Genomic DNA, 112,650 nt, shown 5'->3' on the forward strand with positions numbered 1-112,650 from the left:
AGTAGAGCCCCGCGACACGATCGTGGATGAAGGAGAAGTCGATCACCGCGTCGATCTTGCGCAGCAGGTGATCTGCTGGAACAAGGCTCTCGAGCGTCACCATCTCGATCGCCGTCTGWWCKGGAGCAGGYTTCTTCARCATGCCCCACTGAATCAAAAACCTCCGGCCGAAGCCAGAGGTTTGTCAGCAGTCTGAGGCCGGTCTCGCGACCGGCCTTTCTTTTTGAAACCTGCCAAGTCTCAGGCGCGGCGGAAGAGCGCCCAGACGGCCGGGACGACCGAAGCAGCGAGCGCTGCCTTAACGAGGTCCGGCACGATGAACGGAACGACACCGAACTGCCATGCGGCCTCGGCACCGATCAGGACCGACAGCCAGGCGAAGCCGGCAGCAAGGATGGTTGCGACAGCGGCAACCATGACGGCGAACAGACGGAACGGCTTGTTACCCCAGCCGCGGTCAGCCGCCCAGCCGACCATCGCGGTCGCGGCGATCATGCCGACAAGGTAGCCACCGGTGGTGCCCATCATGTAAGCGAGACCGATGCCCTTCTCAGGGGTGCTCTGGAAGACCGGGAAGCCGGCAGCACCCTCGGCGAGGTAGAGCAGGAAGGTCGCAAGGCCGAGGCGCGAGCCGTAGGCGGCTGCGAGCGCCAGCACGGCGAAGTTGCCGAGATAGAGGTCGACCGGTCCCAGAACCACCTTGGTCTTGGCTGCAACGGTAAGCAGCAACGTGCCGGCTACGGCCAGAAAACCGAGGGCCGCGTAGCGAGCAATGCCCTTTTCAGGCAAGGCAAGCGAAACGAGCGGACGGGAAAGAACTGCAGCTGACATCGGGTTCTCCATCAGGATCCGGAAGGCAATACACGGTTTTCCGTATATGGCCTTCCGTGATATGCGGCAACACGTTTCGCTCGCAGTGCCTGTTCACAAGGAAACCGCTAATGGCTCTGGATTTTGACAACCACTTCGAGCCTGCGCACGGCGAGGCGATTGAAGTTGCCCCCGGCGTGCGACGAATCACGGCCGATAATCCAAGCGCCTTCACCTTCCACGGGACGAACAGCTACATACTGGGCACCGATACACTGGCGGTGATCGATCCTGGCCCGGTCAGCGAGAATCATTTCCAGGCACTGCTGCGCGCGATCGGCGGCCGCCCGGTCAGCCACATCTTCGTTTCGCACACCCATGCCGACCACTCGCCGCTCGCGCGCCAGCTCAAGGAAGCGACTGGCTCGAAGGTCTATGCCGAGGGTCCCCACCGCCCTGCCCGGCCGCTGCGCATCGGTGAAATCAATCCGCTCGACGCCAGCGCCGACACCGAGTTTATGCTGGACGTTTCGCTTGCCGATGGCGAACTCGTCGAGGGCGACGGCTGGAGCCTGCGCGCGATCTACACACCGGGGCACACCGCCAACCACCTCGCCTTTGCGCTCGAAGGCACCGGTATCCTCTTTTCCGCCGACCACGTGATGGCCTGGGCAACGACGATCGTCGCCCCGCCCGACGGCGCGATGTCGGACTATATGGCCTCGCTCGATAAGCTCATGGAGCGCGACTACACGCTTTATCTGCCGGGCCACGGCGGGCCGGTGCGTCAGCCATCCGCGTTCCTGCGCGGCCTCAAGACGCACCGCAGGATGCGCGAGCGCGCGATCCTCGAGCGGCTGCGCAGCGGCGACCGCACCATTCCGGAAATGGTTGCGGCGATCTACCGCGACACCGACCCGCGGCTCCATAACGCCGCTGGCTTGTCGGTCCTTGCCCATCTTGAGGACATGGTCGCGCGCGGTCTCGTCGAGGCCGAAGGCGAGCCATCAATTGGCGGGATCTTCATCCCCCGCTGAGGCGGGAATATCGATGATCTCGAGCGACTGGCGCTCGAACTCCGCCTCCAGCGCCGTCATGAAGCGGTTGATGCGCCGCGCGCCGCTGCCAAGGTCGTGCCAGAAGTAGCGCTGGGCGAACCGCAGGTCGACGAACACCGTCTCGCCCTCGTCGACGAGCCGCAGCACCCCGTCTGATGGGAGCCGCAGCAGCCAGGTCGGCGCATAGACCTCCAAAGTCAGCCGGGTTTGTTCTGTCTCAACCGGCAGCTGACGCGTCGGACGCCACCCCTGTTGCTCCAGCGCAACCTTGAGGGCGCTGAATACCCGCTCCATCGACGCATCGAAGCGGCGGCCCGTCAGGTCCGGATAGGCCTCCGCCTGCACCGAAGCCTCTTCCCGCGTGATGCGGCCAAGCGGGTTCATGCCCGCGTTGCGGTTATTCTGGGCGGTGATGAAGGCGGGCGGGTCGATGAGATCCGTCGAAACATCGGCGAGCGGCGGATGGGTCAGGTAGAGATAGACGCCATAGCCGTAAGGTGCCAGCACCAGCGCCGAGAGAAGCACTGCCACCAACGACGCGCGCCCGCCCTTCGCGCCGTAGTGCCACAGGCGATGGAATCCGAGTGCCGCCAGCAAGATGGCGAGGATCGCAAGCCCCGCGACCAGCGCCAGCACCCACAGGAAGGCAGCCGTCTCCATCAACCCGTAGCGATGGCCCACGCAGGCCACCAACAGCAGGATCAGCGAAAACGAAGACACCTTCCGCGCCCAGTCGGCCGAGCGCGAAACCCTGCGATCCGCCAGTATCGTCGTTGCCATGCCGTGCCTGCCCGCAGCAATGAATCTGAGCGCAATCTACGGCAAGCGGATTTGAAACGGTATCGGTTTCAGCCTGTACCTTCTCCCCGCTCGCAGGGAGAAGGTGCCCGAAGGGCGGATGAGGGGGCAGCACGGCATGACAGGCGGACGACCGTCCTGCCGAGCGTCCGATCAAGACCACGCCCCTTACGCCGTCGGCAGCTGGTATTGCCGGAACTGTTCGCGCAGCGTCGTCTTCTGGATCTTGCCGGTCGCCGTGTGCGGGATCTCGTCGACGAAGGCCACGTCGTCCGGCAGCCACCACTTGGCGACCTTGCCCTCGAGGAAATTCAGCAGTTCCTGCTTGTCCGGCTGCTTGCCGGGCTTTGGCACCACTACCAGCAGCGGGCGCTCGTCCCATTTCGGGTGCCGGACGCCGATGACGGCCGCCTCCGCCACATCCGGATGCCCGACGGCGAGATTCTCCAGCTCGATGGTCGAGATCCATTCGCCGCCGGACTTGATGACGTCCTTGGCGCGGTCCGTCACTTGCATGTAGCCGTTCTCGTCGATATGGGCGACGTCGCCCGTGTCGAACCAGTTCTCGTCGTCGAATTGCTCGTATCCGGCCCCGCCATAGTAGGCCCGGGCGACCGCCGGGCCCCTCACCTTCAGGCGGCCAAAGGTCTTGCCGTCCCAGGGCAGCTCGTTGTTGTCGTCGTCGGTGACCTTCATCTCGACGCCGAAGGGGGCAAAGCCCTGCTTCTGCTTGACGTCGAGCAGCGCGTCGCCCGCGAGGTTCGCATGCTGCGGCTTCATGGTGCAGAGCGAACCGAGCGGGCTCATCTCCGTCATGCCCCAGGCGTGGATGACCTCGACGCCAAAGTCGCGCTCGAATTTTTCCGTCATCGCCCGCGGGCAGGCCGAGCCGCCGATGATGACGCGCTTCAGATAGTGCAGCTTCTTGCCGGAGCTTTCGAGGTACTGCAGCAGCATCAGCCAGACGGTCGGCACCGCCGCGGTGCAGCTCACCTTCTCCGTGTCCAGCAGCTCGTAGACCGACTCGCCGTCGAGCTTGCCGCCCGGCATCACCATCTTTGCCCCCACCATCGGCGCGCTTTGGGCAAGACCCCAGGCGTTGGCATGGAACATCGGCACGACCGGCATGACGGCATCGCGCGACGACAGGCCCATCGCGTCGGGCTGAACCGCCATCATCGCGTGCAGCACGTTCGAGCGGTGCGAGTAGACGACGCCCTTGGGGTCGCCCGTCGTGCCGGAGGTGTAGCACATGCCGCTCGCCGTGTTTTCGTCCAGCGCGAGCCACTGGAAGTCGCCGTCGGCCTGGGCGAGCCAGTCCTCGTACGCCACAGCGCCCGGCAGCGTGGTCTGCGGCATGTGCGCGGCGTCAGTGAAGACGATCACCTTCTTCACGCTCGGCACCTGCGGCAGGATCTTTTCCGCCAGCGGCACGAACGTCAGGTCCACGAACAGGAGTTTGTCCTCGGCGTGGTTCATGATCCAGGCGATCTGGTCGGGAAACAGGCGCGGGTTGAGCGTGTGGTAGACGGCGCCGATGCCGTTGATGCCGTACCAGGCTTCCAGGTGGCGGGCTGTGTTCCAGGCAAGAGTGGCGATGCGATCGCCCAAGCCGTAACCATCCCGCTGCAACTGCTGCGCAACCTTCAGGGCACGGCTACGCAATTGGGCGTAGGTCTGGCGGACGATGGGTCCTTCTATTGAGCGTGTGACCACCTCCCGTTCGCCATGCTGTCTCGCGGCATGATCCAGTATCTTGTGACAGAGCAGAGGCCATTCCTGCATCAGTCCTTGCATCGCGTTCCTCCTCCTTGCGTTGCCAGGTCAGTGTTCGCCGGAATGAGCCCGCTGTCCAGAGGATGCGAAGGCCGGGGGTGACGCTTGTCGCGAAGGATCTGGAACCGCCGGTTCCGCGCAGCGTTTGGCTTCGGCACCCATGGAGAGGCAACGAATGACCGCGAGCGACGCGCTCTCACCCGCACTGAAGCCACCGCCACCCCCATTTGAAGCTGCCCTTGAAGCCGTCGAGCTCGAACTTGCCCTCGGAAAACGAGACACGAAGCAGGATCTTTGCGAGCAGATCATCCGCGAAACGGTGGAGAGCGTCGGCGGCATCCTGCTGTTCCAGATCAGGATCGGGGAAGGAAGAGACCAGCGCTGGTTGGGCGCAGTCGCCTTTGCCGAGGATGACCGCCAGGAATATGCGGTGATATCGATCCCCTGCGACGGCAGCCCGATCGAAGTAACGCCTGTCACGCAGTCCAGCCTGCCGCTGGCGTCGCTTGCGGTCGCCTATGCCAACCTCGCGCAATGCTGGGCGAAGAGCCGCACGCAGGGCCCGCTCGAAACGGCCTGAGGCCTCTTTCTCAACCAAACGCCATCGCTTAAGGGACCCCTAGCCATCTTCCAGGGGACCTTCCGGCATGATTCGTCTCGAAAACATCAGCAAGCAGAACGGTCAGCAGATCGTCTTCATCGAAGCGTCTGCGGCCCTGCAGCGAGGCGAAAAGATCGGTCTCGTCGGTCCGAACGGCGCGGGAAAGACCACGCTGTTCCGCATGATCACCGGACAGGAAACGCCGGATGAAGGACAGGTTTCCATCGATCGCGGCGTGACCATCGGCTACTTCAGCCAGGATGTCGGCGAAATGGAAGGCCGCACCGTCGTCGCCGAGGTCATGGAAGGCATGGGCCCCGTCAGCGCGATGATCGCGGAGATGGCCGAGCTTGAGGCGGCAATGGGCGATCCCGAACGAGCCGACGAGATGGACGAGATCATCGAACGCTACGGAGAGGTGCAAAGCCGCTTCGATGAGATCGATGGCTACTCGCTCGATGGGCGCGCACGCGAGGTTCTCGACGGCCTCGGCTTCTCGCAGGAAATGATGGACGGCGATGTAGGCAACCTGTCGGGCGGCTGGAAGATGCGCGTCGCGCTCGCTAAGATCCTCCTGATGCGGCCAGACGCCATGCTGCTCGACGAGCCGAGCAACCACCTCGACATCGAGAGCCTGATCTGGCTCGAGAAATTCCTGCAGAACTACGATGGCACCATCCTCATGACCTCGCACGATCGCGAGTTCATGAACCGGATCGTTTCGAAGATCATCGAGATCGACGCCGGCAACCTGACGACCTACTCCGGCGACTACACGTTCTACCTTGAGCAACGCGCGCTGGCGGAAGCGCAGCAGCAGGCGCAGTTCGAGCGCCAGCAGGCTATGCTCGCCAAGGAGATCGCCTTTATCGAGCGCTTCAAGGCCCGCGCCTCGCATGCAGCCCAGGTGCAGAGCCGCGTCAAGAAGCTGGACAAGATCGACAAGGTGGAGCCGCCCAAGCGCCGCCAGACCGTCCGCTTCGAGTTCCAGCCGGCGCCACGCTCGGGCGAGGACGTCGCAACCGTGAAGGACGTTCACAAGAGCTATGGCTCGAAGGTCATCTACGCAGGCCTCGACTTTCAGGTACGGCGCCGAGAACGCTGGTGCGTCCTCGGCGTCAACGGTGCCGGCAAGTCGACGCTGCTCAAACTCATCGCCGGCGCTTCCGAGCCGGATAAGGGGACGGTAGCGCGCGGGCCGAGCGTCAAGATGGGTTATTTCGCCCAGCATGCGATGGAAGTGCTGGAGGGCGACCTCACAATCCTCCAGACCCTGGAGCGTCAGTTCCCGCAGGCGGGTCAGGCGCCGCTGCGCGCTCTTGCCGGTTGCTTCGGCTTTACCGGTGATGACGTGGAGAAGCGTTGCCGGGTGCTGTCAGGCGGCGAGAAGGCGCGGCTCGTCATGGCAATCATGCTGTTCGACCCGCCGAATTTCCTCGTTCTCGATGAGCCGACCAACCACCTCGACATCGCCACCAAGGAAATGCTCGTCGATGCGCTGTCGAAATATGAAGGCGCGATGCTGTTCGTCTCGCACGACCGCCATTTCCTGTCGGCGCTCTCGAACCGCGTGCTGGAACTCACTGAAGAAGGCCCCCGCACCTATGGCGGCGGCTACACCGAATACGTCGCCAGCACCGGCCAGGAAGCGCCCGGGTTGCGGTAGGTCTGTTGCGGTAGCGCTCTAAGAGCCCCCTCGGTCCTTCGGACCACCTCCCCCTCTCGAGGGGGAGGATCCAGCGGCAACGCCACGCTTTATCCAGCTTGAAACTTACGTCTCCGGGATCTTCCCCCGCTTGCGGGGGAAGTGTCGCGAAGCGACGAAGGAGGCGTCTGGCTCCAACCTTGGTGAGCATGCTCTCGGTCAGCCCCATCCGGTCCTTCGGACCACCTCCCCCTCAAGAGGGGGAGGATCTAGCTTTGAGCCTGTAAGATCCGTTTGGAAACCACGTCTCCAGGATCTTCCCCCGCGTGCGGGGGAAGTGTCGCGAAGCGACGAAGGGGCGTCTGGCTCCAACCTTGGTGAGCATGCTCTCGGTCAGCCCCCTCCGGTCCTTCGGACCACCTCCCCCTCACGAGGGGGGGGGATCCAGCTTTGAGCCTGTAAAGACCGTTCTGGAAATTACGTCTCCGGGATCTTCCCCCGCGTGCGGGGGAAGTGTCGCGAAGCGACGAAGGGGGCGTTCAAGAGCCCCCCTCTCAGAACTATTTCTGCCACTGCTTCACCGCCGCCTGCGCCGCTGCTAGCCGCGCGATCGGTACGCGGAACGGCGAGCACGAGACGTAGTCGAGCCCCACTTCCTCACAGAACTCGATCGAGCGCGGGTCGCCGCCATGCTCGCCGCAGATGCCGAGCTTGAGGCCGGGCTTGGCCTGCCGGCCGCGCTCGGCGGCAATGCGGACCAGCTCGCCAACGCCCTCGACGTCGATCGAAATGAACGGGTCCTGCTCGACGATGCCCTTCTGGCGATAGGTCTCGAGGAACGACGAGGCGTCGTCGCGCGAAATGCCGAAGGTGGTTTGGGTGAGGTCGTTGGTGCCGAACGAGAAGAACTCGGCGGCCTCGGCGATCGCATTGGCGCGCAAGGCCGCGCGCGGCAGCTCGATCATCGTGCCGACAAGGTAGTCGAACTTGCTGCTCGTCTCCTGCATCACCGCCTGGGCGACGTGGTCGATGCGCGCCTTGACGTAGTCGAGCTCCTTCATGAGGCCGACCAGCGGCACCATGATCTCCGGCACGACCGGGCTGCCGGTCTTCTTTCCGGCTTCGGCAGCCGCCTCGAAGATCGCGCGCGCCTGCATCTCGGCGATCTCCGGATAGGAGACGGCGAGCCTGCAGCCGCGATGGCCGAGCATCGGGTTGAATTCGTGCAGCGCCTCGGTGCGCTGGCGCAGCTTCTCAGCGGACACGCCCATCGCTGCGGCAACGTCAGCGATTTCCTGCTCGGTCTTCGGCAGGAACTCGTGCAGCGGCGGGTCGAGCAGGCGGATCGTCACCGGCAGGCCCGCCATGATCTCGAACAGCTCGACGAAGTCGGAGCGCTGCATTGGCAGCAGCTTCGCTAGCGCCGCGCGGCGGTCCTTCTCGGTGTCGGCGAGGATCATCTCGCGCATGGCGACGATGCGGTCGTCGTCGAAGAACATGTGCTCGGTGCGGCAAAGGCCGATGCCCTCGGCGCCGAACGAGCGCGCCATGCGCGCATCCGCCGGCGTCTCGGCGTTGGTGCGCACCTTCATTCGTCGCAGCTTGTCGGCCCAGCTCATGATGGCGGCGAAATCACCCGACAACTCCGGCTGCAGCATCGGCACGGCACCCTTGAGCACCTGACCGGTGGTGCCGTCGATGGTGATGATGTCGCCGCGGTGGAACGTTCGGCCCATCGCGACCAGCGTTCCGGCACGCGCGTCGACGCGCAGGGTGCCAGCGCCCGACACGCACGGCTTGCCCATGCCGCGGGCGACCACCGCTGCATGGCTGGTCATGCCGCCACGGGTAGTGAGAATACCTTCCGAGGCATGCATGCCGTGAATGTCCTCGGGGCTCGTCTCGACGCGCACGAGGATCGCCTTGCGGTTCTGCGCCCGCATCTCTTCCGCCTCGTCCGAGGTGAAGACGATTTCGCCGGTCGCGGCACCCGGCGAAGCCGGCAGACCGACGGCGATGACGTCGCGCGTCGCCTTCGGGTCGATGGTCGGGTGCAGCAGCTGGTCGAGCGAAGCCGGGTCGATGCGCGCGACGGCTTCCGCCTCGGTGATCAGCCCCTCGCTCGCCATGTCGACGGCGATCTTGAGTGCTGCCCGCGCCGTGCGCTTGCCCGAGCGTGTCTGCAGCATCCACAGCCGCCCGCGCTCGATGGTGAACTCCAGGTCCTGCATGTCGCGGTAGTGCCGCTCAAGCTTATCCGCGATCTCGACAAAAGCGGCGAAAGCTTCCGGCATCGCCTTTTCCATAGACGGCTTGTCGGAGCCGGCCTCTATCCGCGCTTCCTCGGTAAGGTTCTGCGGCGTGCGGATGCCGGCAACGACGTCCTCGCCCTGCGCGTTGATCAGGAACTCGCCATAGAGGCGCTTTTCACCGGTCGAGGGGTTGCGGGTGAAGGCGACGCCGGTCGCCGACGTCTCGCCCATATTGCCGAACACCATCGCCTGGATATTGACGGCGGTGCCCCAGCTCTCCGGAATGTCGTGCAGGCGGCGATAGGTGATCGCACGCGGGTTCATCCAGCTGGAGAAGACGGCGCCAATCGCGCCCCACAGCTGCGCGTGTGGGTCCTGCGGGAACGGCTCGTCCAGCTCTTCCTCGACCTTCGCCTTGTAGAGCGCGATGACCTGCTGCCAGTCCTCGGCGGTCAGGTCGGTGTCGTACTCGTAGCCGCGGCCGGCTTTCTCGTCCTCGAGGATCTCCTCGAAATACTCGTCATCGAGGCCGAGCACGACGTCGGAGTACATCTGGATGAAGCGGCGGTAGCTGTCATAGGCAAACCGAGGATCGCCGGAATCGCGGGCGAGCGCCTCGACCGTCTGGTCGTTGAGGCCAAGGTTGAGCACCGTGTCCATCATGCCCGGCATAGAGGCGCGCGCGCCCGAGCGGACCGATACCAGCAGCAGCTTCTCAGGATCGCCGAACCGGCGGCCGGTGATCTCGGCCACGCCGTCAAGCGCGGCCTGCACCTGCGCCTTCAGCTCCGGCGGATAGCTCCGTGCGTTCTCGTAGTACCAGCGGCAGACCTCGGTGGTGATCGTAAAGCCTGGCGGTACGGGAAGGCCCAAATTGCACATCTCCGCAAGGTTAGCGCCCTTGCCGCCGAGCAGCGCGCGGTCGCCCGCCGTACCCTCTGCCTTGCCTCCACCGAAGCTGTAGACCCAATTAGCCATCGCAGCCGTCCGCCTCTCGTACAGTTAGCCGGTTCAAACTCGTCAGCCCCTCGCGCCTGAGCGTTAGAACCCGAATGGCACGAAAGCAAGGACTGCATTCGGCTGCCGGCAACCTCAATCGATTTGGATCAAAATTCTTTCTTCCCAAGATCAGCAGGGTGGCCTAGACTTGAACAAAACCAGAACAAGCGAGGAGACTTCAGCATGCGCGAAGACGGCAAACTCGACTATCTGGAGATGCAGGCAGCAAACGGCACGCTCGACAGCGTCAAGGCGTTCTACAGCGCGGCCTTCGGCTGGACGTTCACCGACTACGGCCCGACCTACTCGGCCTATTCTGAAGGTCTTGACGGTGGCTTCGACAGTTCAACTACACGCGAGACAAAGCCGCTGCCGGTTCTCTACTCTGCCGATCTTGAGCGGACGCTCGACGCGGTCACCGAGGCGGGAGGCAAGATCGTCCGGCCGATCTTCTCGTTCCCCGGCGGGCGGCGCTTCCACTTCACCGATCCCGCCGGCAACGAGCTTGCGGTCTGGAGCGAAAAATAACTGGAGGAGGAAACAGCATGCACATCGGCAGSTGCCATTGCGGCAATGTGAAATACGAGGTCGACGCCGAATTCACCGAGGGGCTGGAGTGCAACTGCTCGCACTGCAGCCGGAAGGGCTATCTGCTCAGCTTCGTGCCCCGCGACAAGGTGAAGATGCTGACGCCGATGGAGCAGCTTTCGACCTACCACTTCAACCGCCACGTCATCGACCACCACTTCTGCCCCAACTGCGGCTGCGCGCCGATCGCGTTCGGCACCGCGCCCGACGGCAGCGCCACCGCCGCCATCAATATCCGCTGCATCGAGGGAATCGACCTCACCACAATCAAGCGCCAACCGGTTGACGGGCGCAGCTTCTAGCTTGCCTCAGCGAGTTCGGCGGCCGTCTGCAGGTCCACGGAGACCAACTGGCTGACGCCCTGCTCGGCCATGGTGACGCCGAACAGGCGGTTCATGCGCGCCATGGTGATGGGGTTGTGGGTGATGACGACGAAGCGCGTCTCCGTCGTCTTCGCCATCTCGTCCATCAAATTGCAGAACCGCTCGACATTGTGATCGTCGAGCGGTGCGTCAACCTCGTCGAGCACACAGATCGGTGCCGGGTTGGTGAGGAACACGGCAAAGATCAGCGCCATCGCCGTCAGCGCCTGCTCGCCGCCTGACAGCAGCGTCATCGTCTGCGGCTTCTTGCCCGGCGGGCGGGCGAGGATTTCGAGGCCGGCTTCGAGCGGATCGTCCGACTCGATCAGCTGCAGCTCGGCCGTGCCGCCGCCGAACAGGTGCGTGAACAGGCGCTGGAAGTGGCCGTTGACCACCTCGAACGCTGCCAGCAGCCGCTCGCGGCCTTCTCGATTAAGGCTCTGGATTGCCTGGCGCAGCTTGCGGATCGCCTCGATCACGTCCTCGCGCTCGGTGATGATCGTGCCGTGGCGTTCCATCAGCTCGCGCTGCTCTTCCTCCGCGCGCAGGTTCACCGCTCCTAGACGCTCGCGTTCGATCTTCAAGCGCTCCAGGTCGCGCTCCGTAGCGGCCATGTCCGGCAATGGCGCGTCGGGCTCGAGCCCGGCATGCTTCAGCACCATGTGCGCGGGAACGTTGAGCACTTCCTGGATGCGCGCCTCGGCCTCGCGGCGGCGCTCATCGGCAGCGGTCAGGCGTTCCTCGGCGCGGCCGCGCGCCTCGCGCGCTTCCGACAGCGCCTGGATCGCCTCGGTTGCGGCGCGGTCCGCCTGCGCCTGTTTGGTTTCGGCGGTCTGCAGCCGGTCGTTCGCCTCGCGCTGCGCGGCCTCTGCCTTGGACAGTTCCGACATCAGGCTGCGGCGCCGCTCATCGATCTCGTCGGGAGCTTCCGCCAGCGCCTCGTATTCGGCTGCGGCCTCCTCGCGGCGCTCGCGAAGCGAGGCAATCTGCCGGTCGGCATTTGCCGCGCGTTCGATCCACGACTTGCGCTCGACCTGGATGGCGGCGAGCCGGCGCGTACGCGCCTCGGCCTCGCGGCCAAGGCCTTCGTGCGCCGCGCGGGCATCAGCCAGGCGCGCGCGGTCTTCGGCGACGTCCTTCGCAAGCCGATCAAGCTGGATCTGCAGCTCGGTCAGGTCAGGCGCTTCGGCCAGCGCCATCTGCGCTTCCTCGACGCTCTCGGCGGCTTCCGACGCAGTCNCAGCCTTTTCGGCACGCGCCAGCGCATCGCGTGCCTCGCTGGCCGCGCGTTGCGCCTCGCGCAACGCCTCACGTGCCCGCCGCTCATCTTCGACGGCCTGCTTCACGCGGGCTTCGGCCCGCGCCAGCACGTCCTCGGCGGCACGCAGCGCGTCCGCAGCTTCCTGCGCCTCGGCCTCAAGTTCGGCGAGGCGGTTTTTCTGAGCCAGCCTGAGTGCAGCCGCTGTCGGCGCATCGGCACTCGCCGTTACGCCATCCCAGCGCCACACGGCGCCCGCCCGGCTGACCAGCACCTGACCGACCTGAAGCTGCGATTGCAGCGCCGGTCCCTGCTCGTCATCGCAAACGCCGATCTGCGACAAGCGCCGCGCCAGTTGCTCCGGTGCGCGGACGAGTTCTGACAACGGCCGGACACCAGCCGGCAGCGCCGGGTCGCCATCCTGTGGCGGAACATTGCCCCAGTGGACCGGTGCAGCGGCATCCAGCGGCAGGTCGATGTCCTCGCCCAGGGCCGCGCCCAGCGCCGTCTCGTAGCCGCGTTCGACGCGCACCTGCTCGAGTGCCGCCGGGAATCCATCTCCGGAAACCGCGCTCAGCATCTTTGCGAGCGTCCGCGCCTCCGTCTCGATGCCCTGCAGGCGGGCTCGCGCCTCGGCGAGCGGCGGACGTGCCGCTGCTTCCGCCTCGCGTGCTTCGGCCACGGCATCTTCAGCGATGGCAACCGCCTCCTCGGCCTGGACAGCGCGTTCCTCGGCCTCTTCGGCCAGCATCCGTTTCTCGGCGGGATCTGCCAGCGCAGCGATCTGCTGCGTGATTTCCGACGCCTCGCGATCGATCTCTGCGAGCTGGCGCATCAGGCGGTCGCGCCGCTCGGTGGAATCGCGCAGCGCGCGTTCGGCCTGCGCGCGGGCTGCAGCAGCCTCGGCGCGCTCGGACGTCAGCTTCGCAAGCGCCGCTTCGCTTGCCGCAAGGCGTGCCTGCGCTTCCTCGAACTCGGCGCGGGTCTGCGCCTCACGCTCGGTCGCGCCCGCATTCTCGGAGTTCAGCGTGCGCTCTTCCTCGTCGAGCCGGGCTAGCACTTCGGCATTATCTCGCACCATCCGCTCTTCGCGGGCGATGTCATCATCGAATTGCGACAGGCGCTTCTGCAGCTCGGCAGCGCGCGCCCGCATGCGGTTCGCTTCGTCTTCAAGCTGAGTCTTGGCGATCGTCAGCCGCTGCACCGTCGCCGCAGCAGCCGCCGCCGCGTCGCGCAGCTGTGGCAGATGGTGGGCGCCGATCGCCTGCTCGCGCGCGGCATTCATCTGCGCCGCTGCACGGTCGCCGACCAGCTTGGTCGCCTCGGCCAGCGCGGACTTTGCCTCGGCCTCCTGCGCCTTCGCCTGCGACCAGCGCAGATGCAGCACGATCGCCTCCGCCTTGCGGATTTCAGCCGACAGGTTGCGGAAGCGGGTCGCCTGCCGCGCCTGACGCTTCAGGCTCTCGATCTGGCTTTCGAGTTCGCCGACGACGTCGTCGAGACGCTCGAGGTTCTGCTCGGCTGCGCGCAGGCGCAGCTCCGCCTCATGGCGGCGGGTGTGCAGGCCGGAAATGCCGGCCGCCTCTTCCAGCAACGCACGGCGCGCCTGCGGCTTTGCCTGGATCAGCTCGCCGATACGCCCCTGCCCCACCATCGACGGTGAGCGCGCCCCCGTCGACTGGTCGGCGAACAACAGCTGCACGTCCTTGGCGCGCGCTTCCTTGCCGTTGATGCGATAGACTGACCCTGCCTCGCGCTCGATGCGGCGCGACACCTGCAGCTCGTCCGCGTCGTTGAAGGCGGGCGGCGCGGAGCGGTCCGTGTTGTCGAGGAAGAGGGTGACCTCGGCGGTATTGCGCGCCGGGCGCGTCGCCGAGCCGGAAAAGATCACGTCGTCCATGCCGGACGCACGCATGTTCTTGTACGAGCTTTCGCCCATCACCCAGCGCAGCGCCTCGACAAGATTGGACTTGCCGCAGCCGTTGGGGCCGACGATGCCGGTCAGCCCGCGCTCGATGACGAATTCGCTGGGTTCGACGAAGGACTTGAAGCCGAGAAGGCGGAGCCGGGAGAACTTCATGCGCGCGCCCTCCGTCGGGCCGGCGCGCGCAGAAACGCTGTCGCCAGGTTGCGACTAGAGCATGCTGTCGAGGATGGCCGACATCTCCTCAACCCTCATAGCCCCCTTGTAAACGTTTCCGTTGATGAAGAAGGTGGGCGTGGAATCGACGTTGAATTCCTTGGCGCCTCGATCTCGTACCTTCCTGACATCATCCAGAAGCTTCTGATCAGTCAAGCACGCCTCGAAGGACTCCTGTGAAAAACCGCCCAGACGGGCGATCTGGAGCAGCGCTTCGCGGGCATTTTCGACCGGCGCCCAGTTCTGCTGCTGCTGGAACAGCACGTCGACCATGGCGAAATACTTGTCGTCGGCGCAGCGGGCGAGCATGAAGCCAGCCTCCGCGCGCGGGTCGAACGGGAACTCGCGCAGCACCAGGCGCGCCTTGCCGGTGTCGATGTAGTTCTTCTTGATGTCCGGCAGCGTATTGCGGTGGAAGTTCGCGCAGTGGCCGCAGGTCATCGAAGCATATTCAACGATGGTGATCGGCGCATCGGCGTTGCCCAGCACCTTGTCCGGCAGCGCGCCCTCAGCCAGCACCTTGGCCATATCGACCTTACCGCTCGGCTGTGGCACGTTGGCAGCGGTGGAACTGGTCGTCGGCTGCGCGTTGGCGCTGCCTCCGGAATCACTGCACGCGGCAAGCAGGGATGCTGCAGATACGGCTGCCAGCGRGCCAAGAACTGTCCTGCGCGAAAGAATAGCGGTCATATATCACCTGTTAGCGGGCAAACTTGAGGCTGCGCTCTAAAAAATTACATGACGCCGAATAAGGCAAATTCCGGGGCTTTCCAATCCAATCCCGCTCGCCGATGTTCACGAATGCGCGAAAATAGGTGAGGCTCAGGATCGCTCGCCCAGCATCGAGCGGCCGAGCTTCGCCAGCGACTCGCGCAACCCATCATCCTCGATGCCGCTGACCATGCCGTCGAGCCGCTTTTCCTCGGCCCCGCTCAGGGGACGCAGCTTCGGCTTCGGCTTGACCTGCGGCGCCACCGACTTCTGCACGATCTTGATGCGGGCAACCGCCATGAAACCAAGGAAGGCGTTGACGCGCGCGATGATCTCGCCCGTTTCATGCTGCAGCCGGAAGGCGGCCGAGCCGTCGCAGGCAATGACCAGCGTTGCCGGCTCGAACGGGTCGTCCTCGTGCAGCCGGCGCGGCCAGACGATCTTTTCGGGCCTTGTCACCGCCGCGAGGCGGGGCCCGGCGATCTCCTCCCACGACTGCACCAGGCCGATATTGATGCCGGCGCGCTTGCGCAACAGCGGATCGAGCAGGCTTGCAGCGAGGTCGCTAACCGGCACGGCATTGCCGCGGTCGCTTTTCCCTGCCATGAGCTTTCTCCGTTGCGGTCAGGCGAATGTTTGAATGAAGGCGCACACTAGCATCAATCGCGGCGCAAATCAGGTCGCCCCGGCATTACTGGATTGGTATGACGCGCACCACCGGGAATTGCCGTGGCGCACGTCGCCGCGCGCGCTGCGCGAAGGCGTGCAACCCGATCCCTACAGCGTCTGGCTGTCGGAGGTGATGCTGCAGCAGACCACGGTGGAGGCCGTGAAGGCGTACTTTACCCGCTTCGTCGAGCAGTGGCCGGACGTGAAAGAACTGGCTGCCGCCGACACCGCCGACGTGATGAAGGCCTGGGCCGGGCTCGGCTATTATTCGCGCGCCCGCAACCTGAAAGCCTGCGCCGAGGAAGTGGCAGAAAAGTACGGCGGCGTCTTTCCCGACTCCGAGGAAGGGCTGCGGGCACTGCCCGGCATCGGCCCCTACACGGCCGCCATCGCGGCCATCGCCTTCAACCGGCCAGCCGCCGTTGTCGACGGCAATATCGAGCGCGTCATCTCGCGCCTCTATGCCATCGCCACCCCCCTCCCCGCCGCCAAGCCGGAGATCAAGGCGCGCGTCGCTCAAATTCTTCCGCACGACCGTCCCGGCGACTTTGCCCAGGCGATGATGGACCTCGGCGCCACCATCTGCTCGCCGAAGCGGCCAAAATGCATGCTCTGCCCGGTCAACGAATCCTGCACCGCGCTCAGCCAGGGCGATCCGGAGTTTTATCCGGTCAAGGCCGCGAAGAAGGAAAAGCCGTTGCGGCAGGGCGCGGCCTTCGTTGCCGTGCGCGACGACGGCGCGATCCTGCTGCGCACCCGGCCCAACTCCGGCCTTCTCGGCGGCATGAGCGAGCCGCCCACCACCGGCTGGACATCGCGCCAGGACGGTGACACCACTGTCGCGGGCGCGCCGTTTCCTGCAAACTGGCGCCCGGCGGGAGCAGTTCGTCACGTCTTCACGCATTTCGAGCTGGCGCTTTCGGTCTGGCGCGCCGACGGCGATGCCTTCCCGACGCCGGCGGGTGCGTGGTGGTCGTCGCCGGACGAGATACCCGGCGAGGCACTCCCGACCGTGATGAAGAAGGCAATCGAGGCAGCAATACCCGGCGCAACCCGAAACCGGCTCCGTCTGAAAGGATCAAAATGAACGAGATTCGTCACATCGTGTTCGACATCGGCAAGGTGCTGATCCACTACGATCCGAACCTTCCCTTTCGGCGGCTGATCCCCGACGACGAGGAGCGCGCTGAGTTCTTCGCCACCATCTGCACGCATGAATGGAATCTCGAACAGGACCGCGGCCGCACATGGGAGGAAGCCGAGGCGCTGCTGATCGCCGAGCATCCGGAAAAGGAAGAGCTCATCCGCAGCTTCCGCCGCTACTGGCACGAGATGGTCTCGCACGCCTATGACGACACGGTCGCGATCCTCGAGGAGCTCCTCGAAAAGGGTCACGACGTCACGATGCTCACCAACTTCGCGGCGGACACCTTCGCGGAGGCCAAGGAAAAATTCCCGTTCCTGAAGAAGCCGCGCGGCGTCACCGTCTCTGGCGAGGTCAAGCTCATCAAGCCGGATGCGGCAATCTACCGGCTACACACCGAAACCTTCGGCTTGGAGCCGTCGGCCACGCTGTTCGTCGATGACAGTGCGGCCAATGTCGAGGGTGCAAAGGCCGTCGGCTGGAATGCGGTGCTCTTCACCAGTGCGCCTGCCTTCCGCGCGGATTTGCAGCGCTACGGAGTGCTGTAGGAACGGCTGCCGTCGGGGGAGAAACCGACTGCAATTTCTGCACCGCCGTGGCCGCTTCGCCGTTCAGGCATGGATACCCCGGTCAAGCCGGGGTATGACGATGGGTGAGACGTTCGGCAATAACGGGCACTGTAGTGTACTCCGCTCACGGATACGGCGAACGAAGCGAGGGAAAATACATATCCACTTCGTCATGCCCGTGCTCGACACGGGCATCCATGCCGGAACTGTGAAGCGGGCGCGGCGGCGAAGAACCCACGCCGCTTCAGAAAACCCGCCAAAGAAAAAGGGCCGCATCAGCGACCCTTTTCCATATTCGTCTCGCGGTCCAGGCCCTTACGCCCCGGCCTTCTCCATGCTCAGGCGGACGATACGGCGCAGTTCATCGATCGGCATCAGGCCGCCCTCGCGCTCGTAGTGCCAGAAGGTCCAGCCGTTGCAGGCGTCGAGCCCTTGAACATGGGCGCCGACCTTGTGGATCGAGCCGGTCAGCTCGCCGCAGTCGAGCGTGCCGTCGGCACGGACCTGCGCCGAGTAGCGACGCTTGGCGTCATAAAGGCGTGCGCCCGGCTTGATGAGGCCGTTGTCGAGCAGGCTGACGAAGGCAACACGCGGCTCGGCGCGCTTGCCGGTCATGACTTTCAGCTCGGCATGGCCAAGCGGATGCACCTTAGCGATGCGGTCGAGGGCCGCGTCGATGTATTTCTGCTCGCGCTCGACGCCGACGAAGTGACGGCCGAGGCGCTTGGCCACCGCACCGGTCGTGCCCGAGCCGAAGAACGGGTCGAGCACCACGTCGCCCGGCTTGGTCGAAGACAGCAGAACGCGGGCCAGCAGCGCCTCCGGCTTCTGCGTCGGGTGGATCTTGTCGCCGTTCTCGTCCTTGAGGCGCTCCGAGCCGGTGCAGATCGGGAACAGCCAGTCCGAGCGCATCTGCACGTCGTCGTTGGCAGCCTTCATTGCCTCGTAATTGAAGGTGTAGCCCTTTGCCTTCGGATCGCGTGAAGCCCAGATCATGGTCTCGTGCGCGTTCTGAAACCGGCGCCCGCGGAAGTTCGGCATCGGATTGGACTTGCGCCAGATGATGTCGTTGAGGATCCAGAAGCCGAGATCCTGCATGATGGCGCCGACGCGGAAAATGTTGTGGTACGAACCGATGACCCAGATCGTGCCTTCCGGCTTCAGCACGCGGCGCGCGGCCAGCAGCCAGGCGCGGGTGAAGGCGTCGTAGGCCTCGAAGCTCTCGAACTGGTCCCACTCGTCGTCGACCGCGTCGACCTTGGACTGGTCCGGACGGTGCAGGTCGCCGTCGAGCTGCAGGTTGTAGGGAGGGTCAGCGAAAATCACGTCGACCGACTTCTCCGGCAAGCGGTTCAGCGCCGCCACACAATCCCCTTTCAGGATCGTGTCGAGCCACTGGGCTGCAGGAGCGACTGAGGAAAGCTCGTGGAAAGGACGCACTGCTGACATGGGACACCGAAAAACGCTTACTGGTTTACTGTCCGTTATGGTTACCGAGCAGCGTAAATTTTTGGTGAACCTCGAAAATTTGCCGGCGCGGCGCGCATGGTGTAAGCGGCGCGGCCTGATCGCGAATTTGCTGGAGTAGCGCCTATGTCAGAAATCGATCTCGTCATCTTCGACTGCGACGGCGTCCTCGTGGACTCCGAAATCATCGCCGCGCGCGTCGAAGCCGAGCTGCTGACCAGGGCCGGCTACCCGATCGAGCCGGAAGACCTTGCTCGCGTCTATGCGGGCCTGACCTTCAAGGAGATCATGCTGCGCATCGAGCAGGAATCGCAGCAGCTGTTCCAGGCGACGCTGATCGACGAGGCCGAGAAGCTGGTCGACCGCCGGCTTGCAACCGAGGTGAAGCCGATCGAGGGCGTGCATGCGGCTGTTGGCTCGGTCACCGGCAAACGCTGCATCTGCTCAAACTCGGCCAAGGACCGGATCAACGCGATGCTGGCGCGCACCAACCTCGCGCCCTACTTCAAGGACGTGATCTTTTCCTCACTCGAAACTCCGTCCGCCCGGCCGAAGCCGGCACCGGACGTGTTCCTTTACGCGGCCGAGAAGATGGAAGCGAACCCGAAGCGCTGCTTCGTGATTGAGGATTCGGTGCACGGCATCGCAGGTGCCAAGGCTGCGGGCATGCGCGTTATCGGCTTCACCGGCGCGTCGCACACGCATCCCGGCCATGCGGACCTGTTGATGGAAGCAGGCGCGGAAACCGTCATCCGCCGCTGGGCGGATTTCCCTGCGGTGCTCGCCGCACTGTCGGAATGGTCGGAAGACGCGTGAGCGTCAGCCGCACGCGCGAAGAGCATTTCCGCGGCCCCCGCGGAAATGCCGGAGCGTTTGCCGGATTACTTCGGCTGCTTGAAGCCGATCAGGATGCGGATGTTGCGCTGATCCGGATTGGGCATCGAAACCGAGGTGTCGGTCAGCATGAACTGCGTCGCGCCGACGGTATCGGAGATGGCGACCTGATGATTAATCGTCCGCTCGTCGATGACCTCGTTGTCGCGGTAGATGGTGATCTGCAGCGGCAGCTGGACGGTGCCGACGGCGCCGACCGGACCCGGAATGACCCTGCCCGCGACCGCGATCGTCATGTTGGTCATGCCGTTGCCATAGGTGCAGGCGCGGGTCGCATCGGAAATCATCGCGCGGTAGACCAGCTTCGACGGGTCACCATCACCGCCGCGCTGGTAGGTGTCGTGCACCGCGTTGCGCTCGCGCATCGAAACCGCCGGGCAGTAGGCCAGCAGCTCATCGGCCGTGACCTTCCCCTCCGGGATCGTCTGCTGCACCTGCTGTTGCTCGCTCGCGCCGCCGCCGAGTGCAGCAAGCGGATTGCTCGACTGACAGCCGGAAAGCGCGAGCGCCAGGCCCAGAACGGAAAAAACTGCGGCAGACCCGCGTCGAGATGCTCGTGCCACCATAAACTGCACTTCCCTACAGCAAAGCTGCCGTTCTATACCAACGCGCCAACGAAAATGCGACGGGGCGTTTGCGGTTTTTACCCAAACATCATCGTCTTCGACAAAATGGACAGTCCGATATGCGCTATGTGAGCACAAGGGGCAGCGCGCCCGAACTCGGTTTTCGCGATGTACTGCTGGCAGGGCTGGCGCGCGACGGCGGCCTCTACGTGCCCGCCGAATGGCCGACGCTGACGGCCGACGAGATCCGCTCGCTGCGCGGCCTTTCCTACCCCGAGCTCGCGGTCAAGCTTCTCACCCCGTTCGTCGACGGGGAGATCGAGGCCGAGACCTTATCGCGCATCGTGCACGAGGCCTACGCCACCTTCCGCCACGACGCGGTCTGCCCGATCGTCCAGACCGGCCCGAACGAGTTCATCCTCGAGCTTTTCCATGGCCCCACGCTGGCGTTCAAGGACGTCGCGATGCAGCTGCTTGCGCGGCTGATGGACCATGTGCTTGCCGAGCGCGGCCAGCGTGCGACCATTGCCGGCGCCACCTCGGGCGACACTGGCGGCGCCGCGATTGAAGCCTTCGGCGGCCGCGACCGCACCGACATCTTCATCCTGTTCCCGCACAACCGCGTCTCGCCGGTGCAGCAGCGCCAGATGACGACGTCGAGCGCGCCGAACGTCCATGCTATCGCCGTTGAGGGCAACTTCGACGACTGCCAAGACCTCGTGAAGGGCATGTTCAACAACCATGCATTCCGCGACCGCGTACAGTTGGCAGGTGTCAACTCGATCAACTGGGCGCGCATCATGGCCCAGATCGTCTACTACTTCTCGTCGGCCCTTTCCGTCGGCGCACCGGACCGTCCGGTTTCCTTCACGGTTCCGACTGGCAATTTCGGCGACATCTTCGCCGGCTATGCAGCGAAGCGCATGGGCCTGCCGATCGAGAAGCTGGTGATCGCCACCAACGATAACGACATCCTCGCGCGTACGCTCGCGACTGGCATCTATGAGACGCGCGGCGTCATTGAGACGACTTCGCCGTCGATGGACATCCAGGTGTCGTCCAACTTCGAGCGCCTGCTGTTCGAAGCAGCCGGCCGCAATGCGGACACGGTCGTCCGCTACATGCAGAGCCTCAAGCAGTCCGGCCAGTTCACGATTGCCGCGGACGAGCTTGAGCGCATCCGCGCCGAATTCTCGGCTGGCCGCTCCTCGATGGACGAGACCGCGGCAACCATCCGCAGCGTGCTCGAATCGTCCGGCTACCTCGCCGACCCGCACACCGCGACCGCCATCAAGGTTGCGCGCGAGCAGGCTTCGTCGGCCGCGCCGATGATCGTCCTGTCGACGGCTCATCCGGCGAAGTTCCCCGCAGCGGTGGAAAAGGCCTCCGGCATCTCGCCCGCGCTTCCGCTGTGGCTTGGCAATCTGATGGAGCGGGATGAGAAGTTTACGGTGCTTCCATCGGACCCGAAAATGGTGGAAGATCATATTGGCCGTCTGACAAGGGCGACCCAAGTCTAGGGAGTTCAGACTATATGGGTGTTGAGGTAAGCCGTCTGTCGAACGGCCTGACAGTCGCAACCGAAACCATTCCGAATTTCGAATCCGTCGCTTTGGGAGTTTGGGTAAAGTCGGGTGCTCGCAACGAGCGCGACGACGAGCACGGCCTCGCCCATCTTCTCGAACACATGGCTTTCAAAGGTACCGGAAGCCGCAGCGCCTGGAAGATCGCCTCGGAAATCGAAGATGTGGGCGGCGAGATCAACGCCGCCACCAGCGTTGAATCAACGTCCTTCTATGCCCGCGTGCTGAAGGACAACGTCCCGCTCGCCATCGACCTGCTTGCCGACATCCTCACGGATTCGAAGTTCGATCCGATGGAGCTCGAGCGCGAACAGCATGTCATCCTGCAGGAAATCGGTGCGGCGCACGACACGCCTGACGACATCGTGTTCGACCGCTTCACCGAGACCGCCTTTCTCAACCAGACGCTCGGCCGCTCGATACTCGGCACGCCCGAGACGGTGCAGTCCTTCACCTCGCAGGATCTGCGCGCCTTCATCGAGCGCCAGTACGGCGCCGACCGCATGGTCGTGGTCGCCGCCGGTGGCGTTACCCACGACGAGTTCGTGCGCGAGGTCGAAAAGAAGTTCGGCACCTTCCGTCCGCATGCGCAGGTCGAGGACCCGCAGCCGGCGAAATATGTCGGCGGAGACTTCCGCGAGGTGCGCGACCTGATGGACGCGCAGGTCGTGCTCGGCTTCGAGGGCCGCGCCTACCACGTCCGCGACTTCTACGCCTCGCAGGTTCTGTCGATGATCCTCGGCGGCGGCATGTCGTCACGCCTGTTTCAGGAAGTGCGTGAGAAGCGCGGCCTCTGTTACTCGGTCTACGCGTTCCACTGGGGCTTTTCCGACACCGGCATCTTCGGAATCCACGCCGCGACCGACAAGGGCGGCATCGCCAAGCTGGTCCCGGTCATCGCCAAGGAGCTGCAGCGCGCCGGCGAGAACATCACCCAGGAAGAGCTTGACCGGGCCCGCGCGCAATACCGCGCCGGCCTGATCATGTCCGAGGAAAGCGCGGCAAGCCGCGCCTCGCAGATCGCCCGGCAGATGCTGCTGTTCGGCAAGCCTGTGGACAAGGACGAGCTGATGACGCGCCTCGGCGCGCTCACCGTCGAGCGCCTCCGCGACCTGTCGCAGCGGCTGTTCTCGACCCGACCGACGATTGCCGCGGTCGGCCCCGTCAGCAAGCTGCCCGCCTACGAGGCGATCAGCAGCGCCCTGCCCTCCCCGGTCGAGCGCAAGCTCGCCGTCTAGGTGCCGGGCACTGCGCGTGTTCGACTTCCCCTTCCTCCGCCGCGAACCTCCGGTGCTGAAGGGGAAGCGTGCCACGCTCCGCTTTCCACGCCCCTCCGATTATCGCGAATGGGCGGCGCTGCGCCGTGACAGCCGCGCCTTCCTTGAGCCGTGGGAGCCACGCTGGGCTCCCGACGAGCTGCATCGCAGCGGCTGGAACAACCCCTACCGGCAGGAATATGCCGCCGGATCGGCCATCGCCTACCTGATCTTCGAGAACGAAGAGAACCGGATGGTGGGGGGCATCACCATCGGCAACATCCGCTACGGCGTGGCTCAGACCGCGCAGATCGGCTACTGGATGGGAGAGCGCTACGCCGGCAAAGGCTACATGCAGGACGCCATTCAGGCCCTGATTTCCTATGCGTTCGACCAGATGAGGTTGCACCGGATCGAGGCGGCCTGTATTCCCTCAAACGCACGTTCCATTCATGTGCTTCAAAAAGCCGGATTTACGCGCGAAGGCCTGTTGCGCTCCTACCTGCGCATCAATGGCGTCTGGCAGGATCACTTCATCTACGCCCTGATCGCGGATGACCGCAGGGCCAATGAAACAAGAGGCTGATCGGTGAGATCAACGGTTCGAACGGCGCTCTCCTCTGTCTGCGCGGCGCTGGTGCTTCTCTTCGCGTTGCCCCTGCTGCCGGCGATGGCGATTGAGCCGATCACGATCTCGAAGAACGATGTTGCCCTCGACCTCTCGCGCGCTGTGGAAATCTACCGCGACCAGGGCGAAAACTTTCAGGTATCCACAGCCCCGGGCCTCGACGGCATCGTCCGCCGCATCGAGGTGAGCGCGCTCGATGAGCGTTCGACGGGTGACTGGGCCGTATTCGCCCTCGCCAACACCACCGACGAACAGATCGACCGCCTGATCGTGGCGCCGCACTACCGCCTGGTCGGCTCGGGACTTGCGTGGCCGGATCTCGGCTCCAACCGCATCGCGGCGATCACGCCGAGCGAGGGCTTCGCGCTCGACCGCCAGCCGAGCCGCGACGCCGACGTCTTCCTTGTCACGCTCAACCCCGGCTCGATCGTCACCTTCATCGCCGAACTGTCCACGCCGAACCTGCCGCAGGTCTATCTTTGGGAGCCGGAGGCCTACAAGGACACCATCAACTCCTACACGCTGTTCCGAGGCATCGTCATCGGCATCGCGGGCCTGCTGGCGCTGTTCCTGACCATCCTGTTCGTGGTCAAGGGAACGTCGATGTTCCCGGCCACCGCGGCGCTTTCCTGGGCGGTGCTCGCCTATATCTGCATCGACTTCGGCTTCCTCAACCAGATGCTGTCGATCTCGGCGCAGGATGCGCGGCTGTGGCGCGCGGGCACGGAGGTGGCGCTTGCTGCGACGCTGGTCGTGTTCCTGTTCACCTACCTCAACCTCAACCGCTGGCATCTGCATTTCAGCTACGGCACGGCCGCCTGGGTGCTGGCGCTCTGCCTGCTTGCGGGCGTCGCCTATTTCGACCCGGCTGTCGCGGCCGGCATTGCCCGCTTCTCGTTTGCGCTCACCGCCGTCGTCGGCCTCGGCATCATCGCCTACCTGTCGTTCCAGGGCTATGACCGCGCCATTATGCTGGTGCCCAGCTGGCTGATGATCCTGGTCTGGCTCGCCGGCGGCTGGCTCGCCGTCACCGGCTCGCTCGCCAACGACATTGTCCAGTCGGCTCTGACCGGCGGCCTCGTCCTCATCATCCTGCTGATCGGCTTCACCGTCATGCAGCACGCCTTTGCCGGCGGCGCCCTGCACCAGGGCCTGTTCAGCGACATGGAGCGCCAAGCGCTCGCGGTCACCGGCTCCGGCGACATCGTCTGGGACTGGGATGTGCTGCGCGACCGCGTCATCACCAAGCCGGATGTCAGCCGCATGATCGGCCTCGAGCCCGGCGCGCTGCACGGCGCTGCGCGCCTTTGGCTGCCTGCGCTGCACGCCGACGACCGCGACACCTTCCGCACCACGCTGGACGTGATCCTCGAGCACCGGCGCGGCCGCATCTCGCAGTCGTTCCGCCTGCGCGGCGCCGACGGGCACTATCACTGGTTCACGCTGCGCGCGCGTCCGGTCATCGGCTCCGACGGCGAGATCATCCGCTGCGTCGGCACGCTGGTCGACGTCACCGAGCAGAAGAAAGCGGAAGAGCGCCTGCTGCACGACGCCGTCCACGACAACCTCACCGGCCTGCCCTCGCGCGAGCTTTTCCTGAACCGCCTCGAAGCCGTCATCTCGATCGCCAAGACCGAGGAGAACGTGCGCCCGACGGTGCTCGTGATCGACCTCGACCGCTTCAAGATGGTCAACGAGGGCCTTGGCATTTCGGGCGGCGACACGATCCTCCTGACGATTTCCCGCCGCCTGCACCGGCTGCTGAAACCCGGCGACTCGCTCTCGCGTTTTGCCGGCGACCAGTTCGCCATGCTGATCCTGTCGGAGCAGAACTCGCAGCGCATCGCCGACGTGGCCGAAGCTGTGAAGCAGGCGATCAACCTGCCGATCACCTTCGCCAAGCGCGAGATCATCCTCGCCGCCTCGATCGGCCTCGTCTCGTGGAACTCGTCGCAGTCGAGCGCCGAGGACATGGTGAAGGACGCCGAGCTTGCCATGTATCAGGCCAAGCGCTTCGGCGGCGACCGCATCGAGCCGTTCCGCCCGGCCTTCCGCTCCGTGGGCACCGACCGGCTGCAACTGGAATCGGACCTGCGCCGGGCCGTCGAGCGTCAGGAACTGCGTCTCGTCTATCAGCCGATCGTCCGTCTAGAGGACCGCTCGGTCGCCGGCTTCGAGGCGCTGCTGCGCTGGGAGCACCCGCGCCGCGGCTCGATCCCGCCGTCAGACTTCATCCCGGTGGCCGAGTCCTGCGGCCTCATCGTCCAGCTCGGCCTGTTCGCGATGCAGCAGGCGGCTGACGACCTTGCCTCCTGGCTCAAGCAGATCGGCGACGTGCCGCTGTCCGTTTCGGTCAACCTGTCTAGCCGGCAGCTCATCCGCCGCGACCTCATCAGCGACGTCCGCTCTGTCGTCGCCCGCGCCGGCCTCAACCCGCGCTGCTTCCGGCTGGAGCTGACGGAATCGCTGGTGATGGACAATCCGGAGCAGTCGGCCCACGTCCTGTCGCGCCTCAAGCAGCTTGGCGTCGGCCTGTCGCTCGACGATTTCGGTACCGGCTACTCGTCGCTGTCCTACCTGACGCGCTTCCCGTTCGACACGATCAAGATCGACCGCAGCTTCATCGACGACACCAGCCCGAAGCGCTCGGTGTTGCTGCGCTCCATGGTCAACATGGCGCACGATCTCGGCCTGTCGGTTGTCGCCGAAGGCGTTGCCGACGAGAACGACGCGCTCGAGCTGCGTCAGATGGGCTGCGAATACGTTCAGAGCTTCCTGTTTGGCCCGCCGCTGACGTCAGACGTGGCAATGAAGCTCCTCAAGGAGCAGTATCCGCTGGTTCAGGTCTGATTAGGGAAAAGCCGCCCCGGCGTTTCAGGGACGGCGCTCAGGCGTGACCGGCCTGCGAACTCAGGTGCATCGGATTGATGCCGATCGACGCGAGAATCCGCTCGTACTTGTGGTCGATATCGGCGTCGAACAACAGTTCGGTATTCGCCGGGCAGGTCAGCCAGCCATTCTGCGCGATCTCATCCTCCAGCTGCCCCGCACCCCACCCGGAATAACCGAGCGCCATCAGCGCGTGGCGCGGGCCGCGGCCTGAGGAAATCGCGCGGAGAATGTCGACTGTCGCGGTCAGGCAGATATCGTCGGAGACCGGCATGGTGGATTCGACCATGTAGTCGTCGCTGTGGAGCACGAAGCCCCTGCTGCGGTCCACCGGGCCGCCATTGCGGATGATGATGTCGCGGGCCGGCGACGGCAGGCGGATCGCCTGCTTCTCGTCGAGAATGCCAAGTTGCACCATCAGGTCGGGGAACTGGAGTTCCTGCACCTGGTTGATGATGATGCCCATGGCGCCCTCTTCGCTGTGGGCGCACATGTAGATCACCGACCGCGCAAAGCGCTCGTCCTGCATGCCCGGCATGGCGACCAGGAACTGGTGATCGAGGAAGCCGCTCTTGGCTTTCATTTTCGAACCCATCAAGCTCATCGACATGAAGCTACTGCTTTTCGCGCTTGGTTGGCCAGCACACAATTCGTGCAGTCACTACACTCACACATTTATGATGCTCTTGCGAGGCCGCCCTGATTGCCTAATGCAGCGTGAAAGACAATGTTCCGTACCATGTCCATGATCCGCCTCCTTGCACTCGCATCTCCGGTCCTGCTGCTCGCCTCGCCCGCCTTTTCCGCGTCAAGCGAGTGGTATCAGGTCGAGGGAGGAGCCATCCGTTTCGTCACAGCCGGCGAGCCCGGTCCTGACGGTCTGGTCAGGGGCGCGCTGCAGATCGACCTGGCTCCGGGCTGGAAAACTTACTGGCTGGACCCCGGTTCCTCCGGTGTGCCGCCACAGGTGTCGGTCGACGTGCAGGACAAGAACGCCGAGGTCGAGGTCGGCTTTCCGGTGCCGCAGCGTTTCGATGACGGCTATGCCCAGTGGGCCGGCTACGACGAACCCGTTGCCCTTGCCCTCACCTTCCGCCTGCCGGAAGGCGTCGCCCACGCCCAGGACGTGACCGCCCATACCTTCTTGGGCGTCTGCGAGACGATCTGCATTCCCGTGCAAGCGGAGCTGACGCTGTCGCTCGGCGATAATGCGGACGCCGCAGAGGAAGCAGCCATCGTCGATGCGGCTTTCGCTGCCCTACCCGCCCCTGCCGCGGAGAATCTCAGCGTCGACCTCGTCAGCACCGACGACAAGGCAATCGTCATCGATGCACAGCTACCCGAGGGCGTTTCTGCGCTCGACCTGTTCGTTGCTGGCAACGAAAACCTGTCGCTGGAGGCGCCCGAACTCGTTTCCGCGGGCGGCGGAACCTCGCCCCGCTTCCGCATTCCAGTTGCCTTCCGCACGCCGGGCGCGGAGCCTGAGCGCCTTCGCTACACGCTGCAGACCAGCGCCGGAGCTTTCAGCGGGGAACTCTCCCTGCGTTAGTTTCGTTGCAAAGCGACCTGCGCCCGGCTATCGCTGACCGGGAACGAAACCGCTCTCTCATTTTTCGAGGTACTCCATGACCATTGCTGTAGGCCAGAAGCTGCCTGACGTTACCTTCATGACCCCGACGGCTGACGGTCCGAAGCCGATCACCACGGGCGAAGTCTTTGCCGGCAAGAAAGTCGTCCTGTTCGGCGTGCCCGGCGCGTTCACGCCGACCTGCTCGAACAACCACCTGCCGGGCTACCTCGAAAACCTCGATGCCATCCTCGCCAAGGGCGTGGACACCGTCGCCGTGGTCGCCGTCAACGATGCCTTCGTCATGGGTGCCTGGGCCCGCTTTTCCGGCGCGGAAGGCAAGATCCTGCACCTCGCAGACGGCAGCGCCCAGTTCGCCAAGGCCGCCGGCCTCGAGTTCGATCTGTCGGAGCGTGGCCTTGGCCTGCGCAACCGCCGCTTCTCGATGATCGTCGAGGATGGTGTGGTCAAGTCGCTCAACATCGAGGAAGGCGCTGGCGTCGACGCGTCGGGTGCCGCCACGATTCTCCAGCAGCTCTGATAGCTGATTGCAGTTGGCCGCGTCCTTATGGGCGCGGCCTTCGCCTATCTCTTCTTGAAAGGCTCCATGCCGAGGCGCGCCAGTTCGTCGGCGCGCTCGTTCTCCGGATGTCCAGCGTGGCCCTTCACCCAGTTCCAGTGGATCTTGTGGCGACGCGTCGCCTCGTCGAGCGCCTGCCAAAGCTCGGCATTCTTGACCGGCTTCTTGTCGGCCGTGCGCCATCCGTTGCGCTTCCAGCCATGGATCCAGCCGGAGATGCCGTCCATCACATACTTGCTGTCGGTATAGAGATCGACCTCGCACGGCTCCTTGAGCGCATTGAGCGCCGTGATGGCGGCCAGCAGTTCCATGCGGTTGTTGGTCGTCTCGGCCTCGCCGCCATTCAGTTCCTTGGTCACGCCGTTGAAGCGCAGGATCGCGCCCCAGCCGCCGGGACCTGGATTTCCCGAGCAAGCACCGTCAGTAAAGATTTCAACGCGCTTCATTTGCTCTCGAGGCCGTATTCGCTGGCCGAGGCTATCTGGCGGTGGAACCGCATCTTGCGCACATACTCGAGCGGATCGCGCTTCTGCACCAGCGCGCCGTTCGGACCGTGCAGCCAGTCGTAAAGGCGGGTCAGCATGAAACGCAGCGACGCGCCACGGCACAGCAGCGGCAGTGCCTCGACCTCCTCCTTCTGCAGCGGCCGGATGCTCTGGTAGCCAGCAAGCATCGCCGTGCCCTTAGTCAGGTTGAACGAATGGTCGCGCTCAAAGCACCAGGCATTGAGGCAGATCGCCAGATCGTAGGCGAAGAAATCGTTGCAGGCGAAGTAGAAGTCGATCAGCCCCGACAGCTCGTCGCCGAGGAAGAAGACGTTGTCTGGAAACAGGTCGGCGTGAATCACGCCCGCCGGCAGGTCCTGCGGCCATGCCGAGGAGATGGCGGCAAAGTCGGCATCGACTTCGGCCACCAGACCCTTCTCGACCTCGTCGGCGCGCTCATGGCAGCTGTCCCACAGCGTCTTCCAGCCCGGTACTGAAAGCGCGTTCGCGCGCTTCAGTGCAAAGTCAGCTCCCGCGACATGCAGCTTTGCCAGCGCCTCGCCGACCGCGCGGCAGTGGACGGCTGTCGGTCGGCGCGGCCACATGCCTTCGAGGAAGGTGATGATCGCTGCAGGGCGCCCGGCAAGGTCGCCGATCAGGCTGCCGTCATTGCGCTTCACCGGCAGCGGGCAGGTGACGTCGCGCGTGGCCAGATGTTCCATCAGGCCGAGGAAGAACGGCAGGTCGTTGCGGTCGACGCGCTTTTCGTAGAGCGTCAGGATGTAGGACGCCATGGTCGTGTGCAGCAGGAAGTTCGAGTTTTCCGTGCCCTCGGCGATGCCCTTGTAGGACAGCAGATCGCCAATGTCGTAGTCGCGCAGGAATGCGCCAAGCTCTTGCTCGGTGATGTCGGTGTAGACGGCCATGTGGGTCAGGCGTTTCCGTTGACGAAAGCCATGTCGGCGGCCGTCAGCTCGACGTCGCGCAACACGCGGTTGACGGGGAAGTTTTCGGTCTCTTCGGCAGTGACCGCCAGCTCGACGGTGACGTCGAAGCGATCGCGGAAGGCATTGATGATCTCATCGACGATCAGTTCCGGCGCCGAGGCACCCGCGGACAGGCCGAGAACGGAAATGTCCTCGATCTCGCCCCAAGGGATTTCATCGGCGCGCTGCACCAACATGCTGCGCTTCGCGCCAGCCCGCTCAGCGACCTCGACGAGGCGCTTGGAGTTCGAAGAGTTCGGCGCACCGACGACGAGGAAGAGGTCGGTGCCGGGTGCCGCGTACTTCACCGCTTCCTGCCGGTTCGTGGTCGCATAGCAGATCGATTCGGCCGCCGGCGCCTGGATGTTCGGGAAGCGCTGCTTCAGCACACGGATAATGCCGTCGGTATCGTCCACCGAGAGTGTCGTCTGCGTGACGAAGCCGAGCGCGTCCGGATCGTTCGGCTGGATGGCCATAGCGTCAGCCTCGGTCTCGACAAGCGTCACCGAGCCTTCCGGCAGCTGGCCCATCGTGCCGATAACTTCGGGGTGGCCCGCATGTCCAATCAGCAGCACATGGCGGCCCTGGCGCTCATGGCGCATCGCCTGCTTGTGCACCTTGGACACGAGCGGGCAGGTCGCGTCCAGATAGAACAGGTTGCGCTGCTCGGCATCCGCCGGCACCGACTTCGGCACGCCGTGGGCGGAAAACACCACCGGCTGCGAATGATGTTCCGCCGGGATCTCGTCGAGTTCCTCGACGAAGATCGCGCCCTTGGCTTCCAGCCCCTCGACCACATACTTGTTGTGGACGATCTCGTGGCGGACATAGACCGGCGCGCCGTATTTCTTCAGCGCAAGCACCACGATCTGGATGGCCCGATCCACGCCGGCGCAGAAGCCGCGCGGGTTGCAGAGCCTGATGGTCAACGGAGTTTTCATCGACATGTCCAAATCGTGCCTGTTCACGGAAGGCAGATGGCGTCTGCCGGCCCGCGATGTCAAGTTTTGCGCTGGCGCACCAGCCATACAGCAAGGACACCCACCAGCACCGCGGCAAGGCTGTACCAGGTGAGCGCGTACTCAAGATGGCTGTTCGGCAGGCTGATCATCGTCACCCCGCCGACCGGCAGCCCGCCCGGGTTAGGCGTATCGTCGGCATCGACGAAAAAGCGGAGATAGTTATCCGGCTGGCCGACACCGGAAGTCCCGGCCATCGCCTGCAGGTCCTTCCAGTAGAAGACGTTCTTCGCCGGGTCGTTGTCGGGCACCATCATCGATGGCTTGCCGTCGAGCTCGTTGCGCGCAAGGCCAGTGATGCGCACGAAGCCCCTCACCTGCCCCCCCTGGCGCTTCGAGACATCCTTGAGGTCGAAAGGGACAAAGCCGCGATTGACGAACAGCAGGCGGCCATCCTGCAATTCGAGCGGCGTGTATATGTAGTAACCGGACTTGCCCTCGTGGGTCGCGAAGAAGTGACGCTCACCCTCGTGGCGGAAGGTGCCTTCCACCGTGACCGGCCAGTAGTCGACATCGCCTTCCGAGGCGACGAGCTGCTCGATCTCCGCAAGGGGGCGAGGCTCCGAGGTAACGCGCTGCTCGATCGTCGCGATCAGGTTCTCCTTCCAGCCCAGGCGCTGCACCTGCCAGGTGCCGAGGCCGAGGAGGATCGCCAGCGCGACCAGCGCCGCGGCCAGGAATACGACCTGCCGCAGACCCCAGCCGCCGCGGGCAGTGCCGGCCTGGGTCATTGCCGGTCTCCGAGGCGGCCTTCCGCGGCCTTGTTGCGGTACTGAAGAACGATCAGCAGGCCCTTCAGCATCCTGAGCGCCATCAGGCCGAGGATAACGATCATCGGCACCCACAGCACGAAGTGCAGCCAGAGCGGCGGATTGTAGGAGACCTCCAGCCACAGGGCGAGGCCGCAGACGAGGAAGCCAATCAACAGAATGACGAAGACGACCGGACCGTCGCCGGAATCGGCAAAGGAGTAGTCGAGCCGGCAGACGCCACAGCGTTCGCCGACCGACAGAAAGCCCTTGAACAGGCGTCCCTGCCCGCAGCGCGGGCAGTGGCCGGAAAGACCGGCCTTGATCGGGTCGACCGGCGGCCAGAGAGCTTCGTCTTGATGGTGATGTTCACTCATTGCGCGGTTCTTTCCATAGCCAGGCGATAGAAAAAAGGCGGCCGCGCCACGCGACCGCCTTTCATTGTCAGATCACCGCGGGATCAGTGATGCGCGATCGGTGCGCCCCACGAACCCCAGACGTAGATCGCGGCAAAGAGGAACAGCCACACCACGTCAACGAAGTGCCAGTACCAGGCGGCTGCCTCGAGGCCGAAGTGCTGCTTCGGCGTGAAGTGGCCGGCCATGGCGCGCAGCAGGCAGACGAGCAGGAAGAGGGTACCGACAATCACGTGGAAGCCGTGGAAGCCGGTCGCCATGAAGAAGGTCGCGCCGTAGATCGAGTTGGTGAAGTCGAACGGGGCAACCATGTACTCGTAAGCCTGGACGCCGGTGAACAGGATGCCGAGCAGAACCGTGATGACCAGGCCCCAGACCAGACCGCGGCGGTCGTTCTCGAGCAGCGCATGGTGCGCCCAGGTCAGCGTCGTGCCGGACAGCAGCAGGATGATGGTGTTGTAGAGCGGCAGGTGGAAGGCGTCGATGATCTCCAGACCCTTCGGCGGCCACTGGCCGCCCGTGTAGTCCATACGGGCAACCTGCGCTGCCTCATTCGGGAAGAGGCTCGCGTCGAAGAAAGCCCAGAACCACGCCACGAAGAACATCACTTCGGACGCGATGAACATGATCATGCCGTAGCGAAGGTGCAGGGAGACCACGCGGGTGTGGTGCCCTTCGTGTGCCTCGCGGATGGTGTCAGCCCACCAAGCGTACATCACATAGAGCACACCGGCGAGACCAACGAAGAACAGCCACGGCGTCGCAAGCGGGATACCGAGGAAGGTGTAATCGACGTTACCCTTCAGGTACTGCATCCACGAGACGCCGCCCACCGCCATGGTGAAGACGGATACGCCCGCCAGGAACGGCCAGGGACTGGGGTCGATGATGTGATAGTCGTGTTGTTTTGCGTGTGCTTCTGCCATGTCATCCCCCGAAACTGGTATCGGCGTCAGTTTTGCTCTTGATCGACGCTGCCGATGAAACCTCCGACTTCTCCCCGTTTATCGGGAAGAAGGTATAGGACAGCGTCAATGTGGTAAGGTTCTTCAGTTCCTTGACGTTGACTATTTCCGGGTCAACGTAGAACACAACCGGCATCTCCATAGTCTCTCCCGGCTGCAGTGTCGTGTCCGTGAAACAGAAGCATTCCATCTTCATGAAGTAGGCGCCGGACAGCGGCGGCGATACGTTGAAGGTGGCGCGCCCTGCGAGCGGCTTAGACGTAATGTTCGTGGCCTCGTAGGCTACCTGGACAGTCTCGCCAATCCTTAGCGTCACTTCGCGCTGCTTCGGCGTGAACTCCCAGCCAAGCCCGCCCGACACGTTGGCGTCGAAGCGGACTTTGATCTCCTTGTCGAGAATGACATCCGAATACTGGTTGGTGCGCTGCGTCGTGCCACCATAACCGGTCACGCGGCAGAACATGTCGTAGAGCGGGACTGCCGCGTAGGCCATGCCGATCATGCCGGCAAAGAACCCGACACAGACGAGGGCCAGCCGGCGGTTGGACCGCTGGACGTTGTCGCTGACAGGTGGCTGTGCGTCGCTCATCCCGATCTTCCTAAAAAGGCCGACTGAAGACGTTCGGACCCATCTTCACGATGGTGACGATGTAGACCACCACGACGAAGGCGGCGAGCGCCACGCCCAGCGCGACCGAACGGTTGCGGCGCGCCTTCTTCTGCTTGTCGGTCAACTCGATGCGGTCATTACCCACGGCAGTCACCATGCAACTCCGAAATCTGCGAGGATGCTGTCGGCAAGCAGCGCCGTGAAGATGGCAAAGAGATACAGCAGCGAATACCCGAACAGCGCCTTGGCGGGCTTCATGCCGCGGTCGCTCTCCGGCATCAGCAGGACCTTCCAGGAGTACCAGACAAAGCCGGCACCGAGAGCCGCAGCCAGGATACCGTAGGAATAGCCGGCATAGCCCGCCAACGTGGGCAAGACGCCAGTGATGGCAACCAGGACGGCGTAGGCGAAGATCTGCCGCTTAGTGGACGCCTCGCCTGCCACATTGGGCATCATCGGAACGCCGGCGCGCTCATAGTCTCCCGACTTGAACAGCGCGAGCGCCCAGAAATGCGGCGGGGTCCACAGGAAAATGATCATGAACTGGAGAACGCTGTAGAGGCTGATGTCGCCGGTCGCAGCTGCCCAGCCCACCATGGGCGGGAACGCGCCCGCGGCGCCACCGATGACGATGTTCTGAGGCGTCCAGCGCTTCAGCCACATCGTGTAGATCACAGCGTAGAAGAAGATCGTGAAGGCGAGCAGCCCGGCGGCCAGCCAGTTGGCGATCAGACCGAGCGCAAGCACGGAGAAACCGGAAAGCACCAGGCCGAAGACAAGTGCTTCGCCCGGCAGCACGCGCCCCGCCGGCACCGGCCGCTTGTGGGTGCGCGACATGACGGCGTCGATGTCGGCGTCGTACCACATATTGAGTGCGCCGGACGCACCCGCACCGACTGCGATAGCAATGATGGCGAAGCAGGCGATGAACGGATTGATCGGGGCCTGCGCAGTGACGAGTCCGACGAATGCCGTGAAGACGACGAGCGACATCACCCGTGGCTTCAGAAGCGCGATGTAATCGCTCGCGTGTGCCTCTGACACACGAAGCGCGACGTCATCGAAACTTTGCTTTTCCACGAGGGACATTACTCACGTGTTCCACTTGTTATTTCTTATTCTGGTTGGATCGCCGGCCGGAGCCGGCGATCCGGATTCTTTTGGTCAGTTACCGGCGATCACTTGATCTTCGGCAGCTGCTCCCACTGGTGGTACGGCGGCGGCGACGAAAGCTGCCACTCGAGGGTCGTTGCACCCTCACCCCACGGATTGGCGCCAGCCTCGCGCTTCTTCGAGAAGGCCTCGAACACGCCGTAGAGGAAGATCAGGACGCCGATACCTGCGATGTACGAACCCCAAGACGAGATCATGTTCCAGCCAGCGTATGCATCCGGGTAGTCGATGTAGCGGCGCGGCATGCCGGCCAGACCCAGGAAGTGCTGCGGGAAGAAGATCAGGTTTACGCCGATGAAGGTGACCCAGAAGTGGGTGCGCGCGATCAGCGGCGAGTACATGTAGCCGAACATCTTCGGGAACCAGTAGTACCAGGCAGCGAAGATCGCGAACACGGCGCCCAGCGACAGCACGTAGTGGAAGTGCGCAACCACATAGTAGGTGTCATGCAGCGAGCGGTCGAGGCCTGCATTCGCGAGCTGAACGCCGGTCATGCCACCAACCGTGAACAGGAAGATGAAGCCGATCGACCACAGCATCGGAGCGCGCATGGAGAGCGAGCCGCCCCACATGGTCGCGATCCACGAGAACACCTTGATGCCCGTCGGGATGGCGATCACCATCGTGGCGAACACGAAGTAGCGCTGTGCATTGAGCGAAATGCCGGTGGTGTACATGTGGTGCGCCCACACGACGAAGCCGACGACCCCGATCGCGACCATGGCGTAGGCCATGCCCAGGTAGCCGAAAATCGGCTTGCGCGAGAAGGTCGAGACGATGTGGCTGACGATGCCGAAGCCCGGCAGGATCAGGATGTACACCTCCGGGTGACCGAAGAACCAGAACAGGTGCTGGTACAGGATCGGGTCACCGCCGAATTCCGGCGTGAAGAAGGCAGTGCCGAAGTTGCGGTCGGTCAGCAGCATGGTGATCGCACCAGCGAGAACTGGCAGCGTCAGCAGCAGCAGGAATGCCGTCACCAGCACAGACCAGGCAAACAGCGGCATCTTGTGCAGGGTCATGCCCGGCGCACGCATGTTGAAGATCGTGGTGATGAAGTTGATGGCGCCGAGGATCGACGAGACACCAGCAACGTGCAGCGAGAAGATCGCGAAGTCACCAGCCGGCCCAGGCGAGCCCATCGTCGACAGCGGCGGATACATCGTCCAGCCAGTACCGGCACCATAACTACCAGCCGAACCCGGCATGAAGAACGAGATGATCAGCAGCAGCAGCGCGGGCGGCAGCAGCCAGAACGAGATGTTGTTCAGACGCGGGAACGCCATGTCCGGAGCACCGATCATGATCGGGATCATCCAGTTGGCGAAGCCGCCGATCAGCGCCGGCATGACCATGAAGAAGATCATGATCAGGGCGTGATAGGTGGTGAAGACGTTGAACATCTCCTTGCCGCCATCGATCGCGGCATCACCCTCGAGGCCGTAGACCATCGAGGCAAGGCCGTGGAAGATCTGGATGCCGGGCTCAGCCAGCTCCCAGCGCATCATCACGGAAAGGAAGAAACCGAGGAGACCCGAAAAGATCGCGAAGATCAGATAGAGCGTCCCGATGTCCTTGTGGTTTGTAGAATAGACCCAACGCGTCCAGCCAGTCGGCTTGTGGTCGTCGTGGGCTCCATGGGCCGCAGCGCCTGCCATATTCCCGCTCCGTATCTTATTATTCTGCGCCAACTCAGTTGCCTGCGTTGGCGACGTTGAGCTGCTTGCCATCAACTGCGGCCAGCAGCGCTTTGTTCGCTTCGCCAAGATCGTTCTGCGCAGCGGCGCGCCAGATGTCGTACTGCTCCTGGCTCACGACGCGGACCGCGATCGGCATGAAGGCATGATCCTTGCCACACAGCTCCGAGCACTGGCCGTAGAAAATGCCCTCGCGCTCTGCCTTGAACCAGGTTTCGTTGATACGGCCCGGCACGGCGTCGACCTTGATGCCGAAAGACGGAACCGCGAAGGCGTGAATCACATCGCCGCCGGTCACGAGGACGCGAACGGTCGTGTTGACCGGAACGACAAGGTCATTGTCGACGGCCAGCAGACGCGGGTAGCGCGCAGTGTCCTGCTTGCCCGTTGCCTCGCGATCTTCGTCCACGAGGCGGAACGACGAGAAGGTGAGAGGCTCTTCGTCCTGGTACTCATAGTCCCAGTACCACTGGACGCCGGTCGCCTTGACCGTGAGGCCAGGCTCCTCTTCCGGCGTGTACTGCGCGGTGAGCAACTGGAACGAGGGAACAGCAATGAAAATGAGGGCAATGACCGGGCCGACCGTCCAGATCACCTCGATCAGAGTATTGTGGCTGGTGCGCGACGGCGTCTTGTTGACGCTCTCGCGGTAACGAATCAGGCACCACAGCAGCAACGCCAGAACCAGGAGAGTCACCGGCACGATGAACGCCAGCGTGTAGCGTTCAAACCAGATAATCTCTTCCATGATTCGCGTTGCAGGTTCCTGGAAGTTCAGCTGCCACGCAGTCGGCTGGCCTGCAAATGCAGCCGTCGCCGCCAGGACCGGCGACAATGCGCCCAGTCCCGCAATGATTCTCTTAGTCACCCTCTTCATCTCCCAGTCGATCCTCTCGACGAAATCTTAAGGCGCCAGCTCGCTCCTCGTGTAAGGCGCGCGGCGATCATCGTGACTTCAAACACACTCTCATATCTACCGCAAGGAAGGCGTCGGTGGATATGTGCGGCATTTTTGCGCGCGCAGGGCGAAGTTTTTCAGTCCCGCCTTGATTTCGCTCAACTCATACCAAATTGGAGACCATTCGTCGCGCATGGCGTGCAGGCTTGTTGCGCACAGGCGCGGGCACGCTAAATTGGCGTGATTCGCAAAGTCGGGATTGGTTGGATGTCGCTTCGTAAGTTCGTGCAGATCTCTGCCGCAGCCGCCTGCGCGGCACTGCTGGCATTGCCGGCCGCAGCCCAGCAGAAGCAGCAGCAAGGCGTCGTCCGCTCGACTCACGGCAGCTGGTCGATCATCTGCGACACCCCCGGCGGTGCCACCAGCGAACAGTGCGCATTGATGCAGAACGTCGTCGCCGAGGATCGCCCGGAAGTGGGCCTCTCGGTCGTCGTGCTGCGCACTGCCGACAAGAGCGCCGAGATTCTCCGCGTGCTCGCGCCGCTCGGCGTGCTTCTGCCCAACGGCCTCGGCCTCAATGTCGACGGCAAGGACATCGGCCGCGCCTACTTCGTCCGCTGCTTCCAGGACGGCTGCTACGCCGAGGTGATTCTGGAGGAGCCGCTGCTCGGCACTCTCAAGTCCGGCAAGTCGGCCACCTTCATCGTCTTCCAGACGCCTGAGGAAGGCGTCGGCATCCCGGTCGACCTCGAAGGTTTTTCCGCGGGTTTTGCCGCTCTCCCCTGATCGGGCTTAACGCCGCCGAAACGCTCTGACGGCCAATCGCAAGGTGCAACTTGCCTTGCGGGCGACTATATGACTCGCCAACGCCATTCAGATTTCGGAGCGATGCGGTGACAGCCAGACTTCTCGAACAGTTCGATGTGTCCGAAGAGACGTTGCGCCGCATCGTGGCGGAGACGGTCGCCGGCGCGGACGACGGCGAGCTCTTCGTCGAATACCGCGAGGGCGAGGCGCTTGTCTTCGACAACGGCCGCCTGAAGACGGCCAACTTCAACACCGAGCAGGGTTTCGGCCTGCGCGCCGTTGCCGGCGAAGCTGCGGGCTACGCGCATGCGGGCGAGCTGTCGCAGGCGGCACTGCTTCGCGCCTCGTCCGCCGTCTCGGCCGTGAAGGCCGGGTATTCCGGCACGCTCGCCGAAGCGCCGTCGGGCACCAACGTGAAACTCTACGGCGAAGAGAACCCGATCGCCGAGCCAGGCTTTGCCGACAAGGCGAAGCTCCTGCAGGAGGTCGACGCTTACCTGCGCAACAAGGACCCGCGCGTGCGGCAGGTGACGGCCTCGGTGGCCGCCTCCTGGCAGCACGTCGAAATCCTGCGCGCCGATGGCCGCGTTGCGCGCGACATCCGCCCGCTGGTTCGCTTCAACGTCTCGGTCGTTGTCGGCGAAGGTGATCGGCAGGAGACCGGCTCCTACGGCATGGGCGGCCGCAAGGGCTTCGGCGAGTTTCTCGCCGAAGGCTCGTGGCAGCATGCCTGCGAGGAAGCGCTGCGCCAGGCACTCGTCAATCTCAAGGCGGTCCCCGCGCCCGCCGGCACTTTTGACATCGTTCTGTCGTCCGGCTGGCCGGGGGTCATGCTGCACGAGGCAGTCGGCCACGGCCTCGAGGGCGACTTCAATCGCAAGAAGACCTCGGCCTTTGCCGGCCTGATGGGACAGCAGGTTGCGGCCAAGGGCGTCACGGTTGTCGATGACGGCACGATCACCGAACGCCGCGGCTCGCTCACCATCGATGATGAAGGCACGCCGACCAACCGCACTGTCCTCATCGAGGACGGCAGGCTTGTCGGCTACATGCAGGACCGCCAGAACGCGCGGCTGATGGGCATGAAGCCGACCGGCAATGGCCGCCGCGAATCCTACGCGCACTCGCCGATGCCGCGCATGACCAACACCTACATGACCGCAGGCTCCCACACGCCGGAGGAGATCATCTCCTTGGTCAAGAACGGCATCTACGCCGTCTCGTTCGGCGGCGGCCAGGTGGACATTACCAGCGGCAAGTTCGTGTTCGGCTGCACCGAGGCCTACATGATCGAAAACGGTAAGGTGACCCAGCCGATCAAGGGCGCGATGCTCATCGGCAACGGACCGGATGCGATGCACCGCATCACCATGATCGGCAATGACATGAAGCTCGACAATGGCATCGGCATGTGCGGCAAGGCCGGTCAGGGCGTACCGGTTGGCGTTGGCCAGCCGCACCTGCGCATGAACGCGATGACGATCGGCGGCACGCGCACCTGACGCGGCCGCCTCAGAGCCAGGAGGCAGGCGTCTTTGGCAGCCTTCCTTCCGGGTCGATCACCTCGAGCCGTGGCCCCTCCTCGCCATTCCAGCGCCACAGCGCGACGCAGGTTCCGCCGGGCGACATAAACGACGGATAGATCACGCCGTCGAAGCCCTTTTCCAGCAGCTCCTCGCGCAGCCGGTGCGGTGCCGGCCGCCTTCCCTCGTCCAGATCGGAGCGCCATTCGCAGGCGTGGATCGTCTTATCCACGCCGAATGACGCCAGCACATCACCGTTGGTGAAATCCGCCAGCCTTGCTCCAGTGAGGATCAGCCTGGCGATGAGCGCCGGATGCTGGACGAAACCCTGGTTGTACTCGGCCCAGGCCGTCGACAGTTCGCGCGCGGCGTAGATGGTGGGGGCACCTACCGGGTTCCACCTGCCGCCGAACCGCGCCGCGCCGTCTCCGGACAGAGGAGCATGCGCCCATTGCGGCACGTAGGCACGCCAGAGGTCGACCGGTTCGTCCTGCTTCTCAGGCATAGACGCCGGAGCGCACTGCCTCGAGATAGGCGAGCACCTTGTCCGCCTTGCCTTCCTGAACCAGATCGTAAGCCGTCTTGCCGGCCCAGCCCGGTATCGGCTGGTGCTTGAACCAGATCGCTGCGCGTTCCTCGCCACCCGCCATTTCGGAGGCCATGGCCAGCACGCGCACCACCGGGCTCAGGGCGGCATCAACCTTGCGCGCGCCTGTCTTGGCCGCCAAGGTGTTGCGGGCCACCCCGATCAGGCCGGCGAGCTCGGTCATCGTAACGCCAAGAAGCTCTGCAACACGGCGCGGCGACAGGAACGGCGATCCCTTCTCGCCGAACTTCGAAGCCTGAATGTCGAGGACAGCGTCTGCCATGACAAAATCCTTGCGCGTTTTGGCACTCACGTGCTCAATATGAGCTCAACATCTGTTCGGTTCAAGGCAGACCCGTGAATTCGATCGTCATCCTCACCGGCGCGGGCATTTCGGTGGAATCCGGGATCGCCAGCTTCCGCGACGCCCACGGTATCTGGTCGAAGTTCGACTGGCGCGATTATGCCACGCCCGATGCCTTTGCCCGCCACCCTGCCCGCGTCTACGACTTCTACAATGCGCGGCGGCGCCAGTTGCATGAGGTGAAACCCAACGAGGCGCACTATGCGCTCGCCCGCCTCGAGCGTGAATTTTCCGGATCGGTGACGATCATCACCCAGAACGTCGACGACCTGCACGAGACTGCCGGCACGAAGAACCTCATCCACATGCACGGCCAGCTGCGTTCGGCGCTGTGCCGCTCCTGCGGCGCGCGCAGCCCGTGGCTCGGCGACATGACGATCGACTCTCGCTGTCCGTCCTGCGAGTCGCCGGGGCGCCTGCGGCCGGACATCGTCTGGTTCGGCGAGATGCCCTACCACATGGACAAGATCTATCAGGCGCTGGCGACGGCCGACCTCTTCATCGCCATCGGCACCTCCGGCGCGGTCTATCCGGCCGCCGACTTCGTCGAGGAAGCCAGCCTCAACGGCGCGCATACCGTGATGCTCAACCTCGAACCGTCCGAAAACGCCTCCGCCTTCCACGAAACCATCCACGGCAAGGCGACGGACATCGTGCCGGAGTATGTGGAGAAGGTGCTAAGGGGATAGGGACGTAGAATCCTAAGGGTTTACGAGTTTAGAGCGTCGACGCATTGAACCGTTCCGCCGATGCTTCAACTATGCAACCTCGTCGCTCGGGGATGACCTTATAACCCGCGACGGCTCTGCCGCTTTTAGCGTTCAGGCATGGACCCTCGGGTCAAGCCGAGGGTGACGAAGATTGAGATGTTGAGCTCAAACTTCCACGACTGTCGCTGAGGTCACCCGCACCCTGCGCCCGGTTTTCTAGGCATTGGCGAAGCCTTAGCTAAGAAGTGGTGTCTGCGAGATCGGGTTGCATTCATCCAGCACCATAACACCTTGGCGAGACCCTTGAGTTCAGGGCTTTGGAACGAGTAGGTGGCCGAGCGCGCGACGATCCCGAGGGCGCGACGACCCCATCTGGCCGACCACATCCCCACATCGTCACCCTCGGGCTTGACCCGAGGGTCCATGCCGGAGCATCTCCGGTTGCGTGCTACGCCGGACCGACACTGCACGAGGATCCTCCCCTGCGAAGCGGGGGAGGTGGCGCGAAGCGCCGGAGGGGGCGAGACAAGCGTCCCGCTCGCCTACTTCCGCTTCTTCGGCTTCTCGAGCAGAGCGACGGTTTCCAGATGCGGCGACCAGAGGAACTGGTCGACCGGCACCACGCGCTTCAGCGTATAGCCGCCGTCGATGAGAATCCGCAGGTCGCGCGCGAGCGTCGTTGGATTGCACGACACCGCCGCCACACGCTGCACATTCGAGCGTGCGATCTGCTTCGCCTGATCCTCGGCGCCCGCGCGCGGCGGGTCGAAAACAAGGCCGTCGAAACCAAAATCAAGTTCCTTGAAGGTCAGCGGGCGGCGGAACAGGTCGCGCTTCTCGATCGTCACGCGCTTCAGGCCCGTCCCGAAGCGGAAGGCGCGGTCGAGCGCGGCGAGCGCCGGCGCGTCGCCCTCCACCGCATGCACCTCGCTCTGACGCGCAAGGCGCAGCGCGAAGGTGCCAATGCCGGCAAAGAGGTCGGCGACGCGCTTGGCCTTCCTCAAGTGTTCGGTCACGAGCCCGGCCATCACCTGCTCGGCGCTCTCGACCGCCTGCAGAAACGCGCCGGGGGGCGGAATGACGGCGATGTCATCGACCATCACCATCGGCTTCTTCGGCTCGACGATGATCTCGCCATCGACCGACAGGCGCGCAATGCCGTTGGCGAGGCAGAACTCGATCGCCGCCTGCCGCGCCGGGCCTTCGAGCCTGCCGCTGTCCTGCGCCGCGACGTCCAGGCCTGAGGCCGTCTGCGTCACGCCGAAGCGGAACGGATCCTTCGTCTGCGCGACGAGCAGCCCAAGCTGGCGCAGCACGTCGAGCTTTTCGACGATCGACGGCAGCATCACCGGGCATTCTTCCATGTCGACGATGCGGTGCGACAGGGCGGCGTTGAAGCCGAGGAGCAGGCCCTTTTCGGTCTTGCGGGCGGTGAGTGCCGCGCGGCGGCGCGAATGCGGCGGACAATCGACCATCGAGTCGACTTCCGTCTCGATGCCGCGGGCGCGCAGCGCATCGACCAGGATCTGCCGCTTCCAATCGCGATAGGCGCCGTGCTCGAGGTGCTGGATCGCGCAGCCGCCGCAATCGCCGAAATGCCGGCATGGCGGGGCAACACGCTGCGGCGAGGTCTCCAGCAGCGCGACGATGTCGGCGCGCTTGCCGCCGACGGCGATGTTCACCTTCTCTCCGGGCAGCGTGAAGGGCACGAAGACCTGCCCGCCTTCGGTCTCGGCGATGCCGTCGGCCTGTGCGCCGAGGCGCGAGATCGTGACTATGCTGCTCATCTGTCCTTTATCCCGCCAAGCAGGAATTCCATGTTGCCGTCGCCGCCTTCGATGGGGGACGGAGCAGTTCCAATGCTGCGCCAGCCGGGCTGGGTGCCCAGCCAGGCGGAAAGATCTTCGGCGATCTTCGGCCCGAGTGCCGGATCGCGCAAAATGCCGCCCTTGCCGATCGCCTCGCGGCCTGCCTCGAACTGCGGCTTCACCAGCAGCACGCAGCGTGCGCCCGGGGTCGCAAGTGCAAGTGCAGGCGGCAGCGCCAGCTTCAGCGAAATGAAGCTCACATCCGAGACGACGAAATTCGGCGCCGCACCGTCGATGTGATGGGCGGAAAGCTCCCGTGCGTTCAGCTTCTCGAGGTTTGTCACCCGCGGATCGCTTGCCAGCCCCGGATCGATCTGGCCATGACCGACGTCGACCGCGTAGACGTGGGAAGCGCCGCGCTCAAGCAACACCTGCGTGAACCCGCCGGTCGAGGCGCCGATGTCGATGGCGACCATCCCCGCCGGATCGGGGCCAAACGCATCGAGCCCGGCAATCAGCTTCAGCGCCGCGCGCGAGACATAGCCGCGCGCCGGGTCATCAACCACGATGTCTGCATCTTCCGGCGTCGGCTGTCCCGGCTTCGAGACCACCTTGCCGCCGACCGAAACCGCCCCGCGCGCCACCGCGTCCCTCGCCCGCGAGCGGCTGGCAAAAAAGCCGCGCCGGACGAGCAGTTCGTCCAGCCGCAGCTTCTCGGTGGAGGTGGGCAAGCTCACGCCCGCTCCGCCGCTCAGGCAGATGCCGCGCTGGTCGAGCGGCCGAGCGCCGTGAAGACGGTGCGGACGATCCCGGCAGCATCAAGCCCTGCGCGGGCGTACATCTTCTCCGGCTTGCCGTGGTCGGTGAACTCGTCCGGCAGAACGAGCGGGCGCACCTTGAGCCCGTTGTCGAGCAGGCCGTCATGCGCCAGCTGGTGCAGCACGTGGCTGCCGAAGCCGCCGATCGAACCTTCCTCGACGGTGATCAGCACCTCGTGTTCGCGCGCAAGACGGCGCAGGAGGTCAACGTCGAGCGGCTTGGCAAAGCGCGCGTCCGCGACTGTGGTCGAAAGGCCTGCCGCATCAAGTTCCTCGGCTGCTGCAAGGCAGTCGGCGAGGCGCGTGCCGAGCGACAACAGCGCGATCTTGGTGCCTTCCTTGACGATGCGGCCCTTGCCGATCTCGAGGAATTTTCCACGTTCCGGCATCTCGACGCCGACGCCATTGCCGCGCGGATAGCGGAACGAGATCGGACCCTCGTCATAGTCGGCCGCGGTGCGCACCATATGGCGCAGCTCTGCCTCGTCGGCAGCGGCCATCACCACGAAGTTCGGCAGCGAGGCAAGGTACGTGATGTCGAACGCGCCGCAGTGGGTCGGGCCATCAGCGCCGACATAGCCGGCGCGGTCGATCGGGAAGCGCACCGGCAGCTTCTGGATCGCGACGTCGTGAACCACCTGGTCATAGGCGCGCTGCAGGAAGGTCGAGTAGATCGCGGTGAACGGCTTCAGCCCTTCCGTCGCAAGGCCAGCCGCAAAGGTTACCGCATGCTGCTCGGCAATACCGACGTCGAAGGTGCGGGTCGGAAATGCTTCGCCGAACAGGTCGAGGCCGGTGCCGCTCGGCATGGCCGCCGTAATCGCGACGATGCGGTCGTCGAGCTTCGCTTCCTGGATCAGGCTTTCGGCGAACACCTTGGTGTAGGCCGGCGCATTGGCGGGCGCCTTGGCCTGCGCGCCGCTGATGACGTCGAACTTGTTGACGCCGTGGTATTTGTCCGCCGCAGCTTCGGCGGGTGCGTAGCCCTTGCCCTTCTGCGTGACGACGTGGATCAGCACCGGACCGGTGATGTGGTCTCGTACGTTGCGCAGCACCGGAACGAGATGCTCGAGATTGTGGCCGTCGATGGGGCCGATGTGGAAGAAGCCCATCTCCTCGAACAGCGTGCCGCCGGTCACATAGCCGCGGGCGTGCTCGACGGCGCGCGTGACGGCGCGGTCCATGCGCTTGCCGAGATAAGAAGTCAGCTTCTTTCCGAAGTCGCGGATGCCCTGGTATGTCTTGCCCGAGGCAAGGCGCGCCAGATAGTGGCTCATCGCGCCGCTCGGCGGGGCGATCGACATGTCGTTATCGTTGAGGATGACGATCAGCCGCGCATCGAGCGCGCCGGCATTGTTCATCGCCTCATACGCCATGCCGGCCGACATCGCGCCATCGCCGATGACGGCGATCACATTGTTGGTGCCGCCCTTGAGGTCGCGGCCGACCGCCATGCCAAGGCCAGCCGAAATCGAGGTCGAGGAATGCGCCGCGCCGAACGGGTCGTACTCGCTCTCGTCGCGCTTGGTGAAGCCCGACAGGCCGCCTTCCTGGCGCAGCGTGCGGATACGATCGCGGCGGCCGGTGATGATCTTGTGCGGATAGGCCTGGTGGCCGACGTCCCAGATCACCTTGTCGTCCGGCGTGTTGAAGACGTAGTGCAACGCGACCGTCAGCTCGACGACGCCCAGCCCCGCGCCGAGATGCCCGCCGGTCTGCGATACCGCGTCGATCAGCTCCGTGCGCAACTCGGTGGCGAGCTGCGGGAGATCGGTTTCGGGCAAGGCGCGAAGGTCAGCCGGAATCCGGACCTTATCGAGGAGTGGCGTGCTGGGGGCTGGCGACACGGGCTTTTTCGACCGTTCCTGTTGGTTTGAGGGGGAAATAGGCTTTCGGGCCAAGAAAGTAAATGCGCGCTGCCGTGCAAAGGCCTGAGTCAGTACTGCGGCAAGGGGATGAATTCGTGTTCGTCGCCTGGGACGATGTCGAAACGCCCGGTTCGCCATTCCTCCTTGGCCTGCTCGATGCGCTCCTTCGAGGAGGAGACGAAGTTCCACCAGATGTAGCGCTGCGAGCCGAGCGAGGCGCCGCCGAACAACATCAGATGCGCCCCGCGCTCCGTCGAGACGACGATCTCGTCGCCGGGGCGAAAGGCGAGCAGCCGGTCTGCCGGGAAGCGGTCGGTGAGCACGTCGACCTCGCCGTCGAGGATGTAGATGGCGCGTTCCTCGGCATCGGCCGGGATTTGCAGCCGCGCGCCGGGCGCAAGGCGAAGCTCGACATAGAGCGTTTCGGAGGCCGTGCGCACCGGCGACTTCCAGCCATGAAACGAGCCGATGATGACGCGGCCGGAGATGCCCTCGGCGTCGATTTCCGGCAGCTCGCCGCGCCCCGTGTTCTGGAACATCGGGTCGATCTCTTCCTGCCCGTCCGGCAGCGCCAGCCAGGTCTGCAGGCCAGACATCGACATCGGATTGCCCCGCAGTTCTTCCGGCGAGCGTTCGGAATGGACGATGCCGCGCCCCGCCGTCATCAGGTTCACGTCGCCCGGCTCGATCACCATTTCGGTGCCGAGCGAATCGCGGTGGCGGATCTTGCCGTCCAGAAGATAGGTCACGGTGGAGAGGCCGATATGCGGATGCGGCCGCACATCGATCATCCGCCCGGGCCGCAGGATAGCGGGGCCCATGCGGTCGAAGAAGATGAACGGACCGACGAGCTTGCGTCGCGCCGTCGGCAGCGCCCGGCGCACCTCGAAACCGGCGAGGTCCTTCGCGTTCGGGATGATCAGCGTCTCGATGGCATCGCAGGCGAGCACATCGCCAGGCTGCGGGTCATTTCCGGGAAAGAAGCTCATCGCATCTCCTCCAGGTTACTGCCGCGTCAGCAGCGGGACGAATTTTTTCCGGGCGGCGAAATGAGGACCGCGAAGAAACCTCACTTGCCCTCGCCGAGGAACATGGACGCAATATCCGCGTCCATGAACAGGGAGGGATCGAGATCGATCAGCGGGTATTTGCCCGCAAGGAACGCCAATTCTCGCTCCCGCTTCGCCGCCTCGCCGACCGGCACCAGCTTCACTGCCGGCCTGCCGTCGCGGGCGATCCCGATTTCGCTTTCGGCGCCGTTTTCAAGGGCCTCGATCAGCTTTGCAAGCTGCGCCTTGGCATCATGCATGTTGACGGTGGTGGTCATGGCGACCTCCGTGGCGAACAGCCGCCAAGGGTAAGTCGATGAGGCGGGAGCGTCAACGCGCCCCGCTTTATTCGCCGTCGAGCGGCTCCGTGCCGACGGGCTTGCCCTCGCGGGACAGGCGGATCTTCTCGACCTTGTCCTCGGCGACCTTCAGCAGCTTCTCGCAATGCGCCTTCAGCGCCTCGCCACGCTCATAGATGCGGATCGACTGGTCGAGCGGCACGTCGCCGCGCTCGAGATCGTCAACGATCCGCTCCAAAGCAGCAAGCGCCTGCTCGAAGCTCATTGCGGCAATGTCGTCGTTGTTGGCGGTCTCGTTCATGTCCTATCCCTTCATCAGGCGTCGCACGTGGGCGGCGGTCGAAAACGCCAGCCCATGCAGGTCGTAGCCGCCTTCCAGCAGGCTGACCAGCCGCCCGTTCGCCCAGCGATCGGCTTTCCCCATCAACTCGGCGGTCGCCCAGTCAAAATCGTCTTCGACAAGGTTGAGTTCCGCCAGCGGGTCGCGATGGTGCGCGTCGAAACCGGCGGAGATGATGATCAGGTCCGGCTGAAACCGGTCGATCGCCGGCAGGATGCGGCTACGGAACGCTTCCTTGAAAACCTCGCCATCGTCGCCGGCCGAAAGCGGCGCGTTGACGATGTTGTCGCCGGTGCCGGTCTCGGTCTTGGCGCCGGTGCCTGGAAACAGCGGCATCTGGTGCGTCGAGCAGTACATGACCGACGGGTCGTCCCAAAAAATGTCCTGGGTGCCATTACCGTGGTGGACGTCCCAGTCGACGATCGCCACGCGCTCGAGGCCGTGAACGCGCTGGGCATGGCGCGCCGCGATTCCCGCGTTGTTGAACAGGCAGAAGCCCATTGCGGTCGCCTTCTCGGCGTGGTGCCCCGGCGGGCGGGCGGCGACGAACACGTTGTCGACCTGCTTGCTGATGACGTCATCCACCGCCGCCAGCGCGCCACCGATCGCCGTGAGCGCCGCCTGCCAGCTTTTGGGACTGACAGTGGTGTCGGAATCGATCCTGACGATCCCCTCGCGCGGAATGCGCAGCCTGATCTTGTCGTAGTACTCTTCCGGATGCGCGAACAGGATCGCCCCCGCATCGGCCTGCGGCGATTCCTTGCGGTCGAGATCCTCGAACTCGGGCTCGTCGAGCAGCTTGCCGATGGCGCGCAGCCGGTCCGGCCGCTCCGGGTGTCCGGCCGGCGTCAGGTGCTCGAGATAGATGGGATGCGTGTAGAGGCGCGTGGTCATGCTATCGGTATAGGTCGAGGTGCGGCGTTTGACCACGCCCTTGTCCCAAACCCTCTCAATTTGCTGTTCGCTCAGGCCGGAACGCCAAGCGCCCTGTCCTTCAATTCGCGGAAGTGGCTGGAGACCTCGCTGAGCTTGCGGTCCCATTCCGGATTGGGCGCCTGCCCCTCGATGGTTCGGAAATAGACCTGCAGCAGCGCCGCGATCGCGAACGGCTCGATCAGCGCCGCCTTGATCGCCCAGGCAAAGATCAGCGCGAGCACGAACGACCAGCCGGCGAGCTGCCCGGGCATCAGGTAGAGGATGGCACCTGCAGGCGCGAGCATGACGAGGAACACCACGAAGGCGAGCAGCCACATGAAGATCGAAAGCCAGACGGCGTTTCTCACCATGGTCTTCGCGTTCTGCGCGTAGAGGACGACACCCTGGCGCGCACTGTCGAACGGGGTGCGGCTGTCGATGCGCACGTTGTAGCCGAGGATGATCTCATCGACATAGGTCAGCGAGATGCGGATCACCGTGTTCACAAACTGGGCAATGCCCTGCAGACCCGGCAGGAACGAGGCAACGCCGCCGATCAGGCCGGTAATGACCCCGATGGCTCCCTTCACCAGCTGGTCGACCACAAACAGGATGTTCGCCTCCGCAAAGCGGGCGGTGACGACCTTGCGGGCGTAGTCGATCTGGTTCTGGCCATCAGGCACCGCGCGCCCGTCGATCAGGTGGACCATGACCGCAATGTGGCCTGCCTTGACGACGTAGAGGATGTATTCGCGGATCCAGTAGACGATCATCGAGACGAGGCCGAAGCCGAAGATGCCGCCCCAGAGCGCGAACGCGCCAGGCTCGTCGGAGATGTGGCCGACGCCGTAGCCTACGCCCGCGCCTACTCCGATCGCGAAGACGTAACCGACAGTAATGCCGAAGTAGGCGAGCAGCCGCAGCGCAATGAACGGCCAGGTGCGGGCCATGATGCCAAGCGTGCGGCCGATATCGAAGTCCCACATGAGTGCAGCCCCTCCCCTCACAGGTATTGGGGCCGCACTATAGTATCAGCGATTGAGTCGCGTGAAGTAGTCGCGCGTCAGAGTATTTCGGTCGAGCTGATCTCAATGCCGAAACCTTCAAGGCCGACATAGTGCTTCTCGCGCGAAGCAAAGAGCTGGATCGACGAAATGCCTAGGTCCCGCAGGATCTGCGCGCCCAGCCCGATCTCGCGCCACTCGCTCTCGCGGCGCAGAGCCTCTTCGTGGGCCTCGTCGCCGACCACCGGGCGGTTGCGGGCAGCGCCCTGGCCGACGCCGACCGAGCCCTCGCGCAGGTAGACGATCACGCCGCGCTGCGCCTCGGCCATCCGCTTCATCACGCCGTCGAGGCGGCTCTTGGGACCGAACACGTCGGCAACGACGTCCTCGGCATGCAGGCGCACCGGCACGTCGACGCCATCGCGAATGTCACCGAAGACAACAGCGAAGTGCTGCATCGCATCCCACGGCAGACGGTAGGTGTAGGCCTTTGCCGGACCTGCGGTCGTCTCGATCGGGAAAGTCGCGATGCGCTCGATCAGCGTTTCCTGGCGCTGGCGGTAGGCGATGAGGTCGGCGACCGACACCTGCTTGAGGCCGTTCTTCTCGGCGAAGGCCTGGACCTGCGGGCCGCGCATCACGGTGCCGTCGTCATTGACGAGCTCGCAGATGACGCCGACCGGCGGCAGGCCGGCGAGCTTGCAGAGGTCGACGGCCGCCTCGGTATGGCCCGAGCGCATCAGCACGCCGCCCTCGCGGGCAACCAACGGGAAGACGTGGCCGGGACGGACGAAGTCCGACGGGCCGACATTGCCGTTGGCGAGGTTGCGCACCGTCAGCGTGCGGTCTTCCGCCGAAATGCCGGTCGTGGTGCCGTGCTTGAAGTCGACCGAGATGGTGAAGGCGGTCGAGTGCGGCGCGTCGTTCTCAGCCACCATCGGCTGCAAGTTCAACCTGCGCGCATCCTCGCGCGTCATCGGCGCGCAGACGATGCCCGAGGTGTGACGGACGATGAACGCCATTTTCTCGGGGGTGCAGTGAACGGCGGCAACGATCAGGTCACCTTCGTTCTCACGACCATCGTCGTCCATCACGACGACGATCTCACCACGTTCAAAGGCGCGCAGCGCCTCGACAATCTTCTTCTGGTCGTATGCCATCTGGCGAAGTCCGTTTCAAAAAGTGTCAGGCGATGCGGCCGGTCTGGCCGCGGTGTCTCAGATAGTGGTCCGCAATCGCGCAGGCTACCATCGCTTCTCCGATCGGCACCGCGCGGATACCGACGCAGGGGTCGTGACGTCCCTTGGTGCGGACGTCGACGTCATTGCCATCCTTGTCGACCGAACGGCGCGGCGTCAGGATCGAGGAAGTCGGCTTGACCGCAAAGCGCGCGACGATCGGCTGGCCAGTGGAAATGCCGCCGAGGATGCCGCCCGAGTGGTTGGACAGGAAGACGGGCTTGCCGTCATTGCCCATGCGCATCTCGTCGGCGTTCTGTTCGCCGGTCATGCGCGCGGTCTCGAAACCGTCGCCGATCTCGACGCCCTTCACGGCGTTGATCGACATGAGGTTGGAGGCGATGTCCTGATCGAGCTTGGCGTAGACCGGTGCACCGAGCCCCGCCGGAACGCCTTCCGCGACAATCTCGATCAGCGCGCCGACCGAGGAGCCGTCCTTGCGGATGCCATCGAGGTATTCGGTGAAGACCGCGACCGACTCAGGATCCGGCGTAAAGAACGGGTTCTCCGCATCCTCAACGAAGTTCCAGTTCCAGTTGGCGCGGTTGATCTCCTTGGTGCCCATGCCCACGAGTGCGCCGCGCACGACGAGGCCCGGCACCACCTTGCGCGCCAGTGCGCCAGCAGCGACGCGCGCCGCGGTCTCGCGCGCCGACGAGCGACCACCGCCGCGGTAGTCGCGGATGCCGTACTTGACGTCATAGGCATAGTCGGCGTGGCCGGGACGGTACTGGCGAGCGATCTCACCATAGTCCTTGGAGCGCTGGTCGACGTTCTCGATCATCATCGAGACGGGCGTACCGGTGGTGACGAGCTCGTCGCCATCCTCAAGGACGCCGGACAGGATCTTCACTTCGTCAGGCTCGCGCCGCTGCGTGACGAAGCGGGACTGGCCCGGACGGCGGCGGTCGAGTTCGGCCTGGATGTCCGCAAGCTTGAACCGGATTCCGGGCGGGCAGCCATCAACGACGCATCCGAGCGCCGGACCGTGGCTTTCGCCCCACGTGGTAACGCGGAAGAGGTGACCGAATGTATTATGCGACATGGGAGGATCCGCGGATGTTTTCGCAGACGCTTCTATTGGCGTTTTCCGTGAGCGTCAAACTCGCGTGAACCAAGGTATCGCCTTGGCCACGCAAAATTTTTGACACACTCGACATGTTTCTGCTTCCGTTAGTAGAGCTGCTGGGCCAACATGCCGGCGCGGCGTTGGAAATCATGAGGAAGATCGCCCATGCGAACCCTTAAAGGCACTGTTCTGGCCGCCGTATTTGCCACGGGGATGGCACTCGCGGGCGGGATCGCCCATGCCGCTGACGACGAAGGCAAGATCGCGCGCGTCGATGTCGAGAATCTGACTATCACGCTCGACAACGGCAACACCTACAAGCTCTCGGGCGAGTTTGACGTCGAGGCACTTGAGGTAGGCACCGAGGTCGTCCTCGCCTACGACACTATCAACGGCCAGAAGACCGTCACCGACCTCGTTACCTACGAATAGGCATCACAGCCAGTCGAGGCGGCCGTTCTCGTAGCGGAGTACCTTGTCCTGCGGGATTGGGAGCGCGGCGCATTCCTCGATTGAATGCTGGCGCGTAAGGCGGAAGATCGAGCGGATCACGCCACCATGGGTGACGCAGATCGTGTCGCGGCTGACTTCCTGGAACCATGAGCGGATGCGCGCGGAAAGCATCTCATAGCTTTCCGCCGCCTCACCGGGTGGCACGAAGTGCCACTTGTCAGCGTCCCGGCGTGCCGAGCAGCCGGGATCGACCAGCTCCAGCTCGTCGTAGGTGTGGCCCTGCCAGTCGCCGAAGTGGAGTTCGACGAGGCGGGGCTCGGTGCGATAGGCCTTCGGGTCGAGGCCCATTGCGGCGCGCAGGATCTCCATCGTCTCGCGGGTACGCGACAGAGGGCTGGCGACGAAGTCAATCGCCGCCGGGTCCTTGACCAGCTGAAACAGCTTCCTGCCGTTGCCGGCCGCCTGTCCGCGGCCGGTTTCGTTCAGCGGCGTGTCGGCCTGCCCCTGCAGGCGGCCTTCGGCATTCCAGTCTGTCTGCCCGTGCCTGACGAAGAAGATCGCTGGAGGGGTCATTCCTTGACGGTGGAGATATCCGGTGCGTCGACCGCCTTCATGCCGACGACATGGTAGCCGGCATCGACGTGATGGATTTCGCCGGTCACGCCCTTCGAAAGGTCGGACAGCAGGTACAGCGCCGAACTGCCGACTTCCTCGATCGAGACGGTCTTCTTCAGCGGCGCGTTGTACTCGTTCCACTTCAGGATGTAGCGGAAGTCGCCGATGCCCGAGGCCGCCAGCGTCTTGATCGGGCCGGCCGAGATCGCGTTGACGCGAATGCCCTTGCCGCCGAGGTCGACCGAGAGATAGCGCACGCTCGCCTCCAGGCCCGCCTTGGCGACGCCCATCACGTTGTAGTGCGGCATCACCTTCTCGGCGCCGTAGTAGGTCAGCGTCAGCAGCGAGCCACCATCCGGCATGAGCTTCTCCGCGCGCTGGGCAACCGCGGTAAACGAGTAGATGGAGATATCCATCGTGCGCTGGAAGTTCGCGCGCGTGGTGTCGACGTACCGGCCGTCGAGCTCGTCCTTGTCCGAGAAGGCGATAGCGTGGACCAGGAAGTCGATCTTGCCCCACTTCTTCTCGAGGTTGTCGAAGACAGCGTCGATGCTTTCCTCGACGGTGACATCGCAATCGCCGGCAATATAGGCGCCGAGTTCGGCGGCGAGCGGCTCAACCCGCTTGCGGAATGCTTCGCCCTGGTAGGTAAGAGCGAGTTCCGCGCCCTGCTCGGTCAGCGCCTTTGCGATACCCCAAGCGATCGACCTGTTGTTGGCGACCCCCATGATGAGGCCGCGCTTTCCTGCCATCAGGCCGTTACCTGCCGCCATGAGACGTACTCCGCATCGTTCAAGAATGGGAGCCGTATCGCACAGGCGCGTTCAGGCTTCAAGCTATGCGCTATTTGCGCTGCTTGACTGGGAGCGCCGCGCGAAGGCTTCGAGCTCCGCATTTCCCTCCGGAAGCATGATCCGGACATGAGCATAGAGGTCGCCGTGACCGCCCGTCTTGAGAGGCAGGCCCTTGCCCTTGAGACGCAGCTTGCGGTCGGAGCTCGACCATGCCGGCACCGCCACTGCGAAGCGGCCATGCGGGGTTTCGACCGGCACCTTGCCACCGAGAACGGCATCAGCCAGCGACACGGGAACGTCGACGTGCAGGTCACGCCCCTCGACCCGGTAAGCGGGGTGCGGGCGCAGCCTCACCTTCACCAGCGCATCGCCTGCAGGTCCTCCAAGCGGCGATGATTCGCCCTGGCCCTTGAGCCGGATGGTCTGGCCGTCCTCGACATAGGCAGGCAGCTTGATGCCGACCTTGCGGCCGTCCGGGAAATTCGCGGTGACCTTCGCAGCGGTCGCAATGTCCTCGACCGTCACGTCGAGCGTGACGTTGATGTCACTGCCGCCTGCCGCGCTGGCACGGCGCTTTGCGCCACCAGCGCCCATGCCGGCGCCCGCTCCGGGACCCGCGCCACGACCGCCGAAGGCACTGCCGAAGATCTCGGAAAAGATGTCCGACGCGTCGAAACCGCCGCCCGGACCGGACGAGCGAAACTCGAAATGCGCGCCGCCGGGCCCGCTGCGGCGGAAGCCGCCGAATGGATCGCCGCCAGCACCGAAATCGGCAAAGCGAGGCTTGCCGGTTGCATCGATCTCGCCCCGGTCGAACTGCGCGCGCTTGGTCTCGTCGCCGAGGATCTCGTAGGCTTGGTTAACCTCGGCAAAGCGGTCCTTGGCCTTCGGATCATCCGGGTTCTGGTCCGGATGATACTTCTTGGCCAGCCGCCGGAAGGCCGACTTTATGTCCTTTGCAGAGGCGTTCTTCGCAACGCCCAAAACGTCATAGGGATCGCGCATTGTATCCTGTCTGCCGGGAAGGAAGGTATTTGTCGCGGTTAATATGTGGACGATAAGGCACGGATTCCAGTGCCTTATTCATGCAAACTAGCCGACCTTCTCGAACCTGTGCAGGGTCCAGACCTTGGATCGCTCCATGCAGGCGCGACCGTCATAGAGGAACACGCCCTCGAAGCTTTCCAGAGTCGTGGTGAAATCGCGGCAGAGCGTATCGCCGTCCCGGCTTTCGGTAAGGTTGCGGATCGTGCCGCGCGAACCGGAAGCCACATTGGCCCAGCCGAGCCCGTTCTCGCCGATTTCATCGACGATCGCCGACGAGACCGCGTTGCGGATGGTCCATTCGTCGGAGGCTGGCGAGAGCGCGCCGCTGACGGTGCCTGTCGTCAGCGTGTCCGGAACTGCACTTTCGAGGGAGAAGCCCTTGCTGCCGCATGCGGCCAGCGGCAAGGTCATGCACAGGCTGACCCAAAGGAAAAGCCGGCTGCGCCTTCTATCGGACCCTTGCTTCGGGCGCGCCAATAGGCAATCTCCCCGTTCATGACAATCGCATACAGGGTGCTAGCATGGCGGAAACAAGCTTAATAGATGGTGACTTCACCGAAAGCCCGGAACCCTACAAGCTTTTTGCAAAATGGCTTGAGGACGCCACCGCATCCGAGCCGAACGACCCCAATGCACTGGCGCTCGCGACGGTCGATCCGGACGGCCTGCCAAATGTGCGCATGGTGCTGCTGAAGGGTTTCGACGAGCGCGGCTTCGTCTTCTACACCAACTATGAGAGCAACAAGGGCCGCGAGATCCTCGCCTCGATGAAGGCGGCGATGTGCTTCCACTGGAAGAGCCTGCGACGGCAGGTGCGCGTGCGCGGAATCGTCGAGAAGGTCAGCGACGAGGAAGCTGACGCCTACTACGAATCGCGTGCGCGCGGCAGCCGCATCGGTGCCTGGGCGTCGAAGCAGTCCCGCCCGCTGGAAAGCCGCTTCGCGCTCGAGAAGGCAGTGGCCGAATACACGGCGAAGTACGCGATCGGCTCGATCCCGCGCCCTTCCTATTGGTCGGGCTTCCGCATCAAGCCGGTGTCCATCGAGTTCTGGCATGACCGCCAGTTCCGCCTGCACGACCGCGTCATCTTCGAGCGCGACGGCGACGGCTGGAAGAAGACGAGGCTGTACCCGTAAAGGTCAGCCCTTCTTGCGGCTCATGAACGCCATGAAGGCGTTGCGGGCCTCATCCGACTTCAGGCGCTCGCGGAAATGCTCGCCCTCCTCGCGGATGCGGGCGACGAGCACTTCGCGGTCGCCCAGGATCAGGTCGCGGGCGATCTTGAGCGCCTGCGGCGGCTTCTGCGCAATCCGCTCGGCAGCGGCAAAGGCCGTTGCCTCGAGTTCTTCCTCCGGAACCACGTCGTAGATCAGGCCGGCGGCCTTGGCCTTCTCGGCCGAAAGCCCCTCGCCCAGCGCCAGCAGGGCGAACGCGTTCTGCCGCCCGAGCACCATCGGCGCGATCAGGCTCGATCCCGCCTCCGGCACGAGGCCGAGATCCACGAATGGCGTGCGGAATTCCGTACGCGGCGTGGCAAAGGTCAGGTCGCAGTGCAGGTTAATCGTAGTGCCGATGCCGACAGCAATGCCGTCGACGCCGGAAACCAGCGGCTTTTGCAATCGCGCCAGGGCGATGAGAAAGCCAAACGCGTCGAGCGGGCCATCATCGCCCATCGCGACCGCCATGAAATCGGCGACGTCGTTGCCGGCCGAAAAGATGCCCGGCACGCCGAGGATGAGATGCGCGCGCACTTCATCGTCGGCATCGCCGTCCACCAGCGCCTTCGTCATCGAGGCATACATGGCGCTGGTGATCGCGTTCTTCTTGTCGGGGCGGTTCATGCGGATCAGCTGAACCGCGCCTCGACGTTCGACGATGATGTGCTCGCTCATGTCCCCTCCCTGAGCCGCTATTCTGGTCAGGCGATCAGCGCCGCGCCGGCTTCGGCGAGGCTGTCACCACCTTCGATCACGCGGCTCTTGAGCGCCTCGGTCTCGTCGATCAGGTTCTCGGCAAAGAAGCGTGCGAGCGCGACGCGCTGCGCCGACTGATCGGCGAGCGCACCGCGGATCAGGTAAGCACCGCCCACCGCCAGCGCGAACAGGCGCAGGTACGGCGTGGCGGCCGCCAGCGCGGAGTCCATGCGGCCCGAGCCCTGTGCGTCGAGCAGGAAGTTGGTTGCTTCCTCGAGCTGGTCGATGGCAGCAGCGCACTTCTCGGCCGTACGGCCGAAGCCCTCGGCATTCGAGCTGCGCAGCGCCTCGATGTCGGCGCGAAGTTCCGAGATGTAGCCGCGCACCTGAGCGCCGCCGGAAAGCGGCAGCTTGCGGACGACGAGGTCGATCGCCTGGATGCCGTTGGTGCCCTCGTAGATCGGCGCGATCCGCGAGTCGCGCAGAAGCGCGGCAGCACCGGTCTCCTCGACATAGCCCATCCCGCCATGGATCTGCAGGCCGATGGAGGCGACGTCGACGCCGATGTCGGTCGAGAACGCCTTGGCGACCGGCGTCAGCAGGCCGGCGCGCTCCTGCCAATGGCGGGCGGCGTCACCTTCGTTGATGCGGGCCATGTCGATGGCATGGGCGCAGGAATAGGAGATCGAACGGGCCACCTGCGTCAGCGCCTTCATGGTCAGAAGGTTACGCTGCACGTCGGGGTGATAGACGATCGGCGCCATGCCCTCGCCCTTGTAGCCCGCGGCCTTGCCCTGGCGGCGCTCCTGCGCGTAGGCAAGCGCCTTCTGGAAGGCGGCTTCCGCGATCGCAATGCCCTGCATGCCGACGGCGAGGCGTGCGTTGTTCATCATCGTGAACATGCAGGCGAGGCCCTTGTTCTCCTCGCCGATCAGCCAACCGATCGCGCCCGGCTCACGGTCCTTCACGTAGCCGTCGCCGTAAATCATCGTGCAGGTCGGCGATCCGTGAATGCCCAGCTTGTGCTCGATCGAGGCACAGAAGACGTCGTTGCGCTCGCCCAGCGAGCCGTCCTCGTTGACGAAGAACTTGGGGACGAGGAACAGCGAAATGCCGCGGGTGCCGGCCGGAGCATCGGGCAGGCGTGCAAGCACCAGGTGGACGATGTTGTCGGTAAAGTCCTGCTCACCGTAGGTGATGAAGATCTTCTGGCCGAAGATGCGGTAGGTGCCGTCACCGACCGGCTCCGCGCGGGCGCGCAGGGCTGCAAGATCCGAACCCGCCTGCGGCTCGGTCAGGTTCATCGTTCCCATCCACTCGCCGGAGACGAGCTTCTCGAGATACTTGGCGCGCAGCTCTTCCGAGGCGTGCTTCTCCAGAGCCTCGATCGCGCCCATCGTCAGCGTCGGACCGATGGCAAAGCCCATCGAGCCGGAGTTCCACATCTCGAGGGCCGCGACCGACAACATGGTCGGCAGAGCCTGCCCGCCATACTCCTCCGGAGCGGCGAGCGCGTTCCAGCCGCCCTCGATCCAGCGGTGGTAGAGGTCCCTCCAGCCCGGCGGAGTGGTGACTGCCCCGTCCTTCAGCACCGCCCCATGCTTGTCGCCCGCCTCGCGCAGCGGGAAGATTTCCTCGGTGGCGAATCGGCCGGCCTCGGCCAGGATCGCATCCACCAGATCCTCGGAAAGGTCGCCGAATTGCCCTGCCTCGACCGCCTTCGCCAAGCCGGCGACGTGCTTCAGGGTGTGGGCGATCTCATCAACGGGGGCTCGATACATTCGGAACTTCCTTTCGGTCGGGACAGGTGGCGGAGAGGACGGTGCCGTCCTGCAAGCGTGACGGCGCACCAGCCAGTCGAGGAAGTTGACTATTTTCTTCTGACGTAAACGTCAAATCAATCAAGCATTGCGCAACGGAAGCCTGGGGCACTATTGTCGCTATCCTAGAGGAACTTCCATGCTGGCACGCCCCGAAAAGCACCTGTGCATCGAATGCTCCCTGCCCTATGGGTCAGAGAACTTCCAATACTATGAGGGCAACATCGATAACGGCCCGGCCTACTGGTGCGACCGTGGCGTGCTGTGTTCACCGCAGTGCTCGCTGAAGCACTACCTGATGCGGCGGGAGGAAGGCACCTTGCCTGACGAGCCGGCGCCCAATCCCTTCGAAATGGATCCGGTCTACCGGCGCTGATCAGCCGGCAGCCTTCTCGCGCTCGATCGCGCGCCAGCCGATGTCGCGGCGGCAGAAGCCACCTTCCCAGCTGATCTTGTCGAGCGCCGCATAGGCGCGTGCGGCAGCCTCGGTAACGTTCGCGCCCTTGGCCGTGACGTTGAGCACGCGGCCGCCATTGGCAACAAGGCGGTCTTCCGAGTCGCGCGCGGTGCCGGCATGGAAAACCTGCACGTTCTCGTCCTCAGCCGACTCAATGCCGGAGATGACGGTGCCCTTCTTCGGCGAGGCCGGGTAGCCTTCGGCGGCGAAGACAACCGTCAGCGCAGCCTCGTCGCGCCAGCGCACCGACATGTGCGAAAGCTGGCCGTCGACGGCGGCATTCACGAGCGTCAGCAGGTCGTCCTTCAGGCGCGTCATCAGCACCTGGCATTCGGGATCGCCGAAGCGGGTGTTGTATTCGATGAGCTTCGGGCCTTCCTCAGTGATCATGAGGCCGGCGAAGAGCATGCCACGGAACGGCGCGCCCATCTCTGCCATGCCGCGCATGGTCGGCTCAATGATCTCGCGCATGACGCGCGCTTCCAACTCGGCGGTGATGACCGGAGCGGGAGAGTATGCGCCCATGCCGCCGGTGTTCGGGCCGGTGTCGCCCTCACCGACGCGCTTGTGGTCCTGCGCCGAACCGAACGGCAGCGCCGTGGTGCCGTCGCAGATGCAGAAGAAGCTTGCTTCCTCGCCCTCAAGGAACTCCTCGACGACGACTTCCGCACCGGCAGCACCGAACGCGCCCTCGAAGCAGGCGTCGATCGCGTCCAGCGCTTCATCGAGCGTCATGGCGACGGTCACGCCCTTGCCGGCAGCGAGGCCGTCGGCCTTGATGACGATCGGCGCGCCGACCTGGCGGGCATAGGCCTTCGCCTTCGGCGCGTTGTTGAAGCGGCCATAGGCGGCCGTCGGAATGCCGTAGCGGGCGCACAGGTCCTTGGTGAAGCCCTTGGAGCCTTCCAGCTGCGCCGCAGCCTTCGACGGGCCGAAGACGCGGATGCCGGCCGCCTCGAGCTCGTCGGCAAGGCCAGCCACCAGCGGCGCCTCGGGACCGACGACGACGAGGTCGATGTTCTTTTCCTTCGCGAACGCAACGACGGCCGCGTGATCGTCAACCGCGAGAGAAACGCATTCCGTTTCCTGCGCAATGCCGGGATTGCCCGGTGCGGCGTAAAGCTTCGTCAGCAGCGGCGATGCCGCAAGCTTCCATGCCAGTGCGTGCTCGCGCCCGCCAGAGCCGATCAGCAGTACGTTCATCGCGGCGATTCCTCATCGTTATTGATCGCGGCTTTCCGGTAGGGCCGGGAGGCGTCAGGGTCAAGGCGCAAGCCTCATCTCTTGACGGCGCGTTGTGTCGCTGCCACTCCGTCCGCATGGAAAACATTCAGTCCAAAGAGTCGCAGGGACGCGTCGCCGACGCCCCTTCCGGTCACTGGGTCTATCGCCTGCTGCCGCGCGGGCTCTGGCCCTATGCCCAGCTCGCGCGCTGGGACCGGCCGATCGGCTGGTGGCTGCTGATGTGGCCGTGCTGGTGGTCGACTGCAATGGCGTCTGCCGCCTATGCGAAGCCGGGAGTGGCGCTCGCGGACGTACTTCCGTCCGTCTGGCACCTGTTCCTGTTCATGGCAGGCTCGATCTTGATGCGCGGCGCCGGCTGTACCTACAACGACATCGTCGACCAGGACATTGACGAAAAGGTCGCCCGCACCCGCTCGCGCCCGCTGCCCGCAGGCAAGGTCAGCAAGAAGCAGGCTTGGGGTTTTCTGTTCCTGCAGTGCCTGCTCGGCCTCGTCGTGCTGCTGCAGTTCAACTGGTTCGCCGTTCTGGTCGGCATCGCGTCGCTCTTGACGGTGGCCATCTACCCGTTCGCCAAGCGCTTCACCGACTGGCCGCAGTTCTTCCTCGGCCTCGCCTTCTCGTGGGGGGCGCTGATGGGCTGGGCCGCCCATTTCGGCTCGCTGAACCTCGCAGCGCTGCTGCTCTATTTCGGCTCGATCCTGTGGGTGATCGGCTACGACACGATCTACGCCCACCAGGACAAGGAAGACGACGCGCTGGTCGGCGTGCGCTCCACCGCGCGCCTGTTTGCCGAGAACACCAAGCAGTGGCTTATCGGCCTCTACAGCCTTGCCCTGCTGTTCTTCGTCGTCGCCTTCGCCAATGCCGAAGTGCCGATGCCGGCGCTGGCTGGCCTCGTTGCCGCGGCCGCGCACATGATCCGGCAGATCCGCGTGCTCGACATCGACAATCCCGACCAGTGCCTGAAGCTGTTCAAGTCCAACTCGGTCGTCGGCTGGCTGATCTTCCTCGGCCTCGTCATCGGCGGAGCCTGGCCGGTCATCAGCCAGAATTTCTGATCTTCTGGCCGATGCTTCGGTAGTCGCGCGCCTCTGCTAGCGGCGCGCGATGATCTCTTCCCCATTGATGATGAGGCGAACGCCGAGCGCGCCGGTCTTGCGACGGGCGAGGAAGCGCGGGCGGCGCTGCAGGTGAACGCGACCCTGGCGGCGTGTCGCCGGCGGCGCCTTCCTGATCTGCCCAGCGTTTTCGTCCAGCGAGCGGGCGACGCCATCGGCCTCGACCAGCAGCATCGGCAGCTTGAACGCCTCCGACCATGCGCGCCAGTCGGCGGCAACGTTGTCGAGGTCGTGGGCGACCAGCAGCGGGACCGACAGCATCGGGTCCGCATGCATCAGTTCCAGCGTGACCGTGACATTGCCTTCGCCATCCTCGATGGCGCGGGCGGCAACGCCGCGGAAGGCGCGTGCCGGCAGCGCGATCGAGACCGGCAGGCCGCTTGTTTCCAGAACCCGGCGGATGGTGGCGCCACGGCTGGAGACGGTGAACGTCACGTCGCCGTGGGCGTCCATCATTCTGAAGGATGCCGCGTGCGGCAACCGGAACGGGTCAAGCCGAAAGTCGGCCTCGGCCCAAACGGGCTTGAGCTGTGTGTGTGACACTATCTTTGCCTTCCTGTCTCTTCCTGAGAGCCGGTTTTCCGGTCTTCTCGCGGGTGGTTTTCCCACCTCGTTGTAGGTGCGAGACTAGGGGGCGCCCTGTGTCAGACGGCTTAAAAAGCAGGGTTAAGGTTTTGTGGCTTCGTCCGATGGTTATCGCTTTGCAACCCGGTGTAAGACCTTCGAAACCTCAGTAAATACCCGATTAAATCACCTTGTTCGGGTTCATGATCCCCGCAGGATCAAAGGATTTCTTGATCCGGCGCATCAGGTCGGTCGCGACCGGCGGCGCGGTTGCGATCAGCTCATCGCGCTTCATGCGGCCGATGCCGTGCTCGGCGGAGATCGATCCGTTGTAGGCGCGCACGACGTCGTGCACCGCGTCGTTAATAACGCGGTAGCGCGCGAGGAAGTCGGCAGGCCTGATGCCGACCGGCTGCGAGATGTTGTAGTGCAGGTTGCCGTCGCCCATGTGGCCGAAGCAGACGAGCCGCGCATTCGGCTCCAGGCGCGTCACCGCCGCCCAGGCCTCTTCGATGAAGCTCGGGATCCTTGCCACCGGCACCGACACGTCGTGCTTGATCGAGGCGCCTTCCGGCTTCTGCGCCTCCGACATGTTTTCGCGAAGGTTCCACAGTGCGTTTGCCTGCGTCAGGCTCTCCGCTAGCACGCCATCGGCGATCAGACCGGCCTCAAATCCCTCGGCCAGAATTTCTTCGATCAGCGTGCGCGCATCCTCGACCGAGCGGCCGGACGAGACTTCCATCAGCACATACCAGGGATGCGGAGAGGAAAGCGGATGCGTCGCGCCCGGAACGTGCCTCAGCACGAAGTCGAGCGAGGCGTGGATCATCAGCTCAAAACCGGTAAGGCTCTGCCCTGCCCTGTCTGTCGCCATTCCGAACAATTTCAGCGCATCGGCGGGGCTCGCAACGCCGAGCCAGGCGACCTCGCGGCCGCGCGGTTTCGGAAACAGTTTCATCACCGCGGCGGTGATGATGCCGAGCGTTCCTTCCGCGCCGACGAACAGATCCTTGAGGTCGTAACCGGTATTGTCCTTCTTGAGCTTGCGCAGGTCGTCGAACACCTCGCCCGTGGGCAGCACCACCTCCACGCCAAGGCAAAGGTCGCGCGTATTGCCATAGGCGAGCACGCCGGTGCCGCCAGCATTGGAAGAAAGGTTGCCGCCGATCTGCGCGGTGCCCTGCGAGGCAAGCGACAGCGGAAACAGCTTTCCGGCTTCCTCGGCTGCGTCGCGCACGCGCTGCAGCGTCACGCCCGCCTCGACGGTGATGGTGTTCGACTCAAGGTCGATCTCGCGGATCCTGTCGAAGCGGGACATGGAAAGAACCACTTCCGTACCGGTCTGGTCCGGCATCTGTGCACCGACAAGGCCGGTATTGCCACCCTGCGGCACGATCGGGGTTCCGGTTTCGGTTGCCAGCTTCAGGATGGCGCTGACCTCTTCGACCGTTCCAGGCCGCAGCACCAGCGGCGTCTTACCGCCCCAGAGGCCGCGCCGCTCGGTGACGAAAGGCGCGATGTCCGCCTCGTCACGCAGCGCGTATTTCTCGCCGACGATGGCGACGAAACGCTCGATCAGGCTGGCATCCATTACTGCTGACTCCCTGAGTCGGTCTGACTGCCCCTCGGCGCGGCGGCGCGGCGCAGCCGGTCGTTGATCGCCTCGCCAAGCCCGTCCTCGGGCAGCGGCTCGACCGCGATGACGGCCGCGCCCGAACGGTCGAGCGCCTGGAGATGGCTGTAGAGATTGGCCGCTGCCTCGCCCAGCGAGCCCTGTTCGGAAAGGTTGAGCGTCGCGATCGCCTTGTCGGCGCCGTCAATGCGGTCCGGACCGAAGGCAAGCAGCGCCTCGCCCTCGCGCAGCTCGGTCGCGTTGAGGCGCACGCCGGCATCCGGCGCATAGTGTGAAAACATCATGCCCGGCGCCTCAATGCCTTTGGTACCGCCACGCAGCACCAGCAGACCGGTCACGGCTGCCAGCTCATCCGCCGTCACGCCGCCGGGACGCAGGATGCGCACGCCCTCTTCCGTCACCTTGGCGATAGTCGATTCCACGCCGACGTCGGTCGCGCCGCCGTCGATGATGAGCTGGATTTTTCCGCCGAGATCGGCGTTCACCGCCTCGGCGGTCGTGCCGCTGATCTTGCCGGACGAGTTGGCAGAAGGTGCTGCGAGCGGCCGGCCCAGCGCGCGGATGAATTCGGCCGCCACGCCGCGCGGCATGCGCAGCGCCACCGTTTCGAGCCCGGCCGAAACCAGCGGGTGGATGCCGTGGCCATTCTTCAGCGGCAGGACGAGCGTCAGCGGCCCCGGCCAGAATTTTTCGGCGAGCTTCAGCGAGACGTCGTCGAACACGGCGATGCGCTCCGCCATCTCCATGTCGGCGACGTGGACGATCAGCGGGTTGAAGCGCGGGCGGCCCTTCACCTCGAAGATGCGGGCGACGGCCTCGCCGTTGGTCGCATCCGCGGCAAGGCCGTAGACGGTTTCGGTCGGGATCGCGACCGGTTCACCGGCTCGCAGGATTTCCAGCGCGGGCTGCAGTGCCCGTTCAGGCGAAAGGATTTCGGCCAATTCACGCTCCGTGGGGTCGGCATTGCCTATCGCGCGCGCTCCTTTGCTGCAAGTGCCGCGATGTCACCGATTTGTTAATCCGCGCCCTGTACCATTTCCGCGAGGAATTGGGGGGCTTGTCATGTTTCGTGTCGTCAGTGCCATCATGCCTGCGCTCATCCTGAGCGCCGGAACCGCCGCAGCTTCTTCCATCATCAGCCTGCCCGCCGCCGATCAGGCCGCTACGCCATCGATCGTCATGCGCGGCTCGGCCTCGCCTGAGCCGATCGATGCGGCCGTCGCATCGCCGGCCGAGGCTGATACCGAGATCATCCCGATCACGCCATCGGTCGCCGCCGCAGGTGCCGACGCCATTCCGGCAAGCGCAGAGGATGTCAGCACGATCCCTGAAGCCGAGCCGAAAGAGGAAAGCCCGGCGTGGCTGAGCTCCGAGGGTCCGCTCGGCATTCGCGACGGGGAGATCCGGGAGCCGGATGCCGTTGCGCCGGAAACGCCGGCGGGCGAGGAAACGGCTGACCTCAACCTCGCGGCACGTCAGTAGCAATCACATCCGCTGCTTGACGCTCCAGCCTTTCGCCGCCACCATCCTCTGAACGGGCAGGAAAGGCTGCGCCCATGGCGATCGATTTCTTGCTGAAGTTCATCCACATCTTCGGCCTGATGCTCGGGGCTGCCTCCGGCATCGGCCAGATGATCGTCGTCCGGCAGGTCCGCCGCACGCCGACGCCGGAGCTCGCGCGGCTGCGGCCGATGTTCGGCCGGGTGGGCCTCACCGGCATCATCCTTCTGTGGCTGAGCGGCCTTGGCCTGTGGGCCCACCGCTATGACATGAGCCACCTCGGCCCGCTGTTCGACCTGAAGATGCTGGTCGCCCTTGTCCTGCTCATCATCATCCTGGTCGTGACCGTCACCCTGCGCCGCTCGCTCAAGGCCGGCACGCCGCCACCGGCGTGGCTGCCAAAGCTCGGCATGTCGACGCCGGTGCTGACCATATTGGCGGTTGGGTTGGCTGTTTGGATATTTAATTAGCTCAGGCAGCAGACCTCGGCCGCCCCACCTTCGATCGGTGTTCAGGCATGGATCCTCGGCTCAAGGCCGAGGATGACGACCTGGCCGGTGGCGCTGCGGATGCGGGCGAGGAGCGACAAGCACCCCCACCCTTACCCTCCCCACAAGGGGGAGGGAGACATGGGCGTCAGCACTCCACCTGAAACGACGAGCCTGGCAGAAGCATTCGCGGCAGGAGCATCTGTGGCAGGAGCGTTCGCTCCCGCCGTCGCATGCCTCGCGCGGGATGTGTCGGTACGACGGAGCCCTCCGAAAATCGAGTGCCCAAAGCTCCCCTCCCCCTTGTGGGGAGGGGTTAGGGGTGGGGGTACACCGACGCTGCCGCCAGCTCGTTCGCCAGCAGCAGGCCCCCTCTGCCTTATCCGGCGATCTTCGAGAAGTCCGCGACCTGGCCGGTGGCGTTGCGGATGCGGGCGAGAAGCGCCAAGCGGTTGGCGCGGACGACCGGGTTCTCGTCGTTGACCAGCACCGCCTCGAAGAAGGTGTCCACCGGCGCGCGCAGCACCGACAGCGCCTGCATGGCACCGGCGAAATCCTGCAGCGCGACGGCCTTGGCGGCCTCGCTCTCGGCATGGTTGATCGCGGTGAACAGCGCGCGCTCCGCGTCGTTGCGGAACGCCACCGGATCGACGTCCGAGTTGACGACGGTGCCCTTCTTCTCCTCGGCGGCCAGGATGTTCGCGGCGCGCTTGGTGCCGGCGAGCAGATTCTTGCCGTCCTCGGAGTCGAGGAAGATGCCGAGTGCGGCGACGCGGCTGACGATCAGCAGCAGGTCGTCGGCTTCCGGCGAGATCACCGCGTCGATCAGGTCATGCCGCGCGCCCTTGTCGCGCAGATAGACCTTCAGGCGGTCGTGGAAGAACGACAGCAGGTCAGCGTCGCCATTGGTGACGCTGAGCAGCGGCAGCCTCACGCCATTCTCGATGATGATGCGGATGACGCCCAGAGCCGCACGACGAAGCGCGTACGGGTCCTTGGAACCCGTCGGCTTCTCGTCGATCGCCCAGAAGCCCGTCAGCGTGTCGAGCTTGTCGGCGAGCGCAACGGTGATCGAGACCGGATCGGTCGGCACGACGTCGGACGGGCCCTGCGGGCGGTAGTGCTCTTCGAGCGCGGCGGCGACGGACGGATGCTCGCCCTGCAGCAGCGCATATTTGCGGCCCATCGCGCCCTGAAGCTCGGGGAACTCGCCGACGACCTCGGTCTGCAGGTCGGCCTTGGCGAGCACGGCGGCGCGGCGCACCAACGCCTTATCGGCACCGGTAACTTCCGCGAGCTCTTCAGCCAGCTTCGCGATGCGCGCGACGCGCTCGCCCTGCGTGCCGAGCTTGGCGTGGAAGGTCACGTTCAGCTTGTCGAGGCGCGCCATGCGCTGGTCGAGCGGCTTCTTGAGGTCAAGGCCGAACTTCGCGGCTGGCTCGGCCAGCTGGTTGAGGTCCGGCAGGCCGGCCTGATCGGTGTTCCAGAAGTGGACCGCATCGGACAGACGCGCGCGCACCACCTTGCCATTGCCGTAGGCGATTTCCTTGCCGCCGTCCTTGGCCAGAATGTTCGAGATCAGGATGAAACGGTTGGACAGGCCCTCGCTCGCGCCCTGCGGGCGGGTAACAAAGCACTTCTGGTTGGCGCGGATGGTGAGGCGGATGACCTCTGCCGGGATCTCAAGGAAGGCTTCCTCGAACTCGCCCATCAAGACGACCGGCCACTCGACGAGGCCCGAGACTTCCTCGAGCAGGCCCTCGTCCTCGACCAGCTCAAGGCCTGCCGCGAAGGCGAGGTTCTTGGCGTCATCAAGGATGATGCGCTTGCGGCGCTCGGCGTCGAGCACGACCTTGGCGGCTTCCAGTTTGCTGACATAGTCGTCGAAGCGGCGGACCGTGATCGCGTCCGGCGCGTGGAAGCGGTGGCCGTAGGTGACGTTGCCCGAGCGGATGCCATCGACTTCGAAGTCGACCACCACCGGCTCGGAATTTTCCGGGCCGAAGGTGCAGACGATCGACTGCAGCGGACGCACCCAGCGCAGGCTGCCGGGCTTTGCGGACGCTGCGCCCCAGCGCATCGACTTCGGCCACGGGAAGTTGCGGATCACGGTCGGGACCAGCTCGGCGATGATCTCTTGGGCCGCGCGGCCCGGCTTGACGATGTGGGCTACGTAGAAGTCGCCCTTCTTCGGGTCGGAATGGACATGCGCCTCGGACACGGACGCAAGGCCCGCCTTGCGCAGGAAGCCCTGGATGGCCTGTTCCGGCGCGGTGGTCGACGGGCCCTTGATCTCGTCGCGTACGTCCTTGGAACGTGCGGTGAGGCCGCGGATGTCGAGGGCAAGGCGGCGCGGCGTCCAGTACTCGGTCGCGGCCTCGTAGGTGAGGCCGGCGTCAACGAGACCGTCGGTGACCATTTTCTTCAGGTCGGCCGCAGCCTTGCGCTGCATGCGCGCCGGAATTTCCTCAGAGCGAAGTTCAAGCAGAAGATCAGGCATCTTACGCAGCCTCTGTCGTCGGTTCGAAGCCGCCGGCCTCGGTCTCAAGGAATGCTTCGCCACAGGCCTTGGCGAGATTGCGCACGCGCAGGATGTAGCTCTGGCGCTCGGTGACGGAGATCACGCCGCGCGCGTCGAGCAGGTTGAAGGCGTGCGAAGCCTTGATGCACTGGTCGTAGGCGGGAAACACCATCTGGTGCGGCTTGCCACCCGGACGCTCGGCGCCGGCGGCGAGCAGCGCCTTGCACTCGTTCTCGGCATCGATGAAGTGCCGGAACAGCGTCTCGGTGTTGGCGTGCTCGAAATTGTGACGCGAATATTCCTGCTCGGCCTGCAGGAAGACATCGCCGTAGGTGACCTTCTCGGCGCCTTCGCGGCCGTTGAAGTTGAGGTCATAGACGTTGTCGACGCCCTGCACGTACATGGCGAGGCGCTCGAGGCCGTAGGTCAACTCGCCCGCGACCGGCGCGCATTCGATGCCGCAGACCTGCTGGAAGTAGGTGAACTGCGACACTTCCATGCCGTCGCACCAGCATTCCCAGCCGAGGCCCCAGGCGCCCAGCGTCGGGCTTTCCCAGTCGTCCTCGACGAAGCGGATGTCGTGCATCAGCGGGTCGATGCCGATCGCCTTCAGCGAGCCAAGATAGAGCTCCTGCAGGTTCGACGGGTTCGGCTTCAGGATGACCTGGTACTGGTAGTAGTGCTGCAGGCGGTTGGGGTTCTCGCCGTAGCGGCCGTCCTTCGGGCGGCGGGACGGCTGCACATAGGCAGCGTTCCAGGGCTTGGGACCGAGCGCACGCAGGGTCGTCGCCGGGTGGAACGTACCCGCGCCGACCTCCATGTCGTAGGGCTGGAGAACCACGCAGCCGTAGTCGGCCCAGTAGTTGTGCAGCGTCAGGATCAGCCCCTGAAAGGAGCGGCTGGGGTGCATGTGGTCGGGCAATTGGGCGTTCACTGAACTTCCTCGCGGCCGTGAGCGGGACGGTGGCCCGTCCTAGAGCGGCTACAAGGTAGCGTCAAGAAGCGCCCTGCGGTCAGCGTGTCGCGTCCGGCAGCGTCAACCGTTGTCCCGGGAAGATGTGGTTCGGGTTGCCGTTGAGCTGCGGGTTGAGCTCGATGATCTCGCGGAAGCGCTCGCCATTGCCGAGATGCTGCACCGCGATGTCCCACAGGCTCTGCCCAGGCTGCACCGTATGGAACGGCTCAGCAGGTGCTTTTGGCTGCTCTGCAACGGGTGCCGAAGCCTCGGCCAGTTGCTTGACCTCGCCCCCCGGACCTTCGGCAACCATCACGTTCTGGTCAGAAGTCTCGCTCGAAACCTGCAGGCCCTCGCGCAGCTTGCGCTCGGCGTCGGCCTTGACCTTCTCGTCCGGCTCCATCGTCAGCGCATGACGCCACTGGAAGGTCGCCTCGCGCTTGCGGCCCACCTGCCAGTAGGCGTCGCCGAGGTGATCGTTGAGCACCGGGTCGTTGGGCATCAGGCCGACAGCGCGCTCGAGTTCGCGCACGGCATCCTCGTAGCGGCCAAGGCGGTAATAGGCCCAGCCGAGCGAATCGACGATGTAGCCGTCGCTCGGGCGCAGGTCGACCGCGCGCTGGATCAGCTTCAACCCTTCCGCGAGGTTCATGTTCATGTCGACCCAGGAATAGCCGAGGTAGTTCAGCACCTGCGGCTGGTCCGGGTAGAGTTCGAGCGCCTTCTTGAAGTTGGGCTCTGCCTTGTCCCACTCCTTCAGCCGCTCATAGGCGATGCCGCGCTGGTAGAAGATGTTCCAGTCGGCGCGGGTGGGCTTTTCGATCCGCTCGACCGCCTGGTCATAGAGGCCGGCCGCTTCGCGGTACTTTTCCTGCCGCGCATAGACACCGCCGAGTGCGAGATAGGCGCGCAGCTCCTCGGGATTGCGGACGAGCGACTGCTTGAGGTGCTTCTCGGCTTCCTCGAAGCGCTCGAGATCGGCAAGGTTGAGGCCGAGCTGCAGCTCGGCGATCGCCTTCATCGGCGACCTGGCCGGGATCTTCTTATAATGCGCGATCGCGGTTTCCGCGTCGCTCTGCTGCTCGGCGATGCCGGCAAGCTGGATCTGGATCGCGTCGCTGTCGGGGCGCAGCGCCGCCGCATACTGCAGGTAGAGCCGCACAAAGGATTCGCCGCCGCTGCGGTTAAGCGCGGTGGCAAGGTTCAGCAGCACCTCGGCGGCACCCGAACGAACGTCCGGCACCATCATCTCGGGCTTCTCGCCCGCCTCGATCTTGGCGCGCAACGCATCGATGGTGACCCGGCCAGGGGCAAAACCGTCGGCAACGGCAAGTGCGGCCAACGCAGCTTCCTTGTCGCCTTGGCGGGCCAGGAACCCTGCCTGCGCCTCGATGGCACGTAGATACGCTTCAGGTGCGGCGCTGCCGGCTTCGGCATCCGCTACAACCTGCTGGAAGGTGTTGCGGGCAGTTTCGACATCACCCGCCTGCTCGGCGATGAGCGCGCGGTGATAACCGACGAAGAGGTCGTACCAGTCGGGACCGGCCATGCCCTTGACGTGGGCAAGCGCCTCCTGGCCATTGCCGGCGCCAAGCTTTGCCCAGCCGGTGATGAGCCCGGTGATCAGGCGGTCGAGGTCAGAGGCGAGCGAAAGCTTCAGCCAGTTCTCGACCTCACCGAACTTGTTCTTGCGGATGGCGTCGATGGCCAGCGCAAGGCGCGAGAATCGCTCGACCTCGGGCGTTTCTTTCAGCATCTGCGCAAAGCGCAGCGCCTCGTTGAAATTGCCCTGCGAGATGTAGCCGAGCAGCAGGCTCTGCTGGATCGTCTGGTCGTCGGGATCGAAGGCGTGCGCGCGCTTGTAGTAGGCGATCGCCGCGTCGAGGTCGTTGTCGCTCTCGGCAATGCGGGCGGCGAGATACGCGCCGGTGAGCGTGTTGACCTTGACCGTCTCGTCCTGGGCCGCCCACGCAGGCAGCGCGCCCAGCGTGAGGCTCACGGCCATGCCAGCCGCTGCGATCAGGCTTCCAGTCTTGAGCCGCATTGCATTCCTTCCCGATAGCTTGTGCGATCAGAGCGCCGCCGAAGCACCCACTGACAGGCAAGCATGTCCTTTTTGCGGACGAGGTTCAATCCGCGTCCGTTCACGATCAGGCTAGGAGCTGCGGCTGTCAATTGACGCGGCTGATGCAAAAGTCGATGACGTCGAGCAGCGCCTTCTTCTGCGGCGTGTCCTTCAACGGGGCGAGCGCGTCGCGGGCGATACCGCCGAAGTGGCGGGCCCGGCCGATCGTGTCGGCGATGGAGTTGTGCTTCTTCATCAGCTTGAGCGCCTTCTCAAGCTGCTCGTCGTCGGTCTGCGCGTTCTCGATCGCGCTCTTCCAGAACTCGCGCTCCTCAGCCGAGCCGCGGCGGAACGACAGGATCACCGGCAGCGTCACCTTGCCTTCGCGGAAGTCGTCGCCGACATTCTTGCCGAGGCTGGAGCTGTCGCCCGCATAGTCGAGTGCGTCATCGATGAGCTGGAAGGCAAGGCCGAGATTGGTGCCATAGGAGCGCAGCGCCGCGCGGTCGGACTTGGTGGCGTTGGCCACGACCGGGCCGACCTCAGCCGCAGCCGAGAACAGCGCGGCGGTCTTGGCCTTGATAACGGCGAGATATTCGTCCTCGGTGGTCTCGAGGTTCTTGGCGACGCTCAGCTGCAGCACCTCGCCCTCGGCGATGACCGAGGCAGCGGTCGAGAGGATGTCGAGGGCATCGAGCGAGCCGACGTCGACCATCATGCGGAAGGCCTGCCCGAGCAAGAAGTCGCCGACGAGCACGCTCGCCTGGTTGCCCCAGATCATGCGGGCGGTGCGCTTGCCGCGGCGCATGTCGCTTTCGTCGACTACGTCGTCGTGCAGCAGGGTCGCCGTGTGCATGAACTCGACGCTGGTCGCGAGCTTGACGTGGCCGTCGCCTTCGTAGCCGAACATCTGCGCGGCAGCGAGCGTCAGCATCGGCCGCAGGCGCTTGCCGCCCGACGAGATCAGGTGGTTGGCCACCTCGGGGATCATGGTGACGTCCGAGCCGGCCTTGGACAAGATCAACTCATTGACGCGGCCCATGTCTTCTTTGGTCAGCGCAATCAGCCCCTCGATCGAGGCTCTCGCGCGCTTGCCGTCATCAATGTTCACTACTACGCCCACCACTCGGGTCTCCCGTACAAACGGCCGTCGCTGCCGCCATTTAGTCGCGGGACTCTAGGGAGGCAAGCATTTTGCGGCAAGGGGCGAATTGGCGCGGGGTAAGCGGCGGCCAATTTCCGTTTACATTGACTGCGCCACCTGAGAGGGTCATCGTCATGATCGAGCTGATGCGAACCAACGACCCGGTGATGCTCTCCTTCGTCGAGGCATTGCTGCGTGATTCTGGCCTCTCCTATTTCGTCGCCGACCAGAATATGAGCGTGATCGAAGGCTCGCTTGGCATCCTGCCGCGTCGCGTGATGGTCAGCGAGGATGATCTCGAAGAGGCACGCCTTCTGCTGAAGGACGCCGGAATTGAAGAAGAGCTGAAAGGCGAATGAGCGGACTGCCTGCCACGCAAGATGCGCCGGACGTGCGCAGCGAACGGACCATCGACGCGTTCCATCGCGGCGACTTCTACCTGATCCAGCCGCGGCGCGGCCATCGGGCAGGCACGGATGCGATGATGCTGGCTGCGGCGGTTCCCTCCGGCTTTTCCGGCCGGCTGGTCGACCTTGGCGCAGGTGCGGGTGCGGCCGGCCTCGCCGTTGTCTCGCGTTGTCCGAATGCCAGGGTCGTGCTGGTCGAGCGCGAGGAAGAGCTGGCCGGTTGCGCCCGCGAAACTATCGCCCATCCCGACAATGACCACATCGCCGGCCGCGCTGAAGTCGTCGTCACCGACGTCACCCTCACCGGCAAAGCGCGGATCGCGGCCGGACTCGACGATTCCAGTTTTGACTTCGCGATCATGAACCCGCCCTTCAACGAGCGGGCGGACCGGCCCTCCCCCGACGAGCTGCGCCGCGGCGCGCATGTCATGGTCGATGGCCTGTTCGAAAGCTGGCTGCGCACCGCCGCCGCTATCGTCAAGCCGCGCGGCGGGCTCGCGCTGATTGCGCGCCCGCGCTCGCTCACCGAAATTCTCGACGCGATGGACGGCCGCTTCGGCGCGGCGCAGATCGTGCCGATCCTGCCGCGGGCAACGGAGCCTGCGATCCGCATCGTGATTCGTGCCGTGCGCGCCTCGCGTGCGCCCCTGTCGCTGATGCCGCCGTTGGTGATTCACGACGCAACCGGCGACCACTTCAGCACCCGCGCCGACGACGTCAACAACGGCCGGGCATCGTTGTTCGGCGACTGAACCGTCCTTCCCCCACATCTCGGTATTCTACTTCAGCCTGAATCGCGCGCGGGATATTGCGCGGCGACGTGAACAACCTACATGCGAAGCGACATACTGGAGACCCGCCACTTGAAACGACTGTTCAGCCGCTTCCTCCCCGCCTCCATGCGTAAGGGCGAAACCACGATCCCGGTGATCCGCCTGCAGGGCCCCATCATGCCGGGCGGCAACCAGTTCCGGCCCACTCTCTCACTGGCAACGACTGCGGGGCTGATCGAGAAGGCGTTTGCCATCAAGGAAGCCCCTGCGGTGGCGATCTCGCTCAACTCGCCCGGCGGCTCGCCGGTGCAGTCGCGGCTGATCTTCAAGCGCATCCGCGACCTCGCCGAGGAGAAGAACAAGCGCGTGCTGGTGTTCGTCGAAGACGTCGCTGCGTCGGGCGGCTACATGATCGCGCTCGCGGGCGACGAGATCATCGCCGATCCGTCCTCCATCGTCGGCTCGATTGGCGTCGTATCCGCGGGCTTCGGCTTCCAGGAACTCTTGAAGAAGATCGGCGTCGAGCGCCGCGTCCACACGGCTGGTCAGAACAAGGCGATCCTCGACCCGTTCCAGCCGGAAAAGCCCGAGGACATCGAGCGGCTGAAGCAGCTGCAGCTCGAAATCCACGAGACCTTCATCGACATGGTGAAGGAACGGCGGGGCGCGAAGCTCGCCGACCACCCGGATCTTTTCACCGGCATGTTCTGGACGGCGAAGAAGGGGCTCGAGCTCGGCCTGATCGACGGGCTCGGCGACATGCGCTCCTTCATCAAGCAGCGCTACGGCGACAAGGCCAAGCTGCAACTGATTTCTCCGGCGCGCAGCCTGTTTGGCCGCAAGCTTGGCGTATTTGGCAGCGAGGCTCCCGAAATCGCCGCCGCAGCGGCACATGGACTGGCTGACGCAGCCGAGGAACGTGCGATGTGGTCCCGCTACGGCCTTTGATGACCAGCGGGAAACACGCTACACTTCCGGTCGCAGACAACGGCAACGACAACCGATCGCAGGAAGGACACGGACAATGCCCCAGCTCGTATTCTTTGCCGTCGTCGGCATCGTGGCTTATGTCGGCTACCGCGCATTCGTGCGCGAGGCCGAGCGTGTCACTGCCCGCGCCCGCCGCGCCGAGGCCGAAATGCGCACCGGCTCGCACGGAACGCTGGTGAAGGACCCGGTGACCGGCGACTATCATCTGAGCAAGGACTGACGCATTCCCATCATGGCCGACGCGATTGCCGAACACGCCCCGGCCAAGGTCAACCTTGCGCTGCACATCACCGGCCAGCGCGCCGACGGGTACCACCTTCTCGACTCGCTCGTCGTGTTCACCGAGGCGGGTGACCGCATCACGGTGGAACCAGCTGATACCGACACCTTCACCATCAGTGCGCCATTCGGCGCAGGGCTGGACACCGGCCCAGACAACCTCGTCATCCGGGCGCGCGACCGCATGCGAGAGCTGACGGCCATCGCCGTCCCCCCTACCCCCGTCGCGATCCATCTCGAAAAGAACCTGCCGGTCGCCTCCGGCATCGGCGGCGGATCGAGCGATGCCGCAGCGACACTGCGGGCGCTGTGCCGCTTGTGGGGGATTTTGCCCGATTCGGAAGATCTCGACGCGATTGGGCTGAAGCTCGGCGCCGACGTGCCGATGTGCGTCAGAGCGCATACGCTGGTGGCTCGCGGCATCGGCGAGGAGATCGAGCCGGCACGCCTCCCCTCGCTGGCCATGGTGCTGGTCAACCCCGGCGTAGCGATTTCCACCCCCGCTGCTTTTCGCGCGCTTCAGCGCAAGGACAACCCGCCACTTCCGCCCGTGCCCGATGACGCCAGTTTTGAGGAAATCGTAGAATGGCTGGCGGGCTGGACCCGCAACGATCTCGAACCACCAGCCCGCAGCCTTGCTCCGGAAGTCGGCGAAACGCTTGATGCGCTGCGCGATGCAGGCGCGGCGCTCGCCCGCATGTCGGGCTCCGGCGCGACTTGCTTCGGCCTGTTCCCGAGCCAGGCGGAGGCGGAAGCAGCAGCCGCAAGGCTCGCGGCCGCTCATCCTGCATGGTACGTCAGGGCAACGCGCACGATCTAGGAGGCCAGGCCGTGGCACGCATCGACGAGAGCCGTCCGTTCATCCCCGTCGGCATTGCCGTCCTCACCGTCTCCGATACCCGCTCACTGGAGGAAGACAAGTCGGGTGCCACGCTTGCCGCCCGGATCGAGGAAGCCGGTCACAAGCTAGTTGCGCGCGACATCGTCACCGACGACATCGAGGCGATCCGCGAAAAGGTCGTCGCCTGGTCTAAGGACTCCGCCATCGACGTCGTCATCACCACCGGCGGCACTGGCTTCACCGGCCGCGACGTAACGCCGGAAGCGCTGGAGCCGATCTTCGAGAAGACAATGGATGGCTTTTCCGCCATCTTCCACCGCGTCTCCTACGAGAAGATCGGCACCTCGACGATTCAGTCGCGCGCGACCGGCGGCGTGCTCAACGCCACCTTCGTCTTCGTGCTGCCGGGGTCGCCCGGCGCCTGCCGCGATGCCTGGGACCACATCCTTTCGGCCCAGCTCGACTACCGGCACATGCCCTGCAATTTCGTGGAGATCATGCCGCGGCTCGATGAGCACCTGAAGCGCGGCGGCGGCAAGAGCGCCTAGACCACGGCCGGAACGATTTCGGCCGCGAGGATCCTCGAACGCGCCGCGCGCGCAATTGCCTGCGCCGATACATCGTCCGCCATTGCCAGCACGTCGCGGCGGGCAATTACCAGCCCTTCTTCCAGAGGCCGCCGGCGCTTGAGCAGCCGATCCAGCAATCCGCGTCGCGCATGACGCGAGCGGGTGAAACGCCCGGCGCCGCGCCCCGCCTCGACATGGGCTATCGCTGCCTCGATCCAGCCGTCCACCAACTTGGCGCCCGGCTCGACCAGAAGCAGCCATTCGCTCTTGGCGCGGCGGGCACCCGCCGCCACATCCGCACCTTCCAGGAAGCTGCAGCCGACATGCTCGGCAACCAGCTTCGTCTGGTCCGTCGATCCCCGATCGCAGACGATCACCTCGCGCACGACTCCCTCAACCGCAGCCGGCACCAGTGAGGTGAGCGTGCGCGCCAGAGCTTCCTCGTCGTTGTGCGTTTCGATCAACACGGACAGCATAGCTGCCCCAATACGCCAAACGCAGCGTCCGCACCAGACGGCGCGAACAAAGTTCTTGATTTGTTCTCCTCCGGAACATACGTTCGAACCATAGGAATGAATTCAGCGACGACGAGTCGTTTGCACGACACCGGGAGCGACGCATGGAACCGATCCGTCAGGCAGATGCAGCAGCCTTCGCACAGGGCGGCGCCGCGGCAGCCAACGCCGTGATTGACGAAAGCGGCCTGCGCATCGGCTTCGACCGCAGGCGCGGCCGCGCCGCCGGCGTCAATCCGACCGGCCGCTACGAGGCGCTGACCCGCCACGTCTTCGACGACGGCTGGAACACGCTCGAAGAGCTGCCGCCGTTCAAGACGACGGTGCAGGTGGAGCGTCCGCGCACCATCATCACCCGCAACGACTCGCCGGACATCTCCTTCGACCGCTCGATCAACCCCTATCGTGGCTGCGAGCATGGCTGCGTCTACTGCTTCGCGCGGCCGACCCATGCCTATATGGGCCTGTCGGCGGGTCTCCATTTCGAATCCAAGCTGTTCGCCAAGCCGGACGCGGCACGGCTGCTGGAGCGCGAGTTGTCGAAGCCGGGCTATGAGCCGAAGACCATCGCCATCGGCACCAACACTGACCCCTACCAGCCGATCGAGCGGCAGTGGCGCATCATGCGCGAGGTGCTGGAGGTGCTCGAGGCGCACAACCACCCGGTCGGCATCGTCACCAAGTCGGCGCTGGTCACGCGCGACATCGACATCCTCTCGCGCATGGCCGAGAAGGGTCTCGCCAAGGTCGCGCTGTCCATCACCTCGCTCGACCGCAAGCTCGCCCGGGTGATGGAGCCGCGCGCCTCGACGCCTCCGAAACGGCTGGAAGCGGTTCGCGCCCTGCGCGAGGCAGGCATCCCTACCTCGGTGATGATCGGCCCCGTGATCCCGGCCCTCAACGACCAGGAGATCGAGCGCATTCTCGAATCCGCGCATCAGGCTGGCGCGCGCGAGGCGGGCTACATCATCCTGCGCCTGCCGCTGGAGGTCGCGCCGGTCTTCAAGGACTGGCTGCTGCGCAACTATCCGGACCGCTACCGGCACGTGATGTCGCTGGTGCGCTCCATGCGCGACGGCAAGGATTACGACGCTGAGTGGGGCAAGCGCATGAAAGGCTCCGGCCCCTATGCGTGGCAGATCGGCCGCCGCTTCGAGATCGCCGCCAAGCGCCTCGGGCTCAACGCGGAGCGCCTAAGGCTTCGCACTGACCTCTTCAAGGCTCCGGGCGGCCCCGGCGAGCAGCTGACGCTGTTCTGATCCGCGGCCAGCCGCCTTTTCCAGTTCCGCTGGGGACCGCCGCACTGTCCTCGCACCAGCGGAAATCCTTCCGACCCTGCCCCTGGGCCACGGAAGGGCTTGCGGAGAATCGGAGCGGATGCCAGACATTCCCGCACAATGTCTCGTCTCGCTTCCGATTCTCCGACACTTTTCGACCTGCCCGTCAGGCCGGATTTTTCGTTGGAGATTTCTGCCCTCCGCGAAGGTTTTTGGCCGGTCGCCGGCACGGATGAAGCCGGACGCGGGCCGCTTGCCGGCCCGGTCGTCGCCGCGGCGGTCATTCTCGACCCCGACAACATCCCCGACGGTCTCGACGATTCGAAGCGTATGGATTCGGCCGAACGTGAAGCGGTCTTCGCCGAAATTCTGGCGCGCGCCGTGTCGGTCTCCTTCACGTCGATCTGCGCCCATTCGATCGACTGCGGCGACATCCGCAAGGCGAGCCTTGAGGCGATGCGCCGCTCGGTGGCAACGCTCTGCACGCAGCCGAAGATGGTTCTCGCCGACGGCCGCGACGTGCCGCCCGGCCTACCCTGCATGGGCCGCGCGGTCGTAAAGGGCGACCAGCGCTCGCAGTCGATTGCAGCCGCTTCGATTGTCGCCAAAGTCATGCGCGACCGCATCATGTGTCGCGTCGGCCAGCACGACCCGCGCTACGGCTTCGAGATCCACATGGGCTATGCGACCGCCCGCCACCGTACGGCGATCACCACCGCCGGACCGCTGCCGCGCTTGCACCGCCTTTCCTTTGCGCCATTCCGGCTGCAGCAGGAACTCGAGCTCACCGGCAGCTGACGCCGCGCTTTTTTCGCCTGTTCAATCGAGGATTTTCCTGGGGGCTTTCGCGTGCCCGGCGTTGCGTGCCTGAATTTACGGCGCAGCTTCGTCCCCGTTGCCTCCCCCTAATCAGCTCCAACCGCACAAAAGAAAAAGGCCGCCCGAAGGCGGCCTCGTTCATGTTCGGTTTGAAACCCGTCAGTTCAGCCGTGCCTTGACGTCTGCCAGGGCAGCCTGGAAGAGCGCAGCGTCCGTCTTGGTGTCGACGGATTCAGCGAGAAGCTTACCAGCCGCAGCAACCGCAATCTCAACTGCGCTGGTGCGAACTTCGGCAACCGCGTCGCGCTCGGCCTGAGCGATCTTCTGCTCGGCAAGTGCGGTACGGCGCGTGACGTACTCCTCGGTGCGGGCCTTGGCCTCGGCGACGAGGGTCTCGGCCTCATGCTTCGCAGCAGCGACAATGTCGGCCGCTTCCTGCTCGGCTTCCTTGCGCTTCTGCTGGTATTCGGCCAGCAGCTTCTTGGCTTCCTCGCGGAGCTTGCGCGCCTCCTCCAGCTCGTTGCGGATGCGATCCGCACGGGCGTCGAGGGACTTGGTGATCATGGCCGGCAGGCCAGCGAAGATCACCAGTGCGAGGAACAGGACGAGACCTACTGTTGCCCAGAATGTAGCGTCCATGATCCTAGCTCCTTACAGCCTTGACCGCGGCGGCGACGGCGGACTTGTCCGCAGCCGAGCCAACGAGCTGCTGCACGATGGCGGAAGCCGCATCCTCGGCAATCTGGCCGACGTCGCGCATGGCCTCGTCCTTGATCAGGGCGATGCGGGCCTCTGCGCCGGCGAGCTTGGACTCAAGCTCGGCCTCGACCTTCTTGCGCTCTGCCTCGGCGTCGGCCTTGGCAGCGTCGCGTGCCTGCTGGCCGATGGCGTTTGCCTTGGCCTTGGCATCGGCAAGTTCCTGCTCGTAGGCAGCAACCGCGGCGTCCGCTTCGGCCTTCATGCGCGCAGCTTCTTCAAGATCCTGCGCGATCTGGCCATTACGGGTTTCGATGATCCCGCCGATGCGCGGAACCAGCACCTTCTTCAGGAAGAGGTAGAACAGACCAAACGTGATCGCCAGCCACACGATCTGTGAGGCGAAGTATGTGGAATCGAACGGAGGAAACACACCGGTTCCCTCGTGCGTCTCGACCTCCAGCTCGGTCTGCAGCTGGTGATCGCTAGTCGATTCCTGCGCGAATGCAGGCGCCACAAACATGGGCTTCCCCTGTCAGAATTAAGTCGGCCGCGCGATGACGCAGCCGACCGTTTCAGCTTCTTGTCTTAGACGGCGAAGAGCAGGAGCAGAGCGATCAGCAGCGAGAAGATGCCGAGAGCTTCCGTCACCGCGAAGCCGAAGATCAGGCGGCCGAACTGGCCGTCAGCAGCTGCCGGGTTGCGCAGGGCGCCCGAGAGGTAGTTGCCGAAGATGTTGCCGAGGCCGAGAGCCGTGCCAGCCATGCCAAAGCAAGCCAGACCTGCGCCGATGTAACGTGCTGCTTCCGCTTCCATGTCAAACTCCTGTTGATTTCCAGATTGCGGTTTTCTGCGGGCGGCGGCGCCGCCGGTGAAAGGTATTAGTGGTTCGGGTGAACCGCGTCGTTCAGGTACATGCAGGTCAGAATTGCGAACACATATGCCTGAATGAACGAGATGAGGAACTCCAGGCCCGTCAGCGCGACCGTCATCAGAAGCGGAAGCACGGCGGTAGCAATACCCAGAGGACCAAGAGCGGCCAGCGACACGATGAAGCCCGCGAAGACCTTCAGCGTGATGTGACCGGCGAGCATGCTGGCGAACAGACGAACCGAGAGGCTGACCGGACGCGAGAAGAACGAGATGACTTCGATCGCCACAACCAGCGGCACAAGCAAACCGGGAACGCCGCTCGGCACGAAGAGGCCGAGGAACTTGAGGCCGTGCTTGTAGAAGCCATAGAGAATGACGGTACCGATCACGACAACCGCGAGCGAGAAGGTCACGATGATCTGGCTGGTGACGGTGAAGAAGTACGGGAACATGCCCAGCATGTTCGCGAACAGCACGAACATGAACAGCGAGAACACCAGCGGGAAGAACTTCATTCCGTGGGTGCCCGCCGAGTCGCGCAGCATATTGGCGACGAACTCGTAGGAGAGCTCCGCCATCGACTGGCCGCGGCTCGGAACCATGCTGCGAGCGCCGGTCGTGAAGTAGAGGAACGCGCTGGCGGCCGCGACGGTCGCGACCATGAACAGCGACGAATTGGTGAAGGAGAGATCGATCCCGCCGACCTCAATCGGAATCAATTTCGAGATATGAAACTGGTGGATCGGATCGTTGGCCAATGTCGAGCCCCTCGATTACGTCACGCGCCAACGGCGCTATTCATTTTCCTTGCGGCCTATCACACCCGGCTTCGGCTCGGCAATCTTGCCAGCCGCCCGCAGCACGTTCAGCACACCTGCACAGAAACCGAGAAGCAGGAAGATGATCAGCCCCCAGGGCGACGTGCCCGCGAGCCGATCGATCAGCCAACCCATCCCGGCTCCGACCGCCACCCCCGCGATAAACTCGCTGGACAGCTTCATCGCCTGGCCGAAGCCCGCCATGTCGCGGGACCCTGCCGATGGTTTCACCTTCGCATCGTCTGCCGCGCGGCGTGCCGCTATAGCAGCTTCCAGATCACGACCACGACGCTCAAGTTCTTCGTCGCGAACAGCCGGTTTTCCCGCTCCGCCAGGCTGGGCTTTGCCCTCGTCTTCTGGCCTGTCGAAACCGGCCATTACAACCTCCTGCCCGGACAGAACGTCTACCGTCTCTCCGCTTTTAAAGTCGCGCGCAACATAGTTAGGGCCCTCCCCCCAGTCAAGCCGGTGGATTCGCCATGCACGCCTGATATTCACCCAATAAAATCAGGAAATTAGGTATGTGCGACAATGCGCCTTGGCTGGCGCGGGGGCGGAATCAGAAGAATCCGCCCTCAATCGTCAGCTCCAGCCGCCCCCATAGGTGCGGTAGAAGATGTGGAGGCCGATCTTCTTCACCTTCTCCATCGTGCGCGCCCAGCCCGGCTTCACATACGTCGCGTGGTAGTGCGTGGCCGAGCCAACTTCAGGCAGGAAGACCTTGCCGGCGGTAACGGCCATGCCGACTTCCTGCGCCATCTTGTAATGACGGCGGTCGGTAATCTTCAGCTTGCGGCCCTCGCAGGCGAAGGAGAACTGGCAGCGGTTGCGCCAGTCCTTGTTCTGATAGACGACGCCGCAGATCGTGTTCGGGTAGGCCGGATTGCGGACGCGGTTGAGAATCACCTGCGCCACGGCGGCCTGGCCCTTCACGTCTTCGCCGCGCGATTCGAAGTAGATTCCTTCGGCGAGGCACTTCTGCTCCTTCTCGGAGAAGACCTCCGGCGGCAGCGGATTCTTCATCCACTCGTGGTCGCCCTCCCCTACCGGCGGAATATACCGCCCGGCATAGGGGTCCTGTTCTTCCTTCAGGATGCTCGCGAAGGGCGAGGCCTTGGCATAGTCCGGCTTCGGCGGCGCATAGGCGGTGGCCAGAATATCCGGCTTGTCGTTGTTGACGAGGTTGGCAAGGAACGCCGGAACGCCAGGATCGACCTTTTCGTCCTCGCGGACATGGAAGGCGCTGGCGATCTGGACTTCCTTGCCCGCGATCTCGGGTACAACGAAGGTCATCTTGATCTCCGGCTCCTGAGTTGGCGTCAGGAGCAGGCTGGTGCGTTCGAAGATCGACCCGGCGTTGAAGAATTTTGGTGGCGCGACCGGCGCGACATGAACGACACGCGAGCGCTTTTCCTCACGGTTGATCCGGTCCTCGTCGGGCGTGTCGGCAACTTCCGTCTTGCCGCGAAAGGCGACCTTGCCGACGCCGGGGGCATTGAGGCCGGCGCCTGAGATCGAGCCGGTAGCGGTATCGTCGGTGAAGCGCATCTCGGCCGCATGGACCGATCCGGCTGCGGCCGCTTCGACATAGCCGTTCCACCGGGCACCCGACGTTTCGAGGCCGGCGATGTAGCTCGCCATGTCCTGATAGGAAAGATGGGTCGGCGACGCGATCCAGATGCCGAGGCCGACCAACAGGGGGGCAGCAAGGGAACGCGATCCGGCGCGGGGTCGCCCGCGCTTAGCCTCATAACGCAACACCGGTACTCTCCACTCACGCGACTGAGTGGAAAATTTGCGGCATTAACCTTGATGGTTGGTTAATTCAGCCGGACACGGGCGATCACATCGGCCATTACACAGCGTCATCTTGCAGTCGCCGAAGTGCCGTAACGAAAACGGGGACGCCTGAGCGACCCCGTCTTCTTCAAAAGCTTGCAGTAATGAACCGCTATCGCTTCTTCGCCTTACTGGCGAATGGATTGTCCGGCGCGCGCAGAACCATGCGGATCGGCACACCCGGCATGTCGAACGTGTCGCGCAGCCCGTTCGTCAGGTAGCGGATGTAGGACTGCGGCATCGCGTCCGGCCGCGAGCACGACAGGACGAAGCCCGGCGGGCGCGTCTTCACCTGGGTGATATACTTCACCTTGAGGCGGCGGCCAGCGACCGCCGGAGGCGGATGATGCGCCAGCACGCCTTCGAGCCAGCGGTTGAGCTTGCCGGTGGAGACGCGGCGGTTCCAGACGCGGTGCGTCTTCTCGATCGCCTCCATCAGCTTGTCGAGGCCCTTGCCAGTCTCGGCAGAAACAGTCACGGCCTGAATGCCGCGCACCTGCGGCAAGAGCCGCTCGGTCTTCTCGCGCAGCTCGGCCAGCAGCTCCTGGCGATTCTCGATCAGGTCCCACTTGTTGAAGGCGATGACCGGCGCCCTGCCCTCGCGGATGATGAGGTCGGCGATCTGCAGGTCCTGTTTCTCGAACGGGATCGTCGCGTCGAGGACGATGACGACCACCTCGGCGAAGCGAATCGCGCGCAGACCATTCGCGACAGACAGCTTTTCCAGCTTTTCCTGCACGCGCGACTTGCGGCGCATGCCGGCGGTGTCGAACAGCTTGATCCGGCGGCCGCGCCAGTCCCAGTCGACCGAAATCGAGTCACGCGTGATGCCGGCCTCGGGGCCGGTCAGCAGGCGCTCCTCGCCGAGGAAGGCGTTGATGAGCGTCGACTTGCCGGCGTTCGGGCGGCCAACCATCGCAATGCGCAACGGCTTGGTCGCGTCATATTCGGGAACCGACTCGTCATCCGGATCGGCAATGTCTTCGCCGACCAGCGGTTCGCCGGCAGCCCTTGCGACTTCCTCGTCTTCTTCCTCATCGGCAAACACGCGCTCGGCACCCAGCGCGTCGACGATTGCCTCGCGCAGGTCCGGCATGCCTTCGCCGTGTTCGGCCGAAATCGGGATCGGCTCGCCAAGGCCAAGCTCCCAAGCCTCCAGCATGCCGCCCTGGGCACTGCGCGCCTCGGCCTTGTTGGCTACGAGCACGATCGGCTTGGATGTTCGACGGGCGATGTCGGCAAAGGTGCGGTCGTCGGGGACGATGCCGCTGCGCGCGTCGACGACGAAGAGGATCAGGTCCGCCTCGTCCATCGCCAGCTCAGTCTGCGCACGCATGCGGCCGGCAAGCGAAGCCGCATCCGCGTCCTCGAATCCGGCGGTGTCGATGACGTCGAAGTTGAGATCATACAGCTTGGCCGGATGGACGCGGCGGTCGCGCGTGACACCCGGGGTGTCGTCGACAAGCGCGAGCTTGCGGCCGACCAGCCGGTTGAACAAGGTGGACTTGCCGACGTTAGGCCGGCCAATGATCGCTACGGTGAAGCTCATTCGAGGCCCCTCCGGGGCGGTCAGGATGCAGATCCCGAACCGCGGATCAGCTCGGACATCATTTCTGCGCGACGGCGAAGGTTCATCGGCGTCGCTTCATCTTCGGTAATCTGGTCGAACAGGGTCGCCGCATCCGCAGCGCGGCCCTCTTTCCATGCAGACAGCGCCAGCGCTTCGCGTGCCGAATGGCGCAGAGCGTTGGTGTCGGCCGTGAGCGGCTCGACGCGCTGGGCAACCTCGGCATAGGTGCCGTGGTCGACGAGGACGAATGCCGCTCGCAGGCGCGCCATGTCACGGATCGACGTCGGAACCGACGTATCGGCTGCAACCGCATCGAAGCCGGCAACGGCGCCCTTGAAGTCGCCGGACTGGGAAAGCAGCGTTGCCGTGCGCAGGCGGGCCAGCACCGGGTAGGCGCCATAGCCCTCGGCCTCGAGCTTCTCGAGCGAAGCCTTGGCCTCGTCGGTCTTGCCCTCGCGGGCCTGCGCCAGCGCCTGCAGGTAGATGTCGCCCGAGGCATTCGCCTTGTTGGTCGTCCAGTGATCCCATGCCACGAAGGCTGCAGTGCCAACAACGATCGCGATCGCCCCGCCGATAATGTACGAGCCAAAGCGATCCCACAGAGCCTTCGCCTGGTCCTGGCGAAGCTCGCTGTCTACTTCACGAAAGAAACTGTCGTCGGACATTGTTCACCGGCGGCGTTGGAGATGCTCGTGTCGGGAATGACGATCCCGACAGCTTTGGCATGCGTTTTAGCTGAAAATTGGTCGCATGGAAGGCCTGATCGGAAAAAGGCGGCAGTCAGCCGCGCCTTCCCACGACCAAAGCGGCTGCAACAAGGGTCGCGGCGGCAATCAGCGACGCGAATGTAAACGTTCCCGTCCGGTCGGTGATGAATCCCGCGACGACCGGTCCGATGATCTGGCCGAGGCCGAAGGCAGCGGTCATCAGCGCGACCGCCCGGCGGGGTGCGGCGACGGCAATCTCACGCGCCACCTGCAAACCAAGCGCGGTGATCGCCACGAAGGTACTGCCAAGCAGAACGCCGCCGATCAACGGGCCTGCATGCCCGCCGATAGCGACGCTCGCAATGACACCCAGCGCCTCGACGAGACAGGCAAGCGAATATGCGGCGACGCGACCAGTCCGTTTGGCGATCAGGTTCCACACCAGAACCGAGGGGATGATCGCCAGCCCGGTGGCACACCACACCAGAGCCTCGAACAGCGAGCCCATCTGGCCCTGGCGGACGATGGCAACGAGGAAGGTTGCGGTGACGATGTAGCCGAAGCCGAACAGGCCGTAGCCGACGATGATGCGTACCATCGCGGGCGTGCGAGGCAATGGTGGCTCTGCCTGCACACGGGTTGCCGAAGCGGGTTCGCGATCGATCAGAAGCGCGACGGCAACGAAGCCCACCGCGGCGAGGATAGCAGCCCAGATCCAGCTCGCCTGCCACCCCGCCTGAGCAACGCCGAGTGCCGCGATCATCAGCGAGGAGGTGGCGATGCCAACGCCGACGCCGCTGAAATGGACAGCCTGGAGATCGGGGCGGCCGGCCTTTGCCAAACGCCCGAAGACGATCGTCGACAGGAAAACAAATGCGAACGCGCTCGCAAGCCCCGCCAGGAAGCGGATGACGAGGAAGGCGGGAACGTTGCTCGTATATGCCATCGCGCCGGTGAGTATCGTGGTCGCCAGCAGGCTGAGCAGCGCCACGGGATATTCGCGCCCCTGTCCCCAATTGCCGGCCGCGAGAAACGCGCCGAGCAGATAGCCCGCATAATTAGAAGACGCGATCCATCCCGCGGCGGATGCCGAAAGCCCCAGCTCGTCCATCATGCCTGGCAGGATCGGAGTGTATACGAAGCGGCCGATGCCCATGGCCACGGCCATGGTCACCATTCCGCCAAGGGCATAGATCAATGGGCTGCGGCCTGCCTTCGCCATGATGCGGCAGCCGGACTCAGGCTGCCGTTCCGAACAGCGCCGCGTACTGCTCCGGCTTGAAGCCTATCTTGATCGCGCCGTCCTTTTCGAGAACCGGGCGCTTGATCATCGACGGCTGCGCCAGCATCAGCTCGATGGCCTTCGCCTCGTCGAGATGCGCCTTCTTCTCGTCCGGCAGCTTCTTGAAGGTCGTGCCGGCCTTGTTCAGCACCTTCTCCCAGCCGGCGGCGGCGCACCACCGCTCAAGCTGCTCGCGCGCAACGCCCTTCGACTTGTAGTCGTGGAAGGCGTAGTCGACGCCATTGTTCTGCAGCCAGGTGAAGGCCTTCTTCATCGTGTCGCAGTTCTTGATGCCGTAGATCGTGACGCTCATAGCCGCTGGTCCAGATTGTGATGTTTCCTGATAGCGGCTGCCCGGCAGGATTGCACCGGGCTAGGTCGCATTTCCCAGCGGAATTCCGTTAGGCCACCTTCTTCGGCACACAGGGCACGAACTGCCCTTCGCGGGCCGAGCGCAACACGGCATCGATCAGCAGATGCGCCTTAAGCGCCTCGACGCCCGACACCTTCGGCGGGCGGCCGGTATCAAGTGCATCGAGGAAGTCCGTGTGCACCGAGCGGTGGTTGTGGTGTGAGAAAGCCATCGGGTCCGCGCCGGTCCCGCCGTCACCTGCCTCGTCGGCAAGCTCGATGGTTCGACCGTCCATCAGGAACACCTGACCGCAATCACCCTCCAGCCGCGCGGTGCCGGTCGTGCCGATGATTTCGATGACATCGGGAAAGCCGGGGAAAGCAGCCGTGGTCGCGCTCAGCGTGCCGATAGCACCGTTCGGATAGCGCAGCATAGCGTGGACAAGGTCTTCCGTCTCCATCCGGTGAACCCCGCTGGTGACCGCCAGGCCCGCCACCTGGTCGGGCAGCCCGGCGAGCGCGATCATCTGGTCGATGGTGTGAATCGCCTGGGTGAGCAGCACTCCGCCACCGTCGCGGGCAAGCGTGCCACGTCCCGGCTCGTCATAGTAGGTCTGCGGGCGCCAGTTGCTCAGCTTCGCCGAGACGGAGGAAATCTCGCCGAGCTCGCCCCGGTCGAGCATCGCCTTCAGCTCGGTGATGCACTTACGGAACCGCCGCTGCAGCACGACGCCGAGGCGAATGCCCGCCTGCTCCGCGATGCCCACCAGCTGGCGCGAGCGCTCGAGCGACACCTCCAGCGGCTTTTCGAGCAGGACGTGCTTGTCCGCATTCACCGCGCGCTGGACGAGTTCGAGATGCGTGTTGGGAGGGGTCAGCAGCACGAGATAGTCGACCGACGGATCGTCGAACAGTCCGTCGGCTCTGTCCACGACCGGCAGGCCGAAGCGCTGGCCAAACGCCGCCCGGCGCTCGACGCTCGGACTGTAGACGCCGGCAACCTCAACGCGATCCTTAAGGTCAGCAAGGCTCAGCGCATGCGGCGCTGCCGCCATTCCCAGACCGATCACACCCACTCGCTTCACTGCAATTCCCCTCGTCTTCCGGAACACCTGCGCTTCGCCGCGAACAGAACTCCCCGCGCGGCGCAAGATCTTCAAGTACAGGGTTTAAGACTAATTCATCATACAACTATGTGAAACATGTATGTTGACATGTTTTTTGTGGAGTCATACCAATTTCCCTGCAGAAGGAGGAACTGCCCGAGCCGAGCTCGTCTCAAGAATATCCATGACGGAAATGGCACAGGAACCAGCGGCTGCGAGCCCTGACCTGTGAGCGACTTTCGTCACCCCAACGAGATCTTCGCCGGGCATTGCTGCGGAAATCTGAGCAAGCACCGAGCCGATGGCTCAACCACTGGGAGGATACCAATGTTGCATGTGAGCAAACTGCTGGCAGGAGTGGCGATCGCCTCACTCATCTCGCTCGGCACGGCTGCCGCGCAGACCGTGCTGAAGTCCTCGGACACCCATCCGGACGGCTACCCGACCGTTGAAGGCGTGAAGTATTTCGGCCAGCTGGTGAAGGAGCGCACCGACGGCCGCTATGAGGTCGAGGTCTACCATTCGGCGCAGCTCGGCGAGGAAAAGGACACGATCGAGCAGGTCCGCTCCGGCGTGATCGAGCTGAACCGCGTGTCGATGGCCCCGTTCAACGGCACAGTGAAGGAATCGATCGTCCCGGCGCTGCCGTACATCTTCCGCAGCGAAGAGCACATGCACAAGGTCATGGACGGCCCGATCGGCGACCAGATCAAGGCCGCGTTCGAGCCGGCCGGCCTCGTCGTGCTCGCCTTCTACGACGCGGGTTCGCGCTCGTTCTACAACTCCAAGCGGCCGATCAAGACGGTCGAGGACATGAAGGGCCTCAAGTTCCGCGTCATCCAGTCGGACATCTTCGTCGACATGACCGCCGCGCTCGGCGCAAACGCGACGCCGATGCCTTATGGCGAGGTCTACTCGTCGATCGAGACCGGCGTCATCGACGGCGCGGAAAACAACTTCCCAAGCTACGACACCGCGAAGCACTTCGAGGTCGCGAAATACTACTCGCTCGACGAGCACACGATCCTTCCGGAAGTGTTCGTGATGAACAAGGACGCCTGGGACAAGCTCACGCCTGAGGATCAGGAGATCTTCAAGCAGGCCGCCAAGGAGAGCGTCGCCAAGCAGCGCGAGCTGTGGTCGGCCAAGAGCGCGGAGTCGCGCGCGATCGTGGAAAAGGCGGGCGTGGAGATCAACGAGGTCGACAAGCAGGGCTTCATCGACGCGATGAAGCCGGTCTACGACAAGCACATCACCGACGAGGTCCTGAAGAAGCTCGTCGCCGACGTGCAGGCCGTTCAGTAGCAGCCGCGTCTCGCCGGCTGCGCACCGAGCGCGCCGGCGAGACCCCACCATCCGTGTGGAGATCCGATGCGCATTGAACAGAATACGGCCGCACCGCTGCTGACGAAGGTAAACACGCTGGCGCTCTACCTCGCCGGCTTCGGCCTCGTCGTAATGACCGGCATGGTCGCCTGGCAGGTGTTTTGCCGCTACGTCCTCAACGACTCTCCAAGCTGGACCGAGCCCGGCGCGGTGATGCTGATGAGCTGGTTCATCTTCCTCGGCGCCGCGGTCGGCGTCCGGGAGAACAACCATCTCGGCTTCGACGTCCTGCTCTACATGCTGCCGCCGTCCGCCAAGAAATGGCTGCGGATGATCTCGGACCTCGTGATCTTCGCCTTCGGCATCGGCATGGTCTGGTACGGCATCGGCCTCGTGCGGCTCACAGCAAACACCACCATGCCCGCGCTCGGCATCTCGGGCGGCTGGGACTACGCTCCGCTCGTTGTCGGCGGCGTCCTTGTCATCCTGTTTGCGCTGGAGCGCATCGTCCTTCGCGTGCGCGGCCGGCCAGTCGATGAGGTGCTGGACGACATCGCCCCCTCCGAAGTCGCGGTAGAACTCGAAAACATCGATGACGTGCGCGGCGACGCAGCCGGCCTGGCGCCTGACGGCGGCCTGGCAACGGCAAGGAGGGACTGATCCATGGAACTCTGGATCCTCTTCGGCACCTTCGTCCTGCTGATGCTCGTGGGCACCCCCATCGCGTTCTGTCTCGGCGTCGCGAGCTTTGCCACCGTTGCTTATCTCGGCCTCAACCCCGTCGTCGTCTTCCAGCGCATGAATTCGGGCATGAGCGTCTTCTCGATGCTCGCCATCCCCTTCTTCATCTACTCAGGCGACCTGATGGTGCGCGGCGGCATTGCCGGACGCATCGTCGCCTTCGCGGCGGCACTCGTCGGCCACCTGCGCGGCGGTCTCGGCCAGGTCAACATCGTGACCTCCACCCTGTTCGGCGGCATTTCGGGCTCGGCAGTGGCGGAGGCCGCGGCCGTCGGCGGCCTGATGATCCCGCAAATGAAGGCGCGCGGCTACGGCGCCGACTATGCGGTGAACGTGACCTCGATGGCGGCGCTGATCGCGCTGCTGCTGCCGCCCTCGCACAACATGATCATCTATTCGATCTCGGCGGGCGGAAAGATCTCGATAGCAGACCTCTTCACCGCCGGCATCATTCCCGGCCTGCTGTTCGCGGCAGCCCTGATGATCACGGCCTATATCGTCGCCCGCAAGCGCGGCTATCCGACCGAAAAGTTCCCCGGTTTCACGGTCGCGCTGCAGTTGCTTGCGGTCGCGCTGCCGGGCCTGCTGCTCATCGCCATCATCTTCGGCGGCGTGCGCTCCGGCATCTTCACCGCCACGGAAAGCTCCTGCATAGCCGTCATCTACGCGCTGCTGGTCACGATCTTCGTCTACCGCCAGCTGTCCTGGAACGACTTCGTCCACGCCACCATGGGCGCGGTGCGAACGACGGCGATGGTGCTGCTGATCATCGGCTGCGCGGCCTCGTTTTCCTGGCTGATGGCGTTCCTGCGCGTAGCGGCAACGCTGGTTGGCTGGATGCAGACGCTCTCCGACAACCCGATCATGATCCTGCTGCTCCTCAACGTGATCATGCTGATCCTCGGCACATTCATGGACATGGGGCCGACCATCATCATCACCACGCCGATCTTCCTGCCGATCGCCACCGCCTACGGCATCGACCCGGTCCACTTCGGCGTCATCATGATCCTGAACTACGGCATCGGGCTCAACACGCCGCCGGTGGGAGGCGTGCAGTTCGTCGCCTGCGCGGTCGGCAAGATATCCGTCTGGGAAGCGATGCGGTCCATCTGGCCCTTCTACGGCGCAGGACTCGCGGTACTCCTGCTTGTGACATATATCCCCGCGCTGTCGCTCTGGCTGCCGGGCGTGTTCAAGTAAGGAAAGCATGATGGCCGAGGATGTCCGCGAACTGACGGGAAGACGCAAACCGAAGCTTTCGGAGAACGTTGCCCAGACCCTGCGCGAACAGATCCTCGGCGGTGACTTTCGCGTCGGCGAAAGGCTGCCGTCGGAAACGCGGATGACCCAGATCTTCGGCGTCAGCCGCACCGTCATCCGTGAAGCGGTGGCGGCCCTTGCCGCCGACGGGCTGGTCGAGCCGCGCCACGGCTCGGGCGTCTTCGTGCGCGATCAACCGACCCGCAAGATCGAGGCGATGGCGGCCGATGCCGGCTACAAGATCAGCCAGGCCATCAACGTCCTCGAAGTGCGCATGGGCATCGAGATCGAGAGCGCGGGGCTCGCCGCCCAGCGGCGCAACCCCTCCCAGGAAGCCCGCATCCAGGAAGCCTTCTTCGAGTTCGAGCGCCTCCTGCAGGCCGGCCAGCCGACCGGCAAGGCGGACTTTGCCTTCCACCGCGAGATCGCCGCGGCCACCAACAACCCGTTCTATGTCGAGATCCTCGACGCGCTCGGCGACCGCACCATTCCCTGCGACCGTAACTCGCCCTGGTATTCGGTCGAGGTGCTTTCCTACGAGTATCTGACCGGCCTGCAGATGGAGCACCTTCGCATCCTGCAAGCGATCTCAGCCGGCGACTCCGAGGCGGCACGCGCGGCGATGCGCGCGCATCTTCTCGCCGCACGCGACCGTTACCGGGCCCGGCTCAGCGGCCAGCAGGAAAATTACGCCCCGGCTCCCCCACCCGCTGCCCGCATCCGCAGCTTCTGAGTGACAATCGAAAGAGAGACATGCCGACAGAATTCAGCTCCCGATTCGCCATCGATCCTGTTGCGGCTGSCGCAAWGGGCACGGAAGACCTGCGCCGAAAWTTTCACATCGGCAACCTGTTCGTGCAGGACACGGTCAAGCTCGTCTACACCCACTATGACCGCATGATCGTCGGCGGGGCGATGCCGGGCAGTGCCCCTCTCCCGCTTGAGACGATCAAGCCCTGCGGCACCGCGAGCTTCCTCGAGCGGCGCGAGCTGGTCGCGGTCAATATCGGCGGCAGCGGCACGGTGACGGTGAGCGGCGAAGCACACAAGCTCGGCGCGCGGGACATGATCTATGTCGGGCGCGGGCAGGAGGTTTCTTTCGCCTCCGACGATCCGACGATGCCCGCCAAGTTCTATCTTCTGTCGGCGCCGGCGCATCATTCTTATCCCACGCGCCGCATCACCATCGACAGCGCCAAGCGCCTCGATCTCGGCTCGCAGGAAACCTCGAACGAGCGCTCAATCTTCCAGTTCACGACCACGATCGAAACCTGTCAGCTGGTCGTCGGCATGACGCAACTTGCGAAGGGCTCGGTCTGGAACACGATGCCCGCGCACGTCCACGACCGGCGCATGGAGGCCTATCTCTACTTCGACCTCGACGAGGCGGCGCGCGTGTTCCACTTCATGGGCGAGCCCACCGAGACCCGCCACATCATCATGGCCAACGAGGAGGCCGTGCTGTCGCCGGCCTGGTCGATTCATTCGGGCTGCGGCACGTCCAACTACGCCTTCATCTGGGCGATGGCGGGCGACAATGTCGACTACACTGACGTCGACCCGGTGGCGCTGGGGGACATGCGATGACCGACCTTTCCGCCTTCAGCCTGGAGGGCAAGCGCATCGCCGTGACCGGCGCCAACACCGGCATCGGTCAGGGAATCGCCGTCGCGATCGCTCGCGCGGGCGGCGCCGTCGTCGGCATCGGCCGCTCGTCGATGGACGAGACGCAGCGGCTGGTTGAGGCGCAGGGCGTTGCCTTCGAGGCCGAGAAGGTCGACATCAGCGACACGAAGGCAGCGGTGAAGCTGCTGCAGGAGATCATGGCGAAGAGGCCGCTCGACGGCCTCGTCAACAATGCTGGGATCATCCGCCGCGCCGACGCGATCAACTTCACCGAAGAAGACTGGGACGAGGTGATGAACGTCAACCTCAAGTCGCTGTTCTTCCTGAGCCAGGCCTACGGCAAGGCCTGCATCGAGGCAGGCCGTCGGGGGCGCATGGTCAACATCGCTTCGCTGCTTTCCTTCCAGGGCGGCATTCGCGTGCCGTCCTACACGGCCTCCAAGCACGGCGTGCTCGGCCTCACGCGGCTGCTTGCCAACGAATGGGCAGCGAAGGGTGTCAACGTGAACGCGATCGCGCCCGGCTACATCGAAACCAACAACACCGAGGCGCTGCGCAACGACCCCGCCCGTTCGAAGGCAATCCTCGAGCGAATCCCGGCGGGCCGTTGGGGCGTGCCGGACGACATCGGCGATGCCGCCGTGTTCCTGCTGGCACCCGCATCCAACTACATGCACGGCGCGGTGATCCCGGTCGATGGCGGCTGGCTGGCGAGGTGACGATGACGAAAAGCACCGACATCTTCGTGCGGGCCGCTGACGGCGTCTGGGAAGACACGCCCGACGGCAACCGGCGGCGGATCGTCTGCCACACAGACGAGCTGATGATGGTCGAGTTCGCCTTCGAACAGGGCGGCGTCGGCTGGATGCATTCGCACCCGCACGTGCAGTCGAGCTACGTCGTCGAAGGCACCTTCGAGGTGACGATCGACGGGCGCACCGAAACGCTCAAAGCCAGGGACAGCTACATCGTCCCATCCGGCCTCGAGCATGGCGTGAAGGCGCTGACGAAAGGCCGGCTGATCGACAATTTCACGCCGCACCGCGCCGACTTTCTGAAAACCTCCTGACCCGGAAAGGCGCCATGCCCCGCTCGATGAAACTGCACGCCAGTGACAATGTCGCCGTTCTGATCGAGGCGTGCGCGGCCGGCGACGAGGTGCAGGGCATCACCGCCACGCAGCGCATCCCGCGCGGGCACAAGATGGCGCTTGCCGCCGTCCCCGAGGGCGAAGAGATCGTGAAGTACGGCCAGATCATCGGCTTTGCCTCGCGGCCGATCGCGCCGGGCGAATGGGTGCACGAGCACAATGTCGGCCTGCATGACTTCACGCGCGACTATCAGTTCAGCGAGGGTCGCCGGCTGACCAACCGCGCGCCAGCCTCGGAGCTCAGGACCTTTCGCGGCTACCGTCGCCCGAACGGCAAATGGGGCACGCGCAACTACATTGCCGTTCTGACTTCGGTGAACTGCTCGGCCACCGCTGCGCGCCACATTGCCGGCGAGGTCGAGCGCAGCGGCGTGCTGAAAAACTATCCCAACATCGACGGGATCATTTCGCTGGTGCACGGCACCGGCTGCGCCATCGACCACCAGGGCCAGGACTACGAACTCTTGAAACGCACGCAGTGGGGCTACGCCACCAACCCCAATGTCGGCGGCGTGCTGATGGTCGGCCTCGGCTGCGAGGGGTTCCAGATCCCGCGCTGGAAGGAGGCCTACGGCATCGAGGAAAGCACCACCTTCCGCACCCTCGTCATCCAGGAATCGGGCGGCACGCGCAAGACGGTCGAAAAGGGCGTGCAGGCGATCATCGACATGCTGCCTGCCGTCAACGACGTAAAGCGCGAAGACGCACCGGCTTCCGAACTAATGCTCGCGCTCCAGTGCGGCGGCTCAGACGGATACTCGGGCATCACCGCCAACCCGGCTCTTGGCGTTGCCGTCGACCTGCTGGTGGCGCAGGGCGGCACGGCTATCCTGTCGGAAACGCCGGAGATCTACGGCGCAGAACACCTTTTGACGCGGCGCGCGGAAACGCCCGAGATCGGCCAAAAACTCGTCGAGCGCATCCGCTGGTGGGAAGGCTACACGGCCCGCAACAACATGCGCATGGACAACAACCCCTCCCCCGGCAACAAGGCCGGCGGACTGACGACGATCCTCGAAAAGTCGCTCGGCGCGGCCGCCAAGGGCGGCTCGACCAATCTGATGGGCGTGTTCGAATATGCGGAAGCCGTCACGCAGCGCGGGCTCGTCTTCATGGACACGCCCGGCTACGACCCGGTCTCGGCGACCGGACAGGTCGCTGGCGGCGCCAACATCCTCTGCTTCACCACAGGTCGCGGCTCTGCCTTCGGCTGCAAGCCGACGCCGTCGATCAAGCTCTCGACCAACAATTTCCTCTACGAGCAGATGCGCGACGACATCGACATCAACTGCGGCGACATCCTCGATGGCGTCAGCCACGAGGAAAAAGGCCGTCAGATTTTCGAGGAGATCATTCGCGTCGCGTCGGGCGCAAGAACCCGGTCGGAAGAGCTGGGCTACGGCGACAGCGAGTTCGTGCCCTGGCAGGTCGGCGCGACGATGTGAGCAGCGCCGGGTCGGCAGCCGCATCTGTTCGCCGCGGCTGCCAGAATACCGTTCAGAGAATCTCGATGACCAGGGTTACTCCCACTCAATCGTCCAAAGTCGCCTTAAGTTATTGATATCACATCTAATTATGGCTGTCGGACACACGAAAACCGACTACTGGCTAGTCAAAATGTTACGCTTTTGATTTTAAAGGGAAAAAGGTCGGAAAAAAATTTGGGGGTTTCAAGGACAATCGGCGTCAATCGCCCCGTTCGACCCTGTGAATGCCGTCCCACAGAAGAACCTTTCTGTATCAGAAAATACCGCTGGCGGCAATGAGTGGCCTGCCCCGGAGAAGATGTCAGTTTCCGTTTATCCAGATTTACTAACTCTGGGGAAGCAAAACAAGGTCGCTTCAAACTGGCGTACGGTTTGACGACATGCTAAAACGCTCACTATGAGTGAGCAAATAACAGGGAAGCTAAAGCAGCTGGAGCACCTCCTGCCAGAGGGATTGCTCGTCGATGCCGCGTGGCTTTCCGCTCAAGGCTACTCGACCTCGCTGCGCACCAAATATGTCGCGTCGGGCTGGCTCAAGCAGCCGGCTCGCCGGGTCTATCAGCGCCCTCGCGGGCAGCTTGGCTGGCAGCAGGTGGTCGTCTCGTTGCAGACGCTTCTCGGCTATCGTCTCACCGTTGGCGGCCGGACAGCCCTCGAGGTGCAAGGCTATGCCCATTATCTCTCTAAAGAGCGTTCCGAGATCCACCTTCACGGTCCGGCAAGGCCGCCGAGCTGGCTTACCACGCTGCCGCTCAAGGAACGGTTCGTGTATCACAATAGCACGCCTCTTTTCGGGGCCGACCTGGAGAATGTCAGCTTCCCTTCTCTCGTTCCGGATCGTGCTCCTGATAAGCAAGGTGAGCGATCTTTTCAGAATGCCGGCTTGCGCGCTCTGGCCTGGGGCCAATGGGATTGGCCGTTGACGGTATCGACGCCCGAACGGGCGGTACTCGAACTTCTCGATGAGCTGCCGCAGCATGAGAGCTTTGATCAGGTCGACGTGCTGATGGAAAGCCTGAGCGATCTTGCGCCGAGGCGGCTCCAGAACCTGCTTGTCCGCTGCCGCAGTGTGAAGGTGAAGCGCCTGTTCTTCTTCTTTGCCGATCGGCATCGCCATGCATGGCTCAAGCATGTCGACCGGGCCGCGATCGATCTGGGATCGGGCAAGCGCATGCTGGTCAAGGACGGCAGGTACGACCCTACCTACGAGATCACCGTCCCCAAGGAACTAGCCGAGGCGCATTAATGGCTTTTGCGGACACTTACCGAAATCAGGTCGCGCTGCTGATCCGCACGCTGCCATCGGTCGCAGCCGAAGACTGTTTTGCGATGAAGGGAGGCACCGCGATCAATCTCTTCGTGCGCGACCTGCCGCGGCTTTCGGTCGATATCGACCTCACCTATCTGCCGGTGCAGGACCGCGCCACTTCGCTTGCCACAATCGATGCAGCGATGGTGCGCATCGCCGAACGCATCACCAAGACGCTTGGCGGCGCCCGCGTCGCCCCGTCTCGCTCGCGCGAGAATGTCATCACCAAACTCGTAGTTCGCGGCGATGGCGTGCAAATCAAGATCGAGGTGACGCCGGTTCTGCGCGGCTGCGTGTTCGAACCAGCCATGCGATCGGTCTCAACCAGCGTCGAAGACGAGTTCGGCTTTGCCGAAATGCGGATCGTCTCATTCCCTGATCTTTATGCGGGCAAGATTGTCGCTGCGCTCGACCGGCAGCATCCGCGCGATCTTTTCGACGTGCGTGATCTGCTGGCGAATGAAGGCATTGACGAGGCGCTGCGTCGGGCCTTTCTCATCTACCTGATCAGCCACGACCGCCCCATGGCCGAAGTTCTGGCGGTGCGGCGCAAAGATATTGCGGCGGAATTCGACCGCGGGTTCGTCGGCATGACGCGACAACCGGTGGAACTGGAGGCCCTGCTTAAAGCGCGCGAAGCGCTGATTGAGGAGATCGTCGGCGCCATGCCCGAGGCGCATCGCCAGTTCCTGTTGGCGTTTGAGCGGGGCGAACCCGACTGGGCGGCTCTCGGCCTGGAGAGAGCCGCCGATCTGCCAGCAGTGCGATGGCGGCAACACAATCTCGATGGCCTGCAAGCCGAAAAGCGCCAGGCACTGGTACGGCAACTTGAAGAGGTTCTGGCCACATAGGCTCGTAGAAGGTCGGAGCCGTCATGGCCGTCGGCGAGCAAATCAGGTGGCGGCCGAAAGGTTCACCCGCTCCATCAGGGCTTCGGCGCTTTCCTTGCGCTGCGAATAGCGATCGGTGAGATAGGCCGAGACATCCCGCGTGAGCAGCGTGAACTTGACCAGCTCCTCCATCACGTCGACCACGCGATCATAGTAGGAGGACGGTTTCATGCGGCCGGACTCATCGAATTGCTGGAACGCCTTGGCGACGGATGACTGGTTGGGGATCGTCACCATGCGCATCCATCGACCGAGCACCCGCATCTGATTGACGGCGTTGAAGCTCTGGGAGCCGCCCGATACTTGCATGACGGCCAGTGTTCGGCCCTGCGTCGGCCGGACGGCCCCGACCGAGAGGGGAATCCAGTCGATCTGCGCCTTCATCACCGCGCTCATCGCGCCGTGCCGCTCCGGACTCGTCCAGACCTGACCCTCCGACCAGAGCGACAGCTCGCGCAGCTCCTGCACTTTCGGGTGACCGACCTCGGCTCCATCCGGCAATGGCAGGCCTGTCGGGTCGAAAATGCGTGTTTCGGCGCCGAAGGCATTCAGCAGTCGTTCGGCCTCCTGCGTCAGAAACCGGCTATAGGAGCGCTCGCGCAGCGAGCCGTAAAGCAGCAGGATGCGCGGCCCATGCGCCGAAGGCGCTGCCCGCAGCCGGTCAATGTCGGGAACATCGATGCAAGCGGGATCGATATTGGGCAGAGCGTTAAGCATTAGCGGTTCGCCTCCGCGACAGCCACGGTCTTGCTGCCCCGCTCATACCAGCCTTTCGAGCGGTTCACGATCCACACGACCGAGAGCATGACCGGCACTTCGATGAGAACGCCGACGACGGTGGCGAGCGCTGCGCCGGAATGGAAGCCGAACAGGCTGATGGCAGCGGCGACGGCGAGTTCGAAGAAGTTGGACGCACCGATTAGGGCGGAGGGACCGGCGACGCAATGCTGCTCGCCCGTGACCCGATTCAGCAGATAGGCAAGTCCGGAATTGAAATAGACCTGGATCAGGATTGGCACCGCGAGCAGCGCGATGACCATCGGCTGGGCGATGATCTGTTCGCCCTGAAACCCGAACAACAGCACCAGCGTCACCAGCAGCGCCGTCAGCGAGACCGGGCTTAGCCTGGCGAGCAGCCGGTCGAGCGTGGCTTGTCCGCCTGTCGCCAGCACGCCGCGGCGCACGATCTGGGCGATGATCACCGGGATCACGATATAAAGCACAACCGATAGGACGAGCGTGCCCCATGGCACGGTGATCGCCGACAGGCCGAGTAGCAGGCCAACGATCGGCGCGAAGGCCACCACCATGATCGCGTCGTTGAGCGCGACCTGGGAGAGCGTGAAATGCGGCTCACCCTTGGTCAGGTGCGACCAGACGAACACCATCGCCGTGCACGGGGCGGCGGCAAGAATGATCAGGCCGGCGATATAGCTATCGATCTGGCCCGCCGGCAGATAGGGCCGGAAGAGCCAGCCGATGAACAGCCAGGCCAGCAACGCCATCGAGAAGGGCTTGATCGCCCAGTTGATGAACAGCGTCACGCCAATGCCCCGCCAGTGCCGGCCAACTTCGCCCAGCGCGGCGAAGTCGATCTTCAGCAGCATCGGTATGACCATCAGCCAGATCAGCCCCGCCACCGGCAGATTGACGTTGGCGATTTCGGCGGCGCCGMTCGCCTGGMACACGACCGGCACAAAATGACCGAGTGCAATGCCAAGGACGATGCAAAGCGCGACCCACAGGGTCAGGTAGCGTTCGAATGTGGACATGGATTTCCCTTATGCGCTCGCCACGCGGCGACCGTGCTCGTCAATGACGCGTTCGCCATCTTCCTTGATGAATTCGCCTTGCTGCGGCGGCAGCAGGTCGAGCACCTCTTCCGAGGGCCGGCAGAGTTTCACGCCCTTGGGTGTGACGACGATCGGCCGGTTGATGAGGATCGGATGCGCCATCATGGCATCGAGAAGCTGGTCGTCGGCCACCACCGGATCGCAAAGACCGAGCTCCCCATAAGGCGTTCCCTTTTCGCGCAGCAGCGCGCGCACGGATATGCCCATGCGCTGGATGAGCTGGGTAAGCATCGCCTTTGAGGGCGGGGTCTTTAGATATTCGATAACATGGGGTTCGATACCGGCATTGCGGATCATCGCCAGCGTGTTGCGCGAGGTGCCGCAGTCGGGGTTGTGATAGATGATGACGTCCATGGCTGACCTCACGCGGCGCTGTTGCGGGGCGAGGACGCCCCATCCGATTGCCCGATCTCCGCGAGCTTGGCGCGCAGTGATGCCTTGTCGAGGCTTGCGACGGGCAGCGCGATAAAGATGGAGATGCGGTTCTTGAGGTAGCGAACGGCCGCAACGAAAGCGGCTTCCTGTTCGATCTCGGGGCCTTCCACCGCGGCGGGATCTTCGATGCCCCAATGTGCGGTCATCGGTTGGCCCGGCCAGACCGGACAGGCTTCACCGGCCGCGCTGTCGCAGACCGTGAACACGAAATCCATGGCCGGCGCATCAGCCGTAGCGAATTCTTCCCAGCTCTTTGAGCGCAGGCCATCAGCGGGATAGTCAAAGCTTTTCAGGATCTTCAACGCGACGGGATGGACGTTCCCCTTGGGCTGACTGCCGGCAGAAAAGGCGCGAAATCGGCCCGCGCCATCCTTGTTCAGGATGCTTTCGGCCAGGATCGAGCGCGCCGAATTGCCGGTGCACAGAAACAGGACATTGAAAATGCGATCGGGTTGGCGTGCATCAGGCATGGGCTGTGCCTTTCGTCGGTTCGCAACAGGATGACAAAGCGGCCATCGCCGGGTTGCACACTTCCGGGTGCCCCTGGCAGCAGTCGCGCATGAGGAATTCGATGAGGCCCGAGAGCGCCCCGAGAGCAGCGGTGTATATGATGGAGCGTCCAGCACGCCGGGATTCGACAAGCCCGGCCTGTTCGAGATGGCTCAGGTGAAAGGACATGCGCGAGGAGGACGCGCCGTCCACTGCTTCGCCGATGGCGCCTGCGGCCATTCCCTCGGGCCCGGCCGTCACAAGAAGCCGAACGATGCGTAGCCTTGTCTCCTGCGAAAGCGCGGCGAAGGCCGTGAGGGCGTGCTTCTCATCCATGTTCATCTCAATGGTTCAAGAATCATTGAGATGATGGATATAGGCAAAATTCCCAGCGCACCAGTCCCTGTGCGCACCACGTGACGGCACGGTGTTCAGCGGGTGCAACCAGTTCCCCGATTGCAGGCATAGTGAAGGAGCCGAGATGCCTTCGAGCACGCGCAAGCGATGACGCGCATAAGGTCGGGTCAGCGGCTGGAACGAAGGGCAATTCGCCCCAATGACAGCCTCATCCGCCGCGCAGACGCTCCTCGGTTTCCGAAGCAGCGCTTGTTCGTCGATATCGCCCCTTCCGCCGCGATCCGACATAGCAGATGAGGTTCGCCATTTTCAGCGCGGCGATGTCGCGGCGCGCGGTTTTGAGGCTGACTTGCCACAAGGCCATGATCTCGCTGGCGCCGCAGCGATCGCCTTCGGCGAGTCTGGCCAGAAACCAGTATTGGCGCTCATTGAGTTCAGCCCGATCAGGGTCATTCATAGGGTCGCGATTAGAGTCATCTTTAGGGTCATTTAGCCGGTGATCGGCAGGTCTCCTGCCCCCGGCAAACTCGCCGACGACATAGGCGCCCCTGGCCGCCGCCAGCGCATAGCGATCGACTGGCCCTGACAGTTTGGCGGCCACCGGTCCCTCGATGATCCCGAGGACGAAAGCGCGAATGACTGGTGAGGACACCACGAGACGCAAGAAAAACACCGTATCGGGACCGTGTTGGCCCGAGAGCCAGTGTTTGACGGTGCGCTCGCTGGCATGGGTCTGGCGCATGATCTGCTTGATCGCACGGTGGCTGTCGCCGTGCTCCTTGCTCAGCAGTTCGGCCATGGTTTGCGCATAGATCTGGCGCGTGGCCAGGACACCTTTCCATGGCGGTAATTTCCTGCCCTTTTTCTGCAACATCTTCCGGTCTCTCCGCAGTTAAACTGGTCGAGGTGCGGAAGCGGTGGCGAGGCCACGTGCTGAGGCGGTCGGTTGCCCGGACCGCCTCAGGTAAAGCAGGAAAGGGCAAAGTTTGCCGAGATGGGATCTTAACGACGACGACCGATCCGAGCCGGCACCTCTAGTGCGCGCGGCCGAATATGTCCGCATGTCGACCGATCATCAGAAATATTCGACTGAAAACCAATCCGACGCGATCCGGCAATATGCAGAAGCGCGCGGCATCGAGATCGTGCGCACCTATGCCGATGCTGGCAAGAGCGGGCTCAAGATCGAGGGCCGCGATGCGCTCAGGCAGTTGATCGAGGATGTTGAGGCCGGCACGGCCGATTTCACATTGGTGCTGGTCTATGATGTCAGCCGGTGGGGCCGGTTCCAGGACGCCGACGAGAGCGCTTACTACGAATATATCTGCCGACGCGCCGGGATTGCGGTGCAATATTGCGCCGAGCAATTCGACAATGATGGCAGCCCGGTCTCGACCATCGTCAAGGGCGTCAAGCGCGCCATGGCCGGCGAATATAGCCGCGAGCTTTCGACCAAGGTGTTTGCCGGGCAAGGCCGGCTGATCGAAAAGGGTTTTCGTCAGGGCGGCCCGGCCGGGTTTGGTTTGAGGCGCACACTGATCGACGAGCATGGCGCGATCAAGGGGGTGCTGGTCCGCGGCGAGCACAAGAGCATCCAGACCGACCGGGTGATCCTCACGCCCGGGCCGGAGGAAGAGGTCGCGCTGGTGCGCGATGTCTACCGCGCCTTTGTCCATGAGGGCCGTAGCGAAAGCGTGATCGCGGCCGACCTCAACGCGCGCGGCCTTGCAACCGATCTTGGCCGGCCCTGGACGCGCGGCACGGTCCATCAGCTGCTGATCAATGAGAAATATGTCGGCGACAATGTCTGGAACCGCCGCTCGTTCAAGCTCAAGAAGAAGCGGGTGCGCAATGCGCCCGAGATGTGGATCCGCGCCGACGGCGCCTTCGCAGCGATTGTCGAGCGCGAATTGTTCGAGGCGGCACGCGCGATCATCGCCGCGCGCTCGTTCCACTTGAGCGATGAAGAGATGCTCAAGGCCCTGGCCGAGCTGTACCAGCGTCAGGGCATGCTTTCGGGGATCATCATCGACGAATGCGAGGCCATGGCCTCGAGCAGCGCTTACCGTTCACGGTTCGGCAGCCTGCTCAGGGCCTATAGCCTGGTCGGGTTCACCCCGGAGCGGGACTATCGCTATGTCGCGATCAACCGCGAACTGCGCCAGCTCCATCCTGGCATCCTGCGCGAGGTGCTCGACGGTCTGCAGGCAAGCGGCAGCGAAGCGTGGCAGGAGGACGAGAGCGACCGGGTGATCGTCAACGGCGAATTCAGCGTCTCGGTGGTGATCGCGCGCTGTTTCGAGACCCCGACGGGGCTTTTGCGCTGGAAGCTGCGTCTCGACACCTCGCTCGCCCCTGACATTACCGTGGTCGTGCGCATGGACCGCGCCAATCGCGCCCCGTTCGATTACTACCTGTTCCCGCGCCTTGAGAAACTGGCCGACAAGGTCCGACTGAGTGAAGACAATGCGCTGGCGCTCGACGCCTACCGCTTCGATGACCTCGACCTGCTCTACACCATCGCCGCTCCCATCCCCTTACCGGAGGCTGCCTGATGTCTGCCGTGCGTTCCAGCGGTGTCGAAATGATCCCGATTTCGCGGATCACGGTGCTCAACTCGCGGGCGCGCAACAAGCGCCAGCACCGCGAGATCGTCAACAATATCGAGGCCATCGGGCTCAAGCGCCCGATCACAGTGGCGCGCCATAACGGTCCGGGCGGCGCGCGTTACGATCTGGTCTGCGGCGAAGGCCGGCTCGAAGCGTTCCAGATGCTGGGCCAGAGCGAGATCCCGGCGGTGGTGATCGAGGCCAGCGAGAGCCAATGCTTGGTGATGAGCCTGGTTGAAAACATTGCCCGGCGCACGCCGCGTCCGATCGACATCATGCGTGAGATCGGCGCCTTGCGCGCGCGGGGCTATAACGACAAGGCCATTGGCGAAAAGCTTGGGGTCGGCGCATCCTGGGTCAACATGATCGCCTCGCTGCTTGAGCGCGGTGAGGAGCGTCTGGTCGCAGCGGTCGAAACCGGCGTGATCCCGATCACGCTGGCGATGGAGATTTCCAAGGCCGAGAGCGAGGAAGCCCAGACCCTGCTGCTCGACGCCTATGAGACCGGCAAGCTCAGAGGCAAGAAGCTGGCAGCGGCGCGGCGTATGCTCGACATGCGCATGCGTGCGCAGGGCAAGGGGCTGCCTTCGGGGCGACTGGGGCGCAAAGGCAGCGGGAGGCGAATGACCGCCAACGATCTCATGCAGGTCTATCAGCGCGAGGCGGAAAAGCAGCGGCTCCTGGTCAAGAAGTCCGATTTCACGCAGACGCGGCTCTTGTTCATTGTCGAGGCGCTCAAAGACCTGCTCACCGACGAGAGCTTCCTTAACCTGCTCAGAGCCGAGGGCCTGGCGACGATGCCGCGGGCGCTGGCAATGCGGATTTCAGGAGAGAGCGATGGCTGAACGGATCGAGGATTCGGGCGAGCGCATCCGTCAGGGGTTCGATAGCCACTTTGTGACCATAGCGGTGGCAAGCATCGTGCCGCTCAAGACGCTGCCGGAGGGCGCGCGCGACAGCCGGAGCTTCGCGCAGGTGCTCTCTTCGATCAAGGCGATTGGGCTGGTCGAGGCCCCGGTGGTCATGGCCGACACGTCCAGGACCGGCTCCTACTTCCTGCTCGACGGGCATTTGCGGATTGAGGCGCTGAAGCAACTTGGCATTGAAGAGGTCGAATGCCTGATCGCGACCGAAGACGATACCTATACCTATAACAAGCGGGTCAACCGGATCCCGCCGATCCAGGAGCACCGGATGATCGCGCGGGCCATGGAGCGCGGCGTGCCGGCGGCCGACATTGCCGAGGCGCTGAACCTGCAGGTGGAATCGGTCATCCGGCGCTTTCGCCTGCTCGACGGCATCAGCGCCGAAGCGGCCGAGATGCTGAAAGACACGCCCTGCTCGATGAGGGTGTTCGACATATTGCGGCAGATGTCGGCGGTGCGCCAGATCGAGGCTGCGGACCTGATGATCGGGCAGAACAACTTTTCGATCATGTTTGCCCGCGCCCTTCGCGCGGCAACGCCCGACAATCAGCTGGCTGCAGTTAAGAAGGGCAAGGGCGCGGCCGCCCCGACCCCGTCGGGCCAGCAGATCGCGCGCATGGAGCGCGAGCTGGCGGCGCTGCAGACCCAGGTCAAATCGGTCGAGGAAACCTATGGCATCGACAATCTGCATCTGACGGTGGCGCGCGGCTATATCGCCAAGCTCCTGGCCAATGGCCGCGTGGCGCGCTGGCTCGCCAGCCACCGCCAGGAATATCTCGGCGAATTCGAAAAGATCGCCGAGATCGACACGCTCGCGCCGCTGGCCGAGCAGGACGCCTGAGCCAACCAATGGGGACCCGGACCCGATAAGCGCGGGGACCATGGGAGACGCCGCACGCTGGGGCGGATCGAGCATGGCGGTGGGAATGGCGGCGAACCCGCAAGGAGCCCACCAGGCTGGCCGCCATCAGGTCCAGCCGCATGCGGAAGCAAGACAAGCTCCTGTATCTTAAATTGGCGTGCCGGAAGCGGCGACCCGGCACGCCAATCGACCATGCATCGTGATTGCTGGTCAAAGCGGCCTCGCATGTCGGATTAGCCGGGAAGGTTGAAACTCAGCTTTTCGACGCCTTACCCTCACCAGAGCAGATGCCCGCCATACCGAGCGCATGCGAGGAATGGTGGCTCAGAAATCCTGAGGAGTGGCGGTGTGCCAAGGATTTCAATGAGATCGTTCACAGAGCCATAGAGAACAGCCGATGATTGTTACGGTCGCCAAGGTAAAGGACCCCGACCAGTTCCTGAAGATTTTCCGAACGGTGGGAGCGGACAAACGGCGGGAGCATGGTTGCCGCAGCGCCCGCGTCTATATCGATCCTGACGATGGAAACCGCCTTTGGTCGGTGTTCGACTGGGACGAAGCCGACTACGCAAAATTCCTTGCGGACCCAGAGATTCCGGCTATCGCTCGGCAGCTCGGAGTTCAGGAACCGCCGGTACACGCCTATGCTGCAATCGAGCTCGATGCCTGAGCGAACGCCACGCTGTCTCCGTTAAAGAAGCTCGCAACGCTGGCAGCGGTCAGGTACGGCCGCACCTCATCCCGCTAGTTCCAGATCCACCGGCTCTTCACGCAGGATCAGCCGGCGCAGCCGTCCCAGCATGTCGGCGCTGTTGGCAACGTCGATGCTTGCCGTCTCCAGTATCGTATTGTGTCCAGTGATCAGGAAACGCCCCTGAACCGCGTCTTGCGTTCCGAGGCCCGGATGATGGGGATAGAGTAGCGTCAGGCGCGGCGCGTCATAGAGCTGGGCATAGGCCATCATCTGATAGACATCGGCCTGCGAGACGCCTTGCTTGGGGTCATCAATCCGCGCGGATATCCGCTTCCACTTAGTGTCGATGACATGGACGACTTTGCCATTCTGGCGGATGAGGATATCGGGCTTGGTCTGGAACAGGGCGCGCCCACTATCCTGTGCGCTCAGGCAAAATAGCCGCCCGCCTTGCAGCGAAACGGTAAACCCGGTCCCCGCCAAGGCGCGCGCGATCAAGCGTCCGACATATTCCTCGAACAGCGCGTTCATCTCGAACAGCATAGCGGTGCCCTGGCCGGCGCCGCCGGTGGTCGTCTGGTAGCGGTCCTGCAAAAAGAGCCGGGCCATGGCGAAGAGCTCCTGCCAGGACCGGTTGGTGCGGTCGATTACCACCTGATCCCAGCGCAGCGCGACCACCGGCACGTCGGTAATATCGGCATAGACGAAGGCCAGCTCGCGCAAACGTTGCTGGTTGGCAGGGCGCCGCGAGAGGCGTGCCAGGCGCAGCACTGCCGCTTTCATGATCCGGTTGAGCGGCGTGTCTTCGGACAAGAGATCGAAGCGGCAGGCAAGGCGCGATGGGTTGACCGCATGGCGGGTGAACTGGCGGGCGATGTCGAGCTGCCCGCGCAAGGTCGGCAGATCGTCTTCGCAAGTGATATAGCGGCGCGGCATGCCCTTGCGCAGAGCTTCGGTCAGCTTGTCGCAGAAGATGCGGATCAGGATTTCGAGCAGGGTCTCGCGCTGCCAGGCGAGATCGGTGATGACGCCCAGGTCAATTTTCAAATCCAGCGCAACCGCCAGCATATGCACCAGCCGCTTGCGGATCGCCGCGTTCTGGTGATCGGTTGTTTCACCGGACGCCACATCGATCTTGGGCAGGATCTCCAGGCTCGCCTCGCCCGCTGCCAGAATTCCGACCACGCCGCGGGCGCGCAAGGCACGCCGCTTATGTTCAAGTACGCCGCTGCCGCCGCGCCCGGCAAAGGCCGAGCGGGCAGCCAATGCCGCCAGCGTATCGGCGTGGAGCTCAGGAATCTGTCCTGTGCCTTGGCCATAGGCGAGCTCGTCCCATTCCCGAACCGTATAGGCGGGCATCAGGCGGCAAACTCCGAAAAATCGAAGCGCGCCTTGACGCTCCAACGCCGCTTGTCGCTCAGTTCATCGTCGGCAAAACCGGCCGGTGCCGTCAGCCGCTGCGCTTCGATGAAATGGGAGCCATTGGTGCCGTCGCCATCGCCGAGCACCGCCGCGACCTTTGACCAATCCTCGTAGAAATATTCCGCCAAGAGCGGGATGACCTTGTGGCGCATGACGCTCTCGACATCGGCGCGGGAGCGGCAACTGGTGAAATAGGCGTGGCCGATCTGGTGTTCGCGATCGAAGAGATATTCGATCCGCTCGTTGATCGTGTGCAGCAGCTTGCACAGGTCGATCCCCTCGAGATTCGCGGCATCAAGCCCTCGCGCCGCCAGCGCCCGCCGCAGTTCCTCAATGTCGGGCATCAGCTCGCGGAAGGTGAAGCGGCGGCGCAAGGCAGTGTCGAGCAGGGCGATCGACCGGTCCGCCGTGTTCATCGTGCCGATGATGTGCAGGTTGGCCGGCACGCCGAATTCATCTCCCGAATACGGCAGATGTACTTTGAGCGCATTGGCCTGCCCCAGGCGCTTATCGGGTTCCAGGAGCGTTATCAGCTCACCGAAGACCTTGGAAATATTGGCCCGATTGATTTCATCAATGATTAGTACAAAGGCCTCGCGTTCGGCATCAGCGTCGGCCTCCTTAATCGCGCTGTTCATGTAACGCTCAAGGGCAGGAATATTGAGGCGCTCCTTCTTCAACCAGTAGAGCGACCGCATAGTGAAGTTGCCGTCATAGATCTCGGTAACTGGAACGCCAGCAGGATCGTGCCAAAGCCAACGGACTGCACGCCTGTGGCCAAATTTTCCCTCCGGTCGTGGATGATATTCGTAGGGCCCGGTCACCTCGCCTATGGCTCGGATCAACCGGTTCCCTTTTGAGACGATAACAATATCGCCAGCCTTGAGACGATTTCGAAACGTATCAGTGATCGACACCTGACCAGACTGTAGAGTGACAGTCCCTTCGATCTTACCGTGCGCCTCGCATGCTTTCAGGATCTCCTCGGCGTCTTCGTACTTTGGGTCGCTCCAGTCGATATCCTCCCAGTCAAGGAGGGTGTAGCCGCCTTCGATCACTTCCTCGAAGAGCTCCTGGTCGCCAGCGTCCCTGCTGAAGCCCACCGACATCTTGTAAATCTGGCGGCCCTCCGTCGTTATCCTGTTGCTGATCGCTTTCTTACCAAGCCCCGTCTCAGCTCGTTTGGCGATGCGCCGGAATATTCCGGGCACAGTTTCGAGCCGGAACCCCACAGAGACGGATTCCTCATCGTCGTCGGATCCCGTCATGGGCTGACGGCCCTCGACAAAATCCTCATAGGTCATTGACTGGTGGAAGGTGACGAAGTCGATGCGGCCTTCACCGGCAAGACGGTGGTACTCGGCCATCAAAGCCTCGCGGTGATCGCGCAGCGGTTCGGCTGCAGCGTCGCCCAGACAAAGCCGCACCGCCTCCCAGGCGGTGGCATAGGTCTTGCCGGTTCCCGGCGGGCCGTAAAGGATGAGATTGGTGCTGGCGGAAATGTTGGCCAATGGATCTGAAGTCATGGTGGACTGCTCTGCTTTCTCAGCGAGATGGAATGTGAAGATCGAATCCCGGCTGTCAGCCGGGCCGCTAAGCTGAGGCTTTGGAACACCCGCGAGCCGCTGCAGGTTCTCGTCGCTTAGGGCTGCGCAAATCGTCGGTGTCCGTTCCGACAAATCTGCCCTGAGATCTCCAGCGCGAATTGAGACTCTTGGAGCGCCGATCTCCTTGGCTGGCTCAATATAATAGTTTGCAGCGCAAAGCTGGACCCGAGCTCTTCCACTGATCAAATGGCTGTTCTGATCGGGTTGCTCTATCGGTCTGTCATCGGCATCGACGATGATGTAACCCGCATTGTGGAGCTGAGCGGCGGCATCGGTTTTCTGACCCCACCCGCCATTGAGCTGCGTCTTGCCGCGCAGGAAGCCAACGATCGGCTTGGAGGGATAGACCCGACCGGGCCGCGCGCGTGTTGAGCGCACCCAATAGTCACGTGGCTCGCCAAAGGCCTCGAAGATGGCGGCGTGCTCACCCGACTGGCGATAGCTGTCATAGGCGTCCATCGCCGCCTCGATCGCTTTGCGCGAAAAGGTCGCCACATCTTCTTCCTTGTAATTGTGGACGATCCACAGTGCGCTTTGCACGTCGATCATGTCGCGTGGTGCCAGCCCCCGGTCCGCAAAAGCGCGGCGCACGGTCTGCATGAAGCGCCATTCGTCGCGATAGGTGTCGGCCATCGACGCATGATCGGGAAAGCGGCTGCCAACCGCTTCCAGCCAGAGATCCTGGCGCACCGAATGGCGGATGTAGATGCCGTCATTAGGAGCGAGATGGAGGAACAGGAATTCGGCGATCTGGCGCGCCGGATCGGGCTTACCGTCCGGGACGGCCGCAATCCACGCGTCAACAAAGGCCTCCAGCGCCGAGGCGTGACCGTCCGCTGCGCCAAGCGCGGCGTCGATAAGCGCGCGCAAGGCCGGCCAGAGCTGCTCGCGATTGGCGTTGCCCTTGGGCGACATCGGCCAATAGGCGCGCCATTGCAGCAGATTGCTTTTGGCCAGCGCGGTGTTGACGGCATCGGCCAGTTCCTGGTCGGAACCGGCTTGTTCGATCGCCGTCTTGAGCTCGGCAGCAATCGCCAATTTGTAGGTCCGCTCCGCCTCGTCGAAATGCGGATCGGGCGGGTCAAACCGCTCGAAAGCGGGAAAGAAATGGCGGAGCCGCTCGATCCAGCGCGTGATCGCAGCCGGATTGAGCATCAGCGCATCGCCGGACTGCAACAGCACCGCGATCAGCCGGCGCAGGGTTTCGGCATCTTCAATCCTCACGACAAAGCAGTCAGCGTCGCCAAAGGACCAGTCGCGGCTGAGGGCGGAATGCCGACCGCCATCCTTCATGCCGCGCTGATAGGGGCGCAGCTCGGTGGCAAAGCCATTCGCCTCGGCAGAATCGCGCCATTTTATGTGCAGAAAGACGTTGGATGGATTCTGGATTTCCCACACGAGCCGCTCGCCAGCGCCAAATTCGAGCGACACCATCTTCTTGGTGATACCCGCGCCCGGACGAAGCCCCGAGCTGCGCAATACCTCGAAAAGCGCTCTTCGCAGTGGAATGGAGCCTTCGCGCTCATTTTCATCGAGGCGTGCCTCGAAATTCTCCCACATTCAAACGTCTCCAAATTCAGGCAATGCGCATAGCGTGTTCACCAACCGCATCTGCTCAACGGTGTTGCATTTTGCTTCGCGCAGCCGCGGTGCGCCGAAGACGAGCGCCAGGCCTTTGGCGCGCGAGACAGCGACATTGATGCGGTTGAGCGAGAACAGGAAATCCATGCCGCGCGGGGTTTCCTCGACCGAGGAGGCGGTCATGGACACCAGGCAGACGGGTGCTTCCTGCCCCTGGAACTTGTCGACCGTGCCGACACGAATGCCAGCGGGCAAGGCGTCCTGCAGGGCATTGACCTGCGCATTGTAGGGCGCAACGACGATGATATCGGCGGGCTCAAGGGCGCGTGTTGTCCCATCCTTATCGGTCCAGCTTCCCGAGAGCAGATCGTCGATCGCCGCCTGAATGGCGGCAACTTCCTCGGCTGCGATCTGGGCATTGCCTTCATGGGCGACCGACACCCAGAAAGCACCAGCTTCAGGAAAGCCCGTCCCGCGGACTGCCTGGACGGCTGTATCGGGTGCGCTAACGAGCCTGCCTTCATAGACCTGCTGCGAAATAAACCTGCAGACATCGGGATGCATGCGGCGCGAGACCGGCAGGAAGATGCCGCGATCGGGCGGAATGGTGGCGTGCTCGCCCAGCATCCATTCGAGACAGGAAAGGTTGGCCGGATCGGGATGGGCACCCTGGATGACCTGCGGCAATTGCCGCGGATCGCCGACCAGAACGATGTTGCGCGCGCAGCGTCCCATGGCGACCATATTGGCCAGCCCCACTTGCCCGGCTTCATCGATGAAGAGCCAGTCGAGCGCCTGCTCGTGCTCGGATCGGGCAAAAAAGAAGGCGGTGCCGCCGACCACATGGGCGCGGCCCCAGAGGGAATCGTCATTGGCCGTCGAGCGGATGATGCCGGTACAGTCGTCCGGATAACCGTCTTCGCCGCTGCTGACCTTGTGCCCGATGCACAGGCCCGGGACAGCATCGCCATCATCTTGCGCGGCAAGACACCCCATCAGCACATTGCGGATCGCCTCATGGCTGTTCGAGGCCACGCCAACACGGTGCCCCTGGCGTACCAGCGCAAGGATTGCCCGGGCGGTGACATAGGTCTTGCCGGTTCCCGGCGGTCCCTGGATCGGCAGCACCGTGCCATCCATGGCGGCGATCGCTGCGATCGTGCCGGTCAAGGGATCGGCGCCATCGAGCAGATCGGCGCGCGGTCCCGTCACCAGACGCGGGGCCGTGCGCGCCAGCAGATCATCGAGCGCCGTCAAGCGGCGCACGCCGCATTGATCGTCGATTACATCGCGCAGGGCCGCGGCAATGACGTCCGTATTGAGCGGCCAATCGGGGTGGAGCGTCAGGCGATCGGTCAAGAGATGCGCCTTTGCCGCCCCCGCCTTGATCGCGATGATCCGCTCGGAGCGGTCGAGCTCTTCGATGCTGACAGTGGCCGGCGGCCCGTCAATGACCGGGACCGTCGCTTTGCGGCCGGCCCGCAGCTTGGTCTCCTGGAGCGGAAAGCGATAACGGCGCAGCACCGAGCGTTTGACGGGTTCTGCCGGATCAATGGCTTCCAGACCGGCCAGTGCATCGAGATCGTCGATCAGCTCGTCCTCGTCCTTGCCGGCGCTGTCGAAGACCGCCCATTGCGCAGGCTTGGCCTCGCGCTTGTGAAACAGGCCGAGGTTGAACAACATGTCTTGCCGCTCCTGCGGCAGACCGGATGCGGCAAGCTTCGCGCGCAAGGCCTGCGTATCGGCGTCTTCCTCGACTTCCTTGTCGCCGGC

Annotated in this window: 113 protein-coding genes and 1 pseudogene (1 of these 114 only partly in view); 45 read left to right on the forward strand and 69 right to left on the reverse strand. The window is 64.0% G+C overall.

Annotation, left to right across the window (positions count from 1 at the left end):
* Both L610_RS06020 and L610_RS06025 read right to left on the reverse strand, forming a co-directional pair.
* Positions 1–142, reverse strand: a pseudogene (locus L610_RS06020) (IS5/IS1182 family transposase); the annotation flags it as partial.
* 98 nt (positions 143–240) lie between these two features.
* Complete coding sequence (locus tag L610_RS06025; protein ID WP_024848246.1) at positions 241–831, reverse strand: biotin transporter BioY; 591 nt, start codon at positions 829–831, stop codon at positions 241–243.
* A 110-nt stretch (positions 832–941) separates the two neighbouring features.
* Between L610_RS06025 and L610_RS06030 the strand changes: the two genes are divergently transcribed.
* A complete protein-coding gene (locus L610_RS06030) occupies positions 942–1,847 on the forward strand; it encodes an MBL fold metallo-hydrolase (protein ID WP_024848245.1) in 906 nt (301 codons plus the stop codon).
* On the opposite strand, the gene L610_RS06035 is transcribed toward L610_RS06030, so the two are convergent.
* Together L610_RS06035 and L610_RS06040 are read right to left on the reverse strand one after the other, a co-directional pair.
* Entirely contained in the window at positions 1,818–2,648 is an 831-nt protein-coding gene (locus tag L610_RS06035; protein WP_144703431.1) for a DUF1499 domain-containing protein, read from the reverse strand. The two genes, L610_RS06030 and L610_RS06035, sit on opposite strands and share 30 nt — an antisense overlap.
* 186 nt (positions 2,649–2,834) lie before the next feature.
* The gene (locus L610_RS06040; RefSeq protein WP_024848243.1) at positions 2,835–4,463 is read right to left on the reverse strand and encodes a 3-(methylthio)propionyl-CoA ligase; all 1,629 of its coding nucleotides are present in this window, start codon (positions 4,461–4,463) and stop codon (positions 2,835–2,837) included.
* Between the two features lie 154 nt (positions 4,464–4,617).
* On the opposite strand from L610_RS06040, the gene L610_RS06045 reads away from it, so the two are divergent.
* A complete protein-coding gene (locus L610_RS06045; RefSeq protein WP_144703434.1) occupies positions 4,618–5,022 on the forward strand; it encodes a hypothetical protein in 405 nt (134 codons plus the stop codon).
* A 67-nt stretch (positions 5,023–5,089) separates the two neighbouring features.
* On the forward strand, positions 5,090–6,709 hold the full coding sequence (locus L610_RS06050; RefSeq protein ID WP_144703436.1) for an ABC-F family ATP-binding cassette domain-containing protein: 1,620 nt from the start codon (positions 5,090–5,092) through the stop codon (positions 6,707–6,709).
* 539 nt (positions 6,710–7,248) lie between these two features.
* On the opposite strand, the gene ppdK is transcribed toward L610_RS06050, so the two are convergent.
* Complete coding sequence (ppdK, locus tag L610_RS06055; protein WP_144703439.1) at positions 7,249–9,918, reverse strand: pyruvate, phosphate dikinase; 2,670 nt, start codon at positions 9,916–9,918, stop codon at positions 7,249–7,251.
* A gap of 204 nt (positions 9,919–10,122) precedes the next feature.
* On the opposite strand from ppdK, the gene L610_RS06060 reads away from it, so the two are divergent.
* Positions 10,123–10,467, forward strand: coding sequence for a VOC family protein (locus L610_RS06060; RefSeq protein WP_024848239.1), 345 nt, complete (start codon positions 10,123–10,125; stop codon positions 10,465–10,467).
* Positions 10,468–10,484: 17 nt separating this feature from the next.
* Positions 10,485–10,829: a GFA family protein gene (locus L610_RS06065; protein ID WP_144703442.1), complete on the forward strand. Its 345-nt coding sequence runs from the start codon at positions 10,485–10,487 to the stop codon at positions 10,827–10,829.
* Here L610_RS06065 and L610_RS06070 read toward each other — a convergent pair.
* The 3 genes from L610_RS06070 to L610_RS06080 form a co-directional block, all read right to left on the reverse strand.
* Positions 10,826–14,227, reverse strand: coding sequence for a chromosome segregation SMC family protein (locus tag L610_RS06070; RefSeq protein WP_144703445.1), 3,402 nt, complete (start codon positions 14,225–14,227; stop codon positions 10,826–10,828). The genes L610_RS06065 and L610_RS06070 overlap by 4 nt on opposite strands.
* 54 nt (positions 14,228–14,281) lie before the next feature.
* Positions 14,282–14,977, reverse strand: coding sequence for a DsbA family protein (locus L610_RS06075; RefSeq protein ID WP_144703448.1), 696 nt, complete (start codon positions 14,975–14,977; stop codon positions 14,282–14,284).
* 132 nt (positions 14,978–15,109) lie between these two features.
* The gene (locus L610_RS06080; RefSeq protein WP_024848235.1) at positions 15,110–15,604 is read right to left on the reverse strand and encodes a DUF721 domain-containing protein; all 495 of its coding nucleotides are present in this window, start codon (positions 15,602–15,604) and stop codon (positions 15,110–15,112) included.
* 34 nt (positions 15,605–15,638) lie between these two features.
* Between L610_RS06080 and mutY the strand changes: the two genes are divergently transcribed.
* A complete protein-coding gene (gene mutY, locus L610_RS06085; RefSeq protein ID WP_144703451.1) occupies positions 15,639–16,754 on the forward strand; it encodes an A/G-specific adenine glycosylase in 1,116 nt (371 codons plus the stop codon).
* Positions 16,751–17,359 carry an HAD family phosphatase gene (locus L610_RS06090; protein ID WP_144703454.1) on the forward strand — a complete coding sequence of 203 codons (609 nt, stop codon included), beginning with the start codon at positions 16,751–16,753 and terminating at the stop codon, positions 17,357–17,359. Before mutY ends, L610_RS06090 begins: the two co-directional genes overlap by 4 nt.
* Positions 17,360–17,695: 336 nt before the next feature.
* Here L610_RS06090 and L610_RS06095 read toward each other — a convergent pair whose 3' ends face one another.
* A complete protein-coding gene (locus L610_RS06095; RefSeq protein WP_144703457.1) occupies positions 17,696–18,829 on the reverse strand; it encodes a site-specific DNA-methyltransferase in 1,134 nt (377 codons plus the stop codon).
* Positions 18,830–18,973: 144 nt separating this feature from the next.
* On the opposite strand from L610_RS06095, the gene L610_RS06100 reads away from it, so the two are divergent.
* Positions 18,974–19,663: an HAD family phosphatase gene (locus tag L610_RS06100; protein ID WP_144703460.1), complete on the forward strand. Its 690-nt coding sequence runs from the start codon at positions 18,974–18,976 to the stop codon at positions 19,661–19,663.
* A gap of 65 nt (positions 19,664–19,728) precedes the next feature.
* Here the strand turns inward: L610_RS06100 and L610_RS06105 are convergent, their stop codons facing one another.
* A complete protein-coding gene (locus tag L610_RS06105; RefSeq protein WP_144703463.1) occupies positions 19,729–20,307 on the reverse strand; it encodes a hypothetical protein in 579 nt (192 codons plus the stop codon).
* A 119-nt stretch (positions 20,308–20,426) separates the two neighbouring features.
* Between L610_RS06105 and thrC the strand changes: the two genes are divergently transcribed.
* The 4 genes from thrC (at position 20,427) to L610_RS06125 (ending at position 26,624) form a co-directional block, all read left to right on the forward strand.
* Entirely contained in the window at positions 20,427–21,827 is a 1,401-nt protein-coding gene (gene thrC, locus L610_RS06110; RefSeq protein ID WP_144703466.1) for a threonine synthase, read from the forward strand.
* 14 nt (positions 21,828–21,841) lie between these two features.
* Positions 21,842–23,128: a pitrilysin family protein gene (locus tag L610_RS06115; protein ID WP_024848228.1), complete on the forward strand. Its 1,287-nt coding sequence runs from the start codon at positions 21,842–21,844 to the stop codon at positions 23,126–23,128.
* A 16-nt stretch (positions 23,129–23,144) separates the two neighbouring features.
* On the forward strand, positions 23,145–23,732 hold the full coding sequence (locus L610_RS06120) for a GNAT family N-acetyltransferase (protein ID WP_144703470.1): 588 nt from the start codon (positions 23,145–23,147) through the stop codon (positions 23,730–23,732).
* 84 nt (positions 23,733–23,816) lie between these two features.
* On the forward strand, positions 23,817–26,624 hold the full coding sequence (locus tag L610_RS06125) for an EAL domain-containing protein (protein ID WP_144703719.1): 2,808 nt from the start codon (positions 23,817–23,819) through the stop codon (positions 26,622–26,624).
* A 37-nt stretch (positions 26,625–26,661) separates the two neighbouring features.
* Here the strand turns inward: L610_RS06125 and L610_RS06130 are convergent, their stop codons facing one another.
* Complete coding sequence (locus L610_RS06130) at positions 26,662–27,246, reverse strand: YqgE/AlgH family protein (RefSeq protein ID WP_245263709.1); 585 nt, start codon at positions 27,244–27,246, stop codon at positions 26,662–26,664.
* Between the two features lie 144 nt (positions 27,247–27,390).
* Here L610_RS06130 and L610_RS06135 point away from each other — a divergent pair, with 144 nt between their 5' ends.
* Together L610_RS06135 and L610_RS06140 are read left to right on the forward strand one after the other, a co-directional pair.
* Positions 27,391–28,212 carry a protein-disulfide reductase DsbD domain-containing protein gene (locus tag L610_RS06135; protein WP_144703473.1) on the forward strand — a complete coding sequence of 274 codons (822 nt, stop codon included), beginning with the start codon at positions 27,391–27,393 and terminating at the stop codon, positions 28,210–28,212.
* Between the two features lie 76 nt (positions 28,213–28,288).
* Positions 28,289–28,771, forward strand: coding sequence for a peroxiredoxin (locus tag L610_RS06140; protein WP_144703476.1), 483 nt, complete (start codon positions 28,289–28,291; stop codon positions 28,769–28,771).
* A gap of 44 nt (positions 28,772–28,815) precedes the next feature.
* Here the strand turns inward: L610_RS06140 and rnhA are convergent, their stop codons facing one another.
* From rnhA to coxB, 11 genes are all read right to left on the reverse strand, one after another.
* The gene (gene rnhA, locus L610_RS06145) at positions 28,816–29,256 is read right to left on the reverse strand and encodes a ribonuclease HI (protein ID WP_024848222.1); all 441 of its coding nucleotides are present in this window, start codon (positions 29,254–29,256) and stop codon (positions 28,816–28,818) included.
* Positions 29,253–30,221 carry a homoserine kinase gene (locus L610_RS06150; RefSeq protein ID WP_144703479.1) on the reverse strand — a complete coding sequence of 323 codons (969 nt, stop codon included), beginning with the start codon at positions 30,219–30,221 and terminating at the stop codon, positions 29,253–29,255. The genes rnhA and L610_RS06150 overlap by 4 nt, the downstream gene beginning before the upstream one ends.
* Positions 30,222–30,226: 5 nt before the next feature.
* The gene (ispH, locus tag L610_RS06155; RefSeq protein WP_144703482.1) at positions 30,227–31,228 is read right to left on the reverse strand and encodes a 4-hydroxy-3-methylbut-2-enyl diphosphate reductase; all 1,002 of its coding nucleotides are present in this window, start codon (positions 31,226–31,228) and stop codon (positions 30,227–30,229) included.
* A 53-nt stretch (positions 31,229–31,281) separates the two neighbouring features.
* Positions 31,282–32,031, reverse strand: coding sequence for an SURF1 family protein (locus tag L610_RS06160; RefSeq protein ID WP_144703486.1), 750 nt, complete (start codon positions 32,029–32,031; stop codon positions 31,282–31,284).
* Complete coding sequence (locus L610_RS06165) at positions 32,028–32,426, reverse strand: DUF983 domain-containing protein (RefSeq protein ID WP_144703489.1); 399 nt, start codon at positions 32,424–32,426, stop codon at positions 32,028–32,030. Before L610_RS06165 ends, L610_RS06160 begins: the two co-directional genes overlap by 4 nt.
* Positions 32,427–32,509: 83 nt before the next feature.
* Positions 32,510–33,391: a cytochrome c oxidase subunit 3 gene (locus tag L610_RS06170; protein WP_144703492.1), complete on the reverse strand. Its 882-nt coding sequence runs from the start codon at positions 33,389–33,391 to the stop codon at positions 32,510–32,512.
* A 1-nt stretch (position 33,392) separates the two neighbouring features.
* Positions 33,393–34,019: a cytochrome c oxidase assembly protein gene (locus L610_RS06175; protein WP_024848216.1), complete on the reverse strand. Its 627-nt coding sequence runs from the start codon at positions 34,017–34,019 to the stop codon at positions 33,393–33,395.
* 10 nt (positions 34,020–34,029) lie between these two features.
* Positions 34,030–34,197, reverse strand: a complete 168-nt coding sequence (locus L610_RS20175; protein WP_034329937.1) for a hypothetical protein — start codon at positions 34,195–34,197, stop codon at positions 34,030–34,032.
* The gene (locus tag L610_RS06180) at positions 34,191–35,129 is read right to left on the reverse strand and encodes a heme o synthase (RefSeq protein ID WP_024848215.1); all 939 of its coding nucleotides are present in this window, start codon (positions 35,127–35,129) and stop codon (positions 34,191–34,193) included. The genes L610_RS20175 and L610_RS06180 overlap by 7 nt, the downstream gene beginning before the upstream one ends.
* An 89-nt stretch (positions 35,130–35,218) precedes the next feature.
* On the reverse strand, positions 35,219–36,871 hold the full coding sequence (gene ctaD, locus L610_RS06185) for a cytochrome c oxidase subunit I (protein WP_024848214.1): 1,653 nt from the start codon (positions 36,869–36,871) through the stop codon (positions 35,219–35,221).
* A 34-nt stretch (positions 36,872–36,905) separates the two neighbouring features.
* Positions 36,906–37,787 carry a cytochrome c oxidase subunit II gene (gene coxB / locus L610_RS06190; RefSeq protein WP_144703495.1) on the reverse strand — a complete coding sequence of 294 codons (882 nt, stop codon included), beginning with the start codon at positions 37,785–37,787 and terminating at the stop codon, positions 36,906–36,908.
* Positions 37,788–38,075: 288 nt separating this feature from the next.
* On the opposite strand from coxB, the gene L610_RS06195 reads away from it, so the two are divergent.
* Together L610_RS06195 and tldD are read left to right on the forward strand one after the other, a co-directional pair.
* Positions 38,076–38,594 (forward strand): invasion associated locus B family protein, encoded by a 519-nt coding sequence (locus tag L610_RS06195; RefSeq protein WP_024848212.1) that lies wholly within the window; start codon positions 38,076–38,078, stop codon positions 38,592–38,594.
* A gap of 107 nt (positions 38,595–38,701) precedes the next feature.
* Entirely contained in the window at positions 38,702–40,117 is a 1,416-nt protein-coding gene (gene tldD, locus L610_RS06200) for a metalloprotease TldD (RefSeq protein WP_144703498.1), read from the forward strand.
* Positions 40,118–40,127: 10 nt separating this feature from the next.
* Here the strand turns inward: tldD and L610_RS06205 are convergent, their stop codons facing one another.
* Together L610_RS06205 and L610_RS06210 are read right to left on the reverse strand one after the other, a co-directional pair.
* On the reverse strand, positions 40,128–40,643 hold the full coding sequence (locus L610_RS06205; protein ID WP_144703501.1) for an RES family NAD+ phosphorylase: 516 nt from the start codon (positions 40,641–40,643) through the stop codon (positions 40,128–40,130).
* A complete protein-coding gene (locus tag L610_RS06210) occupies positions 40,636–41,007 on the reverse strand; it encodes an MbcA/ParS/Xre antitoxin family protein (protein ID WP_024848209.1) in 372 nt (123 codons plus the stop codon). The genes L610_RS06205 and L610_RS06210 overlap by 8 nt, the downstream gene beginning before the upstream one ends.
* A gap of 74 nt (positions 41,008–41,081) precedes the next feature.
* On the opposite strand from L610_RS06210, the gene L610_RS06215 reads away from it, so the two are divergent.
* Positions 41,082–41,777 (forward strand): NAD-dependent deacylase, encoded by a 696-nt coding sequence (locus L610_RS06215; protein WP_246658940.1) that lies wholly within the window; start codon positions 41,082–41,084, stop codon positions 41,775–41,777.
* 563 nt (positions 41,778–42,340) lie between these two features.
* On the opposite strand, the gene L610_RS06220 is transcribed toward L610_RS06215, so the two are convergent.
* The 10 genes from L610_RS06220 to aroC form a co-directional block, all read right to left on the reverse strand.
* Positions 42,341–43,585, reverse strand: a complete 1,245-nt coding sequence (locus L610_RS06220) for a class I SAM-dependent RNA methyltransferase (RefSeq protein WP_024848207.1) — start codon at positions 43,583–43,585, stop codon at positions 42,341–42,343.
* Positions 43,582–44,343: a TlyA family RNA methyltransferase gene (locus L610_RS06225; protein WP_186441364.1), complete on the reverse strand. Its 762-nt coding sequence runs from the start codon at positions 44,341–44,343 to the stop codon at positions 43,582–43,584. The genes L610_RS06220 and L610_RS06225 overlap by 4 nt, the downstream gene beginning before the upstream one ends.
* A gap of 14 nt (positions 44,344–44,357) precedes the next feature.
* A complete protein-coding gene (gene dxs / locus L610_RS06230; RefSeq protein ID WP_024848205.1) occupies positions 44,358–46,271 on the reverse strand; it encodes a 1-deoxy-D-xylulose-5-phosphate synthase in 1,914 nt (637 codons plus the stop codon).
* Positions 46,272–46,360: 89 nt separating this feature from the next.
* On the reverse strand, positions 46,361–47,281 hold the full coding sequence (locus L610_RS06235; protein WP_144703507.1) for a pirin family protein: 921 nt from the start codon (positions 47,279–47,281) through the stop codon (positions 46,361–46,363).
* 80 nt (positions 47,282–47,361) lie between these two features.
* A complete protein-coding gene (locus L610_RS06240; RefSeq protein ID WP_024848203.1) occupies positions 47,362–47,619 on the reverse strand; it encodes a type II toxin-antitoxin system Phd/YefM family antitoxin in 258 nt (85 codons plus the stop codon).
* A 67-nt stretch (positions 47,620–47,686) separates the two neighbouring features.
* Entirely contained in the window at positions 47,687–47,941 is a 255-nt protein-coding gene (locus L610_RS06245; RefSeq protein ID WP_024848202.1) for an exodeoxyribonuclease VII small subunit, read from the reverse strand.
* A gap of 3 nt (positions 47,942–47,944) precedes the next feature.
* A complete protein-coding gene (locus L610_RS06250) occupies positions 47,945–48,874 on the reverse strand; it encodes a histone deacetylase family protein (RefSeq protein ID WP_024848201.1) in 930 nt (309 codons plus the stop codon).
* Between the two features lie 71 nt (positions 48,875–48,945).
* Positions 48,946–49,881 (reverse strand): hypothetical protein, encoded by a 936-nt coding sequence (locus tag L610_RS06255; RefSeq protein WP_024848200.1) that lies wholly within the window; start codon positions 49,879–49,881, stop codon positions 48,946–48,948.
* 77 nt (positions 49,882–49,958) lie between these two features.
* Entirely contained in the window at positions 49,959–51,059 is a 1,101-nt protein-coding gene (ribB, locus tag L610_RS06260) for a 3,4-dihydroxy-2-butanone-4-phosphate synthase (RefSeq protein ID WP_024848199.1), read from the reverse strand.
* A gap of 25 nt (positions 51,060–51,084) precedes the next feature.
* The gene (gene aroC, locus L610_RS06265) at positions 51,085–52,182 is read right to left on the reverse strand and encodes a chorismate synthase (protein WP_144703510.1); all 1,098 of its coding nucleotides are present in this window, start codon (positions 52,180–52,182) and stop codon (positions 51,085–51,087) included.
* A 189-nt stretch (positions 52,183–52,371) separates the two neighbouring features.
* Here aroC and L610_RS06270 point away from each other — a divergent pair, with 189 nt between their 5' ends.
* On the forward strand, positions 52,372–52,638 hold the full coding sequence (locus L610_RS06270; RefSeq protein ID WP_144703513.1) for a DUF1344 domain-containing protein: 267 nt from the start codon (positions 52,372–52,374) through the stop codon (positions 52,636–52,638).
* A 3-nt stretch (positions 52,639–52,641) separates the two neighbouring features.
* Here L610_RS06270 and L610_RS06275 read toward each other — a convergent pair whose 3' ends face one another.
* The 4 genes from L610_RS06275 to L610_RS06290 form a co-directional block, all read right to left on the reverse strand.
* Entirely contained in the window at positions 52,642–53,232 is a 591-nt protein-coding gene (locus tag L610_RS06275) for a histidine phosphatase family protein (RefSeq protein ID WP_144703516.1), read from the reverse strand.
* Positions 53,229–54,047 (reverse strand): enoyl-ACP reductase FabI, encoded by an 819-nt coding sequence (gene fabI, locus L610_RS06280; protein WP_024848195.1) that lies wholly within the window; start codon positions 54,045–54,047, stop codon positions 53,229–53,231. The genes L610_RS06275 and fabI overlap by 4 nt, the downstream gene beginning before the upstream one ends.
* Before the next feature lie 63 nt (positions 54,048–54,110).
* Positions 54,111–55,073: a DnaJ C-terminal domain-containing protein gene (locus L610_RS06285; protein WP_144703519.1), complete on the reverse strand. Its 963-nt coding sequence runs from the start codon at positions 55,071–55,073 to the stop codon at positions 54,111–54,113.
* A gap of 87 nt (positions 55,074–55,160) precedes the next feature.
* A complete protein-coding gene (locus L610_RS06290; RefSeq protein ID WP_144703522.1) occupies positions 55,161–55,526 on the reverse strand; it encodes an RT0821/Lpp0805 family surface protein in 366 nt (121 codons plus the stop codon).
* Positions 55,527–55,636: 110 nt separating this feature from the next.
* Here L610_RS06290 and pdxH point away from each other — a divergent pair, with 110 nt between their 5' ends.
* Positions 55,637–56,251, forward strand: coding sequence for a pyridoxamine 5'-phosphate oxidase (gene pdxH, locus L610_RS06295; protein WP_144703525.1), 615 nt, complete (start codon positions 55,637–55,639; stop codon positions 56,249–56,251).
* Positions 56,252–56,254: 3 nt separating this feature from the next.
* Here pdxH and L610_RS06300 read toward each other — a convergent pair whose 3' ends face one another.
* Together L610_RS06300 and L610_RS06305 are read right to left on the reverse strand one after the other, a co-directional pair.
* Complete coding sequence (locus L610_RS06300) at positions 56,255–57,007, reverse strand: crotonase/enoyl-CoA hydratase family protein (protein WP_144703528.1); 753 nt, start codon at positions 57,005–57,007, stop codon at positions 56,255–56,257.
* Positions 57,008–57,033: 26 nt separating this feature from the next.
* Positions 57,034–58,809, reverse strand: a complete 1,776-nt coding sequence (locus tag L610_RS06305; protein WP_144703531.1) for an acyl-CoA dehydrogenase — start codon at positions 58,807–58,809, stop codon at positions 57,034–57,036.
* Positions 58,810–58,987: 178 nt separating this feature from the next.
* Between L610_RS06305 and L610_RS06310 the strand changes: the two genes are divergently transcribed.
* Positions 58,988–59,224 carry a hypothetical protein gene (locus L610_RS06310; protein ID WP_024848189.1) on the forward strand — a complete coding sequence of 79 codons (237 nt, stop codon included), beginning with the start codon at positions 58,988–58,990 and terminating at the stop codon, positions 59,222–59,224.
* On the opposite strand, the gene purD is transcribed toward L610_RS06310, so the two are convergent.
* Entirely contained in the window at positions 59,225–60,508 is a 1,284-nt protein-coding gene (purD, locus tag L610_RS06315) for a phosphoribosylamine--glycine ligase (protein ID WP_144703534.1), read from the reverse strand.
* A gap of 116 nt (positions 60,509–60,624) precedes the next feature.
* On the opposite strand from purD, the gene ubiA reads away from it, so the two are divergent.
* Positions 60,625–61,608: a 4-hydroxybenzoate octaprenyltransferase gene (ubiA, locus tag L610_RS06320; protein WP_024848187.1), complete on the forward strand. Its 984-nt coding sequence runs from the start codon at positions 60,625–60,627 to the stop codon at positions 61,606–61,608.
* A 36-nt stretch (positions 61,609–61,644) separates the two neighbouring features.
* On the opposite strand, the gene L610_RS06325 is transcribed toward ubiA, so the two are convergent.
* The 3 genes from L610_RS06325 to L610_RS06335 form a co-directional block, all read right to left on the reverse strand.
* Complete coding sequence (locus L610_RS06325; RefSeq protein ID WP_024848186.1) at positions 61,645–62,211, reverse strand: DUF6101 family protein; 567 nt, start codon at positions 62,209–62,211, stop codon at positions 61,645–61,647.
* A 202-nt stretch (positions 62,212–62,413) separates the two neighbouring features.
* A complete protein-coding gene (locus tag L610_RS06330) occupies positions 62,414–63,823 on the reverse strand; it encodes an FAD-binding oxidoreductase (protein ID WP_024848185.1) in 1,410 nt (469 codons plus the stop codon).
* Positions 63,823–64,806: an L-threonylcarbamoyladenylate synthase gene (locus L610_RS06335; RefSeq protein WP_024848184.1), complete on the reverse strand. Its 984-nt coding sequence runs from the start codon at positions 64,804–64,806 to the stop codon at positions 63,823–63,825. Before L610_RS06335 ends, L610_RS06330 begins: the two co-directional genes overlap by 1 nt.
* A gap of 121 nt (positions 64,807–64,927) precedes the next feature.
* On the opposite strand from L610_RS06335, the gene L610_RS06340 reads away from it, so the two are divergent.
* Positions 64,928–65,347 carry a hypothetical protein gene (locus L610_RS06340; protein ID WP_144703537.1) on the forward strand — a complete coding sequence of 140 codons (420 nt, stop codon included), beginning with the start codon at positions 64,928–64,930 and terminating at the stop codon, positions 65,345–65,347.
* A 74-nt stretch (positions 65,348–65,421) separates the two neighbouring features.
* Complete coding sequence (locus L610_RS06345; protein WP_024848182.1) at positions 65,422–65,835, forward strand: hypothetical protein; 414 nt, start codon at positions 65,422–65,424, stop codon at positions 65,833–65,835.
* A gap of 397 nt (positions 65,836–66,232) precedes the next feature.
* Here the strand turns inward: L610_RS06345 and glyS are convergent, their stop codons facing one another.
* The 4 genes from glyS to L610_RS06365 form a co-directional block, all read right to left on the reverse strand.
* The gene (gene glyS, locus L610_RS06350) at positions 66,233–68,353 is read right to left on the reverse strand and encodes a glycine--tRNA ligase subunit beta (protein ID WP_144703540.1); all 2,121 of its coding nucleotides are present in this window, start codon (positions 68,351–68,353) and stop codon (positions 66,233–66,235) included.
* A gap of 1 nt (position 68,354) precedes the next feature.
* Positions 68,355–69,284, reverse strand: coding sequence for a glycine--tRNA ligase subunit alpha (locus L610_RS06355; RefSeq protein ID WP_034329930.1), 930 nt, complete (start codon positions 69,282–69,284; stop codon positions 68,355–68,357).
* 103 nt (positions 69,285–69,387) lie between these two features.
* Positions 69,388–71,373, reverse strand: a complete 1,986-nt coding sequence (locus L610_RS06360) for a tetratricopeptide repeat protein (RefSeq protein WP_144703543.1) — start codon at positions 71,371–71,373, stop codon at positions 69,388–69,390.
* Positions 71,374–71,500: 127 nt separating this feature from the next.
* The gene (locus L610_RS06365) at positions 71,501–72,517 is read right to left on the reverse strand and encodes a polyprenyl synthetase family protein (protein WP_144703728.1); all 1,017 of its coding nucleotides are present in this window, start codon (positions 72,515–72,517) and stop codon (positions 71,501–71,503) included.
* A gap of 155 nt (positions 72,518–72,672) precedes the next feature.
* On the opposite strand from L610_RS06365, the gene L610_RS06370 reads away from it, so the two are divergent.
* The 6 genes from L610_RS06370 (at position 72,673) to moaB (ending at position 76,376) form a co-directional block, all read left to right on the forward strand.
* Complete coding sequence (locus L610_RS06370) at positions 72,673–72,897, forward strand: DUF2007 domain-containing protein (protein ID WP_024848177.1); 225 nt, start codon at positions 72,673–72,675, stop codon at positions 72,895–72,897.
* Positions 72,894–73,697: a tRNA1(Val) (adenine(37)-N6)-methyltransferase gene (locus tag L610_RS06375; RefSeq protein WP_144703546.1), complete on the forward strand. Its 804-nt coding sequence runs from the start codon at positions 72,894–72,896 to the stop codon at positions 73,695–73,697. The genes L610_RS06370 and L610_RS06375 overlap by 4 nt, the downstream gene beginning before the upstream one ends.
* 111 nt (positions 73,698–73,808) lie before the next feature.
* On the forward strand, positions 73,809–74,666 hold the full coding sequence (locus tag L610_RS06380) for a S49 family peptidase (protein ID WP_144703549.1): 858 nt from the start codon (positions 73,809–73,811) through the stop codon (positions 74,664–74,666).
* A 76-nt stretch (positions 74,667–74,742) separates the two neighbouring features.
* Positions 74,743–74,928: a hypothetical protein gene (locus L610_RS06385; protein ID WP_024848174.1), complete on the forward strand. Its 186-nt coding sequence runs from the start codon at positions 74,743–74,745 to the stop codon at positions 74,926–74,928.
* A gap of 12 nt (positions 74,929–74,940) precedes the next feature.
* Positions 74,941–75,807, forward strand: coding sequence for a 4-(cytidine 5'-diphospho)-2-C-methyl-D-erythritol kinase (locus tag L610_RS06390; protein WP_034329927.1), 867 nt, complete (start codon positions 74,941–74,943; stop codon positions 75,805–75,807).
* An 11-nt stretch (positions 75,808–75,818) separates the two neighbouring features.
* Complete coding sequence (moaB, locus tag L610_RS06395; RefSeq protein WP_024848172.1) at positions 75,819–76,376, forward strand: molybdenum cofactor biosynthesis protein B; 558 nt, start codon at positions 75,819–75,821, stop codon at positions 76,374–76,376.
* On the opposite strand, the gene L610_RS06400 is transcribed toward moaB, so the two are convergent.
* Entirely contained in the window at positions 76,373–76,873 is a 501-nt protein-coding gene (locus L610_RS06400; protein ID WP_144703552.1) for a glycosyltransferase, read from the reverse strand. The two genes, moaB and L610_RS06400, sit on opposite strands and share 4 nt — an antisense overlap.
* A gap of 143 nt (positions 76,874–77,016) precedes the next feature.
* On the opposite strand from L610_RS06400, the gene L610_RS06405 reads away from it, so the two are divergent.
* Positions 77,017–78,171 carry a PA0069 family radical SAM protein gene (locus L610_RS06405; protein WP_144703555.1) on the forward strand — a complete coding sequence of 385 codons (1,155 nt, stop codon included), beginning with the start codon at positions 77,017–77,019 and terminating at the stop codon, positions 78,169–78,171.
* A gap of 138 nt (positions 78,172–78,309) precedes the next feature.
* On the forward strand, positions 78,310–78,987 hold the full coding sequence (locus L610_RS06410) for a ribonuclease HII (protein WP_024848169.1): 678 nt from the start codon (positions 78,310–78,312) through the stop codon (positions 78,985–78,987).
* A 180-nt stretch (positions 78,988–79,167) separates the two neighbouring features.
* Here L610_RS06410 and L610_RS06415 read toward each other — a convergent pair whose 3' ends face one another.
* From L610_RS06415 to L610_RS06465, 11 genes are all read right to left on the reverse strand, one after another.
* Complete coding sequence (locus tag L610_RS06415) at positions 79,168–79,647, reverse strand: F0F1 ATP synthase subunit B (RefSeq protein ID WP_024848168.1); 480 nt, start codon at positions 79,645–79,647, stop codon at positions 79,168–79,170.
* A 4-nt stretch (positions 79,648–79,651) separates the two neighbouring features.
* Positions 79,652–80,227, reverse strand: coding sequence for a F0F1 ATP synthase subunit B (locus L610_RS06420; protein WP_024848167.1), 576 nt, complete (start codon positions 80,225–80,227; stop codon positions 79,652–79,654).
* Between the two features lie 65 nt (positions 80,228–80,292).
* Positions 80,293–80,520 carry a F0F1 ATP synthase subunit C gene (locus L610_RS06425; protein WP_024848166.1) on the reverse strand — a complete coding sequence of 76 codons (228 nt, stop codon included), beginning with the start codon at positions 80,518–80,520 and terminating at the stop codon, positions 80,293–80,295.
* Positions 80,521–80,585: 65 nt separating this feature from the next.
* The gene (locus tag L610_RS06430; RefSeq protein WP_024848165.1) at positions 80,586–81,335 is read right to left on the reverse strand and encodes a F0F1 ATP synthase subunit A; all 750 of its coding nucleotides are present in this window, start codon (positions 81,333–81,335) and stop codon (positions 80,586–80,588) included.
* Positions 81,336–81,371: 36 nt separating this feature from the next.
* A complete protein-coding gene (locus L610_RS06435; protein WP_024848164.1) occupies positions 81,372–81,773 on the reverse strand; it encodes an AtpZ/AtpI family protein in 402 nt (133 codons plus the stop codon).
* A 204-nt stretch (positions 81,774–81,977) separates the two neighbouring features.
* Positions 81,978–83,156 carry a cell wall hydrolase gene (locus L610_RS06440; protein WP_024848163.1) on the reverse strand — a complete coding sequence of 393 codons (1,179 nt, stop codon included), beginning with the start codon at positions 83,154–83,156 and terminating at the stop codon, positions 81,978–81,980.
* Positions 83,157–83,346: 190 nt separating this feature from the next.
* Positions 83,347–84,783: a ribosome biogenesis GTPase Der gene (gene der, locus L610_RS06445; RefSeq protein ID WP_144703558.1), complete on the reverse strand. Its 1,437-nt coding sequence runs from the start codon at positions 84,781–84,783 to the stop codon at positions 83,347–83,349.
* 20 nt (positions 84,784–84,803) lie between these two features.
* On the reverse strand, positions 84,804–85,469 hold the full coding sequence (locus L610_RS06450; protein WP_024848161.1) for a tetratricopeptide repeat protein: 666 nt from the start codon (positions 85,467–85,469) through the stop codon (positions 84,804–84,806).
* Positions 85,470–85,584: 115 nt separating this feature from the next.
* Positions 85,585–86,733, reverse strand: a complete 1,149-nt coding sequence (locus tag L610_RS06455; RefSeq protein ID WP_246658941.1) for a YbfB/YjiJ family MFS transporter — start codon at positions 86,731–86,733, stop codon at positions 85,585–85,587.
* Between the two features lie 16 nt (positions 86,734–86,749).
* Positions 86,750–87,106 carry an ArsC family reductase gene (locus L610_RS06460; protein ID WP_024848159.1) on the reverse strand — a complete coding sequence of 119 codons (357 nt, stop codon included), beginning with the start codon at positions 87,104–87,106 and terminating at the stop codon, positions 86,750–86,752.
* A gap of 88 nt (positions 87,107–87,194) precedes the next feature.
* Positions 87,195–88,235, reverse strand: coding sequence for a Gfo/Idh/MocA family protein (locus tag L610_RS06465; RefSeq protein ID WP_034329948.1), 1,041 nt, complete (start codon positions 88,233–88,235; stop codon positions 87,195–87,197).
* A gap of 342 nt (positions 88,236–88,577) precedes the next feature.
* Between L610_RS06465 and L610_RS06470 the strand changes: the two genes are divergently transcribed.
* From L610_RS06470 to L610_RS06515, 10 genes are all read left to right on the forward strand, one after another.
* On the forward strand, positions 88,578–89,555 hold the full coding sequence (locus L610_RS06470) for a TRAP transporter substrate-binding protein (protein ID WP_024848157.1): 978 nt from the start codon (positions 88,578–88,580) through the stop codon (positions 89,553–89,555).
* Between the two features lie 66 nt (positions 89,556–89,621).
* Entirely contained in the window at positions 89,622–90,236 is a 615-nt protein-coding gene (locus L610_RS06475; RefSeq protein WP_024848156.1) for a TRAP transporter small permease, read from the forward strand.
* 3 nt (positions 90,237–90,239) lie between these two features.
* Positions 90,240–91,520, forward strand: a complete 1,281-nt coding sequence (locus L610_RS06480; protein ID WP_144703561.1) for a TRAP transporter large permease — start codon at positions 90,240–90,242, stop codon at positions 91,518–91,520.
* A gap of 7 nt (positions 91,521–91,527) precedes the next feature.
* A complete protein-coding gene (locus L610_RS06485; RefSeq protein ID WP_144703564.1) occupies positions 91,528–92,313 on the forward strand; it encodes a FadR/GntR family transcriptional regulator in 786 nt (261 codons plus the stop codon).
* A gap of 20 nt (positions 92,314–92,333) precedes the next feature.
* Positions 92,334–93,167 carry a 5-dehydro-4-deoxy-D-glucuronate isomerase gene (gene kduI / locus L610_RS06490; protein WP_144703567.1) on the forward strand — a complete coding sequence of 278 codons (834 nt, stop codon included), beginning with the start codon at positions 92,334–92,336 and terminating at the stop codon, positions 93,165–93,167.
* A complete protein-coding gene (gene kduD, locus L610_RS06495; RefSeq protein ID WP_144703571.1) occupies positions 93,164–93,925 on the forward strand; it encodes a 2-dehydro-3-deoxy-D-gluconate 5-dehydrogenase KduD in 762 nt (253 codons plus the stop codon). The genes kduI and kduD overlap by 4 nt, the downstream gene beginning before the upstream one ends.
* Positions 93,926–93,927: 2 nt before the next feature.
* Positions 93,928–94,275, forward strand: coding sequence for a cupin domain-containing protein (locus L610_RS06500; RefSeq protein WP_144703574.1), 348 nt, complete (start codon positions 93,928–93,930; stop codon positions 94,273–94,275).
* A 14-nt stretch (positions 94,276–94,289) separates the two neighbouring features.
* A complete protein-coding gene (locus L610_RS06505; protein ID WP_144703577.1) occupies positions 94,290–95,801 on the forward strand; it encodes a UxaA family hydrolase in 1,512 nt (503 codons plus the stop codon).
* A 439-nt stretch (positions 95,802–96,240) separates the two neighbouring features.
* Complete coding sequence (locus tag L610_RS06510) at positions 96,241–97,089, forward strand: type IV toxin-antitoxin system AbiEi family antitoxin domain-containing protein (protein WP_144703580.1); 849 nt, start codon at positions 96,241–96,243, stop codon at positions 97,087–97,089.
* Positions 97,089–98,003: a nucleotidyl transferase AbiEii/AbiGii toxin family protein gene (locus L610_RS06515; protein ID WP_144703583.1), complete on the forward strand. Its 915-nt coding sequence runs from the start codon at positions 97,089–97,091 to the stop codon at positions 98,001–98,003. Before L610_RS06510 ends, L610_RS06515 begins: the two co-directional genes overlap by 1 nt.
* A gap of 42 nt (positions 98,004–98,045) precedes the next feature.
* Here the strand turns inward: L610_RS06515 and arsH are convergent, their stop codons facing one another.
* The 6 genes from arsH to L610_RS06545 form a co-directional block, all read right to left on the reverse strand.
* Positions 98,046–98,759, reverse strand: a complete 714-nt coding sequence (gene arsH, locus L610_RS06520) for an arsenical resistance protein ArsH (protein ID WP_144703587.1) — start codon at positions 98,757–98,759, stop codon at positions 98,046–98,048.
* On the reverse strand, positions 98,759–99,814 hold the full coding sequence (arsB, locus tag L610_RS06525) for an ACR3 family arsenite efflux transporter (protein WP_144703590.1): 1,056 nt from the start codon (positions 99,812–99,814) through the stop codon (positions 98,759–98,761). Before arsB ends, arsH begins: the two co-directional genes overlap by 1 nt.
* A 9-nt stretch (positions 99,815–99,823) precedes the next feature.
* Complete coding sequence (arsC, locus tag L610_RS06530) at positions 99,824–100,249, reverse strand: arsenate reductase (glutaredoxin) (protein ID WP_144703593.1); 426 nt, start codon at positions 100,247–100,249, stop codon at positions 99,824–99,826.
* A gap of 8 nt (positions 100,250–100,257) precedes the next feature.
* On the reverse strand, positions 100,258–100,800 hold the full coding sequence (locus L610_RS06535; RefSeq protein ID WP_144703596.1) for an arsenate reductase ArsC: 543 nt from the start codon (positions 100,798–100,800) through the stop codon (positions 100,258–100,260).
* Positions 100,793–101,155 (reverse strand): helix-turn-helix transcriptional regulator, encoded by a 363-nt coding sequence (locus tag L610_RS06540; RefSeq protein ID WP_144703599.1) that lies wholly within the window; start codon positions 101,153–101,155, stop codon positions 100,793–100,795. Before L610_RS06540 ends, L610_RS06535 begins: the two co-directional genes overlap by 8 nt.
* A gap of 229 nt (positions 101,156–101,384) precedes the next feature.
* Positions 101,385–102,050 (reverse strand): hypothetical protein, encoded by a 666-nt coding sequence (locus L610_RS06545; RefSeq protein ID WP_144703602.1) that lies wholly within the window; start codon positions 102,048–102,050, stop codon positions 101,385–101,387.
* Between the two features lie 163 nt (positions 102,051–102,213).
* Here L610_RS06545 and L610_RS06550 point away from each other — a divergent pair, with 163 nt between their 5' ends.
* The 4 genes from L610_RS06550 (at position 102,214) to L610_RS06565 (ending at position 106,243) form a co-directional block, all read left to right on the forward strand.
* A complete protein-coding gene (locus L610_RS06550) occupies positions 102,214–103,731 on the forward strand; it encodes a recombinase family protein (protein ID WP_256366542.1) in 1,518 nt (505 codons plus the stop codon).
* The gene (locus L610_RS06555) at positions 103,731–104,630 is read left to right on the forward strand and encodes a plasmid partitioning protein RepB C-terminal domain-containing protein (RefSeq protein ID WP_144703605.1); all 900 of its coding nucleotides are present in this window, start codon (positions 103,731–103,733) and stop codon (positions 104,628–104,630) included. The genes L610_RS06550 and L610_RS06555 overlap by 1 nt, the downstream gene beginning before the upstream one ends.
* Complete coding sequence (locus L610_RS06560) at positions 104,623–105,552, forward strand: plasmid partitioning protein RepB C-terminal domain-containing protein (protein WP_144703608.1); 930 nt, start codon at positions 104,623–104,625, stop codon at positions 105,550–105,552. The genes L610_RS06555 and L610_RS06560 overlap by 8 nt, the downstream gene beginning before the upstream one ends.
* Positions 105,553–105,970: 418 nt before the next feature.
* Entirely contained in the window at positions 105,971–106,243 is a 273-nt protein-coding gene (locus L610_RS06565; RefSeq protein WP_144703611.1) for a putative quinol monooxygenase, read from the forward strand.
* A 66-nt stretch (positions 106,244–106,309) separates the two neighbouring features.
* Here the strand turns inward: L610_RS06565 and L610_RS06570 are convergent, their stop codons facing one another.
* The 3 genes in view from L610_RS06570 to L610_RS06580 are tightly spaced (each overlapping or abutting the next) and all read right to left on the reverse strand, a layout consistent with a single transcriptional unit that may run on beyond the window.
* The gene (locus L610_RS06570; RefSeq protein ID WP_144703614.1) at positions 106,310–107,626 is read right to left on the reverse strand and encodes an McrC family protein; all 1,317 of its coding nucleotides are present in this window, start codon (positions 107,624–107,626) and stop codon (positions 106,310–106,312) included.
* Positions 107,626–110,856, reverse strand: coding sequence for an AAA family ATPase (locus L610_RS06575; protein WP_246658942.1), 3,231 nt, complete (start codon positions 110,854–110,856; stop codon positions 107,626–107,628). Before L610_RS06575 ends, L610_RS06570 begins: the two co-directional genes overlap by 1 nt.
* Positions 110,857–112,650: the 3' portion of a TM0106 family RecB-like putative nuclease gene (locus tag L610_RS06580; RefSeq protein ID WP_144703617.1), read on the reverse strand. The gene runs 1,500 nt beyond the window's last position; the window shows 1,794 of its 3,294 coding nt (coding positions 1,501–3,294); the start codon falls outside the window, past its right edge; its stop codon occupies positions 110,857–110,859.

Origin of the sequence: Aminobacter sp. J44, from assembly GCF_007829415.1 — a bacterium.
Taxonomy (GTDB): domain Bacteria; phylum Pseudomonadota; class Alphaproteobacteria; order Rhizobiales; family Rhizobiaceae; genus Aerobium.

Excerpts from the sequence above, each read along its gene's own strand:
- L610_RS06025 (WP_024848246.1), bottom strand. The coding sequence starts at position 831 with ATGTCAGCTGCAGTTCTTTCCCGTCCGCTCGTTTCGCTTGCCTTGCCT.
- L610_RS06030 (WP_024848245.1), top strand. The coding sequence starts at position 942 with ATGGCTCTGGATTTTGACAACCACTTCGAGCCTGCGCACGGCGAGGCG.
- L610_RS06035 (WP_144703431.1), bottom strand. The coding sequence starts at position 2,648 with ATGGCAACGACGATACTGGCGGATCGCAGGGTTTCGCGCTCGGCCGAC.
- L610_RS06040 (WP_024848243.1), bottom strand. The coding sequence starts at position 4,463 with ATGCAAGGACTGATGCAGGAATGGCCTCTGCTCTGTCACAAGATACTG.
- L610_RS06045 (WP_144703434.1), top strand. The coding sequence starts at position 4,618 with ATGACCGCGAGCGACGCGCTCTCACCCGCACTGAAGCCACCGCCACCC.
- L610_RS06050 (WP_144703436.1), top strand. The coding sequence starts at position 5,090 with ATGATTCGTCTCGAAAACATCAGCAAGCAGAACGGTCAGCAGATCGTC.
- ppdK (WP_144703439.1), bottom strand. The coding sequence starts at position 9,918 with ATGGCTAATTGGGTCTACAGCTTCGGTGGAGGCAAGGCAGAGGGTACG.
- L610_RS06060 (WP_024848239.1), top strand. The coding sequence starts at position 10,123 with ATGCGCGAAGACGGCAAACTCGACTATCTGGAGATGCAGGCAGCAAAC.
- L610_RS06080 (WP_024848235.1), bottom strand. The coding sequence starts at position 15,604 with ATGGCAGGGAAAAGCGACCGCGGCAATGCCGTGCCGGTTAGCGACCTC.
- mutY (WP_144703451.1), top strand. The coding sequence starts at position 15,639 with ATGAAGGCGCACACTAGCATCAATCGCGGCGCAAATCAGGTCGCCCCG.
- L610_RS06090 (WP_144703454.1), top strand. The coding sequence starts at position 16,751 with ATGAACGAGATTCGTCACATCGTGTTCGACATCGGCAAGGTGCTGATC.
- L610_RS06095 (WP_144703457.1), bottom strand. The coding sequence starts at position 18,829 with ATGTCAGCAGTGCGTCCTTTCCACGAGCTTTCCTCAGTCGCTCCTGCA.
- L610_RS06100 (WP_144703460.1), top strand. The coding sequence starts at position 18,974 with ATGTCAGAAATCGATCTCGTCATCTTCGACTGCGACGGCGTCCTCGTG.
- L610_RS06105 (WP_144703463.1), bottom strand. The coding sequence starts at position 20,307 with ATGGTGGCACGAGCATCTCGACGCGGGTCTGCCGCAGTTTTTTCCGTT.
- thrC (WP_144703466.1), top strand. The coding sequence starts at position 20,427 with ATGCGCTATGTGAGCACAAGGGGCAGCGCGCCCGAACTCGGTTTTCGC.
- L610_RS06115 (WP_024848228.1), top strand. The coding sequence starts at position 21,842 with ATGGGTGTTGAGGTAAGCCGTCTGTCGAACGGCCTGACAGTCGCAACC.
- L610_RS06125 (WP_144703719.1), top strand. The coding sequence starts at position 23,817 with ATGGCGATTGAGCCGATCACGATCTCGAAGAACGATGTTGCCCTCGAC.
- L610_RS06130 (WP_245263709.1), bottom strand. The coding sequence starts at position 27,246 with ATGAAAGCCAAGAGCGGCTTCCTCGATCACCAGTTCCTGGTCGCCATG.
- L610_RS06135 (WP_144703473.1), top strand. The coding sequence starts at position 27,391 with ATGTTCCGTACCATGTCCATGATCCGCCTCCTTGCACTCGCATCTCCG.
- L610_RS06140 (WP_144703476.1), top strand. The coding sequence starts at position 28,289 with ATGACCATTGCTGTAGGCCAGAAGCTGCCTGACGTTACCTTCATGACC.
- rnhA (WP_024848222.1), bottom strand. The coding sequence starts at position 29,256 with ATGAAGCGCGTTGAAATCTTTACTGACGGTGCTTGCTCGGGAAATCCA.
- L610_RS06150 (WP_144703479.1), bottom strand. The coding sequence starts at position 30,221 with ATGGCCGTCTACACCGACATCACCGAGCAAGAGCTTGGCGCATTCCTG.
- ispH (WP_144703482.1), bottom strand. The coding sequence starts at position 31,228 with ATGTCGATGAAAACTCCGTTGACCATCAGGCTCTGCAACCCGCGCGGC.
- L610_RS06160 (WP_144703486.1), bottom strand. The coding sequence starts at position 32,031 with ATGACCCAGGCCGGCACTGCCCGCGGCGGCTGGGGTCTGCGGCAGGTC.
- L610_RS06165 (WP_144703489.1), bottom strand. The coding sequence starts at position 32,426 with ATGAGTGAACATCACCATCAAGACGAAGCTCTCTGGCCGCCGGTCGAC.
- L610_RS06170 (WP_144703492.1), bottom strand. The coding sequence starts at position 33,391 with ATGGCAGAAGCACACGCAAAACAACACGACTATCACATCATCGACCCC.
- L610_RS06175 (WP_024848216.1), bottom strand. The coding sequence starts at position 34,019 with ATGAGCGACGCACAGCCACCTGTCAGCGACAACGTCCAGCGGTCCAAC.
- L610_RS20175 (WP_034329937.1), bottom strand. The coding sequence starts at position 34,197 with ATGGTGACTGCCGTGGGTAATGACCGCATCGAGTTGACCGACAAGCAG.
- L610_RS06180 (WP_024848215.1), bottom strand. The coding sequence starts at position 35,129 with ATGTCCCTCGTGGAAAAGCAAAGTTTCGATGACGTCGCGCTTCGTGTG.
- ctaD (WP_024848214.1), bottom strand. The coding sequence starts at position 36,871 with ATGGCAGGCGCTGCGGCCCATGGAGCCCACGACGACCACAAGCCGACT.
- coxB (WP_144703495.1), bottom strand. The coding sequence starts at position 37,787 with ATGAAGAGGGTGACTAAGAGAATCATTGCGGGACTGGGCGCATTGTCG.
- L610_RS06195 (WP_024848212.1), top strand. The coding sequence starts at position 38,076 with ATGTCGCTTCGTAAGTTCGTGCAGATCTCTGCCGCAGCCGCCTGCGCG.
- L610_RS06205 (WP_144703501.1), bottom strand. The coding sequence starts at position 40,643 with ATGCCTGAGAAGCAGGACGAACCGGTCGACCTCTGGCGTGCCTACGTG.
- L610_RS06210 (WP_024848209.1), bottom strand. The coding sequence starts at position 41,007 with ATGGCAGACGCTGTCCTCGACATTCAGGCTTCGAAGTTCGGCGAGAAG.
- L610_RS06220 (WP_024848207.1), bottom strand. The coding sequence starts at position 43,585 with ATGAGCAGCATAGTCACGATCTCGCGCCTCGGCGCACAGGCCGACGGC.
- L610_RS06235 (WP_144703507.1), bottom strand. The coding sequence starts at position 47,281 with ATGAGCTTCTTTCCCGGAAATGACCCGCAGCCTGGCGATGTGCTCGCC.
- L610_RS06240 (WP_024848203.1), bottom strand. The coding sequence starts at position 47,619 with ATGACCACCACCGTCAACATGCATGATGCCAAGGCGCAGCTTGCAAAG.
- L610_RS06245 (WP_024848202.1), bottom strand. The coding sequence starts at position 47,941 with ATGAACGAGACCGCCAACAACGACGACATTGCCGCAATGAGCTTCGAG.
- L610_RS06250 (WP_024848201.1), bottom strand. The coding sequence starts at position 48,874 with ATGACCACGCGCCTCTACACGCATCCCATCTATCTCGAGCACCTGACG.
- L610_RS06255 (WP_024848200.1), bottom strand. The coding sequence starts at position 49,881 with ATGTGGGACTTCGATATCGGCCGCACGCTTGGCATCATGGCCCGCACC.
- ribB (WP_024848199.1), bottom strand. The coding sequence starts at position 51,059 with ATGGCATACGACCAGAAGAAGATTGTCGAGGCGCTGCGCGCCTTTGAA.
- aroC (WP_144703510.1), bottom strand. The coding sequence starts at position 52,182 with ATGTCGCATAATACATTCGGTCACCTCTTCCGCGTTACCACGTGGGGC.
- L610_RS06270 (WP_144703513.1), top strand. The coding sequence starts at position 52,372 with ATGCGAACCCTTAAAGGCACTGTTCTGGCCGCCGTATTTGCCACGGGG.
- L610_RS06275 (WP_144703516.1), bottom strand. The coding sequence starts at position 53,232 with ATGACCCCTCCAGCGATCTTCTTCGTCAGGCACGGGCAGACAGACTGG.
- fabI (WP_024848195.1), bottom strand. The coding sequence starts at position 54,047 with ATGGCGGCAGGTAACGGCCTGATGGCAGGAAAGCGCGGCCTCATCATG.
- L610_RS06285 (WP_144703519.1), bottom strand. The coding sequence starts at position 55,073 with ATGCGCGATCCCTATGACGTTTTGGGCGTTGCGAAGAACGCCTCTGCA.
- L610_RS06290 (WP_144703522.1), bottom strand. The coding sequence starts at position 55,526 with ATGACCTTGCCGCTGGCCGCATGCGGCAGCAAGGGCTTCTCCCTCGAA.
- pdxH (WP_144703525.1), top strand. The coding sequence starts at position 55,637 with ATGGCGGAAACAAGCTTAATAGATGGTGACTTCACCGAAAGCCCGGAA.
- L610_RS06300 (WP_144703528.1), bottom strand. The coding sequence starts at position 57,007 with ATGAGCGAGCACATCATCGTCGAACGTCGAGGCGCGGTTCAGCTGATC.
- L610_RS06305 (WP_144703531.1), bottom strand. The coding sequence starts at position 58,809 with ATGTATCGAGCCCCCGTTGATGAGATCGCCCACACCCTGAAGCACGTC.
- L610_RS06310 (WP_024848189.1), top strand. The coding sequence starts at position 58,988 with ATGCTGGCACGCCCCGAAAAGCACCTGTGCATCGAATGCTCCCTGCCC.
- purD (WP_144703534.1), bottom strand. The coding sequence starts at position 60,508 with ATGAACGTACTGCTGATCGGCTCTGGCGGGCGCGAGCACGCACTGGCA.
- ubiA (WP_024848187.1), top strand. The coding sequence starts at position 60,625 with ATGGAAAACATTCAGTCCAAAGAGTCGCAGGGACGCGTCGCCGACGCC.
- L610_RS06330 (WP_024848185.1), bottom strand. The coding sequence starts at position 63,823 with ATGGATGCCAGCCTGATCGAGCGTTTCGTCGCCATCGTCGGCGAGAAA.
- L610_RS06340 (WP_144703537.1), top strand. The coding sequence starts at position 64,928 with ATGTTTCGTGTCGTCAGTGCCATCATGCCTGCGCTCATCCTGAGCGCC.
- L610_RS06345 (WP_024848182.1), top strand. The coding sequence starts at position 65,422 with ATGGCGATCGATTTCTTGCTGAAGTTCATCCACATCTTCGGCCTGATG.
- glyS (WP_144703540.1), bottom strand. The coding sequence starts at position 68,353 with ATGCCTGATCTTCTGCTTGAACTTCGCTCTGAGGAAATTCCGGCGCGC.
- L610_RS06355 (WP_034329930.1), bottom strand. The coding sequence starts at position 69,284 with ATGCACCCCAGCCGCTCCTTTCAGGGGCTGATCCTGACGCTGCACAAC.
- L610_RS06360 (WP_144703543.1), bottom strand. The coding sequence starts at position 71,373 with ATGCGGCTCAAGACTGGAAGCCTGATCGCAGCGGCTGGCATGGCCGTG.
- L610_RS06370 (WP_024848177.1), top strand. The coding sequence starts at position 72,673 with ATGATCGAGCTGATGCGAACCAACGACCCGGTGATGCTCTCCTTCGTC.
- L610_RS06375 (WP_144703546.1), top strand. The coding sequence starts at position 72,894 with ATGAGCGGACTGCCTGCCACGCAAGATGCGCCGGACGTGCGCAGCGAA.
- L610_RS06385 (WP_024848174.1), top strand. The coding sequence starts at position 74,743 with ATGCCCCAGCTCGTATTCTTTGCCGTCGTCGGCATCGTGGCTTATGTC.
- L610_RS06390 (WP_034329927.1), top strand. The coding sequence starts at position 74,941 with ATGGCCGACGCGATTGCCGAACACGCCCCGGCCAAGGTCAACCTTGCG.
- L610_RS06400 (WP_144703552.1), bottom strand. The coding sequence starts at position 76,873 with ATGCTGTCCGTGTTGATCGAAACGCACAACGACGAGGAAGCTCTGGCG.
- L610_RS06405 (WP_144703555.1), top strand. The coding sequence starts at position 77,017 with ATGGAACCGATCCGTCAGGCAGATGCAGCAGCCTTCGCACAGGGCGGC.
- L610_RS06410 (WP_024848169.1), top strand. The coding sequence starts at position 78,310 with ATGTCTCGTCTCGCTTCCGATTCTCCGACACTTTTCGACCTGCCCGTC.
- L610_RS06415 (WP_024848168.1), bottom strand. The coding sequence starts at position 79,647 with ATGGACGCTACATTCTGGGCAACAGTAGGTCTCGTCCTGTTCCTCGCA.
- L610_RS06420 (WP_024848167.1), bottom strand. The coding sequence starts at position 80,227 with ATGTTTGTGGCGCCTGCATTCGCGCAGGAATCGACTAGCGATCACCAG.
- L610_RS06425 (WP_024848166.1), bottom strand. The coding sequence starts at position 80,520 with ATGGAAGCGGAAGCAGCACGTTACATCGGCGCAGGTCTGGCTTGCTTT.
- L610_RS06435 (WP_024848164.1), bottom strand. The coding sequence starts at position 81,773 with ATGGCCGGTTTCGACAGGCCAGAAGACGAGGGCAAAGCCCAGCCTGGC.
- der (WP_144703558.1), bottom strand. The coding sequence starts at position 84,783 with ATGAGCTTCACCGTAGCGATCATTGGCCGGCCTAACGTCGGCAAGTCC.
- L610_RS06450 (WP_024848161.1), bottom strand. The coding sequence starts at position 85,469 with ATGTCCGACGACAGTTTCTTTCGTGAAGTAGACAGCGAGCTTCGCCAG.
- L610_RS06455 (WP_246658941.1), bottom strand. The coding sequence starts at position 86,733 with ATGGCGAAGGCAGGCCGCAGCCCATTGATCTATGCCCTTGGCGGAATG.
- L610_RS06460 (WP_024848159.1), bottom strand. The coding sequence starts at position 87,106 with ATGAGCGTCACGATCTACGGCATCAAGAACTGCGACACGATGAAGAAG.
- L610_RS06470 (WP_024848157.1), top strand. The coding sequence starts at position 88,578 with ATGTTGCATGTGAGCAAACTGCTGGCAGGAGTGGCGATCGCCTCACTC.
- L610_RS06475 (WP_024848156.1), top strand. The coding sequence starts at position 89,622 with ATGCGCATTGAACAGAATACGGCCGCACCGCTGCTGACGAAGGTAAAC.
- L610_RS06480 (WP_144703561.1), top strand. The coding sequence starts at position 90,240 with ATGGAACTCTGGATCCTCTTCGGCACCTTCGTCCTGCTGATGCTCGTG.
- L610_RS06485 (WP_144703564.1), top strand. The coding sequence starts at position 91,528 with ATGATGGCCGAGGATGTCCGCGAACTGACGGGAAGACGCAAACCGAAG.
- kduD (WP_144703571.1), top strand. The coding sequence starts at position 93,164 with ATGACCGACCTTTCCGCCTTCAGCCTGGAGGGCAAGCGCATCGCCGTG.
- L610_RS06500 (WP_144703574.1), top strand. The coding sequence starts at position 93,928 with ATGACGAAAAGCACCGACATCTTCGTGCGGGCCGCTGACGGCGTCTGG.
- L610_RS06505 (WP_144703577.1), top strand. The coding sequence starts at position 94,290 with ATGCCCCGCTCGATGAAACTGCACGCCAGTGACAATGTCGCCGTTCTG.
- L610_RS06510 (WP_144703580.1), top strand. The coding sequence starts at position 96,241 with ATGAGTGAGCAAATAACAGGGAAGCTAAAGCAGCTGGAGCACCTCCTG.
- L610_RS06515 (WP_144703583.1), top strand. The coding sequence starts at position 97,089 with ATGGCTTTTGCGGACACTTACCGAAATCAGGTCGCGCTGCTGATCCGC.
- arsH (WP_144703587.1), bottom strand. The coding sequence starts at position 98,759 with ATGCTTAACGCTCTGCCCAATATCGATCCCGCTTGCATCGATGTTCCC.
- arsC (WP_144703593.1), bottom strand. The coding sequence starts at position 100,249 with ATGGACGTCATCATCTATCACAACCCCGACTGCGGCACCTCGCGCAAC.
- L610_RS06535 (WP_144703596.1), bottom strand. The coding sequence starts at position 100,800 with ATGCCTGATGCACGCCAACCCGATCGCATTTTCAATGTCCTGTTTCTG.
- L610_RS06540 (WP_144703599.1), bottom strand. The coding sequence starts at position 101,155 with ATGGATGAGAAGCACGCCCTCACGGCCTTCGCCGCGCTTTCGCAGGAG.
- L610_RS06545 (WP_144703602.1), bottom strand. The coding sequence starts at position 102,050 with ATGTTGCAGAAAAAGGGCAGGAAATTACCGCCATGGAAAGGTGTCCTG.
- L610_RS06555 (WP_144703605.1), top strand. The coding sequence starts at position 103,731 with ATGTCTGCCGTGCGTTCCAGCGGTGTCGAAATGATCCCGATTTCGCGG.
- L610_RS06560 (WP_144703608.1), top strand. The coding sequence starts at position 104,623 with ATGGCTGAACGGATCGAGGATTCGGGCGAGCGCATCCGTCAGGGGTTC.
- L610_RS06565 (WP_144703611.1), top strand. The coding sequence starts at position 105,971 with ATGATTGTTACGGTCGCCAAGGTAAAGGACCCCGACCAGTTCCTGAAG.
- L610_RS06570 (WP_144703614.1), bottom strand. The coding sequence starts at position 107,626 with ATGCCCGCCTATACGGTTCGGGAATGGGACGAGCTCGCCTATGGCCAA.
- L610_RS06575 (WP_246658942.1), bottom strand. The coding sequence starts at position 110,856 with ATGTGGGAGAATTTCGAGGCACGCCTCGATGAAAATGAGCGCGAAGGC.